108 protein-coding genes and 9 tRNA genes (2 of these 117 running past the window's edge) are annotated in these 112,078 nt (G+C 62.0%); 61 read left to right on the forward strand and 56 right to left on the reverse strand.

The window, feature by feature from the left end; translation table 11 throughout:
* The 11 genes from FA04_RS06470 to FA04_RS06520 all read left to right on the forward strand — a co-directional run.
* Positions 1-677: the 3' portion of a segregation and condensation protein A gene (locus FA04_RS06470; RefSeq protein WP_034796647.1), read on the forward strand. The gene continues 190 nt to the left of window position 1, outside the view; the window shows 677 of its 867 coding nt (coding positions 191-867); its start codon lies beyond the left edge, outside the window; the stop codon is at positions 675-677.
* Positions 670-1,398 (forward strand): SMC-Scp complex subunit ScpB, encoded by a 729-nt coding sequence (gene scpB, locus FA04_RS06475; protein ID WP_034796646.1) that lies wholly within the window; start codon positions 670-672, stop codon positions 1,396-1,398. Before FA04_RS06470 ends, scpB begins: the two co-directional genes overlap by 8 nt.
* 82 nt (positions 1,399-1,480) lie before the next feature.
* Entirely contained in the window at positions 1,481-2,593 is a 1,113-nt protein-coding gene (locus tag FA04_RS06480) for an ABC transporter ATP-binding protein (RefSeq protein ID WP_034796644.1), read from the forward strand.
* A 91-nt stretch (positions 2,594-2,684) separates the two neighbouring features.
* A complete protein-coding gene (locus tag FA04_RS06485; RefSeq protein WP_034796642.1) occupies positions 2,685-2,891 on the forward strand; it encodes a twin-arginine translocase TatA/TatE family subunit in 207 nt (68 codons plus the stop codon).
* A 74-nt stretch (positions 2,892-2,965) separates the two neighbouring features.
* A complete protein-coding gene (gene tatB / locus FA04_RS06490; protein ID WP_034796640.1) occupies positions 2,966-3,682 on the forward strand; it encodes a Sec-independent protein translocase protein TatB in 717 nt (238 codons plus the stop codon).
* Complete coding sequence (tatC, locus tag FA04_RS06495; RefSeq protein ID WP_034796629.1) at positions 3,679-4,521, forward strand: twin-arginine translocase subunit TatC; 843 nt, start codon at positions 3,679-3,681, stop codon at positions 4,519-4,521. The genes tatB and tatC overlap by 4 nt, the downstream gene beginning before the upstream one ends.
* Positions 4,522-4,567: 46 nt before the next feature.
* The gene (gene serS / locus FA04_RS06500; RefSeq protein ID WP_034796627.1) at positions 4,568-5,851 is read left to right on the forward strand and encodes a serine--tRNA ligase; all 1,284 of its coding nucleotides are present in this window, start codon (positions 4,568-4,570) and stop codon (positions 5,849-5,851) included.
* A 26-nt stretch (positions 5,852-5,877) separates the two neighbouring features.
* The gene (surE, locus tag FA04_RS06505) at positions 5,878-6,648 is read left to right on the forward strand and encodes a 5'/3'-nucleotidase SurE (protein WP_034796625.1); all 771 of its coding nucleotides are present in this window, start codon (positions 5,878-5,880) and stop codon (positions 6,646-6,648) included.
* Complete coding sequence (locus FA04_RS06510) at positions 6,645-7,298, forward strand: protein-L-isoaspartate(D-aspartate) O-methyltransferase (RefSeq protein ID WP_034796623.1); 654 nt, start codon at positions 6,645-6,647, stop codon at positions 7,296-7,298. Before surE ends, FA04_RS06510 begins: the two co-directional genes overlap by 4 nt.
* Positions 7,299-7,514: 216 nt before the next feature.
* Complete coding sequence (locus FA04_RS06515; RefSeq protein WP_034796617.1) at positions 7,515-8,159, forward strand: hypothetical protein; 645 nt, start codon at positions 7,515-7,517, stop codon at positions 8,157-8,159.
* A 187-nt stretch (positions 8,160-8,346) separates the two neighbouring features.
* The gene (locus tag FA04_RS06520; RefSeq protein WP_034796615.1) at positions 8,347-9,900 is read left to right on the forward strand and encodes a LysM peptidoglycan-binding domain-containing M23 family metallopeptidase; all 1,554 of its coding nucleotides are present in this window, start codon (positions 8,347-8,349) and stop codon (positions 9,898-9,900) included.
* A gap of 116 nt (positions 9,901-10,016) precedes the next feature.
* On the opposite strand, the gene FA04_RS06525 is transcribed toward FA04_RS06520, so the two are convergent.
* Complete coding sequence (locus FA04_RS06525) at positions 10,017-10,886, reverse strand: ATP-binding protein (RefSeq protein ID WP_034796613.1); 870 nt, start codon at positions 10,884-10,886, stop codon at positions 10,017-10,019.
* A 302-nt stretch (positions 10,887-11,188) separates the two neighbouring features.
* Between FA04_RS06525 and yajC the strand changes: the two genes are divergently transcribed.
* The 5 genes from yajC to FA04_RS06550 all read left to right on the forward strand — a co-directional run bounded on the left by yajC (position 11,189) and on the right by FA04_RS06550 (position 15,989).
* Positions 11,189-11,524, forward strand: a complete 336-nt coding sequence (gene yajC / locus FA04_RS06530) for a preprotein translocase subunit YajC (protein ID WP_034796611.1) — start codon at positions 11,189-11,191, stop codon at positions 11,522-11,524.
* 45 nt (positions 11,525-11,569) lie between these two features.
* The gene (gene secDF / locus FA04_RS06535) at positions 11,570-14,140 is read left to right on the forward strand and encodes a protein translocase subunit SecDF (RefSeq protein ID WP_034796609.1); all 2,571 of its coding nucleotides are present in this window, start codon (positions 11,570-11,572) and stop codon (positions 14,138-14,140) included.
* 1 nt (position 14,141) lies between these two features.
* Positions 14,142-14,528, forward strand: a complete 387-nt coding sequence (locus FA04_RS06540; protein ID WP_034796607.1) for an Mth938-like domain-containing protein — start codon at positions 14,142-14,144, stop codon at positions 14,526-14,528.
* A gap of 20 nt (positions 14,529-14,548) precedes the next feature.
* The gene (locus FA04_RS06545; RefSeq protein WP_034796605.1) at positions 14,549-15,391 is read left to right on the forward strand and encodes a phytoene/squalene synthase family protein; all 843 of its coding nucleotides are present in this window, start codon (positions 14,549-14,551) and stop codon (positions 15,389-15,391) included.
* A 130-nt stretch (positions 15,392-15,521) separates the two neighbouring features.
* Positions 15,522-15,989, forward strand: coding sequence for a hypothetical protein (locus tag FA04_RS06550; protein WP_034796603.1), 468 nt, complete (start codon positions 15,522-15,524; stop codon positions 15,987-15,989).
* Between the two features lie 86 nt (positions 15,990-16,075).
* On the opposite strand, the gene trmFO is transcribed toward FA04_RS06550, so the two are convergent.
* The 3 genes from trmFO to FA04_RS06565 form a co-directional block, all read right to left on the reverse strand.
* Positions 16,076-17,494 (reverse strand): methylenetetrahydrofolate--tRNA-(uracil(54)-C(5))-methyltransferase (FADH(2)-oxidizing) TrmFO, encoded by a 1,419-nt coding sequence (gene trmFO, locus FA04_RS06555; RefSeq protein ID WP_034796601.1) that lies wholly within the window; start codon positions 17,492-17,494, stop codon positions 16,076-16,078.
* Between the two features lie 100 nt (positions 17,495-17,594).
* Complete coding sequence (locus tag FA04_RS36670; RefSeq protein ID WP_064816989.1) at positions 17,595-17,738, reverse strand: DUF1127 domain-containing protein; 144 nt, start codon at positions 17,736-17,738, stop codon at positions 17,595-17,597.
* 433 nt (positions 17,739-18,171) lie between these two features.
* Complete coding sequence (locus FA04_RS06565) at positions 18,172-18,315, reverse strand: DUF1127 domain-containing protein (protein WP_064816990.1); 144 nt, start codon at positions 18,313-18,315, stop codon at positions 18,172-18,174.
* A 928-nt stretch (positions 18,316-19,243) separates the two neighbouring features.
* Here FA04_RS06565 and FA04_RS06575 point away from each other — a divergent pair.
* From FA04_RS06575 to tig, 4 genes are all read left to right on the forward strand, one after another.
* Positions 19,244-20,353: a DUF2157 domain-containing protein gene (locus FA04_RS06575; RefSeq protein ID WP_034796598.1), complete on the forward strand. Its 1,110-nt coding sequence runs from the start codon at positions 19,244-19,246 to the stop codon at positions 20,351-20,353.
* On the forward strand, positions 20,350-20,931 hold the full coding sequence (locus tag FA04_RS06580; RefSeq protein WP_034796596.1) for a GDYXXLXY domain-containing protein: 582 nt from the start codon (positions 20,350-20,352) through the stop codon (positions 20,929-20,931). Before FA04_RS06575 ends, FA04_RS06580 begins: the two co-directional genes overlap by 4 nt.
* A gap of 183 nt (positions 20,932-21,114) precedes the next feature.
* A tRNA-Leu gene (locus FA04_RS06585) sits at positions 21,115-21,199 on the forward strand.
* Between the two features lie 179 nt (positions 21,200-21,378).
* Positions 21,379-22,857, forward strand: a complete 1,479-nt coding sequence (gene tig, locus FA04_RS06590; RefSeq protein WP_034796594.1) for a trigger factor — start codon at positions 21,379-21,381, stop codon at positions 22,855-22,857.
* Positions 22,858-23,009: 152 nt separating this feature from the next.
* Here the strand turns inward: tig and FA04_RS06595 are convergent, their stop codons facing one another.
* Positions 23,010-23,810: an endonuclease/exonuclease/phosphatase family protein gene (locus FA04_RS06595; protein ID WP_034796592.1), complete on the reverse strand. Its 801-nt coding sequence runs from the start codon at positions 23,808-23,810 to the stop codon at positions 23,010-23,012.
* Positions 23,811-24,000: 190 nt separating this feature from the next.
* Positions 24,001-25,416, reverse strand: coding sequence for a Si-specific NAD(P)(+) transhydrogenase (gene sthA, locus FA04_RS06600; protein ID WP_034796590.1), 1,416 nt, complete (start codon positions 25,414-25,416; stop codon positions 24,001-24,003).
* Between the two features lie 257 nt (positions 25,417-25,673).
* On the opposite strand from sthA, the gene FA04_RS06605 reads away from it, so the two are divergent.
* Positions 25,674-26,663, forward strand: coding sequence for a magnesium and cobalt transport protein CorA (locus tag FA04_RS06605; RefSeq protein ID WP_226020709.1), 990 nt, complete (start codon positions 25,674-25,676; stop codon positions 26,661-26,663).
* A gap of 51 nt (positions 26,664-26,714) precedes the next feature.
* Positions 26,715-27,893: a zinc-binding metallopeptidase family protein gene (locus tag FA04_RS06610; RefSeq protein WP_034796587.1), complete on the forward strand. Its 1,179-nt coding sequence runs from the start codon at positions 26,715-26,717 to the stop codon at positions 27,891-27,893.
* 84 nt (positions 27,894-27,977) lie between these two features.
* Here the strand turns inward: FA04_RS06610 and radC are convergent, their stop codons facing one another.
* From radC to phaC, 4 genes are read right to left on the reverse strand one after another with little or no spacing between them, the layout of a single operon-like run.
* On the reverse strand, positions 27,978-28,766 hold the full coding sequence (gene radC, locus FA04_RS06615; protein WP_034796585.1) for a RadC family protein: 789 nt from the start codon (positions 28,764-28,766) through the stop codon (positions 27,978-27,980).
* A complete protein-coding gene (gene map, locus FA04_RS06620) occupies positions 28,763-29,602 on the reverse strand; it encodes a type I methionyl aminopeptidase (protein WP_034796583.1) in 840 nt (279 codons plus the stop codon). The genes radC and map overlap by 4 nt, the downstream gene beginning before the upstream one ends.
* Before the next feature lie 30 nt (positions 29,603-29,632).
* Positions 29,633-30,352, reverse strand: a complete 720-nt coding sequence (gene sfsA / locus FA04_RS06625; RefSeq protein ID WP_034796581.1) for a DNA/RNA nuclease SfsA — start codon at positions 30,350-30,352, stop codon at positions 29,633-29,635.
* Positions 30,353-30,371: 19 nt separating this feature from the next.
* A complete protein-coding gene (gene phaC, locus FA04_RS06630) occupies positions 30,372-32,210 on the reverse strand; it encodes a poly(3-hydroxyalkanoate) polymerase subunit PhaC (protein ID WP_034796579.1) in 1,839 nt (612 codons plus the stop codon).
* Between the two features lie 109 nt (positions 32,211-32,319).
* On the opposite strand from phaC, the gene FA04_RS06635 reads away from it, so the two are divergent.
* The 4 genes from FA04_RS06635 (at position 32,320) to recJ (ending at position 37,419) form a co-directional block, all read left to right on the forward strand.
* Positions 32,320-32,628, forward strand: coding sequence for a hypothetical protein (locus tag FA04_RS06635; protein ID WP_034796570.1), 309 nt, complete (start codon positions 32,320-32,322; stop codon positions 32,626-32,628).
* A 126-nt stretch (positions 32,629-32,754) separates the two neighbouring features.
* Complete coding sequence (locus tag FA04_RS06640; protein WP_034796568.1) at positions 32,755-33,972, forward strand: LL-diaminopimelate aminotransferase; 1,218 nt, start codon at positions 32,755-32,757, stop codon at positions 33,970-33,972.
* An 88-nt stretch (positions 33,973-34,060) separates the two neighbouring features.
* The gene (locus tag FA04_RS06645; protein ID WP_034796566.1) at positions 34,061-35,383 is read left to right on the forward strand and encodes a homoserine dehydrogenase; all 1,323 of its coding nucleotides are present in this window, start codon (positions 34,061-34,063) and stop codon (positions 35,381-35,383) included.
* 233 nt (positions 35,384-35,616) lie between these two features.
* Positions 35,617-37,419, forward strand: coding sequence for a single-stranded-DNA-specific exonuclease RecJ (gene recJ, locus FA04_RS06650; protein WP_034796556.1), 1,803 nt, complete (start codon positions 35,617-35,619; stop codon positions 37,417-37,419).
* Between the two features lie 43 nt (positions 37,420-37,462).
* Here recJ and FA04_RS35025 read toward each other — a convergent pair whose 3' ends face one another.
* The 9 genes from FA04_RS35025 to FA04_RS06690 form a co-directional block, all read right to left on the reverse strand.
* Positions 37,463-37,615 carry a hypothetical protein gene (locus FA04_RS35025; protein ID WP_156552953.1) on the reverse strand — a complete coding sequence of 51 codons (153 nt, stop codon included), beginning with the start codon at positions 37,613-37,615 and terminating at the stop codon, positions 37,463-37,465.
* A 186-nt stretch (positions 37,616-37,801) separates the two neighbouring features.
* Entirely contained in the window at positions 37,802-38,242 is a 441-nt protein-coding gene (locus FA04_RS06655; protein ID WP_064816991.1) for a hypothetical protein, read from the reverse strand.
* Between the two features lie 14 nt (positions 38,243-38,256).
* A complete protein-coding gene (locus tag FA04_RS06660; protein WP_127889031.1) occupies positions 38,257-38,592 on the reverse strand; it encodes a hypothetical protein in 336 nt (111 codons plus the stop codon).
* Between the two features lie 379 nt (positions 38,593-38,971).
* Positions 38,972-39,046, reverse strand: a tRNA-Glu gene (locus tag FA04_RS06665).
* Positions 39,047-39,184: 138 nt separating this feature from the next.
* Positions 39,185-39,259, reverse strand: a tRNA-Glu gene (locus tag FA04_RS06670).
* Positions 39,260-39,458: 199 nt separating this feature from the next.
* Positions 39,459-39,533: transfer RNA gene (locus tag FA04_RS06675), tRNA-Glu, on the reverse strand.
* A 200-nt stretch (positions 39,534-39,733) separates the two neighbouring features.
* Positions 39,734-39,808, reverse strand: a tRNA-Glu gene (locus tag FA04_RS06680).
* 136 nt (positions 39,809-39,944) lie between these two features.
* Complete coding sequence (locus FA04_RS06685) at positions 39,945-41,288, reverse strand: YcbK family protein (protein WP_034790899.1); 1,344 nt, start codon at positions 41,286-41,288, stop codon at positions 39,945-39,947.
* 398 nt (positions 41,289-41,686) lie between these two features.
* A complete protein-coding gene (locus tag FA04_RS06690) occupies positions 41,687-42,127 on the reverse strand; it encodes a VOC family protein (RefSeq protein ID WP_034790901.1) in 441 nt (146 codons plus the stop codon).
* A 196-nt stretch (positions 42,128-42,323) separates the two neighbouring features.
* Here FA04_RS06690 and FA04_RS06695 point away from each other — a divergent pair, with 196 nt between their 5' ends.
* The 3 genes from FA04_RS06695 (at position 42,324) to FA04_RS06705 (ending at position 44,204) form a co-directional block, all read left to right on the forward strand.
* Positions 42,324-42,902, forward strand: a complete 579-nt coding sequence (locus tag FA04_RS06695) for a cold-shock protein (protein ID WP_034790903.1) — start codon at positions 42,324-42,326, stop codon at positions 42,900-42,902.
* On the forward strand, positions 42,902-43,387 hold the full coding sequence (locus tag FA04_RS06700; protein ID WP_034790906.1) for a DUF192 domain-containing protein: 486 nt from the start codon (positions 42,902-42,904) through the stop codon (positions 43,385-43,387). The genes FA04_RS06695 and FA04_RS06700 overlap by 1 nt, the downstream gene beginning before the upstream one ends.
* A 163-nt stretch (positions 43,388-43,550) precedes the next feature.
* Positions 43,551-44,204 carry an outer membrane protein gene (locus FA04_RS06705; protein ID WP_034790908.1) on the forward strand — a complete coding sequence of 218 codons (654 nt, stop codon included), beginning with the start codon at positions 43,551-43,553 and terminating at the stop codon, positions 44,202-44,204.
* A 65-nt stretch (positions 44,205-44,269) separates the two neighbouring features.
* Here the strand turns inward: FA04_RS06705 and FA04_RS06710 are convergent, their stop codons facing one another.
* The 3 genes from FA04_RS06710 to FA04_RS06720 form a co-directional block, all read right to left on the reverse strand.
* Positions 44,270-44,899, reverse strand: a complete 630-nt coding sequence (locus FA04_RS06710; RefSeq protein ID WP_034790910.1) for a DUF1062 domain-containing protein — start codon at positions 44,897-44,899, stop codon at positions 44,270-44,272.
* Positions 44,900-45,399: 500 nt separating this feature from the next.
* The gene (locus FA04_RS06715; RefSeq protein WP_064816992.1) at positions 45,400-46,581 is read right to left on the reverse strand and encodes a GGDEF domain-containing protein; all 1,182 of its coding nucleotides are present in this window, start codon (positions 46,579-46,581) and stop codon (positions 45,400-45,402) included.
* 235 nt (positions 46,582-46,816) lie between these two features.
* Positions 46,817-46,893 (reverse strand) — tRNA-Pro (locus tag FA04_RS06720).
* A 225-nt stretch (positions 46,894-47,118) separates the two neighbouring features.
* Here FA04_RS06720 and FA04_RS06725 point away from each other — a divergent pair.
* A complete protein-coding gene (locus tag FA04_RS06725) occupies positions 47,119-47,424 on the forward strand; it encodes an ETC complex I subunit (RefSeq protein ID WP_034791376.1) in 306 nt (101 codons plus the stop codon).
* A gap of 37 nt (positions 47,425-47,461) precedes the next feature.
* Positions 47,462-47,538: transfer RNA gene (locus tag FA04_RS06730), tRNA-Arg, on the forward strand.
* A 233-nt stretch (positions 47,539-47,771) separates the two neighbouring features.
* On the opposite strand, the gene FA04_RS06735 is transcribed toward FA04_RS06730, so the two are convergent.
* The 4 genes from FA04_RS06735 to FA04_RS35580 all read right to left on the reverse strand — a co-directional run bounded on the left by FA04_RS06735 (position 47,772) and on the right by FA04_RS35580 (position 50,674).
* Positions 47,772-48,620: a glycosyltransferase family 2 protein gene (locus tag FA04_RS06735; RefSeq protein WP_034790936.1), complete on the reverse strand. Its 849-nt coding sequence runs from the start codon at positions 48,618-48,620 to the stop codon at positions 47,772-47,774.
* A gap of 75 nt (positions 48,621-48,695) precedes the next feature.
* The gene (locus tag FA04_RS06740) at positions 48,696-49,445 is read right to left on the reverse strand and encodes an FkbM family methyltransferase (RefSeq protein WP_034790938.1); all 750 of its coding nucleotides are present in this window, start codon (positions 49,443-49,445) and stop codon (positions 48,696-48,698) included.
* 64 nt (positions 49,446-49,509) lie between these two features.
* Positions 49,510-50,202 (reverse strand): class I SAM-dependent methyltransferase, encoded by a 693-nt coding sequence (locus tag FA04_RS06745; protein ID WP_192442010.1) that lies wholly within the window; start codon positions 50,200-50,202, stop codon positions 49,510-49,512.
* Positions 50,203-50,407: 205 nt separating this feature from the next.
* Entirely contained in the window at positions 50,408-50,674 is a 267-nt protein-coding gene (locus FA04_RS35580; RefSeq protein ID WP_162250998.1) for a hypothetical protein, read from the reverse strand.
* Here FA04_RS35580 and FA04_RS06750 point away from each other — a divergent pair.
* Entirely contained in the window at positions 50,604-51,584 is a 981-nt protein-coding gene (locus FA04_RS06750; RefSeq protein WP_034790940.1) for a GlxA family transcriptional regulator, read from the forward strand. The genes FA04_RS35580 and FA04_RS06750 overlap by 71 nt on opposite strands.
* A gap of 217 nt (positions 51,585-51,801) precedes the next feature.
* Here the strand turns inward: FA04_RS06750 and FA04_RS06755 are convergent, their stop codons facing one another.
* The 3 genes from FA04_RS06755 to FA04_RS06765 form a co-directional block, all read right to left on the reverse strand.
* Entirely contained in the window at positions 51,802-52,065 is a 264-nt protein-coding gene (locus FA04_RS06755; protein WP_034790942.1) for a hypothetical protein, read from the reverse strand.
* A 155-nt stretch (positions 52,066-52,220) separates the two neighbouring features.
* The gene (locus tag FA04_RS06760) at positions 52,221-52,475 is read right to left on the reverse strand and encodes a YMGG-like glycine zipper-containing protein (RefSeq protein WP_034790944.1); all 255 of its coding nucleotides are present in this window, start codon (positions 52,473-52,475) and stop codon (positions 52,221-52,223) included.
* Between the two features lie 223 nt (positions 52,476-52,698).
* Positions 52,699-52,774 (reverse strand) — tRNA-Lys (locus FA04_RS06765).
* 191 nt (positions 52,775-52,965) lie between these two features.
* On the opposite strand from FA04_RS06765, the gene FA04_RS06770 reads away from it, so the two are divergent.
* Positions 52,966-53,712: a cytochrome c biogenesis CcdA family protein gene (locus FA04_RS06770; RefSeq protein WP_034790946.1), complete on the forward strand. Its 747-nt coding sequence runs from the start codon at positions 52,966-52,968 to the stop codon at positions 53,710-53,712.
* Between the two features lie 116 nt (positions 53,713-53,828).
* Complete coding sequence (locus FA04_RS06775) at positions 53,829-54,791, forward strand: AEC family transporter (RefSeq protein WP_034790948.1); 963 nt, start codon at positions 53,829-53,831, stop codon at positions 54,789-54,791.
* On the opposite strand, the gene FA04_RS06780 is transcribed toward FA04_RS06775, so the two are convergent.
* The gene (locus FA04_RS06780; RefSeq protein WP_034790950.1) at positions 54,759-55,970 is read right to left on the reverse strand and encodes a UbiH/UbiF family hydroxylase; all 1,212 of its coding nucleotides are present in this window, start codon (positions 55,968-55,970) and stop codon (positions 54,759-54,761) included. The two genes, FA04_RS06775 and FA04_RS06780, sit on opposite strands and share 33 nt — an antisense overlap.
* A gap of 273 nt (positions 55,971-56,243) precedes the next feature.
* Here FA04_RS06780 and pcsA point away from each other — a divergent pair, with 273 nt between their 5' ends.
* The 8 genes from pcsA to FA04_RS06820 all read left to right on the forward strand — a co-directional run bounded on the left by pcsA (position 56,244) and on the right by FA04_RS06820 (position 65,154).
* Positions 56,244-56,969 (forward strand): phosphatidylcholine synthase, encoded by a 726-nt coding sequence (gene pcsA / locus FA04_RS06785; protein WP_034790952.1) that lies wholly within the window; start codon positions 56,244-56,246, stop codon positions 56,967-56,969.
* Positions 56,970-56,978: 9 nt separating this feature from the next.
* Positions 56,979-57,950: a quinone oxidoreductase family protein gene (locus FA04_RS06790; protein ID WP_034790985.1), complete on the forward strand. Its 972-nt coding sequence runs from the start codon at positions 56,979-56,981 to the stop codon at positions 57,948-57,950.
* A gap of 48 nt (positions 57,951-57,998) precedes the next feature.
* Positions 57,999-59,573, forward strand: coding sequence for an ABC transporter ATP-binding protein (locus FA04_RS06795; RefSeq protein WP_034790988.1), 1,575 nt, complete (start codon positions 57,999-58,001; stop codon positions 59,571-59,573).
* The gene (locus FA04_RS06800) at positions 59,563-60,657 is read left to right on the forward strand and encodes an ABC transporter permease (protein WP_034790990.1); all 1,095 of its coding nucleotides are present in this window, start codon (positions 59,563-59,565) and stop codon (positions 60,655-60,657) included. Before FA04_RS06795 ends, FA04_RS06800 begins: the two co-directional genes overlap by 11 nt.
* Positions 60,657-61,577 (forward strand): ABC transporter permease, encoded by a 921-nt coding sequence (locus tag FA04_RS06805; protein WP_034790993.1) that lies wholly within the window; start codon positions 60,657-60,659, stop codon positions 61,575-61,577. The genes FA04_RS06800 and FA04_RS06805 overlap by 1 nt, the downstream gene beginning before the upstream one ends.
* Before the next feature lie 49 nt (positions 61,578-61,626).
* Positions 61,627-62,697 (forward strand): BMP family ABC transporter substrate-binding protein, encoded by a 1,071-nt coding sequence (locus FA04_RS06810; RefSeq protein ID WP_034791380.1) that lies wholly within the window; start codon positions 61,627-61,629, stop codon positions 62,695-62,697.
* A 218-nt stretch (positions 62,698-62,915) separates the two neighbouring features.
* Complete coding sequence (locus tag FA04_RS06815) at positions 62,916-63,695, forward strand: FadR/GntR family transcriptional regulator (protein ID WP_051659212.1); 780 nt, start codon at positions 62,916-62,918, stop codon at positions 63,693-63,695.
* Between the two features lie 166 nt (positions 63,696-63,861).
* Positions 63,862-65,154, forward strand: coding sequence for a hemolysin family protein (locus FA04_RS06820; protein WP_034790998.1), 1,293 nt, complete (start codon positions 63,862-63,864; stop codon positions 65,152-65,154).
* A gap of 269 nt (positions 65,155-65,423) precedes the next feature.
* On the opposite strand, the gene FA04_RS06825 is transcribed toward FA04_RS06820, so the two are convergent.
* From FA04_RS06825 to FA04_RS06845, 5 genes are read right to left on the reverse strand one after another with little or no spacing between them, the layout of a single operon-like run.
* Entirely contained in the window at positions 65,424-66,635 is a 1,212-nt protein-coding gene (locus FA04_RS06825) for a molybdopterin molybdotransferase MoeA (RefSeq protein ID WP_034790999.1), read from the reverse strand.
* A 4-nt stretch (positions 66,636-66,639) separates the two neighbouring features.
* Positions 66,640-67,128, reverse strand: a complete 489-nt coding sequence (moaC, locus tag FA04_RS06830) for a cyclic pyranopterin monophosphate synthase MoaC (RefSeq protein WP_034791001.1) — start codon at positions 67,126-67,128, stop codon at positions 66,640-66,642.
* On the reverse strand, positions 67,128-67,943 hold the full coding sequence (gene trpC / locus FA04_RS06835) for an indole-3-glycerol phosphate synthase TrpC (protein ID WP_034791003.1): 816 nt from the start codon (positions 67,941-67,943) through the stop codon (positions 67,128-67,130). Before trpC ends, moaC begins: the two co-directional genes overlap by 1 nt.
* Before the next feature lie 14 nt (positions 67,944-67,957).
* Complete coding sequence (gene trpD, locus FA04_RS06840; RefSeq protein ID WP_034791006.1) at positions 67,958-68,971, reverse strand: anthranilate phosphoribosyltransferase; 1,014 nt, start codon at positions 68,969-68,971, stop codon at positions 67,958-67,960.
* Between the two features lie 17 nt (positions 68,972-68,988).
* Entirely contained in the window at positions 68,989-70,878 is a 1,890-nt protein-coding gene (locus FA04_RS06845; protein ID WP_034791007.1) for a peptidylprolyl isomerase, read from the reverse strand.
* A 350-nt stretch (positions 70,879-71,228) separates the two neighbouring features.
* Between FA04_RS06845 and FA04_RS06850 the strand changes: the two genes are divergently transcribed.
* The gene (locus FA04_RS06850; protein WP_034791009.1) at positions 71,229-72,875 is read left to right on the forward strand and encodes a Na/Pi cotransporter family protein; all 1,647 of its coding nucleotides are present in this window, start codon (positions 71,229-71,231) and stop codon (positions 72,873-72,875) included.
* An 11-nt stretch (positions 72,876-72,886) separates the two neighbouring features.
* Here FA04_RS06850 and FA04_RS06855 read toward each other — a convergent pair whose 3' ends face one another.
* Positions 72,887-74,647 carry a hypothetical protein gene (locus FA04_RS06855; protein WP_034791011.1) on the reverse strand — a complete coding sequence of 587 codons (1,761 nt, stop codon included), beginning with the start codon at positions 74,645-74,647 and terminating at the stop codon, positions 72,887-72,889.
* Positions 74,648-74,890: 243 nt separating this feature from the next.
* Between FA04_RS06855 and glmU the strand changes: the two genes are divergently transcribed.
* From glmU to FA04_RS06875, 4 genes are all read left to right on the forward strand, one after another.
* Positions 74,891-76,261, forward strand: coding sequence for a bifunctional UDP-N-acetylglucosamine diphosphorylase/glucosamine-1-phosphate N-acetyltransferase GlmU (gene glmU / locus FA04_RS06860; RefSeq protein WP_034791013.1), 1,371 nt, complete (start codon positions 74,891-74,893; stop codon positions 76,259-76,261).
* A gap of 231 nt (positions 76,262-76,492) precedes the next feature.
* Positions 76,493-78,319: a glutamine--fructose-6-phosphate transaminase (isomerizing) gene (gene glmS, locus FA04_RS06865; protein WP_034791015.1), complete on the forward strand. Its 1,827-nt coding sequence runs from the start codon at positions 76,493-76,495 to the stop codon at positions 78,317-78,319.
* Positions 78,319-78,816: a GNAT family N-acetyltransferase gene (locus tag FA04_RS06870; RefSeq protein ID WP_034791382.1), complete on the forward strand. Its 498-nt coding sequence runs from the start codon at positions 78,319-78,321 to the stop codon at positions 78,814-78,816. The genes glmS and FA04_RS06870 overlap by 1 nt, the downstream gene beginning before the upstream one ends.
* A gap of 18 nt (positions 78,817-78,834) precedes the next feature.
* Positions 78,835-79,536, forward strand: coding sequence for a DUF502 domain-containing protein (locus tag FA04_RS06875; protein WP_034791018.1), 702 nt, complete (start codon positions 78,835-78,837; stop codon positions 79,534-79,536).
* Between the two features lie 40 nt (positions 79,537-79,576).
* Here the strand turns inward: FA04_RS06875 and recG are convergent, their stop codons facing one another.
* A complete protein-coding gene (gene recG / locus FA04_RS06880; protein ID WP_034791021.1) occupies positions 79,577-81,682 on the reverse strand; it encodes an ATP-dependent DNA helicase RecG in 2,106 nt (701 codons plus the stop codon).
* Positions 81,683-81,837: 155 nt separating this feature from the next.
* Here recG and FA04_RS06885 point away from each other — a divergent pair, with 155 nt between their 5' ends.
* Together FA04_RS06885 and mfd are read left to right on the forward strand one after the other, a co-directional pair.
* Positions 81,838-82,143, forward strand: a complete 306-nt coding sequence (locus FA04_RS06885) for an FAD assembly factor SdhE (RefSeq protein WP_034791024.1) — start codon at positions 81,838-81,840, stop codon at positions 82,141-82,143.
* A 7-nt stretch (positions 82,144-82,150) separates the two neighbouring features.
* Complete coding sequence (gene mfd, locus FA04_RS06890) at positions 82,151-85,654, forward strand: transcription-repair coupling factor (protein WP_034791384.1); 3,504 nt, start codon at positions 82,151-82,153, stop codon at positions 85,652-85,654.
* A 77-nt stretch (positions 85,655-85,731) separates the two neighbouring features.
* On the opposite strand, the gene FA04_RS06895 is transcribed toward mfd, so the two are convergent.
* On the reverse strand, positions 85,732-86,394 hold the full coding sequence (locus FA04_RS06895; protein WP_034791385.1) for a DsbA family oxidoreductase: 663 nt from the start codon (positions 86,392-86,394) through the stop codon (positions 85,732-85,734).
* A gap of 88 nt (positions 86,395-86,482) precedes the next feature.
* Positions 86,483-88,297, reverse strand: a complete 1,815-nt coding sequence (locus FA04_RS06900) for an extracellular solute-binding protein (RefSeq protein WP_082572999.1) — start codon at positions 88,295-88,297, stop codon at positions 86,483-86,485.
* Positions 88,298-88,569: 272 nt separating this feature from the next.
* Here FA04_RS06900 and FA04_RS06905 point away from each other — a divergent pair, with 272 nt between their 5' ends.
* Positions 88,570-89,199, forward strand: a complete 630-nt coding sequence (locus FA04_RS06905; RefSeq protein WP_034791027.1) for an invasion associated locus B family protein — start codon at positions 88,570-88,572, stop codon at positions 89,197-89,199.
* 79 nt (positions 89,200-89,278) lie between these two features.
* Here the strand turns inward: FA04_RS06905 and hspQ are convergent, their stop codons facing one another.
* From hspQ to FA04_RS06920, 3 genes are all read right to left on the reverse strand, one after another.
* Entirely contained in the window at positions 89,279-89,608 is a 330-nt protein-coding gene (gene hspQ, locus FA04_RS06910; RefSeq protein WP_034791060.1) for a heat shock protein HspQ, read from the reverse strand.
* A gap of 283 nt (positions 89,609-89,891) precedes the next feature.
* Positions 89,892-91,301, reverse strand: coding sequence for a type I glutamate--ammonia ligase (gene glnA / locus FA04_RS06915; RefSeq protein WP_034791062.1), 1,410 nt, complete (start codon positions 91,299-91,301; stop codon positions 89,892-89,894).
* A gap of 65 nt (positions 91,302-91,366) precedes the next feature.
* Complete coding sequence (locus FA04_RS06920) at positions 91,367-91,705, reverse strand: P-II family nitrogen regulator (protein ID WP_003528058.1); 339 nt, start codon at positions 91,703-91,705, stop codon at positions 91,367-91,369.
* 99 nt (positions 91,706-91,804) lie between these two features.
* Here FA04_RS06920 and FA04_RS35030 point away from each other — a divergent pair, with 99 nt between their 5' ends.
* Both FA04_RS35030 and FA04_RS06925 read left to right on the forward strand, forming a co-directional pair.
* Positions 91,805-91,954 carry a hypothetical protein gene (locus FA04_RS35030; RefSeq protein ID WP_156552955.1) on the forward strand — a complete coding sequence of 50 codons (150 nt, stop codon included), beginning with the start codon at positions 91,805-91,807 and terminating at the stop codon, positions 91,952-91,954.
* 94 nt (positions 91,955-92,048) lie between these two features.
* Complete coding sequence (locus tag FA04_RS06925) at positions 92,049-93,524, forward strand: bifunctional ADP-dependent NAD(P)H-hydrate dehydratase/NAD(P)H-hydrate epimerase (RefSeq protein ID WP_034791065.1); 1,476 nt, start codon at positions 92,049-92,051, stop codon at positions 93,522-93,524.
* A gap of 68 nt (positions 93,525-93,592) precedes the next feature.
* Here the strand turns inward: FA04_RS06925 and gpt are convergent, their stop codons facing one another.
* The gene (gene gpt, locus FA04_RS06930) at positions 93,593-94,090 is read right to left on the reverse strand and encodes a xanthine phosphoribosyltransferase (RefSeq protein ID WP_034791068.1); all 498 of its coding nucleotides are present in this window, start codon (positions 94,088-94,090) and stop codon (positions 93,593-93,595) included.
* A 129-nt stretch (positions 94,091-94,219) separates the two neighbouring features.
* Entirely contained in the window at positions 94,220-94,975 is a 756-nt protein-coding gene (locus FA04_RS06935; RefSeq protein WP_034791070.1) for a competence/damage-inducible protein A, read from the reverse strand.
* A gap of 164 nt (positions 94,976-95,139) precedes the next feature.
* Here FA04_RS06935 and wrbA point away from each other — a divergent pair, with 164 nt between their 5' ends.
* The 3 genes from wrbA to FA04_RS06950 all read left to right on the forward strand — a co-directional run bounded on the left by wrbA (position 95,140) and on the right by FA04_RS06950 (position 96,510).
* Positions 95,140-95,739 carry an NAD(P)H:quinone oxidoreductase gene (gene wrbA / locus FA04_RS06940; protein ID WP_034791083.1) on the forward strand — a complete coding sequence of 200 codons (600 nt, stop codon included), beginning with the start codon at positions 95,140-95,142 and terminating at the stop codon, positions 95,737-95,739.
* A 229-nt stretch (positions 95,740-95,968) separates the two neighbouring features.
* Positions 95,969-96,211, forward strand: coding sequence for a DUF2188 domain-containing protein (locus FA04_RS06945; protein WP_034791085.1), 243 nt, complete (start codon positions 95,969-95,971; stop codon positions 96,209-96,211).
* A gap of 80 nt (positions 96,212-96,291) precedes the next feature.
* Positions 96,292-96,510 (forward strand): hypothetical protein, encoded by a 219-nt coding sequence (locus tag FA04_RS06950; protein WP_034791089.1) that lies wholly within the window; start codon positions 96,292-96,294, stop codon positions 96,508-96,510.
* A gap of 84 nt (positions 96,511-96,594) precedes the next feature.
* Here the strand turns inward: FA04_RS06950 and FA04_RS06955 are convergent.
* The 5 genes from FA04_RS06955 to FA04_RS06975 form a co-directional block, all read right to left on the reverse strand.
* Positions 96,595-96,679: transfer RNA gene (locus tag FA04_RS06955), tRNA-Leu, on the reverse strand.
* Between the two features lie 70 nt (positions 96,680-96,749).
* On the reverse strand, positions 96,750-96,962 hold the full coding sequence (locus FA04_RS06960; protein ID WP_127889037.1) for a hypothetical protein: 213 nt from the start codon (positions 96,960-96,962) through the stop codon (positions 96,750-96,752).
* Positions 96,963-97,109: 147 nt separating this feature from the next.
* On the reverse strand, positions 97,110-97,820 hold the full coding sequence (locus FA04_RS06965) for an HAD family hydrolase (RefSeq protein ID WP_034791095.1): 711 nt from the start codon (positions 97,818-97,820) through the stop codon (positions 97,110-97,112).
* Positions 97,821-97,824: 4 nt separating this feature from the next.
* On the reverse strand, positions 97,825-98,415 hold the full coding sequence (locus FA04_RS06970) for a hypothetical protein (protein WP_034791097.1): 591 nt from the start codon (positions 98,413-98,415) through the stop codon (positions 97,825-97,827).
* An 81-nt stretch (positions 98,416-98,496) separates the two neighbouring features.
* A complete protein-coding gene (locus FA04_RS06975) occupies positions 98,497-99,951 on the reverse strand; it encodes a TrkH family potassium uptake protein (RefSeq protein WP_034791099.1) in 1,455 nt (484 codons plus the stop codon).
* Positions 99,952-100,106: 155 nt separating this feature from the next.
* Here FA04_RS06975 and ilvA point away from each other — a divergent pair, with 155 nt between their 5' ends.
* Together ilvA and FA04_RS06985 are read left to right on the forward strand one after the other, a co-directional pair.
* Positions 100,107-101,354: a threonine ammonia-lyase gene (gene ilvA, locus FA04_RS06980; RefSeq protein ID WP_034791101.1), complete on the forward strand. Its 1,248-nt coding sequence runs from the start codon at positions 100,107-100,109 to the stop codon at positions 101,352-101,354.
* Positions 101,355-101,428: 74 nt separating this feature from the next.
* Entirely contained in the window at positions 101,429-101,749 is a 321-nt protein-coding gene (locus FA04_RS06985; protein ID WP_034791108.1) for an HlyU family transcriptional regulator, read from the forward strand.
* Positions 101,750-101,920: 171 nt separating this feature from the next.
* Here the strand turns inward: FA04_RS06985 and FA04_RS06990 are convergent, their stop codons facing one another.
* Complete coding sequence (locus FA04_RS06990) at positions 101,921-103,894, reverse strand: bifunctional 2',3'-cyclic-nucleotide 2'-phosphodiesterase/3'-nucleotidase (protein WP_034791390.1); 1,974 nt, start codon at positions 103,892-103,894, stop codon at positions 101,921-101,923.
* Between the two features lie 42 nt (positions 103,895-103,936).
* On the opposite strand from FA04_RS06990, the gene FA04_RS35035 reads away from it, so the two are divergent.
* Positions 103,937-104,113: a hypothetical protein gene (locus FA04_RS35035; protein ID WP_156552957.1), complete on the forward strand. Its 177-nt coding sequence runs from the start codon at positions 103,937-103,939 to the stop codon at positions 104,111-104,113.
* A 23-nt stretch (positions 104,114-104,136) separates the two neighbouring features.
* Positions 104,137-105,384: a GGDEF domain-containing protein gene (locus FA04_RS06995; RefSeq protein ID WP_034791114.1), complete on the forward strand. Its 1,248-nt coding sequence runs from the start codon at positions 104,137-104,139 to the stop codon at positions 105,382-105,384.
* Positions 105,385-105,398: 14 nt separating this feature from the next.
* On the opposite strand, the gene FA04_RS07000 is transcribed toward FA04_RS06995, so the two are convergent.
* Positions 105,399-105,860, reverse strand: a complete 462-nt coding sequence (locus tag FA04_RS07000; RefSeq protein WP_034791115.1) for an Lrp/AsnC family transcriptional regulator — start codon at positions 105,858-105,860, stop codon at positions 105,399-105,401.
* 155 nt (positions 105,861-106,015) lie between these two features.
* Here FA04_RS07000 and ald point away from each other — a divergent pair, with 155 nt between their 5' ends.
* Complete coding sequence (gene ald, locus FA04_RS07005; RefSeq protein WP_034791117.1) at positions 106,016-107,134, forward strand: alanine dehydrogenase; 1,119 nt, start codon at positions 106,016-106,018, stop codon at positions 107,132-107,134.
* A 53-nt stretch (positions 107,135-107,187) separates the two neighbouring features.
* Here the strand turns inward: ald and FA04_RS07010 are convergent, their stop codons facing one another.
* From FA04_RS07010 to FA04_RS07030, 5 genes are all read right to left on the reverse strand, one after another.
* Positions 107,188-107,655, reverse strand: coding sequence for a DUF1203 domain-containing protein (locus FA04_RS07010; RefSeq protein ID WP_034791118.1), 468 nt, complete (start codon positions 107,653-107,655; stop codon positions 107,188-107,190).
* Positions 107,656-107,747: 92 nt separating this feature from the next.
* Entirely contained in the window at positions 107,748-108,311 is a 564-nt protein-coding gene (locus FA04_RS35835; protein WP_034791121.1) for a GNAT family N-acetyltransferase, read from the reverse strand.
* A gap of 4 nt (positions 108,312-108,315) precedes the next feature.
* Positions 108,316-109,170, reverse strand: a complete 855-nt coding sequence (sseA, locus tag FA04_RS35840) for a 3-mercaptopyruvate sulfurtransferase (protein WP_034791123.1) — start codon at positions 109,168-109,170, stop codon at positions 108,316-108,318.
* A gap of 16 nt (positions 109,171-109,186) precedes the next feature.
* Positions 109,187-109,936 (reverse strand): alanyl-tRNA editing protein, encoded by a 750-nt coding sequence (locus tag FA04_RS07025; RefSeq protein ID WP_034791125.1) that lies wholly within the window; start codon positions 109,934-109,936, stop codon positions 109,187-109,189.
* A gap of 7 nt (positions 109,937-109,943) precedes the next feature.
* Positions 109,944-110,984, reverse strand: coding sequence for a cysteine synthase A (locus FA04_RS07030; RefSeq protein WP_034791127.1), 1,041 nt, complete (start codon positions 110,982-110,984; stop codon positions 109,944-109,946).
* A 304-nt stretch (positions 110,985-111,288) separates the two neighbouring features.
* On the opposite strand from FA04_RS07030, the gene FA04_RS07035 reads away from it, so the two are divergent.
* Positions 111,289-112,078 carry the 5' portion of an SDR family NAD(P)-dependent oxidoreductase gene (locus FA04_RS07035; RefSeq protein ID WP_051659213.1) on the forward strand. Its footprint extends 53 nt past the window's final position, so only the first 790 of its 843 coding nucleotides appear in the window; its start codon is at positions 111,289-111,291; its stop codon lies off the right edge, out of view.

Below are 112,078 nucleotides of genomic sequence, written 5' to 3' on the forward strand. Positions count from 1 at the left end.
CCGTCCTGGCGCTCGCCGAACAGTACATCGCCTTTATCGAACGCGCGCGCAGCATCCGCATCGAGCTTGCGGCCGATTACCTCGTCATGGCGGCGTGGCTCGCCTATCTGAAGTCGCGGCTGCTGATCCCGCAGCAGGCGAAGGATGACGGTCCTACCGGCGAGGAGATGGCCTCGGCGCTGGCCTTCCGGCTCAAGCGGCTGGAAGCGATGCGCGAGGCGGCGACGCGGCTCATCAACCGAAACCGGCTCGGCCGGGACGTTTTCGTCCGAGGCGCACCGGAGCATATCGTCACCGAGAGGAAATCCGGTTTCGACGCTTCGCTCTACGATCTGCTGAGCGCTTATGCGGGCCTGCGCCAACGACAGGCGATCACCCAGGTGACAATCGAGAAGCGCCACGTCTGGTCGCTGTCCGATGCGCGGCTGATCCTGGCCCGCATGATCGGTGGTCTCGACGACTGGACTGCGCTCGATCATTTTCTCGTGCGCTACATGACGACGCCGAAGGAGAGAGCGACGGCAATCGCCAGCTCCTTTGCCGCGTCGCTCGAAATGGTTCGTGAGGGCCGCCTGGAGATCCGCCAAGAGGAGGCCTTCGCGCCGATCTATCTCCGGCGCGGACCAAATCCGATCGATGCGGAGACTCTCGCCGAGATGGAGGCAGCCCGTGGCTGAAGCCCAGAAGTACCTGCCTGGCGTTCCCGACGAGGAGGACGAGATCGAAACGGCATCCCTCGACCCCCGGCTGGAGCAGGAAGCCGAGCGGATCGCCGAAGCCCTGGTGTTCGCTTCGGCGCAGCCGGTGTCCGAGGCCTATATCGATAGCCGGTTGCCGCGTGGCGCCGATGTCCGCACGATCATGCTGCGGCTTAAAGCCGTTTACGCGACGCGCGGCGTCAACCTCGTTCAGGTGGCCGACCATTGGGCCTTCCGCACGGCCGCCGATCTCTCTTTCGTCGTTCAGACCGACGAACAGGAGGTCCGCAAGCTTTCAAGGGCAGCCCTCGAGGTTCTGTCGATTATCGCCTACCATCAGCCGGTTACGCGCGCCGAGATCGAGGATATCCGCGGCGTGCAGACCTCGAAGGGTACGCTCGACGTGTTGATGGAGGCGGGCTGGGTCCGGTTCCGCGGGCGCCGGCGCACACCGGGGCGTCCGGTGACCTTCGGTACGACGCGCGACTTCCTCGATCACTTCGGGCTTGAGGAACTGCGCGACCTGCCGGGCATCGAGGAATTGAAGGGCGCCGGGCTGCTCTCCGGCCGCGTGCCTTCGAACCTCAACATCCCCGTTCCGACCGGCGACGACGAACTGGCCGAGAACGAGGATCCGATCACCCAGCTCGACCTGGAGGAACTGGGGCTCTTGACACCGAAGGGCGAAGAAGCCGATTAGAAAAACCTGATTATAGATATCGGCTTTCCATGGCGTCGGGGCCCGCTGACCCTGCGCCATTGGTGTCAAGGAATGCAAGAGCATGGTTTCAGATCCGCAGGACGCTCCCGTCATGACCACGCGACGGACAGCGGGCGTCTCCTTCGCGGCGAGCCTGACCTTCGAAGATATTCACCACAGCTATCACGCCAAGGAAACGATCAAGGGCGTCAGCCTCGCGGCAAAGGCCGGGGAGGTCCTTTGCCTGCTCGGGCCTTCGGGATCCGGCAAGACGACCCTGCTGCGTATCGCCGCGGGTATCGAGAGGCAGAGCGCTGGGCGTCTGATGCTCAATGGCCAGGAAATCTCCGGCCCCTCTGTCTTCCTGCCGCCGGAAAAGCGTGGCGTCGGGCTGATGTTTCAGGACTTTGCGCTTTTCCCGCACATGACGATCCGCGACAACGTCCGTTTCGGTCTGACGGCGATCCCCAAGAAGGAAGGTCTGATCCAGGCGGATGCGGCGCTCGAGCGTGTCGGCCTGTCGCACTATGCCGATCTGTATCCGCACGTGCTTTCCGGCGGCGAGCAGCAGCGCGTAGCGCTTGCCCGCGCGCTCGCGCCGCGCCCGGCGGTGCTGCTCATGGACGAACCATTTTCCGGCCTCGACTCGCGCCTGAAGGATTCGATCCGTGCCGATACGCTGGCGATCCTCAGGGAAACGCGGGCAACGGCTATCGTCGTCACGCATGACGCCGAAGAGGCGATGCGCATGGCGGATCGCATCGCGCTCCTGAAGGACGGGCGCCTCGTTCAGGTCGGAACGGCCGACGAACTCTACCGCGAGCCGAGGGACCTTTTTGCCGCCGGCTTCTTCTCGGAGATCAACGTCTTCGATGCGCAGGTTCGTGGCGGCCGCGTCGAAACGCCGGTCGGAAGCGTTGCAGCCGGCCCCCATCCGGAAGGCAAGCGCCTCTCGGTGGCCGTCAGGTTGTCTGGAGTGCGCGTCGGCGAAGAGGATGGCGACATTCCCGCCCGCATTCTCTCCCGTCGCTTCATCGGCGTGGTCGAGCTTCTGGAGCTCGCCGTGCCGCGTTGTGAGGAGGTGGTTCGGGCGCGCATCAGGGCGGACCGATTGCCGCATGGATTGCGTGATGTAATGCTTTCAGTTAACGAGCGGGATATATTACTGTTTGAAAAAAGCAGTTCGGCATCTTAGGTTCTGTCACAACGAGACGCGTGCTTGAGGCACGCCTGAAAATTGACATGTGATAGAGCCTAAATCGGGGAAGGCTCAGAGGAGTAAGAGCATGGGTTCGTTAAGCATTTGGCACTGGCTGATCGTTCTGGTCGTGGTGCTGCTCTTGTTCGGTCGCGGTAAGATCCCCGAACTGATGGGTGACGTTGCTAAGGGCATCAAGAGTTTCAAGAAGGGCATGTCCGACGATGAGGCGGCTGCTACCGACAAGACGCTCGACAGCAAGACCGTTGACCACAAGTCTGACGAAGTTCGCTAACAGTCTGGTGTCGGTGAAGCCTGTCCGGTGTCCATACCGGGCTGGCGGCATCAAGGGTTTGCAGGACATATCGCATGCTTGATATCGGCTGGACCGAGCTCGTCGTCATCGCAATCGTTCTGATCGTGGTTGTCGGGCCGAAAGACCTTCCGCCAATGTTGCGGGCTTTCGGCCGCATGACCTCGAAGATGCGCGGCATGGCATCGGAATTCCGTCAGCAGTTCGATGAAGCGCTGCGCGAAGCGGACCTTGACGAGGTTCGAAAGACCATCAGCGACGCGCAAAGTCTCAATCCGGCTAATGCGTTGCGCGATGCAATCAATCCGCTGCGCCAGATGGGCAACGATATCAAGGCGGACCTGCAGAAGGCGGCTACACCCGACCAGCCTGCGACACCGAACACCGTCGACACGGTTTCCGCCGTCGAACCGGCGGTTGCGCCGGCCGCGGTCGAAGCCAAGCCCGCAGATGCGGTTGCCGCTGCGGCAATCGGTTCGGCCAATCGCCAGATCGAGCGCGCAGAGGTCGCATCCGTACCGGCAGAAAAGCCGAAGCGTGCGACCAGGACGAAGGCCGATGCGACGCCGGCTGTAAAGAAGGCCGCGCCCAAGTCGACAACGGCAGCGCTCAAGACGGCAACAGCTGCATCCAAGTCGGCCACGGCAAAGTCTGCTGCCAAGGCGACCGCGAAGCCGGCCACTGAAAAGAAAAAAGTGACGCCGACGGTGGCGGAGCCTGCTGCCAAGACGTCAAAGCCGCGCACCAGCGCGCGCAAGAAAGGTGAAGCATGAGCGGCGATATCGAGGACCGGCCGCAGCCGCTGATCGAGCATCTGATCGAATTGCGCAGGCGCCTGATGTGGGCCATCGGCGCGTTCTTCGCTGCGTTCCTCGTCTGCTTCTACTTCGCCAAGGGCCTGTTCAACCTTCTGGTGCTGCCGTTCAAATGGGCCGTGAGCTGGGCGGGCCTCAACCATCGCAATGTCGAGCTCATCTACACGGCGCCGCAGGAGTTCTTCTTCACCCAGATTAAGGTGGCAATGTTCGGTGCGCTGGTCATCGCCTTTCCTGTAATCGCGGCACAGATCTACAAGTTCGTTGCACCGGGGCTCTATAAGAACGAGCGCGCGGCGTTTCTACCGTTCCTGGTCGCGTCACCGCTCCTGTTTCTGCTCGGCGGCGCGCTTGTCTATTTCTTCTTCACCCCGATGGTGATGTGGTTCTTCCTGGCCATGGAGCAGGGCGGTGGCGAAGGGCAGGTGGCCATTCAGCTCCTGCCGAAGGTCTCGGAGTATCTCAGCCTGATCATGTCGCTGGTCTTCGCCTTCGGCCTTGTCTTCCAGCTCCCGGTCATCACCACGCTTCTTGCCCGCGTCGGCTTCGTGAGCTCGCAGGGTCTTGCCGAGAAGCGCAAATACGCGATCGTAATCGCCTTCGTTGTCGCGGCCGTGCTCACGCCGCCGGACCCGATTTCCCAGATCGGCCTTGCGCTGCCAGCCATCCTTCTCTACGAAATTTCGATCTATACGGCGCGACTCGTCGAAAGGCAGCGGGCAGCGGACGCGCTCAAGAGCGAGGCTGCCGAGTCGCAGGAAGGATCTTCCGGAGAGGTCGGCCCCGCCAAGGGCTGAGCATTCGAGATTTCGCGCCGTGATCTGACCAACGCGTGGAACGAAAATGCTTGATATCAAATGGATCCGTGAGAATGCCGAGATGCTGGACGCCGCCCTGGCGAAGCGGGGCGCGGAGCCTTTGTCGGCATCTCTGATCGCGCTCGACGAACGCCGCCGTACGAACCTTCAGGCGCTGCAGGACATGCAGTCGCGCCGCAATGCGGCCTCGAAGGATATCGGCGCGGCCATGGCGCAGAAGAATGCCGAGCTCGCCGACAAGCTGAAGGCCGAGGTTGCCGACCTGAAGAACGCCATGCCGGCGCTCGAAGAGGACAGCCGCAGAATCGAGGCCGAGCTCAACGACGCCCTCTCGCGCATTCCGAACATCCCGCTGGACGATGTACCCGTCGGTGCCGACGAGACCGGCAACGTCGTCAAGAGCGTGGTTGGCAAGAAGCCCACCTGGAACCACCAGCCGCGCGAGCACTTTGAAATCGGCGAAGCGCTCGGGCTGATGGATTTCGAGGGTGCGGCCCGCATTTCCGGTTCGCGCTTCACGATCCTGAAGGGCCAATTGGCGCGGCTCGAGCGCGCGCTCGGCCAGTTCATGCTCGACCTGCACACCCAGGAACATGGTTACACCGAAGTGCAACCGCCGCTTCTGGTGCGCGACGATGCGATGTATGGCACCGGCCAGCTGCCGAAATTTGCCGAAGACCTCTTCCGCACCACGGATGGCCGTTGGCTGATTCCGACGGCGGAAGTGCCGCTGACCAACATCGTCCGGGAGCAGATCCTGGAAGGCGAAAAGCTGCCGCTGCGTTTCACCGCGCTGACGCCATCCTTCCGCTCGGAAGCAGGTTCGGCCGGTCGCGATACCCGCGGCATGCTGCGCCAGCACCAGTTCAACAAGGTGGAACTGGTCTCGATCACCGATGCCGAAACGTCCGTTGCCGAACACGAGCGCATGACCGCCTGCGCAGAGGAGGTGCTGAAGCGCCTCGGCCTGCACTACCGCGTCATGACCCTTTGCACCGGCGACATGGGCTTTGGCGCCCGCAAGACCTACGACCTCGAGGTCTGGCTGCCGGGTCAGGATACGTTCCGCGAGATTTCGTCCTGCTCGGTCTGCGGCGATTTCCAGGCGCGCCGCATGAACGCCCGCTACCGCACCAAAGAAGACAAGGGAACCCGCTTCGTTCACACGCTGAACGGTTCGGGCGTTGCCGTCGGCCGCGCGCTCATCGCCGTCATCGAGAACTATCTGAATGACGATGGTTCGATATCGGTGCCGGACGTGCTGGTCCCCTACATGGGCGGCCAGACGCGCATCGAAAAGGTAGCCTGAGCGAACGTCGAGGGGAGTGCGGCATCATGCGGATCCTGCTGACAAACGATGACGGCATTCACGCCGAGGGCCTGTCGGTACTTGAACGCGTCGCCCGGACGATTTCGGACGATGTGTGGGTCGTTGCGCCCGAAGCGGACCAGAGCGGCCTTGCCCATTCGCTGACCCTGTCGGAGCCATTGCGGCTGCGACAGATCGCGGAAAAGCGCTTCGCACTTCGCGGCACGCCGACCGATTGCGTCATCATGGCCGTCCGCAAGGTGCTCGATCGCAAGCCCGATCTCGTGCTGTCCGGCGTCAACATCGGCGCCAACATGGCCGACGACGTGACCTATTCCGGTACCGTCGCCGGCGCCATCGAAGGAACGTTGCAGGGCATCCGCTCGATCGCGCTGAGCCAGGCCTACAATCACGCCGTCGGAAAGACCGTTCCGTGGGATGTCGTCGAAACGCACGCGCCGGCCTTGGTCCGCAAGCTGATGAAGGTGGATCTGCCTGACGGCACGCTGCTCAACGTCAACTTCCCCAATTGCTCGGCGGACGCTATTGCCGGTACGGAGGTGACGTCGCAAGGCAAGCTCGACTTCGGCCTGTCGATCGACGAGCGAACCGATGGCCGCGGCTTTCCCTATTTCTGGCTGCGTTTCGGCGAACGCTTCGGCGATTTCCGCGCCGGAACCGACATTCACGCCCTGCGTGAAAACATGATCTCGGTCACGCCGCTCAAACTCGACCTTACCGACTACAGTGTCCAGGATCGCCTGGCGCGGGCGCTCAACGAGGGAGCCGTTGCTTGAGTGCGCGGGTGACCGAACAGGAAGGCTTTGCCAAGATGGTGCTGCGTCTGCGCGCCGAAGGCATCACCAACCATGATCTGTTGAAGGCGGTTGAGCAGACGCCGCGAAGCCATTTCGCGCCGCCGCAGTACCAGGCCGAAGCCCATTCGCAGCGGACGATCCCGCTCGATTGCGGTTCGTTCATGGAGGGATACGACTTTGCGGTCCGTCTGCTGCACAGTCTCAATCTGAAATCCGGCCAGCGTGTTCTCGAAGTCGGCACCGGCAGCGGCTTCACCGCCGCGGTCATGGGACGCGTTGCCGAGCGGGTGCTGACGATCGACCGCTATCAGACGCTCGTCGGCATGGCCCAGAAGAACCTCGAAAAAACAGGTGTTCGCAATGTCATCGTCCGGCATGCCGACGGCAGTGCCGGCGTGCCGGGTGAGGGCACCTTCGACCGGATCCTGATCACCGCCGCCTTCAACAGTCTGCCGCGCATGTTTTCGGATCACCTCGTTTCGGGCGGCACCCTGCTGGTTCCGATCATGATGAGCGAGACCCATTGCCGGGTCGTGCGCGTCAGCCGCACGGGCAGCCGCTTCGATCGCGAGGATCTGTTCGACGCGCCTTACCTTCCGATCGTGCAGCAGTTGGCGTCGTTTCTCTAAACGTTGAATTCTCGTCCGCGCGGGTTTGAATTCCCGTTCGCGCGGGTGAGCAGCGCCGGTCGCGCCTGCGTCGATTGTTAACGATCCCTTAACTTCCTCCAGCCTCGCGCAAGCTTCGGGCCATACGCCTGCCGTGCACGGACAGGGTTCCGCGTGCGAGTCGTCGCTTGCCTTGCGACGTCGGCGGACACCGGTCGCGAGGTACGGAGACGGCACATGCAGATCGCGAACAGGTTGACGGCGGCAGCATCCGGCGACGGGCTGAACAATCTTGCCGGGCGCAATGCCGGCCAGACGAATTCCGCGGGCAAGGATGAGCAGGCGGCGCAGGCGCTTGCCGCGACCTTCTTTGATCCGACGCCACGCATCTCGCTTTCGGCCGATGCCCTGCTTTATCTAGGCCAGACGAAGAAGGGATCCGACGGCCAGCCGGCGCTCACCCGCGAGGAATGGAACAACCGCCTGTCGCCGCAACTGGCCTCGCGCGAGTACCAGGCCTTCGGCAAGTTTCTCGATTCCGGCGATCACCAAGCCTATTACAAGAACTTCATCGACTACTACGACGGCCTTCGTCCGGAGGACCAGAACAGTTTGCGCTATTTCGGGACACGCGAGGCGGCGGTGGCCGGTCTGCGGTCGCTCGAATATGAAGAAGCAAGCGGTGCGGACGGAGACGCGGCGTTCCAGACTTTGGTGAGCGTCCTGCTCGACGAAGACAAGACGGCGCAGTCCGAAACCCTGGCGCAGCCGGCCGGTCGCCAGATTTTTGCCTGGGACCTGACGAGCATCAGCTACGAAGAGGACCAGACGGAGCGGCGATCCGTGTCCGAGATCGAGCGCCTCTATTCCGAACTGATCTAGCGCTAGGCTCCTCGTGCTCGGGCGGCAGCTGTGACGCTGCCTCTAGCATGCCCTTGACGGGCGACGGTCGACCTATGGTTAGCATTTGGTCAAATTAGTCCTTTGGTGGGGTCTGCCTTAACCACGCGGTAACTCTAATACGCTTTAATCAATCCACATCGAGTTGCGTTCGGAGTGGGTAAGCGTCATGCGTAAGTTTGTATCTCCCGGGGTTGGAAAGTCGACGATCCGCCTTTGCGTGGCGGTCCTGCTGGCAGGCGTCGCAACAGGCTGCAGTTCGGATGCAAGCCGGTTTGACGGCCTGTTCTCCCGGTCCGACAACATCACCACAAATTCCATCCCCCGAGACGCAACGCCGGTCCCGCGCGGCGATGTGTCCGTCGGTCAGATGGCGGCAGCGCCGGTTGATAACCGTGGTTCAGTCCTCGGTCAGCCCTATCCGGCGGCAGCTGGGCAGGGTGCCTACGATCCGGTAAACACGGCCTCCACGCCCGTATCCAACGCCCGCGTCGCCTCGACCCCGATCTCCGTTCAGCGCACCACTCTGGCTGACCCGAGCGCTGCTGGAAACCAGCGCGCTGAAGCCCAGCCGTTCCCGGCAGCACGCCAGCAGGCCGCACTCGCCACGCAGCAGACGCTTCCCGCAACGGTCAAGGAAACCGCAAGCAAGAGCGGCTGGACGACGCAGAACGCTCCGACGATCATGGTTCGCCCGGGTGACAATGTCGCCGTTCTCTCCAAGCGTTTTGGTGTCCCGGAAAAGGAAATCCTGAAGGCCAACGGTCTGCAGTCCGCGGCGCAGGTCGAGACCGGTCAGCGTCTCGTCATCCCGACCTTCGGCGTCGCAGGTAGCGCTGCCAAGGCGGCAGCCACGAACTCGATCGCCGATCTCGATGGCAACAGCCGCCAGCCGTCGCCGCTGCCGGTCAACCAGCGCGACGTTGCGATCCTGCCGGGTTCGGCCCAGTCCCGCGAAAAGGGTGAAGGCAAGTCTGACGTCGTTGCAGGCAAGCCGGCAACGAACGGCGAGGGCGCCGGCGGTGGATCCTACACCGTCAAGCCGGGCGACTCGCTCAACCGAATCGCCAAGACGACGGGCGTATCCGTTGCCGCCCTCAAGCAGGCAAACGGCCTGACGGCCGAATCGATCCGCGTCGGCCAGACGCTGCAGCTGCCGGGCGCAAATGGTGCCGCTCCGGATCAGCTCAAGACGGCCTCGGTTCCCAAGAAGGCCGAGCAGCCGCAGGTTGCCTCGCTCGACAAGAACAAGCCGGCTGAATACCAGGCGCCGGTTGCTAAGCAGAGCGTCAGCGAAGTCGCCAGCAAGACGACGGATATCGACGACGATTCTCCGAAGTCGACCGGCATCAGCAAGTACCGCTGGCCTGTGCGCGGCGCAGTCGTCGCCGGCTACGGCGCCAATGTCGACGGCAACCGCAACGACGGTATCAACATCTCGGTGCCCGAGGGCACGCCGATCAAGGCGGCTGAAAACGGTGTCGTTATTTATTCGGGCAGCAGCCTGAAGGAACTCGGCAACGCCGTCCTGGTGCGCCACGACGACGGCACGGTCACGGTTTATGGTAACGCTTCCGAACTCAAGGTTCAGCGCGGCCAGAAGGTTCAGCGCGGCCAGACGCTCGCTGCTTCGGGCATGACCGGCCGGGCAAGCCAGCCGCAGGTTCACTTCGAGGTGCGCAAGAACGCCACCGCGGTAAACCCGGCGACCTTCCTCGAATAGTCTCGATCGGTCGCAAAGCCGATCCGGATCCGGTGTTTGCACCGCTTGCCCTCTCGGGCAGGCGGTGCTTTCTATTTCAGGATGTCGGTAAGGCGTGCGGTTCGCGACGCGCCCGGTTACCCGTCGAGCCTGTGGCGCAGGCGGCCGGCGAGATCCTGGATGAACTGCCAGGCGACGCGGCCGGACCTTGCGCCACGGGTCGTTGCCCATTCCAGCGCTTCGGCGTGCAAGGTGTCGCGATCGAGCTTGAAGCCATAGTGCGCGGCATAGCCGTCGATCATCGCCAGATAGTCGTCCTGGCTGCACTTGTGGAAGCCGAGCCACAGGCCGAAACGGTCGGACAGCGAAACCTTCTCCTCGACCGCTTCCGACGGGTTGATCGCGGTCGACTGCTCGTTCTCCATCATATGCCGCGGCAGCAGGTGGCGCCGGTTCGAGGTGGCGTAAAGGAGCACGTTGGAAGGACGTCCCTCGACGCCGCCGTCGAGCACGGCCTTCAGCGACTTGTAGGACGTATCGTCGTGATCGAAGGACAGGTCATCGCAGAAGACGATAACCGGGACCGGTGCCGACTTCAGAATGTCCATCAGCGCCGGAAGTGTGGCAATATCTTCGCGATGCACCTCGACCAGCTTGACCGCAACACCGGTGTCGCGCGCAACCTGCGCATGAACCGATTTTACCAGCGAGGATTTGCCCATGCCGCGTGCGCCCCAGAGAAGCACGTTATTGGCCGTGTAGCCCTCGGCAAAACGCAGCGTGTTGTCGAGCAGGATGTCACGGACATGGTCGACCCCGGTGATCAGGGACAGTTCGATGCGGTTCGGCTTGGCGACCGGCTGCAGATGGTGTGTCGCCGGGGCCCAGACGAAGCACTCGGCAGCGGTCCAGTCGTTGGCTGCAGCGGCGGGTCCGGCCATGCGCTCGATCGCCGCGGAAAGCTTCTGCATTTCCCTGATGAGAACGTCGATCTTGGCTTCCGGCATATGTCTCTCTCCACTCGCTGAATCAGGTGTTTGGCCGTGCCGTCATGATTCGAGGCGGCGTGGCCCTGGTGTTTACCGTAACCGCGTCGCGGCCAGGTCCCACCAGAAACCCGGTAGCACGCAGGTTTACGCTGGAAAAGGTCACCGAGGCCCGCGCGAGGGGTTCTCCTCTTGTGTAAATTGTGTCAGAGGCACAGGAACGGGTACGGGTGCCCGCGGCTTTGCAGAGCGGCGGGGCGTCCCTATATTCCGGCCGATTTGGCGCGGAGGAACCGCCGATATTTGAACTCAAGGAGTGATCGATGTTCATTACCGAAGCTTTTGCGCAGACTGCCGGCGCCCCTTCCGCCGGCGGCGCGGACATTCTCATGTCCATCCTGCCGTTCCTGCTGATTTTCGTCGTTATGTATTTCCTGATCATCCGTCCGCAGCGCGCTCAGATGAAGCGCCGCGAGGAACTCCTGAAGAACATCCGTCGCGGTGACCAGGTCGTGACCGGTGGCGGCATCGTCGGCAAGGTCACCAAGGTCGTTGACGACAGCGAACTCGAAGTCGAAATCGCCGATGGCGTGAAGATCCGCGTCGTCCGCAGCGGCGTGTCGGAAGTTCGCGTCAAGGGCGAGCCTGTCAAGGAATAAGGCAGGAACAGCCACCACCAGCCGAGCAACTGGAGCGTTTGAGGCATGCGCAGATTACCGCCGTTGAAACGTATCCTCGTCTGGTTGGTGGCACTTGCCGGCATCGCCTTTGCGCTGCCGAACGTTCTAAGCCGGGAAGAGGCAGCCGAACTTCCGTCTTGGCTGCCCCATCGCCAGGTGGCGCTCGGGCTCGATCTCCAGGGTGGCTCCCATTTCATGCTGCGGGCGGCGCGCAGCGACATCGTCGCTGAACGGCTCGAGACGATCGCCAACGAGGTCGGCAAATCGCTGCGCGATGCCGACATCGCCTATATCGGCCTTTCCGGCGAAGGCCAGTCGATCGCCTTCCGCGTTCGCGACCGGTCGCAACTCTCTGCCGCTCGCGAGCGGCTGAGGCCGCTGACGGCGCCCGTCGATATCGGGGGGTTCGGCTCCGAGCCGATTTCCGAGGTCGTGTTCGACAGTGCAGAACCGGATGAACTGGTTCGCCTGCGCCTCACGGACGAAGGCATCGACTACCGGCTCTCGCTGGCCGTGGCGCAGTCCATCGACGTCGTGCGCCGCCGCGTCGCCGAAGTTGGCGCCATCGAGCCGCTGATCCAGCGCCGTGGCGATGACCGGCTGATCGTGCAGGTGCCTGGCCTCGGCGATCCGCAGCGGTTGAAGGATCTGCTCAGCCAAAGGGCCAACCTGGCCCTGCGGATGCTGGATACCTCCGTGCCCGTGCAACGCGCCGTGGAGGGCCAGCCTCCGTCCGGCACGGAAGTCCTATATTCCTTCGACGACCCGCCAGTGCCCTATCTCGTCGAAAAGGCACCGCTGCTTGCAGCGGCGAATTTTGTTGCAGCCCAGCCGGAACCTGATGCTTCCGGCGAAAGCGCGTCGGTCGCCATCAAGATCGATACCGCTTCGCAGCAGCGTGTTGCCGCCCTTGCGGCGCAGCAGCCGCCAAAGGATGCAGCGATCGTTCTCGATGGACAGGTCATCGCGACGCTCAAGCTGTCGGAGGCTGTCAACAGCGACACCTTGCGCATCTCCGCAGACCTGCCGACCGAAGGTGCGACCGACCTTGCCGCTCTCGTGCGCACAGGGCCGCTCGCGACGCCCCTGACCTTCGTCGAAGAGCGAACGGTCGGCCCCGGCGTCGGTGGCGACGCCATCGCAGACGGCCTGAAGGCGGGTCTGGTTGCGGCTGTCGCAGTCGCCGCATCGATGATCTTTTTCTACGGCGTCTTCGGCGTCTTTGCGGTCATTGCGCTCGCCCTGAACATTGTCCTGATTATCGCGGCGCTTTCCCTTTCGGGCGCGACGCTGACCCTTCCGGGCATTGCCGGCATCATTCTGACGATCGGCGTGGCCGTGGATTCGAACGTGCTGATCTACGAGCGCCTGCGTGAAGAGGTTCGCGGCGCCGAGCCGCTGCGGCGCACCATCAACAACGCCTTTTCGCGTGTCTTCAGCAGCATCTTCGATGCCAACCTGACGATGCTGATTGCGAGCGCCATCCTCTTTTATCTTGGCTCCGGATCGGTGCGCGGCTTTGCCGTTACGCTTGCGATCGGTAGCGTGACGACGCTCTTCACCGCTTACACGGTCACCCGCCTGATCGTGAAGCGCTGGCTGCGCCAATGGAAGTCGGAACGCTTGCCGAAGGGTATTCGGACCGGCCGCTTCAGCGACCTGGATATCCGCTTCATGCGGATCCGCAACCCGGTCTTCATCCTGATGGCGGCGCTGTCGCTCGCCTCCGTCCTGCTGCTTGCCGGCATCGGGCTCAATCTCGGCGTCGACTTCAAGGGCGGCTCGATCATCGAGCTGCATTCCAAAGGCGGACCGGTCGATGTCGCCGATCTTCGGGCGCGCCTCGACGAGCTGAATTTCGGCGAGGTCCAGGTGCAGCAGCTCGGCTCGGGCGAGGACGTTCTGGTGCGGGTACCGTCGCAGGAGGCGGGAGACAACGCCGAGCAGACGGCCGCCGGCGTCATCCGGTCGGAACTTTCGGACGAGTATGATTTCCGCCGCGTCGAGGTGGTCGGCCCCGTCGTATCCGGCGAACTCACACGCGCCGGCACTATCGGGCTTGCTGTTTCGTTCCTGGCTATCCTGCTCTATGTGTGGCTGCGCTTCGAGTGGCGCTTCGCCGTCGGCGCGATCATTGCCACGACGCACGACGTCCTGCTGACGATCGGTTTCCTCGTGCTGACCGGCATCGAGTTCAATCTCGGCAGCATTGCCGCGGTTCTGACGATCGTCGGCTACTCGCTGAACGACACGGTCGTCATCTACGATCGCATCCGCGAAAACCTTGCACGCTACAAGCGCATGCCGTTGTCGGTGCTGATCGATACGTCGATCAACCAGACACTGTCGCGCACCATCCTGACAGCGCTGACGACCGTTCTGGCACTGACAGCGCTTTATCTCTTCGGTGGCGGCCTTATCCGCGCCTTCAGTGTTACAATGCTGTTTGGCGTTATCGTCGGAACGATCTCGTCCATTTACATCGCCGGGCCGATCCTCATCCTCTTCAGAAAGCGCACCGACCACATTCCGGGGGACGAGAACGCCTCCGGCGCGGATACGGGTGCGGCGGGCGCGGCAAAGGGTGCTGTTTGAAATGCCAAAGGGAATTGAAATTCGCGAAGCCCATTTTCCGGGACGTGCGCCCATCGATGCCTACGGCAATGGTGGCTTTCGCTTCGCAGACATGTCGCATCGTGGCTCGATCCTGATGCTGCCCTCGGGCGTCTATGCATGGGACGTCGCGGAGGGCGATGCGCTGACGGTCGAGAAGTTCTACAAGGTCGTTGATGAGGCGAAGGACATTGAGGTGCTGCTGGTCGGCACCGGCAAGGACATTCGCCCGCTGCCGGCCGATGTGAAGACAGCTTTACGCGCCGCCAACATATCGTCGGATCCCATGAGCACCGGGGCCGCTGTCCGCACCTACAATGTGATGCTGGCCGAATCGCGCGCAGTCGCCGTCGCACTGATCGCGGTCTGATCGGGCTTGGGGAAGACGACGTGCACGACAATTCTGCCCAGATTCTGGCTGACCTGCGGGACACGGACCGCGACCGCTATCTCGCCTGCCTGCTTGCGCCTGCCGACAAGCAGCCCGCGCTTGCCGCACTCTATGCCTTCAGTGCGGAGATCGCCCGCATCCGCGATCTCGTGCACGAGCCGATCCCCGGTGAGATCCGCATGCAATGGTGGCGGGACCTCATCGGCAACGACGCGTCGACCGGAGAAGGGCATCCGCTCGCTGAAGCGCTCCTTGGCTGCATTCGCGCGCATCGGCTGCCGGTCTCCGTGTTCGAGAACATGATCGATGCCCGGATCTTCGATCTCTACGACGATCCGATGGAAGACCGTTCGGCGCTCGAGGGCTATGCCGGCGAGACCGCCTCGGCGCTGATCCAGCTCTCATCCCTGGTCCTTGATCCAGAGAATGCCGCGAAATCGGCCGAAGTCGCCGGTCACGGCGGTGTCGCGCAGACGGTCGCGGGCCTCCTCATGCTGTTGCCGCTGCATTTGCGCCGTGGCCAGGTCTACCTGCCGGCCGAACTGCTGCGCGCCACCGGTCTCGATCGCGAAACGCTGATCGCCGGCCAAGACAGCGCCGCGATCAGCCAGGCGATCCGGGCCTTCGCGGGCTTCGGGCGAGATCATCTCGCCAGGGCGCGTGCGCAGATGGAAGCGATCGCGCCGTCGAATTTCCCCGCCTTCATACCGCTTGCGCTTGTCGAGCCTATCCTCAACCGCGCGGAGGCTGCGGGCGCCGGGCTTCTGCAGAAGCCCATCCGCCCGGCCCAATGGCAACGGCAATGGTGGATGTGGCGTGCGGCACGGCGCCGCCGCTTCTGATACGTCAGAGGTTCGGTCTGCTCGGGGCTTTGGCGCGGACGCACACGCCGTGACGACAAATTGGCGCAAGCCTCGCAGCGTATAGAAGCGCTTTATCGGCGTCATGCCGAGCGAAGGGGAGCGCCCGCGGATGCTTTGGTTATTGCTCATCGCCGTCATCGTCTTGGTCGGCGCATTCTACATGTGGATGAACGCCCGCGCCGAGCGGGACTGGGACAATCCCGATGCCGGCTCTGCGATGGTGGAGTTCGGGCGTGCCTTTCCGGACGAGGCGATCCGGGCGCTGCACTCGACGGCGGACCGCACGGCGATCTTCCTGCGGCTGCATGACGGCAAGGCGGGCTTCATCCAGTCGCACGGCACCCACTATGTCTGCCACGTGATCCAGCCCGGAAAGGTTCGGGTCAATAGCTCCGAGACCGGCCGCGGCCTCATCGTGCATTTCCCCGATTTTGCTTATCTCGACAACGACTTCGAGTTTCAGAGCGCCGGCGAGGCGGCCGAGGTTTCGCTCTGGCTGCTCGGCAGCTTCAGTCCGAAATCGGAGTTCGAGCAGCCCGCCGCCGAGCCGCCGCATACGGCACAGGCGACCGAGTAGCTCTCACCGCGTTCTTCCATAAGAAAAGGCCCGCTTGCATCACTGCAGGCGGGCCTTTTGTCGTGGAACAAATGCGCGTCCGCCTGTCAGGCGGACTTGCCGAGCCAGGCGGCGCAATCAGCGAGCGCGCGCGACGCCGTCGCCTGCTTCTTGGCGACTGCCTTTTCCTTACCACGGAAGCGCTTGACGCCTTCCGGCTTGGTGATCGCGCCCGGATCGAGCGGCGGGAACAGGCCGAAATTGACGTTCATCGGCTGGAAAGAGCGCTTGCCCGGTTCATCGTCGGAAACGATGTGGCCGCCGGTGATGTGGTTGAGCAATGCGCCGAAGGCGGTGGTCGCCGGCGGGGTCGCCAAAGTCTCGCCCTTGCGTTCGGCAGCGGCGAAGCGGCCAGCGAGCAGGCCAATGCTGGCGCTTTCGACATAACCTTCGCAGCCGGTGATCTGTCCGGCAAAGCGCAGGCCCGGCCGCGACTTCAGCGTCAGCGTTCCGTCGAGCAGTGTCGGCGAGTTGATGTAGGTGTTGCGGTGCAGGCCGCCGAGACGGGCGAATTCGGCATTCTCGAGGCCGGGAATCATGCGGAAGACTTCGGCCTGAGCGCCATACTTCAGCTTCGTCTGGAAGCCGACCATGTTGTAGAGCGTGCCGAGCGCATTGTCCTGGCGCAGCTGTACGACGGCATAGGGCTTGACGGTGGGGTTATGGGCATTGGTGAGGCCCATCGGCTTCATAGGCCCGTGGCGCAGCGTCTCGCGGCCGCGTTCCGCCATCACCTCGATCGGCAGGCAGCCGTCGAAATAGGGCGTGCCTTCCCATTCCTTGAAGCCGGTCTTGTCGCCGGCGATCAACGCATCGACGAAGGCATTGTACTGCTCCTCGGTCATCGGGCAGTTGATATAGTCCTTACCGGTTCCGCCGGGGCCGACCTTGTCGTAGCGCGACTGAAACCAGCAGATGTCCATGTCGATCGTCTCGGTATAGACGATCGGCGCGATGGCGTCGAAGAAGGCGAGCGCATCGGCGCCCGTTTCCGCGCGGATCGCTTCGGCAAGACCGGGTGCGGTCAGCGGGCCGGTCGCGATGACGGCGAGATCCCAATCTTTCGGCGGCAGACCGGTGACTTCTTCGCGCACCACCGTGATCAGCGGATGAGCGGCGATCGCCGCGCTGACCGCGTCGGAGAAGCCGTCACGGTCGACCGCAAGCGCACCGCCCGCAGGCACCTGGTTGGCGTCGGCGGATTTCATGATCAGCGAGCCGGCAAGGCGCATTTCCGCATGCAGCACGCCAACCGCGTTGCTGGTCGCGTCATCCGAGCGGAAGGAATTGGAACAGACGAGTTCGGCAAGGCCGTCGGTCTTGTGCGCGTCAGTGCCGCGCACGCCGCGCATCTCATGCAGGATGACCGGTACGCCGGCTTCGGCGATCTGCCAGGCGGCTTCCGATCCGGCAAGGCCGCCGCCGATGACGTGGATGGGGGAGTGGGAAGAAGTGTCTTTGCTCATGGCCGGCTTCCTATCACGGCTCGGCCTTTCGTTCCAACGCCTATAAACGAAAACGGCGCCCTGAAGGCGCCGTCTTGGAAGTCCTGGTCGTTCGTTCCGATTAACGGAAGGAACGGGCCGCAATGTTGCGGATGTCGTAACGGGTGATGCCGATGTCATTGAGAGCGTGGTTCGACAGGTTGCCGAGCTCGCTGACGGTGCGGCGGTAGTTGATCCAGCTTTTTGCGATACGAATCGGGTTCATGGTCATTTCCTCAAAATCAGGTTGTCGCGACAGCCATCTGTCTGCGTCGTTGAGGTTCTTATACGCTTGTCTAATTAGAAGGTGGAGTGCAAAGAAAATGCAGCTGCTATGCATTTGTGCAGTGCATCGCCGCATAGATGGGCACCGCTTCAAAAGGCGGCATCGATTAATGATTGATTAAAATCTTAATTGCCCGTTGATAAGCGATTGTTTTCAAAGGGACTTACGAGCCGATGCTGAGCAAGGACGCAGCGTCTGTCGATGGACGCGGTTCGGCCGCATGGGCAGTCGCAGATGGCGAAGCATCCGGTGCCTCTCGCAAGTGCGAAGGCGTCACCTGGATCGTACTCGCTGCGACAAAAGAAAACGCCCCCCGGAATGAACCGGAGGGCGTCTTACTTGGAGGTCGGTTGCGCTTGACGCGCTGCCTGAATTACTTGATCGCCTGGCGAGCAACGTACGGGATGTCGCCACGGCCGATGCCGAGGTCAGACAGTTCGCGGTCGGTCATACGGCCGAGTTCGTTGCAGGTCTGACGATACTTGCGCCAATTGTTGAAAGAACGTGCGAGGTTCATGATCCTATCCTTTCTAGGGTCGTGTGCCAGCGCTCATCTCTCTTGCTGGCCGTCATCTGATGCTCTGAAATATAATCTTTTTGAGCAGAAGTTACAGAGACAATGCTGCATCGCACCCATGCAGGCCGTGCAAGCCTCTACGCGATGGCGTGTTCGCGGCTGGCGCCTAAAACGCGCGGCGCAATCGAGTTGTCGTGGCTGGCTGCCCGAAATGTGAGGGCCAAAAACAAACAACGCCCGCTGGGGGAGGAGATCCAGCGAGCGTCGCTTTGTTCCGATCGGCAACCGGGAGGAGGAGTGTCGCCGATCCAAATCGAGGGGCGCTGGGAGGAGGAGTGCGCCGCCCCGATCGATGAGTTGAAGATAGTACGCAGGCGGGTGGAAGGGTAGCGCTGTTCCAGAATGGCACCTATGCATCCAGTGCATGGCGCGGGGCGAGCGCAGCGAATTTATGCACGAATATTGTGCAGGTGCGCAGACGCAGGCTTCTTTGTGGAGAGGAGGCTGAAAAGAATAACGCCCGCTGGGGGAGGAGGTCCAGCGAGCGTCATTAGGGGTGATTGGCAACTGGGAGGAGGAGTGTTGCCAATCTGATCGGAAGAGCGCTGGGAGGAGGAGTGCGCTCGTCCGAATTCCGTCGGTTTTACCCGGGCCTTTCTCAGCAAACTGAGGCGGCTGGCCATTTCCGCTGGCGACCGTCTGGCTTCATGCCTTCGTTCGCCTTTGATGTTTTGAATATAGGACCTTTAAATCGATTTGTGCAGTGCAATATCTGCATGGAAGATATGCGCATTGCGCAAGCCGTTCGTTCGTCCTCATCGGTTTGGTGCGCAGTCGCGAGTGAGCGATTGTGTTTCCGCGCCGATACGTGATTAGTTGGGAGCTGAACCGGACCATTTCAAGCATCGGATTCTAGGCTGGGGGCAGGATGTACCGCGCGCGTCTCGAACGAGACTTCAAGCACTGGATGGATAAGGGGCTGCTGCAGGAGAATGCAGCACGCGCAATGCTGGCCGAATATGACGGTCGCGAGTCCACGTTCCGGGCAGGGCGCGTCCTGCTCATTCTCGCCGCACTCCTGTTGTCCGCCTCAATCCTGCTGCTTGTCGCCGCCAACTGGGAGGCGCTGCCACGCCTTGCGCGGGTGGCCGGCATCGTCGCTCTGGTCTGGGGCTTTCATTTCGCCGCTGCCTGGCTGACCCAGACCGGCCGCACGACGCTTGCCGCAGCGGCCCTCGTTCTGGGGGTGGCCGCCTTTGGGGGCGGCATCGCGCTGATCGGGCAGATGTATCACCTGTCGGGTGACGCGGCCGATGCCGCGTTGCTGTGGTTTGCCGGCGCCGTCCTCACTGCCCTGGCATTTCGCTCAGCAGCAATGACCGCAGTTGCGGGTGGGCTTGCCTGGTTCTATTTCGGAACGGTGCTGCAGGACAATGGGTTCGGCGCCACGCCGGACTGGCGCGTGTGGTCCGTTCCGGCGCTCGCGGTGATCGTCGTTCTGCTGGTGCGCTTCACGGCCGCCGACCGGGCCCGTCATCTCGCCTATCTGCTGGTCCTGTCGTGGCTGGCCTGGCTTTACCTCGACAACGCGTCGCTTGCCTTTGCAGGTGGCCTTGCGGCGTTCGGCCTCGTGGCCTTTCTGGCGGCGACGCTGCCAGGCTCTCCGCTTCGCGCCCTGGCGGTCGATGCCGGTTCGGCACCCGCTTTCTATTCCTTCGCGCTCGCCTTGCTCGGTTTTACCGCTCTTCAATTCGAAGCCGTCGGAGTGACAACGGAGGTCGCGACCGGGGCGGGCACGCTGCTGGTGGCCCTCCTTGGGATCGCGCTTGCCGGGGCGCAGAACGGCGCCGTGCGCTATCTCGGCTACGTCGCCTTTGCCGGTGAGCTTCTCTATCTCGCCTTCGAAACCCTCGGCTCCATGCTCGGCACCTCCGGTTTCTTCCTGATCTCCGGATTGGTGGTTGCCGGCATCGCCTGGCTCGTCATCCGCATCGAGGGGCACTTGGCGAATGCGCGCGGGACGGAGGCGCCACGATGACCACCGCAAAGACCCGTTGGTTGAACCCATTGCTGGCGGCCCTGCTGGTTGCGGGCGTACAGACGGCGGCACTTGGCTATATGATCGAGAGCAGGGCCTCGATCCTCAGAAGCGGCCGTGACGTGCTGTTGAAGACCGTGCCTGTCGATCCCCGCGATCTGCTTCGGGGCGACTACGTGATCTTGAGCTACGACATTTCAAGGCTCCAGCCGGAATTGTTCAAGGGCGATACACCGAAGCAGTCGGAAGAGGCTAAGGTCTACGTTCGGCTGGAAAGGCAGCTCGACGGCTTTTGGGCGGCGACCGAAGCGTCCTTCGCGCCGCTTAGCCCTGCCGGCGACAGCGTCGTCCTTCGCTCTCTGCCATTTACCTACTATCCCTCGTCTGCGCTCTCGTCCGTCAATGTAGAATACGGGATCGAGCGTTTCTATGTGCCGGAAGGCGAGGGGCGGACGCTGGAGGAGGCGCGCAACGCCGAGGCGCTCTCCGTCAATATCCGCGTGGACGCCAAGGGAAAGGCCCAGATCCGCGAGATCGCAGTCAATGGCAGCCCGGTCTACGAGGAGCCTCTCTATTGAGGCACGCCGTGCCAACCGGCTTGGTCGTGGAATTCCCGCATTTTCCCTTTGATCCCGCGAAAACGAGTGATATAGAGACGCCGCGCTCGGGAAAGCCCTGAACTTTCAGCATGCCCATTCTATCCGCGGTATTCCGCTGGTTGGTCTTGCGGGAATACGGTCAGGCGGTGCGATTGTCTGAACGCGGGTATGGTGAAATTGGTAGACACGCCAGATTTAGGTTCTGGTGCCGTAAGGCGTGGGAGTTCAAGTCTCTCTACCCGCACCAGATCAGCGATCGCGCCCAAAGTCCGGATTCTGCGAGGATGAGGGGGGCTGGAGTGCCATTTTGCTTGCAAAACGGTTGCAGAACTGCGTAAAGCCACTCCCGGCAAATGGATCGGCTCACGTGCTCGCCAGACCTTTCGAAGGGGAAGAGCACAGTCAACGTGAAATGAAGGTTTGAACATGCAGGTTATCGAAACGCTCGCTCAAGGGCTGAAGCGCGAACTCAAGGTCGTTATCCCGGCCAAGGACATGGAAGCTCGGATGAACGAGCGTCTGGCCGAAGTGAAGGACCGTGTGAAGATCAACGGCTTCCGTCCCGGCAAGGTGCCGGTTGCGCATCTGAAGAAGGTCTACGGCAAGTCGATCATGGCTGACCTGGTCAACGAGATCGTTCGCGACAAGCCGACCGAGATCCTGTCGGGCCGTGGCGAAAAGTCGGCCACCCAGCCGGAAATCGCGATGACCGAGGACGAGGCCGAAGCCGACAAGATCCTCAACGCTCAGGCCGACCTCGAGTTCACCGTTGCCTACGAAATCATCCCGGCGATCGAACTCAAGGACGTCAGCGGCATCAAGGTGACCCGCGAAGTCGTCGAGATCGCTGAAGACGAAGTCAACGAGCAGATCCTGAAGATCGCCGAAAGCGCCCGCAGCTACGAATCGAAGAAGGGCAAGGCCGCCAACGGCGACCGCGTCACCATCGATTACCTCGGCAAGGTCGACGGCGTCGCCTTCGACGGCGGCAAGGACGAGGACGCTGAGCTGGTTCTCGGTTCCAACCGTTTCATCCCGGGCTTCGAAGAGCAGCTCGTTGGCCTGAAGGCTGGCGACGAGAAGGTCATCACCGTGACTTTCCCGGCTGAATACCCGGCTGCAAACCTTGCTGGCAAGGAAGCCACCTTCGACATCACCGTCAAGGACGTGGCTGGCGCCCAGGACATCGAAATCAACGACGAACTGGCCACCAAGCTCGGCCTCGAATCGGCTGACAAGCTGAAGGAAATCGTCCGCGGCCAGATCGAAAGCCAGTACGGCAACCTGACCCGTCAGAAGGTCAAGCGTCAGATCCTCGACCAGCTCGACGAACTCTACCAGTTCGAAACGCCGGAGCGCCTCGTCGAGGCCGAATTCGAAAACATCTGGCGCCAGATCAACACCGACCTGCAGCAGGCCGGCAAGACCTTCGCTGACGAAGAAACCACCGAAGAAGAAGCCCGCGCTGAATACCGCAAGCTCGCTGAGCGTCGCGTTCGCCTCGGCCTCGTTCTCTCGGAAATCGGTGAAAAGGCCGGCGTTCAGGTCAGCGACGACGAACTGCAGCGTTCGCTGTTCGAACAGCTCCGCCAGTTCCCGGGCCAGGAGAAGCAGATCCTCGACTACTTCAAGAACACCCCCGGCGCTGCTGCTTCGCTGCGCGCTCCGCTGTTCGAAGAAAAGGTCGTCGACCACCTGCTCGGCGAAATCTCGGTAACCGACAAGACGGTTTCCAAGGAAGAGCTGACGGCTGACGACGAAGAGACTGAAGGCAAGGCTGCCAAGAAGGCTCCGGCCAAGAAGAAGGCCGCCGCCAAGGCTGAAGCCACGGAAGGCGAAGAAGCCGCTGCTCCGAAGAAGAAGGCTCCGGCCAAGAAGAAGGCCGCTGACGACAGCGCCGAGTAATCGGATCGAAGCCTTAGGAATCGAAAGGCCCTGCCGCTTGCGGCAGGGCCTTTTTCGTTGCGGGAGGCGAGCTCTTCGTCCAGCGCTGGCCGAGAGCATGCTGCTTGATTCAGCCAGAGCGGACTTCGTGGCTCAGTGAAACCCGCGGCGCGCTAAGCGTCGAGGAGGAGGGCGCGATGGTCGGAGACTTCGGGCTCTGCGACGACATCGAAGCGAGCGACGCTGACTGCACCGTTTGCCAGCATGTAATCGGCAAAGCGGCCGCTCTTTAGATAGTGCGACGTGCGCGTGTCCGTGTGGCCGCGGGAAACGACGAGGTCGACGAGCCCCAACTGGCCGAGCGTCTGAAACGTTTGGCTGTCGGGGAGCACATTGAAATCACCGCACACGACAAGCCGCTCGTCTCCGGGCCAGACCTGGTGGACGAGACCTACCAGCGCCTCCGCCTGCGCGCGGCATGCTGGACTGTCGTTCTTGCCGCCGACCTCCCGCAGGCCGTGCATCTGCGCGATGGTGATGGGAGTGCCGGCGTCGTGATCGAACAGGCGAATGCAATGGGCGTTGCGCGCACGCGGATGCGGCCCCCAGCTGTCGGGCGAAAAACTGCCATGCACAAAACCGAGGGCCTGGCCGATGACGGAATAGCCCCGCCGAACGAATGTTGCCAGACCGAATTCCGATGCCACGGGCGTGTCTCCAGAAAAGAGCGTCCCTCGCGCGGTCGGGCAGAAGAATCCATCATGTCCCGGTAGTACTGCGGCGATCTCGTCGAAGAGGTTGGCGCGTTGCGGCAGTTCCACATCCGCATCGCGATAGCTCAGCCATTCGGCCTCGGTCGTCGGTGATCGTGCGACCTCCTGCAGGCACAGGACATCGGCGTCGACATCGGCGAGATATTTCATCAAGGGCGAATGGAGCTTGCCGCCCCAGGCATTGAGCGAAAGGATGCGCATGGTGTTCGGCTCTCTTGATCGGGAGAGGTGAAGCTAGCCGATTCGCCGGCGTCCTGCGCACTTCGGATGCGGTCTGCGGGATGGCAAACCCGGAGAGATCGGTTCGGCAACGCGGAACCAAAATCGTTGCCCTCCAGGCACGTGGCCGCCGCCGTCAGCGTTGACGGCGGTCAGCTCTGTCGCTGGATGCTTACGCTTTCGGCGCTTCCTGCTTGATCTCGCCCATACGGTTCCAGGCGTCGAGGCCGGCGATCTTGTAGGCCTCGGCCAGCGTCGGGTAGTTGAAGGTGTTTTCGACGAAGTACTCGACCGTGCCCTTGAGGTTCAGCACGGCCTGGCCGATATGCACTAGTTCTGTCGCGCCTTCGCCGATGATATGCACGCCGAGCAGGCGGCGGGTCTTCAGCGAGAAGATCATCTTCAACAGGCCGGAATCGAGCCCCATGATGTGGCCGCGCGAGGTCTCGCGGAAGCGGGCGATGCCGCATTCGTAGGGGATGCCGCGTTCCTTGACCTCTTCTTCCGAGAGACCGCAGGTGGAGATCTCAGGCACGGCGTAGATGCCGTAGGGGAAGTATTTCTGCGGCTCCATCGCGATCGCGCCGATGGCGACCCGGGCGGCGATGCGCCCCTGTTCCATCGAGGTTGAGGCGAGGCTCGGGAAGCCGACGACGTCGCCGGCGGCATAGATGTTGGGCACGGAGGTCTGGAACGTCTCGGGATTGACCTTGAGGCGCCCTCGGTTGTCGGCTTCGAGCCCGGCTGCGGGCAGGTTCAGCGTATCGGTGGCGCCCATGCGGCCCGCGGCAAAGAGCACCATGTCGGTTGTGATCTTGCGGCCGTTGTCGAGCGTCAGCAGCACCTTACCATCGTCGAGCCGCTCCACCGTGTCGGCCTTCTGCCCGAGGTGCAGTTTCATGTTGCGGTCGCGCAACTGGTAGATGAAGTCTTCGACGATTTCCTTGTCGATGAAATCGAGCATCGTCGTCTTCGGATCGATCACCGTCACCTGGGTGTCGAGCGCGCTGAAGATCGTCGCGTATTCGATGCCGACGACGCCGGCGCCGATCACCACCATGGAGCGCGGCAGGGTCTCGATATCGAGCAGTTCATCGCTGTCGAGCACAGTCTTGCCGTCGAACGGCATGTAATCCGGGCGGAAGGGCTTGGTACCGACGGCAAGCATGATGCTGGTGCCGGACACGAGCATGGTCTCGCCGTCGTCCTTGACGACTTCGAGCGTGGTCGGATTGACGAAGCTGGCTTTCCCGCGCATCTGCTGCACGCGGTTGCGCGCGAACTGATGTTCGAGAACCTCGACTTCATGATTGAGGGTGATGATCAGCCGCTGCCGGAGGTCATCGGCGCTGATCTCCTGCTTGACGCGATAGGAGCGCCCGTAAAAGCCGCGCTCGCGCCAGCCCGAAAGATTGAGCGCCGTTTCGCGCAGCGTCTTGGAGGGAATCGTACCGGTGTGAACCGAAACGCCGCCAACGCGTTTTCCCTGTTCGATGACGAGGACCTTCTTGCCGAGCTTGGCTGCCTGGATGGCGCCGCGGCGGCCGGCAGGTCCGCTTCCGACAACGATGAGATCGAACTGGTTCATAGGCGTTTCCGTTAGAAGGTGGAATCGTTGTGCGTTGCGAAAACTCTCGCTCGCAAGCCTCTATACCGTCAATGGCACGGTTTGATGAAGTGGTTTTCATAGCCGAAACAGTCGGATGAGAATATATAAGGGAGCGCGTGTATGCTTGGCTTCGTTACGACATGCGGAGCCCGTCGGTGTCGTATTTGCCTGGGAGGCTGACGATGGGATTGGAGCTGACGAACAGGGCTTTGCCACAGTCTGGCGCTGAGGGCGTCATGCCGCATTCGCAGCCGCAGCCGGGCGTCGTAGCGGCCGCGGTCTACGAGAACGGCGTGCGCGTCCGCGATATCCGCATCGAAGACGCAGGCAAGTGGCGCGATCGCCCGGGCACAGTGATCTGGATCGGCCTGCATGAGCCCGATGCCGAACTCTTGCGGCAGATCCAGCAGGAATTCGATCTGCATGACCTGGCGATCGAGGACGCCTGCAAGGCGCACCAGCGGCCGAAACTGGAGATCTATGGCGACTCGATCTTCGTCGTCGCCCGCACCGCGCATATGGTTGGCGACGAGATCGCCTTCGGCGAGACGCATCTGTTCGTTGGGCGCGGTTACGTCATCTCGGTCCGGCACGGCGCGTCGACCTCCTACATGGCCGTGCGCCAACGCTGCGAAGCATCTCCTGCAGCCTTGGCCCACGGCGAAAACTACATCCTCTATTCGATCCTCGATTTCATCGTCGACAACTACATGCCGGTGATCGAGGCGATCCACGAAGAGGTCGAGGAACTGGAAGACCGGCTGCTGCGCGAGCGGCTGGTCAAGGGCGACATCGAACGCCTCTATCTGCTGCGGCGCAATCTCTTGCGCCTGCGAAACGCGGTCGTGCCGCTGGTCGACGTCTGCCGACGGCATGAGCACATCGATCTACCGGGCATGGATGCAGCACTGCAGCCGCTCTTCCGCGACGTTACGGACCACGTGCGCCGCGTTCAGGAGGATATCGACGCTTTGCGTGAGGTTCTTGCCTTCACCTTCGAGGCGAGCCTGATGGTCGGTCAATCCGAGCAGACGGAAATCTCGCGCAAGCTCGCGTCCTGGGCCGCGATCCTCGCGGTGCCAACGGCGATCGCCGGCATTTACGGCATGAACTTCGACGACATGCCGGAACTGAAGTTCCGCTACGGCTACTTCGTCGTCCTGGCAGTGATCATCGGTCTTTGCGGCACGCTCTACCGGTTCTTCCGCCGCGCGAAATGGCTTTAGGCCGGAGCACTGACCGGCAGACCTTACCAATTCCCGAACTCGGAGGATGTGGTGGCAACCCTTCTGCAAACGCTCGGCGACCTGATCGGTACGAACTGGAAACACCGCGACGTACCCAAGCGGTACTCGCGCACCTTTGTGTGTCGCTGTGGCAGTCACGTGTTTTTCGGCAACATGTTTTGTAACAGCTGCCAGGCGCCACTCGGATATCTGCCAGGTGAAGATGCGCTGCTGCCGCTCGACCCCGGCCCACAGCCAGGTATCTGGGCCGCAGGCGAGGAACGGCCGTTGCTGAAGTATTGCGGCAACCGTGACACGCCGGCGCAGTGCAACTGGATGCTGATGGCCAGCGAGCCGGGGGAACTTTGCATCGCCTGCCGGCTGAACCGGACAATTCCGAATCTCGATCGCGAGGACAATGCCAGCTACTGGGGTCTGCTTGAGGTGGCGAAGCGACGGCTCGTGTCGCAGTTGCTGGCACTCGGCTTGCCCGTGAAGTCCAAGGTCGACGAGGACGAGAAACACGGTCTGATGTTCGATTTCCTGCGTTCGCCACCGAACGGGCCGCGCGTGCTGACCGGGCATGCCGACGGTTTGATTACGGTCAACATCGAGGAGGCGGATTCGGTCCAGCGTGAGAAGATGCGGCTCGAATTCTACGAGCCCTATCGGACGCTGCTGGGCCATCTTCGACATGAGGTCGGTCACTACTACTGGAACCGGCTCGTTTTCAACGGACCCTGGCTGGAGCCGTTTCGCACGCTGTTCGGCGATGAGCGGGCCGATTACGCGGCGGCATTGAAGGCGAACTATGACAATGGCGCACCCCCAGACTGGGCCGATCGGTACATCAGTTCCTATGCTTCCACACATCCCTGGGAAGACTGGGCCGAAACTTGGGCGCATTACCTGCATATGATCGATAGCCTGGGCACGGCACTCGGCTTTGGGCTCGATGCAGAGGATCTTGAAGCGATTGTCGAGCCATTCGAGCGCGACGCCTTGTATGCGCCCGACGACACCGGCGCCGACGGGTTTCTGTCGCTGTTGAACTCCTGGATCGAAATGACGATGGTGCTTAACGAGTTGGCGCGCAGCATGGGCCAGCCGGACTTCTACCCCTTCGTAATGTCGAAACCGTCAGTGGCGAAACTGCAGTTCGTGCATATGGTCGTCGAGGCTTCACGCTCGGCGGGGACGGAGTCTGTCGAAGCCGGCTTTTTGGGGTAAACGCCTTCGCCACTGTTTGCGGCAGGGCGGCGTCACCACCGGGCTGCTACCTCCGCCGCGCGAAACGGCTGGGTGCCAGCGCGCTCAGAACAGCCGCAGCCCTTTCAGGCTCACGTGGCCGTCCTTGCCGATGATGATGTGGTCGTGCACGGCGATCCCCAGCGGTTTCGCCGTTTCGACGATCAGCTTCGTCATGTCGATATCGGCGCGCGACGGGGTCGGATCGCCGGATGGATGGTTGTGGACCAGGATGATCGCGGTGGCCGAGAGTTCCAGCGCGCGCTTGACCACTTCACGCGGGTAGACCGGCGTGTGGTCGATCGTACCTTTCTGCTGCACCTCGTCGGCAATCAGCGTGTTGCGCTTGTCGAGGAACAGGATGCGGAACTGTTCCTTCGTCTCGTAGGCCATCGCCGCGTGGCAATAGTCGATGACGGCGCTCCAGGACGAGAGAAGCTGCTTCTGGCGAAGTTCGCTCTTCAGCGTGCGGTGACCAATTGTGGAGATCAGCTTGAGGTCGAGGGCGACGGCCTCGCCGATACCGCTCACCTCCTGCAACAGCGCGATCGGGGCGCCGAAGACACCGGCGAGCGTGCCGAAGCGCGCGAGCAGAGCCTTGGCGATCGGCTTGGTATCCTTGCGTGGGATCAGCCGAAACAGCAACATTTCCAGGATTTCGTAGTCGGCGAGTGCGGCATCGCCGCTTTCGCGGTAGCGCGCCCTGAGGCGATCGCGATGACCGTGATAGTGCGCCTCGAGTGCCGGCGCCTTCTTGGCGGCCGGCGAGTTATCTAACTGCAATTGCGGAAAAAACGTCCTCTCGTCCGCCGATGGCACAAAATCGCCGTCAGGGGAGATCGAGCGTTTCGTCATGCGGCGCCGAGCGTGCTGACGCCGGGCTTGAACAGCCCGGCGGGCGAAAGCGTGAAGATCTCGCAGCCATCGGCGGTGACGCCGACCGTGTGCTCGTATTGCGCCGACAGCGACCGGTCGCGGGTCACGGCGGTCCAGCCGTCCGAGAGCACCTTCACATGCGGGCGGCCGAGATTGATCATCGGCTCGATGGTGAAGATCATGCCCTCGCGCAGTTCCGGCCCTTCATTGGCGCGGCCGTAGTGCAGGATGTTCGGCGCGTCGTGGAAGAGCTTGCCGACGCCGTGGCCGCAGAAATCGCGCACGACGGAGCAGCGCTCCGCTTCGGCATAGACCTGGATCGCTTCACCGATGGCGCCGGTGCGGGCGCCGGGGCGCACGGCGGCTATGCCGCGCATCAGGCTCTCGTGGGTGACGTCGAGCAGTCGCTCGGCCGCGCGCTTGATCTCGCCGACCGGATACATCCGGCTCGAATCGCCATGCCAGCCATCGACGACGTAGGTGACGTCGATGTTGACGATATCGCCCTCGCGCAGCGGCTTGTCGTTCGGGATGCCGTGGCAGACGACGTGGTTGATCGAGGTGCAGGACGATTTCGTGTAGCCGCGATAGTTGAGCGTCGCCGGCAGCGCGCCATTGTCCATGCCGAACTCGAAGACGAACCGGTCGATCTCGTCGGTGGTGACGCCCGGCTGTACCCGCGAGACGAGCTCGTCCAGACAACGCGCAGTCACCTGGCAGGCCTTTCGCATGCCCTCGAAACCTTCCGGTCCATAGAGCCGGATTACGCCGGTGTTCTTGTAGGGCGCAGACCCTGCCTCGATGTAAGTCACCATTCCAAAGCTTTCAGTTGTTCCAGTCGGATTTCATAGAGCAGCGAGGGCCGCTTCGTCCACTGTCATCAATCCAGTTGGGCGGATTTGCGTTGGCGAAACCTGACATTTGACCGCATAGGCCTCAACCCCACGTGACATCGCGCGGTCGAATGCGCGCGCATAGGCGGGATCGAACTCGCGGCAGATCCTCAACCGGTCACAATCGTCGCGCTGCACGAGATAGATCATCACCGCGCGGTGACCGGCCTCAACCATATCACCGAGTTCGTCGAGATGTTTCGCCCCCCGCGTGGTCGGACTGTCAGGAAATTCGGAAAGACCGGGCGAGCGGCTGAAATGCACGTTCTTGACCTCGACATAGGCACGGCCGCGCTCGGGATCGCTGAGGAGAATGTCGATGCGCGAGTTGCGTCCGTATTTCTGCTCGCGTGCACTATGCTCATAGGTATGCAGGTCGGAAACGAGCCCCAGCCGGATGGCTTCTTCCGCAAGCCGGTTGGGCAGGCCGGTATTGATGCCGACCATCGTTCCGTCGGCTTCGACGATTTCCAGCATCTGGCGGTACTTCCGCGTCGGGCTGTCGTGTTCTGACATCCAGATGCGTGAACCGGGTGTCGTCAGCCCGCGCATCGATCCCGTGTTGGGGCAGGATCCGGTCATGGCCGTGCCATCAGGCAACAGGGCGTCGAAGAGAAAGCGCTTGTAGCGCTGCACAAGGGTTGCGGTCGTCAGCGGAGGATCGAAGATCAAGGCAGGTCCTGCGAATGATTCAGGCGCGGGCGCGTACGTAGGAGCCCGGCGCTTCCTCGAGCGAGTTCAGCGGACCGCCCGGCTTGCGGGGCGCAACGCGTCGCTTGTCGAGTTTCTCGATCCATTGGTGCCAATGCGGCCACCAGGATCCCGGTGTTTCCTTGGCGGCCTTGAACCAATCGTCGAAGTCACCCGTGGGGGCGCCTCCGGTCCAGAACTGATACTTGCCCTTGTCCGGCGGATTGACGACGCCAGCAATGTGGCCCGAACCCGAGAGAACATAGGTGACCTTGCCGCCGAACGAAGCGCTGCCGAGAAATACAGAGCGCGGCGGGGCGATGTGGTCTTCCTTGGTCGCGAGATTGTAGATCGGGATCTTCACGTCGCCGAGCGATACCTGCTTGCCGGCAAGAACCATCTCGCCCTTCGAAAGCTTGTTATCGAGGTAGCAGTTGCGCAGATAGAAGGAATGGTTGGCGGCCGGCATCCGCGTCGAATCGGAGTTCCAGTAGAGCAGGTCGAAGGGCAGGGGTTCCTGGCCCTTGAGGTAGTTGTTGACGAAGTAGGGCCAGATCAGCTCCGAGGCGCGCAGCATGTTGAAGGCGGTCGCCATCTTCGAGCCGTCGAGATAGCCGGTCACGCTCATGTTCTGTTCGATCTGGCTTATCTGGTCCTCGTCGACGAAGACCTTGAGGTCGCCAGCGTGAGTGAAATCGACCTGCGTCGTGAACAGTGTCGCCGAGCGGATGCGATCGTCGCCCTCGGCCGCATGCAATGCGAGCGTCGCGGCAAGCAGGGTGCCGCCGACGCAATAGCCGATGGCGTTGACTTCCCGCTCACCGGTGGCCTGCTCGACGATATCGAGCGCAAAGCCGATGCCTTCGCGGGCATAGGCTTCCCAGTCCTTGGTCGCGTGCCGTTCGTCCGGGTTCACCCAGGAGATGACGAAGACCGTGTGTCCCTGATCGACCGCCCATTTGATGAAGGATTTCTGCGGGTTGAGATCGAGCACGTAGAATTTGTTGATCCAGGGCGGGCAGATCAGCAACGGCCGCTTCAGCACGGTTTCCGTCGTCGCCTCATATTGCAGCACCTGGCAGACGTCGCTCTGGGCGATGACCTTGCCCGGCGTCATCGCGATATTCTCGCCGATCGCAAACTTGCTGGTGTCCGTCTGCCGGAGCTTGAGGTCGCCGCGACCGGCGGCGATGTCCTCGGCAAACATCTGCATGCCCTTGACCAGATTGGCGCCGCTTGAGGCAACCGTCTCGCGGTAGAGCTGCGGATTGGTGGTGACGAAGTTGGTCGGAGACAGCGCGCTGGAAACCTGGCGAACGTAGAAAGCAGCCTTGTGTTTCGTGTGGTCGTCGAGCCCCTCGGCGTCCTCGACCATGCGCTCGGCCCAGTCCGACGTTACGAAATAGGCCTGGCGAATGAAGTCGAAGAACGGGTTCTTCACCCAGTCCTCGTCGGTAAATCTCTTGTCGTTGCGCTGGAGGGCGGCCGGCTCCGCCGTCTCTTCGCCGGACATCCGGTGCAGCGTGCGCGACCAGATCTCGAAGAAGCTGCCCATCAGGTGAGTCTGCGCTTCGAGCGTGCGGCGCGGATCGGAAAGCCAGTACTCCGAGACCTTGGACAGCGTCTTAACCATGTCGGTGACGGGTTCGGCGAAGGTATCGGACTTCTGGCCCGATTCCCGCGGCGCCAGCCAGGCGGAAGCCGCTTTGCCAAGCTGTTCCATGGCGCGGGCGAGGTTGACTGCGAGGCTTTCCGGATCCTTGACGATATAAGGTTCGACGGATTTGGGATCGAAGCCTGCGTAGCCGTCCTTGCCTTCCGCATTCCTCTCTGCTGTCACCCGGCGTCCTCCACAGCATCTTGTTTGTTTTGTATTTTTACATTCTGCCCGAAAATGATTACAAGGGCTAGCGCATCGTCGCGCCATCAAAATAGAGGTCGTCTCCAGTATGCTTGCCGTCGGAAAACAGCGTTCCATCACCTGGGTTGCCGGGATCGTTCTGCTAGGCACGCTTGCAGGCTGCAACAGCCAGGGGACCAACTTCGAGAACTATCCGTCGGTTTACGGCCAGAAGCCGGCCGCAACGTCGCAGATGACCAACGATGAAGCTGCAAGCATGCAGGCGCGCCTGAGCTCTCTCGGCGCTGCACGCAAGTCCGGCGCGATCTCCGAAGCCGAGTATCAGCGTCGCCTGAAAGAAATGCGCGCGCTGGCCGAACAGCACGGCGCCGACGCGCTGAAAGAGATCCAGAATTAGCGCTTGCCTTTCCGGTGATTTGGACGCAAAGCGTTCAATGGCCGCATGGACGGCCGTTCACCACAGCGCACGGTTTCGCAAAGGCTTGAGCCGCTGGCGGGAGCGTGCGCCAAACGAGGTTTGGAGATGGAAGAGTTTCACAAAGTCCGGCGTTTGCCGCCCTATGTTTTCGAACAGGTCAACCGTTTGAAAGCAAGCGCGCGAGCGGCCGGTGCTGACATCATCGACCTCGGCATGGGCAATCCGGATCTACCCACACCACAGTCGATTGTCGACAAGCTCTGCGAGGCCGTTCAGGACCCGCGCACGCATCGTTATTCGTCGTCGAAGGGCATTCCCGGGCTGCGTCGTGCCCAGGCCGCCTATTACGCCCGCCGCTTCGGCGTCAAGCTCAACCCGGATACCCAGGTCGTCGCTACCCTTGGCTCCAAGGAAGGCTTCGCCAACATGGCGCAGGCGATCACCGCACCTGGCGACGTCATTCTGTGCCCGAACCCCACCTATCCGATCCACGCCTTCGGCTTCCTGATGGCCGGCGGCGTCATCCGCTCGATCTCGGTCGAGCCGGACGAAACCTTCTTCGGACCGCTGGAACGCGCCGTTCGCCATTCAATCCCCAAGCCACTGGCGCTGATCCTCAACTATCCGTCGAACCCGACGGCGCAGGTTGCGACGCTCGACTTCTATAAGGACGTGATCGCGTTTGCGAAAAAGCACGACATCATCGTGCTTTCGGACCTTGCCTATTCGGAGATCTACTTCAACGACGCGCCGCCGCCGTCGGTGCTGGAAGTTCCGGGCGCGATCGACTGCACGGTCGAGTTCACCTCGATGTCGAAGACCTTCTCAATGCCGGGCTGGCGCATGGGCTTTGCCGTCGGCAACGAGCGGCTGATCGCAGCCCTGACACGCGTGAAATCCTACCTCGACTATGGCGCCTTCACGCCGATCCAGGTGGCCGCCACCCAGGCGCTGAACGGCGACGGCAGCGACATCGCCGAAGTGCGCAATATCTACAAGCGCCGCCGCGACGTCATGGTCGACAGCTTCGGCAAGGCCGGCTTCGAAGTGCCGCCGCCGGCAGCGACGATGTTTGCCTGGGCAAAGATCCCGGAGAAGTTCCGTCATCTGGGCTCGCTCGAATTCTCCAAGCTCCTCGTCGAGAAGGCGGATGTCGCGGTCGCTCCGGGCATCGGCTTCGGCGAACAGGGCGACGACTATGTGCGCCTCGCTCTCGTCGAGAACGAGCACCGCATCCGCCAGGCGGCGCGCAACATCAAGAAATTCCTGTCGACCGCCGACGAGACGATGCACAACGTCATCTCGCTCAACGCTCATAGGTAAGAAGTCGGGAGGCGTGCTTGACGCGCGCCTCCTTCCACACTGGCCCCGCTGTTCTCGCGGCGCGCCCTCTACATGTTAGGAAATGGCTATGGCAGATGCCCTCAAAATCGGCATTGCGGGCTTGGGTACCGTCGGTGCCTCGCTCGTGCGAATCCTCCAGGATCGTCACGAGATGCTTGCGACAACGTGCGGACGGGCAATCGAGACCACGGCCGTAACGGCGCGCGACCGCAACAGGGACCGCGGCGTCGATCTTTCGAAGACCGCCTGGTTCGACGATGCCATTTCGCTTGCGCGTGACGCCGATATCGACGTTTTCGTCGAACTGATGGGCGGTGCCGGCGATCCCGCCTATTCGGCCGTCAAGGCGGCGCTGCAGCGCGGCATTCATGTGGTGACCGCCAACAAGGCGCTGCTGGCTGCCCATGGCATCGAACTTGCAAAGATCGCCGAGGAGAAGGGCGCGCTGCTCAACTACGAAGCGGCTGTTGCCGGCGGTATCCCCGTCATCAAGGCGCTGCGCGAATCCATGACCGGCAATACGATCTCGCGCGTCTATGGGATCATGAACGGCACCTGCAACTACATCCTGACGAAGATGGAGAAGGAACAGCTTTCCTTCGAAGCCTGCCTCAAGGAGGCGCAGCGCCTCGGCTATGCCGAAGCCGATCCGGCCTTCGACATTGAGGGCAACGACACGGCGCACAAGCTGTCGATCCTGACGAGCCTTGCATTCGGTACGGCGATCGCTGCCGACGACATCTACCTCGAAGGCATCACCAATATCTCGATCGACGACATTCATGCAGCCGCCGATCTCGGTTACCGCATCAAGCTCCTCGGTGTCGCCCAGCGCACCGAAAGCGGCATTGAGCAGCGCGTCCACCCGACGATGGTGCCTTACGATTCCGTCATCGCCCAGGTCGATGGCGTGACCAATGCCGTTGCGATCGAATCCGACATTCTCGGCGAGCTCCTGATGGTCGGCCCGGGTGCCGGCGGCAACGCGACGGCGTCGGCCGTGCTCGGCGATATCGCTGACATTGCCAAGAGCCGCCCGGGCGCCCAGCACGTTCCGGCCTTCGGCCGTCCGACCAATGCGCTGCTGCCCTATAAGCGCGCGCAGATCCAGAGCCACGAGGGCGGCTACTTCATCCGCCTGAAGGTCGTTGACCGCACCGGCGTCTTCGCCAGCATCGCGACCCGCATGGCCGACAACGGCATCTCGCTGGAATCGATCATGCAGCATTCGAAGCATCTGATGGACACGGGCGAGCCGCAGACGATCATCTTGGTCACGCACGCGACATCGGAGCACTCCGTTCGCGATGCGATCAAGGCGATCAAGGGCGAGGGCTACCTCGTCGGCGAGCCGCAGGTCATTCGCATCGAACGCCCGAAGGCAAACTGACGGCGAAGGACCTCGGGCCGTTCGGCATGACGGTGCGCAGTGCCGTTTGTCGCCAACAAATTAGAAGCCTCGCCGCGCAAGCAAGCCGGCGAGGCTTCTTTTTTGGGAATTGGGCGCCTGCGGCGGCCCAACCCCCTACGAAACGTGGATCTCTGTGTATGCCGTTCCAAAAACGGTCACGATTTCCAGGGTTATGCGCTAAGAGGAATGAAGCGCCAAGCGGATGGACGAGCATGGAAGAATTGGTGGATCCGGTACAGCGGGCCTTTCTGAATGTCGAGCAGTCGGTCAGCGGCCAGCGATGGGTGTCGCGCCTCGACCAGGCGGGCCAGAACCGCGCGCTCGCCATTAGCCAGGTTCACGGCTACTCCGATCTGCTCGGTCGCGTCCTTGCCGGCCGCGGCGTCGTACTCGACGATGCCGCAAGCTTCCTTGATCCGACGCTTCGCTCGCTTATGCCGGACCCGGACACGCTTACCGATTGCCGCAAGGCTGCAGAGCGTCTGGCGGCCGCCATCAAGCGCCGTGAAAAGACGGTGATCTTCGGTGACTATGACGTCGACGGTGCCGCGTCTTCGGCTTTGATGGCGCGTTTCCTGCGCCATTTCGGCGTCGACGCGGAAATCTACATTCCCGATCGGATCTTCGAGGGGTATGGCCCGAACCCGACGGCAATCGAGCAGCTGATCGACAAGGGCGCCGATCTCATCGTCACCGTCGACTGCGGCTCGACCAGCCATGAGGCGCTCGCCGTTGCCGATAAACGCGGCGTCGATGTCGTCGTCATCGACCACCATCAGGTCGGCTCGGCGCTGCCGCCCTGCCATGCGCTCGTCAATCCCAATCGGGAGGACGATCTTTCGGGGCAGGGGCGTCTTTGTGCTGCCGGTGTCGTTTATCTGGTTCTCGTCAATACCTTGCGCGTTTTGCGCAACGCCGGCGACAGCCGCGTTTCTTCGTTCGACCTGCTGTCCCAGCTCGATCTGGTGGCTCTGGCGACGGTCTGTGACGTGGTGCCGCTCAAAGGGCTCAACCGCGCCTATGTCGTCAAGGGACTGATCGCGGCGCGTCACATGGGCAATGTCGGGCTTTCGGCACTGCTGCGGAAAGCTGCGATCGGCGGCCCGGTCACGCCCTATCACCTGGGCTTTCTCGTCGGCCCGAGAATCAATGCCGGCGGACGCATTGGCGATGCTGCGCTCGGCAGCCGCCTGCTGGCGATGGAGGATGCGGCCGAGGCAGAGAAGATCGCCGCGCAGCTCGATGAGCTCAATCGCGAGCGGCAGGCGATGGAAGCCATCATGCTGGCCGAGGCGGAGGCTGAGGTTCTGGCCGAATACGGCACGGGCGAGGGCGCTTCGGTGATCGTTACCGCGCGCGAAAACTGGCACCCGGGCATCGTCGGACTGCTCGCCGCCCGCATCAAGGAAAAATTCCGCCGACCGACTTTTGCCATCGCTTTCGATCCGAACGGCCGCGGCACCGGCTCCGGCCGCTCGATCAACGGCTTCGACATGGGCAAGATGGTTCGGGCCGCCGTCGATGGTGGCCTGCTGGTAAAGGGTGGCGGCCATGCCATGGCTGCCGGTCTCACCGTCGAGCGCGCGAAACTCGGCAAGCTCAGGCAGTTTTTCGAGGGACGCGCGGAAGCGGCGGTGCGCGAACTCGTCGCCATCCAGACGCTCAAGGTCGACGGCGCGCTTGCAGCCTCTGGCGCGACCCTGGAACTCATCGATCTCCTGGAGCAGGCCGGCCCCTACGGCTCGGCCCACCCGCAACCGGTCTTCGCCTTCCCGCAGCATCGCCTGCGCGATAGCAGGCAGGTCGGCGCCAACCACATCAAGGTGACGCTGGAGGGGCAGGACGGCAGCCGCCTTGACGGTATTGCTTTCCGGGCGACCGAGACACCGCTCGGCGACTTCCTGCTGTCGAGCCGCGGAACATCCATCCACGTCGCGGGATCGGTGTCCGCCGATCTGTGGCAGGGCCAGCGACGGGTACAGCTGCGCGTCACGGACGCGGCAAAGGCGCTGTAGCACCCGTCGCGAAGTGTGCTGACAGATATTTCGCTGGGCCGTGTTATGGCTGACCGTACCGCACACGCTTCAAAACATCTCGAGGATTCACAGCGAGGATGGTGTTGAACAACGTCGTTTCGACGACGGTGTCGCCATCGGCTTGCAGGCGAAAATGCACGCTCTTGTTGCCGCCACAGTTCGTTGCGTCGATCATCGCGATAACTCTTTCGACCTCGTCGGGCGTCTTTTCGTCCAGCCTGACAAGGGCAGGATAAAGGGGGGCGCAACTTGCACCGCCGTCGCGAACAAGTTCTCCTTGTCGATCAAATAGATAGCTGAGGGGTGCGAACTCTCCCTTGTGCGAGCCGCGATGGGCGCTGCCCCACATGGCACTTAGGTACTAAACCACAGCGCTCAAAGATCCGAGATCATTGAACGGTCGCAAGGCTTCAACATTGTAAACCACGGAGTAGAGGCGACTGCCGCTGAGTGGTGAATTCAGTGTGAGCGAGTAGGTACGACGGAAACCCTGCTGCTGGTCCAGTCGGGTAATGTGTATGCGCTGCAGATAGCGTGCTTTGGCATAAGCTGGGAGCTTCGGGTCTTTGCGATTGTTCAGGCTTCGCGTCGTTTCGGAGCGTTCCCAGTCTTTGAAATCCCGCGCGAGCAACGTTTCTAACTCTTCAATTGGCATCCCCAGCTTGAACACCGGACTCGGTACCAAGTCTGCAGGCGTCAGCGTCTGCTCGCCAGAAATCACGTTGGAACGAGCGGCCGCAGGCGATCCGGGATAGGACGAAATTGTGATTGCGGCGAGCCCCGCAGCAATGACGCGAAACAAAACTAGATTCCCGTTCAACTGATTCGAGGAACGCCCGACTTGCGATCGGAGCGTGTTTCCCCAGCGATCAAACGATCAAGAATCAGGTCGAAATCGTCGGCGCGTTGAAGTTGCTCCTGAAGAGCAGGAAGATATTTCGCACGGCTTCGGATGGCGTCGCCAGCAGATCGAAGGCTGAGCAGAATCTGTTTAGAGATTGCGTATTCGCTCTGCAGTCCTTCTGCCTTTTGCCAGATATGGTCTTCCAGAGCGTCAAATGCCGACGCATCGAAGGTATCGGACTTGAGAAGCCGGCCGACTGCTTGATCCGTCAGTCTCTCCAATACGACGTCAAACTGATTTTCCGACACCCGAGTGCGCCTCATTCTGTTGAGCTGTAAACTCAAAGCAGAACTGCAATATTTCGTCGAGTCCGGGTTTTGACATCTGTAGCCGCATCAGAAATCAGGCGGTGAAGGCTGCCGCGCGTGGTCGAGAACGCGAGTCGCCACCGATGCAACAGAACGGCCCCTGCGACCGCGCCGTTGCAGGAGTCCCTGCTTTGGAAAGCTACGCACATACCCCTGGTGTGCGGAAACCGGCCACGATCCTGTTGCCGCTCACGTCGCTGTCTCTTCCAAAGGATATCTGCGAAACACCAGTATGCGCTTGGGAATTACGTGAGACGTGCATCAGTGTGGGCACCCGCATTCGCCAGCAATAGCAATCGGGAATTTGCCGAACCGGCCTTGGCACGCCCAACGGGAATCGAACCCGTGTTGCCGCCGTGAGAGGGCGGCGTCCTGACCGCTAGACGATGGGCGCATCTCTATTCGATTGAGCGCAAGCGGTTGCTGCGCAACGCGCTATCCTAGTCCTGTTCGACGAAAACGACGAGAAGAATCGAAGGCGATCCGTCAGCCGATGGAACAAGGCTTTCGATGTAGGGGAGGTTCAACACAGTGGCACGCCCTAGGGGAGTCGAACCCCTCTTCCCAGAATGAAAATCTGGTGTCCTAACCGATAGACGAAGGGCGCACTCGCTGTGTGGGCGCCTTATAGCCAGCGACTCTGAATAGAGCAAGCGCCAATCTCAGGAATGTTGTGATTTTCCTGTTCAAAATACCAAGAAAGATTCATGGCGGCACGAGGCGGAAATTTAGGTGTCGAAACGCGCGGTAAATCGCTGTTCCAACAACAGAAAATCGATTTTCATTTGGGGAGAAGATCAACACAGTGGCACGCCCTAGGGGAGTCGAACCCCTCTTCCCAGAATGAAAATCTGGTGTCCTAACCGATAGACGAAGGGCGCACTCGCTGTGTGGGCGCCTTATAGCCAGCGACTCTGGATACCGCAAGCGCCAATCTCAGTTTTTTTGTGCTTTCCCTGTTAAAATCGGTGAGAAAAATTCGGCGGTCAAAGAGCTGGAATCGGAGATGCGTACGGTGCAGCGGAGTTGCTGCTTCAGATGCTTAAAACGTCGATTTTTCGGGAGAAGGAGATCAACACAGTGGCACGCCCTAGGGGAGTCGAACCCCTCTTCCCAGAATGAAAATCTGGTGTCCTAACCGATAGACGAAGGGCGCACTCGCTGTGTGGGCGCCTTATAGCCAGAGGATTTCAGAACCGCAAGCGGCAATCTTCATATTTCTGTAAAAATTCCACAGGCCGGAAGCAAAGGAGGCTTCTCGTCGAATCCTCCATGGAAACAAATGCTTGCCTTCAGCCCTTGGCGCGCCGGCAGCGCCAGTTCCAGTCCCGCTGTGCGCCGATATCGATATGGACCGACTCCGTGTGGCAATAGGTGCCGACGCCGCCGCGGCCGGGGACGCTACGCAGGAATTCGGCGAGATCCCACTTGCTGACGCCCTGAACCTGAATGTCAGCCGCCTCGCAGCGTGTATGCAGCGATTGCTTGGCGCGGTTGACCTTGATCGGCCTGAGGCCCGAGGTCACCATGACCTGCTTGCCGTAATGCGTTTCCACCTTCTTCAGCATCTGCATGAGCTCGGGCTTGAAACAGCCGGCATCGACTTTCTCGGTCTGCAGAATGAGCCCGCTCGGCGCCAGTCGAGCGAGCCCCGAGAGCGAGGCGACCTGAACCGGTGCGCCGTCGTCGTCATCGCCGAGGTGCTCTTCGTGCTCGTAGTTGTAGAGCGAGTTCAGTTTGACGCCCGGAAGCGTGTAGGCGAGGGAGGCCGTTTGCGGCTGGCTCGCATTGCTGGTGGTAATCGTCTTCTTTTCCGCCGGCGGAGCCGAGCGAAGTGCCGCCTGCTGCGGCTTCTCCTTGCGCTTGCCGGCAAAAAGGGCCGCGAGCGTCCAGGTTTTGGACGTGTCCTTGTTATCGTCTGCTGGCGTGGCTTCTGGTGCTGCCTGCTGCGCGGCGGCGACCTCGGTCGCTGCTGGTGTGGCGTCGGCATTGGCCACCGCCTGTGGCGTCGAAGAGGTCTGGCCGCTGGCGGCAGCCTCGGCGCTCAGCGGCACCGGAACGGCAACAGGAAGGGTGGCGTCCTGCGCGGGAGAGGGAGCATAGGCGGCGACAGCGGCGTCCGTCACGACGTCGTTGGCCGTGTTGGCGGCCCCCTGTTGCGGCGCTATTACCGGCAGCGGCTGTCGCTGGGTGCCGCTGAAAAGACTGTTGTTGGTTGCGTTCATGCCGGGCTGGCCGGCGGGGAGCGGAACAGTTCCCGTCGTCTGCGGCTGGACGGTCGTCGTTGCCTGTGCGGCAGGTGCCTGGCCATAGATGCTTGAGGAGGCGGCGCGCAGGCCGGTGCCCTGCATCGTCAGCGATTGCGGCTGTCCGCCATCGTGGGGAACTGTGGCATTGCCGGCTGCCTGTTGCGCCTGCGGATTGCTGCCGAGCGCGACCACCTGTCCATCCTGGACTGTGGCCTCCGATTCGGCGGTTTGCACAGGGGCTGCCTGCCCCTCGGCCTTCAGCGCGGTCGCGGCATCGTTTTCCCCGACCGCCGACATGCAGCCGCTCAAGGCCAGCAGCGATACGGATAACGCTGCCGCCCGCGCTATGGTGACGAGCACCGCGCCCTTCGTGTCCGGATGTTGCAACGTCCTATCCCCGCTCTCCGTGCATGACCGACGAAGCCTCGCCTTGTCATGCATTAAGTCTCAGTTCCGAAACATCGCTCAGAACAAACAAACTCATGCTTCTCGCGGCGATCGGAATGAGCGCCACGGGAAAAGATCAGGCCAAGTACAAAAGGGGGTCGCCGCCACGAGACATCGCGGATAGGACCCGGCATCAACGTTTCGCGCGAAAAAGTACTCAACGATACGCGATTTGTAAACCGGCGCTAACCTTGAGCCCGCATGTTTCCAACATGCAAAGGCCCGGATAGACCGGGCCCTGGATCATTCATAGCTGCTGCTGATCGACGGCTCGGCCATGCCCGCCGGATTTCACCGACAGCACGGGGCCATCTTCGTTGGCGAGAATTGTGCGGAGCTTACCAGACGCCCGTATTGGCCATCGACGCCCAAGGTTCCTGCGGCGGCCGGTTTTCGCCTTTCTGCAGGATCTCGATCGAAATGCCGTCGGGAGAGCGCACGAACGCCATGTGGCCGTCGCGCGGCGGCCGGTTGATGGTCACGCCGTTCTCCATCAGGTGCTGGCAGAAACCGTAGATGTCGTCGACTTCGTAGGCGAGGTGCCCGAAGTTGCGCCCGCCCGTATAATCTTCCGTATCCCAGTTGTAGGTGAGCTCGAGGCAGGGAGAGAGTTCGCCGCGGGCGCGATCGATGTCGCCGGGAGCGGCCAGAAACACCAGCGTGAACCGGCCCTTTTCATTTTCGTAGCGGCGGATCTCCGTCAGGCCGAAAATCTTGCCGTAGAAGTTCAAGGCCTCGTCCAGATTCTTGACGCGAACCATCGTGTGCAGATAGCGCATTGCAATGTCCCTGTTTTGCAGAAGATGGCGTATACTGGTCCGTCAGCAAGCCAGAGGCAAGGCTGCGTCCCCATATTAGTTCTCGGCCAAAATATGCCGAGGGTCTTGCGTATCCGCGGCGGGACGATGTTATTCTGGTCAATAAGAATCAGTTAACCGTATCGGTAGTCGCGCGTAAACGAGGGGCTGGGAGAGAATGGCGGATAGGACATCTTCAAAAGACGTCATGCATGGTGACGACTTTGGCAGCGACGCTCTCGACCTCATCGAAATCACCGGCGTGATCAAGTGGTTCGACGTCGCCAAGGGCTTCGGCTTCATCGTTCCCGACAACGGCATGCAGGATGTGCTGGTGCACGTGACCTGCCTGCGCCGCGACGGCTACCAGACGGTTCTTGAGGGTGCGCGGGTCGTTGCTCTCATCCAGAAGCGGGACCGCGGTTACCAGGCGTTCCGTATCCTATCGATGGACCAATCCACGGCGGTGCATCCGTCGCAGCTGCCGCCGGTCCGAACCCACGTGCAGGTAACGCCGACCAGCGGCCTTGAGCGCGTTCTCGTCAAGTGGTTTAACCGCACCAAGGGCTTCGGCTTCCTGACCCGCGGCGAGGGAACCGAAGATATCTTCGTCCATATGGAAACGCTCAGGCGTTTCGGCCTGACGGAACTGCGGCCAGGCCAGGTGGTGCTCGTCCGGTTCGGCGATGGCGAAAAGGGCCTGATGGCCGCTGAGATACATCCGGATGGACCGTCGCCGACGAGCCGGGCGCACTGATGGTCGCGGCTCGAAACCTTGTCGGAAAAAGCGCCTTCCTGGCGCTTTTTTTGTTGCTTGCCCTGACGGTATCGTCTTTCGCCGACGTTCAGTTCACAACGGACAAGATGCGCCTGGTCACCGCGGACAAGGCTGTGCACGAACTGACGGTCGAACTGGCCCTCGATCCGGCCCAGCGTGAGCAGGGCCTGATGTTTCGTACCTCCATGGCGCCGGATCACGGCATGCTGTTCGATTTTGGCGAGACACGCCGCGTGATGATGTGGATGAAGAACACCCATTTGTCGCTCGATATGCTGTTCATCGACAACAAGGGCGTTGTGCGCACGATCCATGAAGGCGCCGTGCCTTTTTCGGAAGCGATCATTGATTCGAAAGAACCGGTGGCTTTCGTGCTTGAGCTCAATGCCGGCGCGGTCAAGCGGCTGAATATCCGGCCCGGAGACCGGCTGGAAGGTGCCCGCATGCCGTCTTCGAAGCCGTAGACGCCGGGGCCACTTCGCGGTCCGCCTTGTCCTTGCCCGATCATTTCCTAAATTATGTGTCTGAACCCCACGGGTTTCATGGTTGAGATCATGGAGCCTTTCGGGCAGACTGCGCGTTAACGAGTTGCTAATATTCTTCTGGCGACAACAGGAGGCAGCCGTGATGATCCGGAGTGTGCTTGTTGCAATGGTAGCGGCCTGCGCCGTTGCGCAAACAGCGATGGCAGCGGACTTGGCAGCCGATCTGAGCCAGCCGCCGGCACCGGTCGCGCAACCATCGCCGGGATTCGTCTGGACCGGCGGTTATGTCGGCCTCCAGGGCGGCGGCGGGTGGCTCAATGGCGATTTCAGTGCGCCTGGCGGCAGCGCTTCAGAAGACTTCAATGGCGGATTGCTCGGCGCCTTTGCCGGTTTCAACTTTCAGCAGGGCGACTGGGTTTACGGCATCGAGGGTGACGTCAACTACAATTGGAACGACAAGACGTTCGACGTCGGCGGAACCTCGACCGAAGTTGGTACCGACGTTTCCGGCGCAATACGCGGCCGGGTCGGCTACCTGCTGAATGACAAGGCGCTGCTCTATGGCGCCGGCGGCTGGGCGGTGACCCGCGGCTTCGTCGATGTGCCCGGCGCATCGAAGGAAAAGGAAACCTTCAACGGTTGGACGATCGGTGCCGGTGTCGACTATTCGTTCACCGACAGCGTCTTCGGCCGCGCCGAGTACCGCTACAACGACTACGGCGACAAGGACTTCGGCGGCGTCAATGTCGATCTCGACCAGCACCAGTTCACCGTTGGTGTCGGCGTAAAGTTCTGACCAGCAACCATTGGCATCGCGGAGCGCGCCGGCATGCTGCCGGACGCTCCGCGGTATCCTTTCAACTACGGGCCGCCGCGGGCACGCCGGGCAATCTCGGCCCGGTCATCTTCCGCCGTAAGATCGAGGACGATGCGGCTGCCGTCTCTGATCGGGCGTTGCAGGGCCTTCCGCGACTCGGGCAGAAGCGTGAGTCGCCCTTTGGTTTCGAGCTTGCTCAGTCTGGCGCGTGAAAGCGCGAGTTCCGCCGATAGCAGGCGGTCGACGCGCAGGCTGCTTGCCTGGCGCACGACAAGGACAATCTCAAGCCGTGCGCAACCCGCACTCCCACCCAATACGTGCCGTTCCACGTTAGAATCGGCCAAATCCTCGATCCGGTCCGTGCATTGGCGAAGACCTTCGATGTCGAACGCCGCCTGTCGGACCCAGACGGGATCGTTGCTTTGAAGCGCTGCGAGCACATCCGGGGCGACGCTGGCGACATTCCGCCGCTCGAAGATCGGACGGTTCCAGGTGTCTTCGCAGACGGCGCAGCGATAGATCAGCCAGGCGTCGAGCCGCCGCCCGTTGGCGTTCAACCGTGTCTTGCCGCTGCATACGAAGGGGCGGTGGCCGCCGCAGCGGTTGCAGGCAAGCCAGGGGCGGGGGGCGGATTGGGGTTCGATGGTCCACTGGACCGTCAATGTATGAGACATCTCGTCTGGTTCTTCCAATTGGAAGTCCATCGAGACGACGGTTTGAGTACCCGTTCCGGGGACGCGGTCTGGCAGCTGTTGGACGTGATGGTTCCGCCTGACGAAGTTACGTCGGGCTTGAGATCGGCAATGCCATTCCGGTCTCGAACCGCCACCTCAACGAACGCATGAGAATTCTATCCGACAGCTGGAGTGCTATCGGGCGTACGGGGTGAAACTAGCGAGACCGGATTTTACAAAGGCAAAGCGAAACTCCAGGAGAGCCAGCGCAATAGTGGCTGCCTGAACGTCCTACACGCTTGCGCGGATGGCGAAAAGTGCAACGCTGCCACAGGCTCGCGTCAAGGTGGCGTGCGATGGCGCGCTAGGCGAAATTTGGCCACAAGCGAATTCGGCGCATTGCGGTAAAATACGCCTTACACCTCCAATCTGAAGCGGATCGGAAATGCTTGGATCCGCTTCTCTTTTTTGAAGGTGGTCTGCGGCGAAGCATCGCCTGATTAGCCGGCGCGGTGAAGGCTCACCGCAAGCGGCTTCGAATCCGCAAGCTCCGCATCGGACGCGACACGGTTACGCCCGCCTCGTTTGGCCGCGTAGAGCGCCGCATCTGCCCTATTGAACAATTCCTCCCAGGAACGCTCCGTGCCGCTGGCGGTGGCAACCCCGATGCTGATGCTGACTGCTACGCTTTGCCCGTTGCTCACGACCCGCAGTTCTTCCACGGCGCGGCGTAGCCTTTCGGCGATTGCAAACGCCTGTGTCTCGCTTGTCCGCGGGAGATAGAGCCCGAATTCCTCGCCTCCGAGACGCGCGAAGCTGTCGCCCCTGCGCAGGTTCTTCCTGACCAGATCGGCGAAGGCGACGAGCACCTGATCACCCGTATGATGACCGTAGCGGTCGTTGATACGCTTGAAATGGTCCAGGTCCATGACGAGGAGGCAATCGCCCTGCCAGCTCGCCTGAGGCAGTTGCGCCAGAAACCAGCGCCGGTTGCCGACGCCGGTCAGCGCATCGGTATCGGCAGACCGGCGCAGCTCCGCTTCCGCCCGCTCCTTGACGAGCACGAGGGCGAAGAGTGCGATGGCGAAATGGCAGATGATCGAGAGAAAGAAGGGGTAGGTCGTGGTGATCGGCACGATGCCGGGCTTGAGGAGGCCAATGACCACCGCAAGGCAAAGGCCGGCCCCGACGGCCATGGCGGCCGCCAGCATGGCGCGTGCCGGCAGCGACTCGTTCGAGCGATCGGCGATGACGGCGACAGCCGAAGCCGCGAGGAAAAGAAAGGCGGCGGCGTTGAAGACGCTGGCCCTGACGACGTTGACGACATGGAAATCCGTGGCGAGACCGATGAGCGCGCCGGCAAGCGGCACAAGTAGCGCCAGCCAGTCCGCCAGACGGCGCCGGCCGCCGCTGAGGCGGCGCACGCCGATCCAGAACAGGGCATATCCGCCGATCCCGAGCGTGAAGCTGGAAAGCCTCCACAGAGTGGGCGGCAACAGCTTTTGCTCGCCATAGCCCGCGAGCGTCGAGGCGAGCGCCAGGAAGAGGAAGCCGCTCGCCAGGATACCAAGCCCTTCGTCCCGCGGCGATTGCCAGCGCGCATAGAGGAAGCAGAAGGCGCCGATCAGGAAAGACGACTTGTGAAGCAACAGAACGGTGGCAAGGTCGAGTTGGGCAGTCATTGGATCGCTCGGGCGGGCTTGGGGGCGCGCAGGGCACGAAAGCGCGCCGGTTCGCTCTAGCCACAATGGATTTAGCGATTCCTAAATTCGTATGACAAATAGGCATTCTTGTCCCAACTCGGGACGATTCGATCGTTTGCCAACGCAATCGAGTGATCTACGGCGATGTTAGCCTGCAGATCTGCGATCACGAACAGATTGAAAAAAAGGAGAATGACGCTTCCGCCTCAATGAATGGTCGGAGTGGAGAGATTCGAACTCCCGACCCTCTGGTCCCAAACCAGATGCGCTACCAGACTGCGCTACACTCCGTGCCAACGGCGCCGGAGATACACGCTTCGCAGCAGGGCTGCAACAGCAAAATTTCCCAATGCCTCATCTTAGACTGGGACAAACCCACAAGTTCGCTCATCTCCTACTGAAAGCCAAATTTATCCGGCCAAAAGTCATTCCGTTTTAAATCATTCTGCGTTATGGGAAGACGGAATGCTGGCGCCCGTGAATGTTGCCAGCGAAAGTATGGAGCCGTTCGAAACCATGTCCGCAAAGATCTATCGTCCAGCAAAGACCGCCATGCAGTCTGGCAAGGCCAAGACGAATCTGTGGGTGCTGGAGTTCGATCAGGAAAAGCCGCGCACCATCGACCCGATCATGGGCTACACCAGCTCGGGCGACATGAAGCAGCAGCTGCGGCTGACCTTCGAAAACGCCGAGCAGGCGATCGCATACGCCGAGCGAAACGGCATCGAATACCGCGTCATCGCGCCGAAGGAAGCGACCCGCAAGAGCGTGTCCTATCCGGACAACTTCCGTTTCAACCGGATGCAGCCCTGGACCCACTAAGGTCCTTCAGCCGCATTCGACGGGCACAGCCCGGGACGGCCCCTTAGCTCAGTTGGATAGAGCACCTGCCTTCTAAGCAGGTTGTCGCAGGTTCGAATCCTGCAGGGGTCGCCAATAATTTCAAGAACTTAGCAGCTGTTTTGGGGGCTTGAAAGAAGCTCGATTACAGCTTCCCTTTGCCGACAGCAGAATTCGTCGGCCAGGTGATCTCTCCATCCGCGAAACGGCGCCGTCGCTGGCCCATTGTCTCCCGGTAGATCTGTTCGTCCGCCATGAGCGGCAGATCTCTAGTACGCCACCACTCGGCGGATAAGTCCGGCGATTCGCGCCGCACCACTCGAGGAAAGCTACGCTCGTTTCCGGAAGCAGGAAAGAAGCGCGGTAACAGGCTTGAACAAGAGCCTGTGGCCCTTGGTGAACATGCGGCCCGGACGATGGATCGTCAGTGCGTAGAGATACGAGCGCTTTCCTTGCAGGTAGGACCGGAATTTCTGCACCACTTGACGTCGTGCATCGTTCTGTCGAGCCCGCTTTGCGTCTGTGAGACTGAGATGTTGCGTGACCAGGCTTTCTTCGCAACCAACGATCAGTCCGCCTTCCAAGGCAAAGCGAATAGCCCATTCGCGATCGACGGCCCTGCGGAAATCCTCGTCGAAGGCGAACTTGCGCAAGGTCGACACGCGGGTGAGCATGGTGCAGGTGCCGACCCTTCCGTCGCCGGGGAGGGGATCGTCGCAGAGGAGATGGAGCGCGACCGCGTCGCCACCCACTGGCTGCGCGGTGCCCATGGCGCTGAGGCTCCTCGTCTTGCCGTCGGAGATCACGCGCCTCCTGCAATAGACCGAGATAGGAGCCGCATGCCGTTCTTCCGCCGCAAGCAGCTTTGCGATCTGGACCTTCAAACGCTCTGGTGCATTTTCGTCGTCCGAATCGAGGAACGCTAGGATTTCGCCGGTTGCTTCGCGTGCGAGCGTATTGCGCGCGCCAGCGTTGCCCTTGTTGTTACTATGGCTAACCAGTCTTACCCGCGAATCCTGCTGGCTGACGGTCTGCACGATGGCAGCGGAGCGATCGGTGGAGAGGTCGTCACAGACCAGGATCTCCAGGTCATCCCAGTCCAGTTGCCTGGCGGATAAGAGCGTCCGCTCGATCGTCTCTTCGGCGTTGTAGCAACATATCGCAAGTGTTACGCGCATCGATGCCTGTTCCTATTGCGATCTGTGCTGGTTCAGCGGCAGTCCCGTCATCGCCGGCATGTTTCCGGATGAAGGCTAACTCTGATTGTTTGTTTTGCCCGACGAACCGACCATGCGGACAGGAACGGCATTCGGTTCCAGATATGAACTGTCTGAGCGCACGAAGAGCACGTCGACAAGGCGATTGTGCGATCGGTGGGGGATGACATCGGCGACTTCGAAGCCTTGCTCTGCCATGTATGCGACAAGTTCCGAAAACCGATAGCTACCTTCAAACCGGCGACGAAGGCTTGCCTCTGTGAAGACGAACTGCGTCTCCCGAAGCGTTTTCTCGGCTCCCTTCAGAACATCAAGGTCAAAGCCTTCGGTGTCCACCTTCAATCCGAATGGGCCTTTGTAGCCCTTGTTTTCCAGAAGTTCGTCGAGGGGTGAAATCTGTATCTCGACCGTCTTTTCCGGCTGCCGCTTCCAGTCCCTGCGTTTCATCAGGCTTGAGGAGGGGCCTTCCAGGGAAAGGGTTGCTACGCCCTTGGCAGAGCCTGCGCCCGATTGAATGTAGTCAAAATTCAGGCCCTTTACGCTGTCTGCGGCCTTCTCCATCGTATCTGGCTGCGGATCGACCAGGACGAACTTTTTGTCCTTGAACAGTTCGTAGAACACCGGGCTGCCTTGATAAACGCCGACGTCGATGAATGTATTGATATCGAACCCGTAGCGCTTCAGGTATGCAGCAGAGTAACGCTCCTCGGAAACATGGAAACCTTGTCGCGTTAGCATCGAGGCGGCTGAGCGAAGCACCCGATTGAACAGCTTTCCCTTGGTCATAGTCCCCTCGGCAATTGCAATTTTCTCCAGACGAAACGCCTGGCCAAGTTGATGTCGTACTGGCTTAGATTTTGAGGCAGTTGTCCGGCATGTAGAACACGGACGTCCGCCATGGCCGGCCGTTCACCGGTCCGAAGCCGTCGAAGTCGAGGCGGCGATAGCCGTTGTTGATCAGCAGGTCGTATCCCTCCTGGTACCTCTCGCGTTCGCTGTTGTCCCAGATGATTGCGGACGGCCTCTGCTTCAGGTTCATCGTCGCCTTGGCACAATTCACGCGATCGCGGCCGTCTATGACAACAACGTCGAACGCGGTGTCCTGGTGGCGCGTCACCTCGGTGGAGTAGTCGCCCCCCTCTACCAATTCGCGATAGTTGTAAGTTACATTGGCCGGCGATTGCTTGGAGATCAGCTCGAACCAGTCGCGGTCATGTTCGACGCTGACCACCGACTTCGCCTTGCGGCTCCACCAAAGCGTGGAGTTGCCGCTGCCATACTCGAAAACGCGTAAGTCAGTCAGTTGCCGGGTGCCGAGAAAATGCAACATCGGGTAGGTGTACCAGGGGCATGGTTCTCCGTCGGCGGTCATCGGCTTGTGCTGTTTTGCACTCTCCAACCAGCCCATCTGCCTCGCGCTTTCGACGAACTTCGGGAAGAAGTCGCGCGGGATATCCGGAGTTTCCCAAAGAAGCAGGTCGAGTTTCTGCTCGATCTTTGGAATGCGGCCGATGAGCTTTGTCGCTTTTACGAAGTTCTTCATCGCGCCCAGCATCATAGTCTCCCTCAGTTGCGGACATGCTTAATGGCTTATATGTTTTGTTAGCGCAAGCGGTTGAAACGCGGATCCGGCGAGCGTCGAAGTTCGGCAGGCGCACAGCCTGAGCTGCAGGTGTAACGCCGTTTCCTCCCGAGCAACGCGTCCCTTCGTCGGCTTGCCGAAGCGCTAGACGCCGGGGCAGTGGCGCTTACGATTCCGCAAAATCACATAAAAAAACGGGCCGGCGGATGGTTTCCGACCGGCCCGTTCCGGCAAAAGGCGGAAAGGGGAACGTCTCTGCGCGGGGCTGCAGCGCCGCGCGTAGGGAGATCGATACGGTCTGATAATGCCCGAAAGGCAGCATTGGAATTGACATTTCCCGCTTGAAATTTGACATTTCCCGCATGCCTTCCGATGGACGTCTACAATCTGTGATCGAAGTTTCCGTCGTTATCCTGCCGGAGTCGTCGATCATGTCGCTTGCCTCCGTGCTGGACCCGATGCGCGCCGCAAACCGTATCTCGGGGCGCGAGGTGTTTCGTTGGCGGCTGCTCTCGGCCGATGGCAAGCCGGTGGTCCTGACCTGCGGCGTGCCGATTGCGGTCGAGGGCACGCTTCGCCCGCCGCTTGCCGGCGACGCGCTGCTGGTGATCGGCGGCTTCAACCTTGATCGTCACGCCGGCAAGAAATTCATCGGTGCATTGCAGGAGTGCTCGCGCCATTTCGATATCGTCGCCGGCATCGAATCGGGCTGCTGGTTGCTCGGCCGCAGCGGTCTGCTCAATGGCCGCAAGGCGACAGCGCATTGGGAGGAGCTTGAGGATTTCAGCCAGGCCTTTCCGGAGTTGACGGTGCTTGGCGACCGGTTCGTCATCGACGGCAAGTTCTGGACCTCGGGCGGCGCTTCGCCGACCTTCGACATGATGCTGCACTGGATCACCCAGCGGCTAGGGTCTGCACTGGCGCTCGATGTCGCCAGCATCTTCGTCTACGACCAGACGCATAGTGCAGCCGACGTGCAGCCCTATGTTTCGCTCGGGAGGATCGAGACGCGCGACCCGAAGCTCGCCGAGGCCATCCGCCTGATGGAACGCACGCTGGAGCGTCCCTTGACGATCGCCGCGTTGACGAAGCGGCTGTCGATCTCGCAGCGCAAGCTGGAGTTGCTGTTTGTGCGCGGACTATCGACGAGTCCCGGCGCCTATTACCTACGCCTGCGTCTTCAGTTCGCCCATCGGCTGGTGCGCGACTCCGCTAGCCCGATCCGCGAGATTGCCCTTCGATGCGGTTTCGACAGCCTGTCTGCATTTTCGCGCGCCTATAGCCGCGAGTATGGAATGAGCCCGCTGAAGATGCGACTGGCCCGCAGAGGAGCGGAAGCATAGGCAGCGCCGTCAGGCACGCGACTATTGGGAAGGCCGGGGTGAGGGGCCCGCGAATTGCTCACGGCATAGCCGATCCGGATTGTTCGCGTGTTTTGAGGCAACCGCGCAGACGGCACCCGCTGATGCGTCCCCATCATGCATGGAGTGCGACGTCGTTCCGCACGCCCGGCGTCGCCGGGCCGCATCCGGCCGGGCGCAGTCGCGGGGTCATTATGCCCTAATGAACCGTTTGTGGCGGCTCGTCGGTAAAGGCTTGGATGCCGTCGCGCTGGACCGTTGCGATAAACTCCTCGAAAGCTTCCCTGTCGGTCGGGAAGGGCTCCTCCCATGTCGTAGAGAAGCCCTCCTCGTCAATGACCTCGAGGGTCCAGTCGCGATTCGTGCCCGCCTCCCGGTAGATCCGCAATTCCACGACGACGCCATCGTCACTGAATTGGCCGGATAATTCCGAAAACTCGTAGTTCTGTTCTTCGTCAGTCATGTCTGAAGTGTAACACGCTTGCTTGAGGACGTCCTGCCATGTTCGGCCTCGACGATATTGCTCGCAGCTTCAGCCGGGCACACAGGCGCATTCGCCGGCCTCCACGAAGGTTTGGACCGGGGATGCGCCTGTCACCTTGGCCAATGGTCTTGCTGTTACCGGCAGCGGGCTTCGTAGCGGCGGCCATAGCGGTCGCGATAGATGCAATAGCCCTGGCGCTCCTGGGAGCGTCCGATCAGGTTGCCGATAACGCCACCGGCGACCGCGCCGATTGCCGCGCCGCCCCAGCTGTCGCTGACCGCGCCACCAATGATCGCACCGGTGCCGGCGCCGATCGCCGTGCCTTTCTCGGTCTGCGTGCAGGAAGCAAGCGTACCAATCATCAAAACCGCAATGACAAGCTTTCTCATGCCTTCACCCCTTTGCTCGATACCAAACTGGGCAGTTCACCGCCTTGCATCCTCAGCGTGAGCCTCAGCATCTACTCAACGCGTCGAATTGTCGATAGCACGGAATGCAACAGGCGAAGATACGGCGGGGTTCGCTCCAAAAAGTGTAGAGAATGGGCTCGCATGGCGATGCATTTTGATGTCCAAGGACACCAGCAAGCGATTGATTTCAATGGGGTTTGCGTGGTGAGCGCGCAGGGATTCGAACCCTGGACCTACTGATTAAAAGTCAGTTGCTCTACCGGCTGAGCTACGCGCTCCCTGGCCGCGGCGGTGAAGCCCGGCGGAAGTGGCCGGACATATGCACGCGTGTTTCCCCCCGGTCAACCGAAAAATTGCGGGTTTTGTGAAGAAACGGTGCATGGCGCAATGATCGCCAAAAGGTGATTGGTATCATCATGATCCTGCGGCTAAGGAATGGCCCAAATGCCGCGTGCCGGAGTTGTTGCCGTTGTCGATCGCCGATATTTCCATCTGGACCGCCGTCCTTGCCGGCGCCCTTTCGTTCCTTTCTCCCTGCGTTCTGCCGCTCGTACCGCCCTATCTCTGCTATATGGCGGGCGTCTCGGTCGATCAGTTCCGCAGCGGTGATGCGGCGACCATCGGCAGCACGAGACGCGCTGTCTTGCCGGCAGCCCTGTTGTTCACGCTCGGTTTTGCCACCGTCTTCGTGGCGCTCGGGGCGGGGGCCTCGTCGATCGGCATGCTGCTTCGGCAGCATATGGACCTGCTGTCGCGCGTCGGCGGCGTGATCATCATCATCATGGGCCTGCATTTCCTTGGCGTGTTCAAGATCGGGCTGCTCGCGCGGGAAGCGCGATTCCAGGGCGGCGGCAAGCCGGCGACGCTCTCGGGCGCCTACATCATGGGTCTTGCCTTTGCCTTCGGCTGGACGCCCTGCATCGGCCCGGTACTCGGCACGATCCTCGGCGTTGCTGCCGCACGTGACACCGTGTCCGACGGCGCAATGTTGCTGGCGATCTATTCGCTGGGCCTTGCCGTGCCGTTCTGGATCGCGGCTGCGTTTTCCGGCTCCTTCATGCGCTTCCTCTTCCGCTTCCGTCGCCATCTCGGTCTGGTCGAGAAGCTGATGGGCGGCCTTCTGGTGCTGGCGGGCCTGGCTTTTCTCTTCGGCTTCATCAGTTCCGTCGCCATCTGGTTCCAGACGACCTTCCCGATCCTGATGAAAATCGGCTAGGGCATACCCTCGTATTTTAGAATCACTTTTCGGCTTAACCGGCCTAATCGTCAGGCCGGTTCGTGCGCTAGGCGTGCGGGCGTCGGCGCGGGAAGGTGAAGGATGCGAGGGACAAGATGACGGAAATCGCGGGCCTGGTGCTGCCGTTCTTCGGCCTGATCTTCCTCGGTTATCTGACGGCGCGCTTCGTCCACCATCCGGGCGAGGCGATGGGGTGGCTGAACACCTTCATCATCTACCTCGCGCTGCCGGCGCTGTTCTTCAAGCTCGTCTCGCGCACGCCGATTGAACAGCTGGCGCGTGCCGACTTCATCCTGACCACCGTCGGTGCGACCTACATCGTCTTTTCGCTGATCTTCCTCGTCGGGGTCTATGTCAGGCGCAACTCCATTGCCGAGGCGACGATCCAGGGTTTTGGCGCTGCTTATGGCAATATCGGCTACATGGGGCCTGGCCTTGCGCTCCTGGCGTTGGGCGATGCCGCTGCCGTACCGGTGGCGCTGATCTTCAGCTTCGAAAACGCCGCGCATTTCGCGGTCGCACCGGCGATGATGGCGATATCAGGCGGCCGGCAGGAAAAGCCGCTGGCGCTTGCAGCCAGCGTCGCGCGCAAGATCATTCTGCACCCGTTCATCCTGGCCACACTTGCCGGTGTGGTCGCCGCCTTTTTCGCCGTGCAGCCGCCAGTTCCGGTTCAGCGGCTGATCGATTATCTCGCCCAGTGTGCGGCGCCCTGCGCGCTCTTTGCCATGGGGGTGACGCTGGCGCTGCGCCCAATCAAGCGCATTCCCGTCGAGATCGGCTACATCGTCCCGGCGAAACTGCTCTTGCATCCGCTCGTCATGTTCACGGCAATGAGCCTGACGGGGAACTATGATCCGGTCTGGGTGCAGACGGCGGTACTGCTCGCAGCGCTTCCGACGGCGACGAACGTTTTCGTTATCGGCCATCAATATGGTGTGTGGCAGGAGCGAGCCTCGGCCACGATCCTCATCACTACGACACTGTCAGTCGCAACGGTGACCGGCCTGCTTTACCTGATCCGTTCAGGCGCTCTTCCGCCCGATCTTTTCCCTTAAGCCTTCCTTGAAGGCATTGAGCGCGCTGCCGGGGTGCACGCCTTCGCGCATCAGCAGGCTGCGGAGCGGCCCAACGGCGGAAAGTACGTGCAGCCCCAGTGCGCGCAGCGCCTGCACTGGCAGGAAGCCGGAGAGCAGCGAGCGGTTGAGCAGATCCACACTTGCCGTGCGGCTGATGATGTCCGGCCGGCGGCGGCTGTCGAAGCGGTCACCGATATCGCCGGCAAGCGGCTCGCCGCTGGATACGCCGATGATATCGACGAGCGTCATCACATCGCGGAGGCTAAGGTTGAGCCCCTGAGCGCCGATCGGCGGGAAGGCGTGCGCTGCTTCGCCGAGGAGCACGACGCGGCCCTTGCCGAAGCGCTGGGCGGTCATGCCCGAGAGCGGGAAGGATTGCGGCGTGCCCTCGACGGTTACCTTGCCGAGGATTGATTGCATCCGGTCTTCGACGGCGCGGGAGAGTGCCGCAAGATCCAGCGTCAGCGTTTGTGCGGCATCCTCGGGTTTGCGGACCCAGACCAGGCTGGAGCGGTTGCCCGGCAGGGGCACTTGCGTGAAGGGACCGCTTTCGGTGTGGAATTCGGTCGAGATGTTCTGGTGCGGCAGCTCGTGCGCAAAGTTCAAGACGACCGCCGTCTGCGGATAGGACCAGGTGCTGACGGAGATCTTCGCCGCTTCGCGCACCGGCGACCGACGACCATCGGCGCCGACGAGGAGATAGGCGCTGCATTGGCTGCCGTTTGCAAGCTCGATCGTTGCGACAGCGTCCGAAAGTTCAAAGCCGATCGCCGACGTGGTGATGCGTGTCAGCGTCGGGCTCTCTTCGGCGCGGTGGCAGAGAATATCGATGAAGGGCGCGTTGGGGATATTGTAGCCGAAGGCGTCGAGCCCGACTTCCGAGGCACGGAAGTTGACCGGTGGCGCCCGCAGCAACCGGTTGGTGCCGTCGAGGATACGCATGGTCGAAAGCGGAGCCGTCAGCGGCTCGACCTTTTCCCAAAGGTTGAGCGTCTTCAGATACTCGATCGATTGGTCCATCAGCGCGGTGGTGCGTCCGTCGGCAACCGCCGGCTCCGGTCCGATCAAGGCCACGCGGTAGCCCGCATCGGCAAGCGCGATGGCCGCAAGCGATCCGGCAAGGCCCGCACCGATAATGGCGATGTCGAAGTGGTCCATGATGCAAAAGCCCTTTCGCGCAAGCTGTGAGGCGTCTTGGCCCAGCCTCGATCATACCTCTAGTCGCCGGCGCATGCGAAATAAATGGGTAGAATCAGCGCAGAAGCAATTTGCAGGTGTCCACAGGACAATGGGGCGAGGGGAGGCTGTAATACTTGAATTTTAGTGGCGATGCGTTGCAAAGGGTGCATATTACGGGCAACGCGCCGCACAGCGGTCGAGGCGGGTCAAGGCCCGCACGGGGAAAACAGCAGGGGTGGGCGGCATCCGCAGATGAAGTTCTTTAACTATAGACGAGTTCCCTACGCCGAGATTCGCGCCTTTTCCGTGCATATCTTGACCGCCTCGGGGTCGTTTCTCGCCTTCCTGGGTGTCGTGGCTGCGGCCGAGCATCGCTTCGTCGACATGTTCTGGTGGCTGGGGCTGGCGCTGCTCGTCGACGGCATCGACGGGCCGATCGCGCGCAAGGTGCGCGTCAAGGAAGTGCTGCCCAACTGGTCGGGCGATACGCTCGACAACGTCATCGACTATGTGACCTATGTGCTGTTGCCTGCCTTTGCGCTCTACCAGAGCGGCATGATCGGCGAGCCCTGGTCCTTCGTGGCGGCCGGCGCGATCGTGGTTTCGAGCGCGATCTACTATGCCGATATGGGCATGAAGACGGACGAATACTTTTTCTCCGGTTTCCCCGTCGTCTGGAACATGGTCGTCTTCACATTGTTCGTCATTCAGGCGAGCGAGCTGACCGCGTCGATCGTCGTTTTCGTGTCGGTGGTCTTGACCTTCCTGCCGATCAACTTCCTTCATCCGGTTCGCGTCCAGCGCTTGCGACCGCTGAACCTCGGCATCTTCCTCTTGTGGTCGGCGCTCGGCATCTATGCGCTGCTCCTGCATTTTGCGACGCCGGCATGGGTCGTGACCGGCTTCGTCGTCACAGGCATCTATCTCTACGTGATTGGCTTCGTGCTGCAGATTTTCCCAAGTCTCGGCCGGAAATAGGAGCAGGCAATGGCACAGGCGATTGTGGTACGCGAACTCGGAGGACCGGAGGTCCTGAAGCTCGAAGGCGTGACACTCTCGCCGCCGGGGCCGGGTGAGGTACAGATCCGGCAGGTGGCCGTCGGCCTCAATTTCATCGACGTCTACTTCCGCACCGGCCTCTACAAGTCGGCTTTGCCCTTCGTGCCGGGCAAGGAAGGTGCCGGCATCGTCACTGCGGTTGGCGACGGAGTCAGCCTGTTTTCCGTCGGTGATCGCGTCGCCTATGCCTCGGCCGATGGTGCCTATGCGAGCGAGCGCAACGTCGATGCTGCGCAGTTGGTGAAGGTGCCCGACGGCATCAGCCTCGAGACTGCGGCTGCGATGATGCTGAAAGGCATGACGGCACAATACTTGCTCAACCAGACCTATCAGGTCGGTCCGGGCACGACGATTCTCTTCCATGCCGCAGCCGGCGGCGTCGGGCTGATTGCCGGCCAATGGGCGAAGGCGCTTGGCGCGACCGTTATTGGCACAGCGGGCTCGCAGGACAAGATGGATCTGGCGCTGGCGCATGGCTACGACCACGTGATCAACTACCGCAGCGACAATTTCGTCGCGCGGGTCAAGGAATTGACCGACGGCCGGGGCGTTGATGTCGTCTACGATTCCGTCGGGCGCGACACCTATCCGGCGTCGTTGGATTGCATCAAGCCGCGCGGCCTCTGGGTCAGCTTCGGCAATTCGTCCGGTCCAGTGGAGGCTTTTAGCATCGGCATCCTGGCGCAGAAGGGGTCGCTGTTTGCGACGCGTCCGACACTCTTTGGTTACGTTGCCACGCGGCCTGCGCTGGAAGCGTGTGCAAATTCCCTGTTTGATATTGTGCAAAGCAACAAAGTGCGTATCAATATAAATCAGACTTATCCGCTTGCCGATGCGGGGCGAGCGCATACGGATCTCGAGACAAGAAAAACAAGTGGAACAACACTGCTGATTCCGTGATCGAAGCCTTAAGGCGGACGCGGATCAACAGAGGGGAAAGAGGGCAGCGTGCCTGTTGAGGGAGTAGCGGCGAACGGTCATCTATTGGCTGTGAGCAACCTGACGAAATTGTTTGGCAGCTTCGCGGCCTGCAATGGGATCAATCTGCAGATTGAACCGGGCGAAATTCACGCCCTTCTCGGCGAAAACGGCGCCGGAAAATCGACCTTGGTGAAGATGCTGTTCGGCGTATTGGCGCCGACGGCCGGCGAGATCCTCTGGCAGGGCCAGAGCGTGCGCATCGCCAATCCCGCGGCTGCACGCAGGCTCGGCATCGGCATGGTTTTCCAGCATTTTTCGCTGTTCGAGGCGCTGACGGTCGCCGAGAACATCGCGCTTTCCATGGATGCGAACATCTCGCTGGCGAGGGTAGCGGAAGAGGCGTCGCGCCTGTCGCATGCGTACGGCCTTCCGCTCGACCCCAAGGCGCATGTGGCGGATCTCTCGGTCGGCGAGCGCCAGCGCATCGAGATCGTGCGCGCGCTCTTGCAGAACCCGCGCCTCATCATCCTCGACGAGCCGACCTCGGTGTTGATGCCGCAGGAAGCCGACCGCCTGTTCGAAACGCTCTACAAGTTGAAGGCGGAGGGGCGCTCGGTTCTCTATATCAGCCACCGACTGGAAGAGGTGCAGCGCATCTGCGACCGCGCCACGGTGTTGCGTCACGGCAAGGTAACGGGCGCCTGCGACCCGAAGGCGGAAACCCCGTCGTCGCTGGCGCGCATGATGGTTGGCGGTGACGTCGCGGCGGTGACGGCCGAAGGCACCAGCGCCAAGGACCAGGTGCATCTGGAAGCGCGGCACTTGACCGTGCCGGCGCGCACGCCCTTTGCCGTTTCGCTGAAGAACATCTGTCTCAAGGTGCATGCCGGCGAGGTGCTGGCGATTGCCGGTGTTGCCGGCAACGGCCAGGGCGAACTGTTCGATGCGCTCTCGGGCGAGTACCCGGTTGCCGACGATAATGCGGTGCAGATCCGCCAGAAGCCGGTCGGCAACCGCAACATCAATGCGCGCCGCCTGATGGGCGCGGGCTTCGTTCCCGAGGAGCGCCACGGCCATGCCGCGGTATCGGCGTTGCCGCTTTCGGACAATCTCGTGCTTGCCCGCAGCCGCTCGGACGCCAAGGCGTTTCTCGGCGGCGGCTTCCTCAAGATCATCCGTCGCGATGCGGTGACGAGCGCCACGAAGCGCATCTCCGAGGCGATGGACGTGCGCAAGAGTGGTGAGGATCCGCCGGCCGGCTCGCTTTCCGGCGGCAACCTGCAGAAGTTCATCGTCGGGCGTGAGCTCGACCGTCAGCCGAGCGTGCTCGTCGTCAATCAGCCCACTTGGGGCGTCGATGCGGGTGCTGCGAGCCGCATCCGCCAGGCGCTCGTCGACCTCGCCAAGGCCGGCTCTGCCGTTCTCGTCATCAGCCAGGACCTCGACGAAATCTTCGAAGTGGCGACGGAGATCGCCGTCATCAGCGACGGAAAGCTATCCGATCCCTATCCGGCAAAAGAGCTTTCACGCGAAAAGATCGGCCTGCTGATGGGCGGCATGTACGGCAAGACGGAAGGCACGGAGGCCGCACATGCGCATTGAACTGGAAAAGCGCGCCAAGGTCTCGACGCTGTTTTCGATCCTGTCGCCGTTCATCGCCTTCCTGCTGACGATCGTCTTCGGCGGCATCATGTTTGCGCTTCTCGGCAAGAATCCGGTCATGGCGCTCTACAGCTTTTTCGTCGAGCCCTTGAGCGAGGTCTGGTCGCTGCACGAGCTGGCAATCAAGGCAGCGCCCCTGATCCTGATTGCCGTCGGGCTTTCGGTCTGTTTCCGCTCCAACAACTGGAACATCGGCGCCGAGGGCCAGTTTATCATGGGCGCGATCGCCGGCTCGATCCTGCCGGTGGTCTGTTATGACTGGCAGTCGCCGCTGGTGCTGCCGCTAATGATGCTGATGGGCATGCTCGGTGGTGCGCTGTTTGCCGCCATCCCCGCCTTCCTAAAGGCGCATATGAACACCAACGAGATCCTGACGAGCCTGATGCTGGTCTATGTCGCCCAGCTCTTCCTCGATTGGCTGGTGCGTGGACCCTGGCGCAATCCAGGCGGCATGAACTTTCCGGAGACGCGCACCTTCGCCGTCGATGCGATCCTGCCGGAAATGCTTGCCTCGGGACGCACCCACTGGGGCTTCGCCTTCGCCATCATAGCGGCGATCCTCGTCTGGTTCATGATGCGTTACACGCTGAAGGGCTTCGAGATTTCCGTGCTTGGCCAATCGGAGCGGGCAGGGCGCTTCGCCGGTTTCTCCTCGCGCAAGATGATCTGGTTTTCGATGCTGCTTTCGGGCGCTTTTGCCGGTCTGGCCGGCATCTCCGAAGTCAGTGGCGCGATCCAGCAGCTGCGCCCGGTCATCTCGCCCGGCTACGGCTTCACCGCCATCATCGTTGCGTTCCTCGGCCGCCTCAATCCGCTTGGCATCGTCGCCGCCGGCCTGGTGCTGGCGCTCACCTATCTCGGCGGTGAGGCGGCGCAGCTGTCGATCGGCGTTTCCGAGAAGGTGACGCGCGTCTTCCAGGGTCTCCTGCTCTTCTTCGTGCTCTCCTGTGACACGCTCATCCACTATCGCATCAAGCTGGTCTTCGACCGGTTGACCGCGACCAATAGCGAGGGGAGCCGCTGATGGGTATCGTCGAAGCGATCCTTCTGAGCGTCATCACTGCCGCAACGCCCCTGGTGTTGGCCGCGATCGGCGAACTGGTGACCGAACGGTCCGGCGTGCTGAACCTCGGCGTCGAGGGCATGATGATCATGGGGTCGGTCTCCGCCTTCGCGATTACCCAGATTACCGGTTCGCCCTATCTGGGCATGCTTGCCGGCATCGCCTGCGGCGCACTGTTCTCGCAGCTCTTTGCCTTCCTCACGCTGAGCCTGGTAGCAAACCAGGTGGCGACGGGCCTGGCTTTGACCCTGCTCGGCATCGGCGTCTCCGGCATGATGGGCGAGAGTTTCCTCGGCATGCAGGGCGTCAAGCTGCAGCCGATCGCGATACCGCTTCTCGCGGATATCCCCTATATCGGGCCGCTGCTCTTTCGGCAGGATATCATTTTCTATCTTTCGATCGCGATCGTCGCGGGCGTGCATTGGTTCCTGTTCAAGAGCCGTGCTGGCCTCAAGCTTCGCGCCGTCGGCGATAGCCACGCCTCCGCGCACGCGCTTGGCGTCAACGTCATTCGCACCCGCTATCTCGCCGTGATGTTCGGCGGCGCCTGTGCCGGGCTTGCCGGCGCGCAGCTGTCGCTCGTCTACACGCCGCAATGGGTGGAAAACATGTCGGCCGGTCGCGGCTGGATCGCACTGGCGCTGGTGGTCTTTTCGTCCTGGCGCCCCTGGCGGCTGGTGGCCGGTGGCTATCTCTTCGGTGCCGTATCGATCAGCCAGTTGCATGCGCAGGCCTTCGGCCTCGGCATTCCCTCGCAGCTCCTTTCGTCGCTCCCCTATGTCGCGACGATCGTCGTCCTCATTCTCATTTCGCATAACCGGCGCATGACCCTGATCAATACGCCGGCATCGCTCGGCAAACCGTTTGTGCCGGACCGATGATTGCAAGCATTTCATACTGACGTTTCTCAAACCGACAGAGGTCAAGAAAATGAAAAAACTACTGCTCGTTCTCGCAAGCTCCGCGGCAGCGATCGGCTTTGCCACCGGTGCAAGCGCCCAGGAGAAGGCCAAGGTCTGCTTCGTCTACGTCGGTGCCAAGACCGACGGCGGCTGGACCCAGGCGCACGACATCGGCCGCCAGGAGCTGGAAAAGGCGCTCGGCGACAAGATCGAGACGCAGTATCTCGAAAGCGTGCCGGAGGGCCCGGATGCCGAGCGCGCGATCGAGCGTCTCGCACGCTCGGGCTGCGGCCTGATCTTCACGACGTCCTTCGGCTTCATGGACGCGACGATCAAGATCGCGCAGAAGTTCCCGGACGTGAAGTTCGAGCATGCGACCGGCTACAAGACCGCGCCGAACGTCGCGACCTACAACAGCCGCTTCTATGAAGGCCGCTACATCCAGGGCGTGATCGCCGCCAAGATGTCGCAAAAGGGCGTCGCCGGCTACATCGCCTCCTTCCCGATCCCGGAAGTGGTGATGGGCATCAACTCCTTCATCATCGGCGCGCGCTCGGTCAACCCGGACTTCAAGATCAAGGTCGTTTGGGCAAACACCTGGTTCGACCCCGGCAAGGAAGCCGATGCTGCCAAGGCATTGGTCGACCAGGGCGTCGATATCCTGACGCAGCACACCGACACGACGGCACCGATGCAGGTTGCCGCCGAGCGTGGCATCAAGGCCTTCGGCCAGGCCTCCGACATGATCAAGGCCGGCCCGGAAACGCAGCTGACGGCGATCGTCGATACCTGGGGCGCCTACTACATCAAGCGCACGCAGGCCTTCCTCGATGGCAAGTGGGAAACGACGTCGAGCTGGGACGGCCTGAAGGACGGCATCTTGACGATGGCGCCCTACACCAACATGCCTGACGACGTGAAGAAGCTCGCTGAGGACGCCGAAGCCAAGATCAAGTCGGGCGAACTGAAGCCCTTCACCGGCCCGCTGAAAAAGCAGGACGGCAGCGAGTGGCTTGCTGCAGGGGCGACGTCTGACGACGGCACGCTGCTTGGCATGAACTTCTACGTCGAAGGTGTCGACGACCAGCTGCCGAAGTAAGCAGGAGCCTACGAAACAGAATGCAAACCCCGCCATTTCGGCGGGGTTTGTCGTTTGGAAAACGCGTAAGGGTTGTTTCATCGTTCGGCGGTGCGCGGTTTACGGTTTTGCGGCCACCCTGGGGCTTTTCGGAATCGACTGTTCAAACTACATTCATTTGCGCAGGTTTAGGGGGCCCCCCGTGCTCCGCACGAAGGCCTTGTGGCGCGTCGCGCCGTATGAAATCAGGCAGGGGAGTGCCTGGAGGAGATGGATTGAACAGGAGTTTGCTGGAAACCGTCGTGTCCGGCTCGCGCAAGCGCACGAGCCACGCACATGTTGTCGATCAACTAGGCAAGGCAATCATATCCGGCGAATTTCCGGTCGGCTCCATTCTTCCGGGTGATCCGGAACTTGCGGCACGCTTCAAGGTATCCCGAACTGTTCTGCGCGAAGCCATGAAGACGCTGGCCGCCAAGGGGCTGGTCGTGCCGCGTGCCCGCATCGGCACCCGCGTGACGCCGCGCAACGACTGGAACCTGTTCGACAACGACATCCTGACTTGGCACTTCGAATGCGGTGTCGACGAGGACTTCCTCTATCACCTCAGCGAAGTGCGCCTGGCCTTCGAGCCGCATGCGGCAGCACTTGCGGCGCGAAACGCGTCGGAGGCCGAAATCAGCCGCATGATGCGGCTCGCGGTTGCGATGGGCGAGGAGGGGCATAGCGCCGAGAGCCTCGCAAGCGCCGACCTGAAGTTCCACCTGGCTGTCGCCGAGGCCTCCGGCAACCCATTCATGCGCACGGTCGGCGGGCTGATCGAAGCGGCGCTGGTCGGTGTCTTCAAGCTGAGCTCTCCGGTCGCCGAAAAGGGCGGCATAGACGAGGTTGCCCGCAACCACATCCGTATCGTTGAGGAGATCGGCAGGCGCGACGAGGTCGGCGCACGTCTTGCCATGGAAAACGTGATCAAGATCGGGCGCGAGCGCGTTCGCAGCGCGCTGCAAAGTCGCAGTTGAGGCTGCCACCGGTCGAGATTGTTCAACAAAACAGCGCTCGGCCCTTCCAATGTTCAGAAGATTGCAGCGATTTCATTGCTTGTGCTTGCTCGGATCGCGCGCTGGCCTTATTTGGTGAGGGCTCGCTCCTTGTGGAGCGGCTTTCGTCAACGGTGATCTGGAGACCATGTCCGAGTTTTTTGTCATTTTCGTCCTGCTTTTGATCAATGCATTTTTTGCTCTCTCGGAAATGGCAATCGTCTCGGCAAGCAAGCCAATGCTTCGCCAGATGGCAAAACAGGGAAATGCCCGCGCCGAAGTGGCGCTGAGGCTCGCTGAAGATCCCGGCAAGTTTCTTTCCACCGTACAGGTCGGCATCACGCTCGTCGGCACCTTAGCCGGCGCATACGGTGGCGCGACAATCGCTGCGAAATTTGCACCGCTGCTCGATGAGGTCGCTTGGATCAATCCTTACGGCAACACGGTTGCCCTCGTACTCGTCGTTACCCTCATCACCTTCCTGTCCGTGGTTATCGGCGAGCTCATTCCGAAGCAGCTGGCGCTGAAAAATTCCGAGGCGCTGGCGATGTTCGTCGCGCGCCCGATGCACTTCTTGTCGCGGATCACCGCGCCGGTCGTCTATCTCTTCGAGACCGCGGCGTCGCTTGCCATGCGTCTCCTCGGCATCCGTCCTGACGATCCTGATCATGTGACGGAAGAGGAAGTCCACGCGATCATGGCCGAAGGCGTCGAAAGCGGCGCCATCGAAAAGTCCGAGCACGAGATGCTTCGGCGAATCATCCGCCTCGGCGACCGCAACGTGAAGTCGATCATGACCCACAGGACCGAGGTGAGCTTCATCGACGTCAATGACAGCCTGGAAACGGTCGGTCGTAAGATCGATCAGTTCGGCCATTCCCGCTATCCGGTGGTCGATGGCCCGAGCGGCGACGTTCTCGGCGCGGTTCTCGCCAAGGAAATCCTGAACGCGCCGACCTCCGGTCCGTTCGACGTGCGTAGATACATCAAGGAAATCCACACCTTGCCGGAGACGGCGTCGTGCCTAAAGGCACTGGAAGCCTTCAAGTCGTCAAGCATCAACATGGCGATGATCGTCGACGAATATGGAAGCACTGAGGGCATTATCACCATCGCCGACATTCTCGAGGCGATCGTCGGCGTGCTGCCGTCGAACTACGACGACATCGAGCATGCGTTGATCCGCCAGCGCGAAGACGGAAGCTACCTTGTCGACGGCCGCACGCCGATCGACGAAATCCACCTGACGATCGGCATCGAGGGAATCGACGCCGACGGCAACTTCGAGACCATCGCCGGCTTCCTGGTGCAGCAGTTGCGCAAGACGCCGGAGGAGGGCGATGTCGCGATTGCCCATGGCTACCGCTTCGAAGTGGTCGACATGGACGCACGCCGCATCGACAAGATCCTCGTCAGCCGCTCGGACGAGACGGGCAACTGATCCATGCGCGGCCAGGTGCGCACCCCGGCCTGATGCGGCAAGAGCGGTGACTGCGCATGCGGCCGCTTACATCGTCACAAAGTGCTTCGTCACAAAACTTGAGGGTCCGTGTCACGGCGCCGAATTGGTGGCGCTCTATGACGAGGCCACGTGATCATCGCTGAGGTCGCCCGACTACGGATTATCGAGAGGCCCCGCCATGAACGGGAAAAAGGTCGGGTTCTGCCCGGCCTGCTTTTGCGCTCGAAGGTGGCTCGCGCTTGGTTCGTTCAGCGAAGCCTGAGAATGTGGCAGGTTGTGCCCGCGGGGGCTTCGGCCGCGTGCGGCGGCCGCACGATCAGGCAATCCGACTGCGCGAAAACCTTCATCATCGACGAATCCTGCCGCGAGAAGGGATGGGCGACCAACGTGCCGTCGCTGTCCCGCGTAAGGCGCGCGCGCACATAGTCCTGCCTGACGTCGTTGCCCGGAAGCTGGCCTGCAAGCCGCGCGGTCGTTATGCGGTCGCGCGATGGTAAGCGGGCGAGCTTACGGGTCAGCGGCTCGAGGAAGAGCAGGGCGCAGACGAGGCTGGAGACCGGATTGCCCGGCAGGCCCAGCACCGTGGCCGTTCCGAGCTGGCCCACCATGAGCGGCTTTCCCGGCCGCATGGCGATGCGCCAGAAGTCGAGCGTCATGCCGCAGGCAATGAGCGTCGATTGCACCAGGTCATGGTCACCGACCGAAGCGCCGCCGAGCGTGACGATCACGTCGACATCGGCGCCCTGCGCCCGTCTGACCTCGGCACTGATGGCGTCCCGATCGTCGCGGACGATGCCGAGATCGATGACCTCGGCGCCGTTGTCGCGCGCGATCGCCGCGACGCCGAAGCTGTTGGAGGCGATGATCTGATCGTCGCCCGGCTTGTTGCCCGGAGCCACCAGCTCGTCGCCCGTGGCGAGGATTGCGATCCGCGGGCGCTTGAAGACCGGCAGGCTCGCATGGTTCATCCCCGCAGCGAGCGTCAAGCGTCCGGCGTCGAGCACGTCGCCCGCCGAAAGTGCCGCTTCGCCGGCGATAAAATCCTGGCCGGCTGTTCGAATATGCCGCCCCTTGCCGGGCACGAATTTGGTGCGGATCCGGTTGCCCGGCAACCGCTCGGTATCCTCCTGGATGATCACCGTATCGGCGCCCAATGGCACCGGCGCACCGGTGAAGATGCGCACGGCTTCGCCCGCTTTCATCTCGCCCTTGAAGCCATGGCCCGCAGCCGACTGGCCGATCACGGTCAGTTCGGCGCCGATGGTCTCAATGTCCCGGTGGCGCACAGCGTAGCCATCCATCGCCGAATTGTCGAAGGCCGGATGGGTGACGCGAGCCGGAATATCCTGAGACAGCACGCGGCCGGGCCCGTCATGGAGACCGACGAGCTCTGTCAATTGCGGTGGCGTGGCGCCATATAGGATCCGCTCGAGCGCGTCTTCGACGGACAGCAACGCCATGGCCTCAGTTCCCTTCGCGTCGATAGTCGCCGGATCGCCCGCCGGACTTGCTGACCAGCTGGATGCCACCGATTTCCATCTCGCGATCGGCCGCCTTCGCCATGTCGTAGATCGTAAGGCAGGCGACGCTCACGGCCGTCAGCGCCTCCATCTCGACGCCGGTGCGTCCCGTCAGCTTGGCAAGCGCCTCGACCCGGAGGCCGGGAAGCGCCGGGTCCGGCGTGATATCGACGGTTACCTTGGTCAGCATCAACGGGTGGCAGAGTGGAATGAGGTTGGCCGTCTGCTTGGCGGCCATGATGCCGGCAAGCCGCGCCGTACCGATGACATCGCCCTTCTTGGCGTCGCCTTCGAGAATGAGTGTCAGCGTTTCGGCCTTCATGCGCACATGGCCTTCGGCGACAGCGATGCGTATCGTCTCGGCCTTGTCGCCGACATCCACCATGTTCGCTTCGCCGCTGCCACCGATATGCGTGAGCGTCGGCTTGCTCATCACTCGGCCGCCAGCGTGGTCGTAGCGCCGGTCAGGAGCGTGCGCGTTGCCGATTCGACGTCGCTCTTGCGCATCAGGCTCTCGCCGACGAGGAAGGTGGTGATGCCGCTCTTTTCCAGCCGCTGGCAATCCGCATGCGTGAAGATGCCGCTTTCGCCGACGAGCAGACGGTCGGCAGGCACCATTCCCGCAAGCTGCTCGGAAACCGAGAGATCAACCTCGAAGGTCCTGAGGTTGCGGTTGTTGATGCCGACGAGCGGCGAGGTGAGCTTCAGTGCCCGTTCCATCTCTTCGGCGTCGTGCACCTCGATCAGCACGTCCATGCCAAGCTCGAGGGATGCGTCTTCGAGTCGGCGGGCGTCGTCGTCGCTGAGCGAAGCCATGATGAGAAGGATGCAGTCGGCGCCCCAGGCGCGCGCCTCGAACACCTGGTAGGTGTCGAACATGAAGTCCTTGCGCAGCGCCGGCAGGGCGCAGGCCGCACGCGCCGCTTCGAGAAAGGCAGGCGCACCCTGAAAGCTCGGGGCGTCCGTCAGCACCGACAGACAGGCCGCTCCACCGGCTTCATAGGCCTTGGCGAGCGCCGGCGGATCGAAATCCGGGCGGATCAGTCCCTTCGACGGGCTTGCCTTCTTGATTTCGGCGATCAGTCCGAACGTGCCGGCGGCCTTGCGTGCGGCGAGCGCCGCATGAAAGCCGCGCGGGGTGGCCAGATCAGCGATACGCGCCTTGAGTTCGTCGAGCGAAACGTTCGACTTGGCAGCGGCGATCTCGTCGCGCTTGTAGGCTTCGATCTTGCGCAGGATATCCGTCATGTGCTGATCCTTCCTCAGGCCGCGTTCGATACGCTGATCAGGCGCTGCAGCGCGGTCTTGGCGCTGCCGCTTGAAAGCGACTGGCGCCCAAGCGCCATGCCTTCGGTGAGGTCCTTTGCCCGTCCGGCTATCATCAGCGATGCGGCCGCATTGGCAAGGGAAATGTCCCGGTAGGGGTTCTCGGCACCATCGAGCACTGCCTGGAGCGCGACCGCATTGTACGCGCCGTCGCCGCCCTTGAGCGCATCGATCGTCACCGTCTGAAGGCCGAAATCGGCGGGCGTCAGGGTGAAGGTGGAAATCTTGCCGTCCTTGAGTGCTGCGACCTCGGTCGTGCCGGTCGTCGTGATCTCGTCGAGGCCATCGCCGTGAACGACCCAGACATTGTCCGAGCCGAGATCACGCAGCACTTCGGCCAGCGGCTGCACCCATTGCGGCGCGTAGACGCCGACGAGCTGGCGCTTGACGCCTGCGGGGTTGGAAAGCGGACCGAGCAGGTTGAAGATCGTGCGCGTTCCGAGCTCCACCCGCGTCGGGCCGACATGGCGCATGGCGGAATGGTGCTGCTGGGCGAACATGAAGCCGACACCGGCCTCGCGGATGCATTTCGATATGGCGTCCGGACCGATGTCGAGCTTGACGCCGAGGCAGGAGAGCGCGTCGGCCGTGCCTGACTTCGAGCTCAGCGCGCGGTTGCCGTGCTTGGCAACAGGCACGCCGGCGCCGGCGACGATCAGCGAGGCAAGAGTCGAGATGTTGTAGGTGCCGGCGCCGTCGCCACCGGTTCCAACGATATCGACCGCATCCGCTGGCGCATCGACCGGCAGCATGCGGGCACGCATCGCGCCCACCGCGCCGACGATTTCATCGACGGTTTCGCCGCGCACCCGCAATGCCATCAGGAAGCCGCCGATCTGCGACGGCGTTGCGGCACCCGACATGATGATTTCGAAGGCGGCACGTGCGTCTTCGCGGTTCAGCGCCTCGCGGGCGGCGACCTTGGCGACGAATGGCTTCAGATCACTCATCGATGGTTTCCTTGGGCCTATCGTTGCGCAATGGCGGTTTCAGCGAGCGTCTGGTTGATCGAAACGCCGTAGGCGGCCTGCAGCGTGGCGACCATCTGGTCCAGGATGTCCTCGCCGCTGACACGGGCGAGGGCCTCGATCTGGCGGCTGTCGTCCTGCAGCACGTCTGCCGGGCCGGCGGTGTCAACCGAGGTGACCTGCAGGAGGATCTGCCCTTCGCCGCCGATTCCGGGAGCGTTGGTGACGTGGCCGTTCGCGCCGGAGAAGGCGGCAGCGACGGCTGCCGGGCTAAGGGCAGCATCTGCGGTCGCGCGCGTCAGGCCGGCCTTGGTTTCGACGACGAGGCCAAGTTCTGTCGCGACGTCGGCAAGCTTTGCGCCCTGCTCGACGCGCTGCTTCAGTTCGCCGGCCTTCGTGGCAAGTGCTGCGCGCTGCTGCTCAGCCATCCAGTCGGCGCCGATTTCGTCGCGGGCTTCGTCCAGCGTGCGATCGCGCGCCGGGATGACTTCATCGAGGTCGAACCAGACATAGCCTTCACGGCCGACGTTCACCGGCAGGGTTTCAGCACCGACGTCGGCCTTGAAGACTTCCTGGAGAAGGGCTGCCTGTTCCGGCAGGCCGGCGACGTCATCGCCGTTCTTGTCCTTGCCGGTCGCGTCCACCGCATCGACGGTTACGAGCTTCAGCTTGAGCTGGTCGGCGACTTCCTTGATCGGCGCGCCGGAAGCGCGCTCGTCTTCGATCTTGTCGTGCAGGCGCATGACTTCTTCGCCCGCTGTGGAAAGGGCGATGTCCTTGCGCAGTTCTTCCTTCACTTCGTCGAGGCTGCGGACGGTTTCCGGGCGGATGTTCGTCACGCGCAGGATGACCGGCCCGAAGGCACCGTCGACAACCGGCGTCACGCCGTCGGCCTGAAGTGCGAATGCTGCTTCGCCGATCTTGGCGTCGGGAACGCGATCCCTCGTGAACTCGCCGAGAAGTACGTCGGCAGAAGACTTGCCTTCGGCCTTTACGAGATCGTCGAAGCTGGTGCCGGCAGCAAGCTTTGCCGACGCAGCGTCAGCCGCTTCACGCGACGTGAAGGAGAGCTGTTCGATTGTCCGCGCAGCAGCGCTGCGGAAGCTTTCCTTGCGGCGTTCGTATTCGGCGCGGATTTCGTCGTCGGTGACAACGGTCGGGTCTGCAACGTCAGTCGGCTCGAGCTTCACATAGGTGACCTTGCGATATTCCGGCGCACGGTAGTTTGCCTTGCGGCTGTCGTACCAGGGAGAAAGCACGTCGTCGCCCGGCACCTTGACCGGATCGATATTGGCGTTCGAGAGCAGCAGGTAATCGATCGTGCGCTTCTCGTGCCGGTAGGCGCCGATCGCGTCGGTGAGAACCTTCGGAGTGACATAGCCATCAGACAGCGCGTCGACGATCTGCGAGCGGATCGCCGTCTGGCTCTGGCTGTTGATGTAATCCTGTTCGCGCAGGCCCGCATTGCGCAGCACGCTCGAGAACGTCAGTCGGTCGAACTGGCCGTTGACGCTGTGGAATGCCGGATCGTCGGCGATCAGTTTTGCGAGCCGATCCTGCGACAGGCCGAGATTCATGTCGTTGGCGAGCTGGTCGAGAGCCGCGCCGGCGACGATCTGCGAGTAGACCCGCTGCTCGATGCCGAAGGCGCGCGCCTGCTGCGGCGTCAGCCGCGTGCCGAGCTGGCGGGAAGCCTGTGCCAGCATCGTCTCGTAGGCGAGCCGGAATTCCGGTGGCTTGACCTTGACGTCACCGACGACCACCACCGCATCCGACTGGTTCGTCATCGTCAACGATGAGCCGCCCCACACCATGAACGACAGAACGAGAACGATTAGCAGGCCTTTGACGACCCAGGTCTGGGCGGCGCTTCTCAGAAATTCGAGCATGGGGGCAGAAACCTCGTTGCAATGCGGTGGCCATCGGCCAAACGAATTCGTTCCTTAAAACAAACGAAACAGGAAATGAAGGGTTGTTTGCCGCAAATTGCGCCCATGCAACGGGATCGACCGCCCGGAGCAACCGTCTGGTTTTCAATGGCTGCCGCGACAGCTGCGCGAGCTGCCTGGATGAGGCGGGCGGCGTCCGTCGATCGGACCGGCGCGGGTGATCAACTCGATGTCGGATTCGTTAGCCGGCAACCGAAAATTATCTGTCACATTGGCTCGAACATGCCGCGGTTCTGTGGTTCTGTTGCAGGGGCGGAGCGATTCTTTGGAGCTTCCGCGGGAAAGATTCCATGCAGTCGACAATCGTGATGGTAAACCTGTTTGGAGCAGTGGCACTGCTTCTCTTCGGCCTGTCCCTCGTCAAGGACGGGGTGACCCGTGCCTTCGGGGCTCGGCTGCGCGCCGGCCTTGCCCAGGGAACCGACGGCTCTCTCCGCTCCTTCGTGACCGGACTTGTCGCGACGCTTGCGCTGCAAAGTTCCACGGCCACCGCATTGATGACCGCATCCTTCGTGGAAAAGGGGCTCATCCGCTCGCGCATGGCGCAGATCGTGCTGCTTGGCGCCAATCTCGGCACGGCGATGACGGCCTGGATCGTGGCGACCGGAATAGAATGGCTGTCGCCGCTCGTCATTCTCATCGGCGTGGTCTTGCACCGCGCAAGCCGGTCGAACGCGCGCCAGGGTCTGGGTGCTGCTTTCGTTGGCATCGGCCTCATGCTCCTGTCGTTACATCTTTTGGGCGCGGCGACGGAGCCGATGCGTGACAGTCCGGCCCTTGGGGCCTTCCTCTCGATGCTCGACAGCGCCTGGCCCGTAGCGCTTCTCATTGCCGCGGGACTTGCCTTTGCGTCGTCGTCCAGTCTGGCTGTGGTGATGCTGGTGCTGTCACTCTCGACGACGGGCATCCTCAGCGTCGGGTTGACGGTGGCACTCGTGCTTGGCGCCAATCTCGGTGGCGCCGTTCCGCCTGTCATGGCAACGCTCGGTTCCGCCCCGTCGGCGCGCCGCGTCACCATAGGCAACCTTGTCGTTCGCGCCATTGGCTGCCTGATCGCGCTTCCGCTGACAGGCATGAGCGTGGAGTTTCTGCAGAGCCTGCCGCTGCCGCGCCAGAACCTGCCGGTCGACATTCATCTGGCCTTCAACCTCGCGGTCGCCATTCTTGCCTGGCCCTTTGCCGGTTTGCTGTCGCAGCTGATGGCCCGGTTCATTCCGGATGGAGAGGCCGAGGAGACCGGCCCGCGTTATCTCGATGAGACGACGCTGAATACGCCGGTCATGGCGCTTTCGGGAGCCACCCGCGAGGTCTTGCGCGTCGGCGATCTGGTCGAGGCGATGCTGATGCGTGCCGCGAACGCCTTCAACAACAATGACCTCTCGGATATTCGCGATATCGGCAAGTTCGAAAAACAGGTCGATCAGCTGCAGCAGGAGGTCAAGATCTTCCTGTCGCGCTTGGGCCGCGATGGCCTGAGCGCCGAAGACGGCCGCCGCTCGATCGTCATCATCGACTACGCCATCAATCTCGAGCATATGGGCGACATCATCGAGAAGGGGCTGTGCGAGCAGATCACCAAGAAGGTCAGTAACGGCCTGAAGTTCTCGGAGGAGGGCTATCAGGAGCTCAAGAGCCTCTTCAACCTGACGATCGACAATCTGCGAGTCGCCCAGACCATCTTCGTCACCCGCAATGCCGATCTCGCCAAGCAGCTCATCGAGGTGAAGGTCAACGTGCGTCACATGGAGAAACGCTCGGCGGAGCGCCATATCGAGCGGCTGCGCGACGGGCTGGTCCAGAGCCTGCAGACGAGCTCCCTGCATCTCGACATGCTCCGGGATCTGAAGCGCGTCAACGCGCATATCGCTTCCGTCGCCTATCCCATCCTTGAGGAAAATGGGCTGTTGAGCGAGAGCCGCTTGCGGCCGGGCGCCTAGCGTCGCGTCGATCAGCCGCCGGTGTTGGCAGCGGGCTTCAGGCTGTTTCGGACAAAGGCGTCGTAGCAGCTTGTCAGCGTGATCCGGCTGTGAGCCGTTTCAAGGCTCGGCAGATAAAGCGACAGCAGCGTCTGGTTGACATTGGTCACCGGGCAGGTCGGCACCAGCGCGACGTCGACCGCATCGAGGGCGGCGCGAACATTTTCATCCGGCGGCGGAATGGCGCGGAAGGGATCTGCGCCGATCGCGACATGCAGCGGGGCGCTGCGGTCCATCAGCCACGGAAAGGGATTGGTGAAGTCGACGTTGAAGATCGTCCGGAAGCGTACGCCGCTCGAAGCCTCGTAGGCCGTCAACGCGTCGATCGCTTCGTCGACATTCATCAGCCATCCCGTCTGAAAATCGAAGTCGCTGTAGAGCAGGAACGACGGCAACTCGCCAGTTTTGGCGAAGGCGTCGAATGCGGGACGCTCGGTCGCGTAGAGGATGCGCAGACGCTCGGCGCGCAGTGCCAGGATGGGCCGTACATTGACGGCGCCCATGGTTTTGAGGTTGCGGCTTTCCAACGGCACGTTGTTGACAGCCCCGATCCATGCGCGGGTGCTTTTTTGCACGACGGCTGTGGCCGGCGGCAGGGCTGCCGCGAGGGCGAGAACAGCGACGGCAACTGCGACAGGCCGTGTTTTGGCGGCTGCGACCTCATCGATCGCGAGCTTGAAGAGCAGCGGCAGCAGGAAGATGAACGCCTGACTGCCGGTGTTCTGGCTCTCAAAGACGATACCGGCAAGAACGAAGGCTGCAAGCCAGAAAAACGGCTGGTCGAAACTTCGGCAGAGAGCCGCCATTGACGGGCCTTTTCCAAGCTGGCGCAGCGACTGGGCGAAGGGCGCAAGCTGCGTGCCGAGGAGCACCAGGCACAGCAATCCCGCCGGGATCAGCAGACCGGCATTGAGGGAGGCGGCCTGCAGCAGCCGCGGCAGCAAGCTGCCGTCATTGACGGAAAGCAGCGCCAGGATATCGGCAAGATAGGCAGAGACGCCGCCGCGGGCGAGTTCGACGCTCGCAAGGATGGCGATGACCACGAGCCCCGCCATGATAGCCGACCGGAACGGCAGGCGCCCCGCAGCAAAGGCCATGAGGCACATGAGCGTGCCGGCAACCGCGCCGGTGATCTTGACGAAGAACAGTGCCGCCATGGCGCCGGCGACCGTCGCGACGAGCAGCCGACGATCGCGTACGTGGACAAGTGCGGCTGCGAGTACATAGAGAAGCTGGCAGACCTGGCGGTTGTAGATGCCGAAACCGTCGGACCCGGGATAGGGGTAGAAGTCGCCGGTGTTGAACGGCAGCACCGAAAACACCAGGAACGGCAGCAGGATCGCATAGGCGACTGCCGTCGAACGCTTCTGGACATCGGTGACCACCAGCGCGATCAGCGGCCCACTGACGAGAAGCAGGCACCAGCTCGCCAGGAGCAGCGGCTGGCCGTTCGGAAAGATGCCCTGCAGGGCGGCGAAGAGATAGTAGCCGAGGGCGCCGACGGGGGTGAAGAAATCGACCGACGGGATCTGGCCGTCGCGGATACGATTGGCGGCATCGAGATAGAGATAGTGGTCCCAGAACATCGGACCGATCGGCTGCGGGATCGTGAAGCTGAGCAGAACCGCGAGCACACCGAGCACAAGGGCAAGCAACAGAAGCGGAGATCGCGCGAGAGGAATGACCGCGCCGGTAGACTTTGCCGGTGTGTCGATGTCAGTGCGGCTGTGCATTGCGGCTTGATCCCCCGAAGGAGCGATGCACCCGCACGGTTTTGCTGACACAGGCTCCGCGCCTTCTTATGCCATCATCCGGTTTTAAGCCGGTTAATGCGACGTGATTGTGAGAATTATGCTTCTCGCAATATGTTGCTGCTAGCACCGCGCCGAATCGAAAGGCGATTTTGTACTTGAGCCGATTCCGATCTAAGGAATTGTGCAGTGGGCGTGAGCCTGGAAGAGACCAAGGAGAGATATATGGAACGGACGTGCCTGGCCATCGTTTTGGCTGCGGGTGAAAGCACGCGGATGAAATCGTCCATGTCGAAGGTGCTGCATCCGGTGGCGGGCCGGCCGATGATCGCCCACGTCGTCGAGGCGCTCTCAAACGCTTCCATCTCGGATATCGCTCTCGTCGTCGGCCGCGACGCCGACGCGGTCTCGGCTGCCGCCGACATCGGCGGCGTGTCGGTTTCGTCCTATCTGCAGAAGGAACGGCTCGGCACCGGCCATGCGGTGCTTGCTGCCCGCGACGCCATCGCAAAGGGGTTCGACGACATTCTCGTCGTTTTCGGCGACACGCCGCTGATCCAGCCTGAACCACTTCGGGCCGCTCGCGAGGGACTTGCGGCCGGCAACGATGTGGTGGTGATCGGCTTCGAGGCGGCAGACCCGTCGGGCTACGGCCGCCTGATCGTAAAGGACGGCGCGCTGCTCGCCATTCGCGAGCACAAGGACGCAACGGAAGAAGAGCGCCGCATCACCTATTGCAACGGCGGCCTGATGGCGATCGACGGTCGCAAGGCACTCGATCTTCTCGGCCGCATCGGTAACGCCAACGTCAAGGGCGAGTATTACCTGACCGACCTCGTGGAGATCGTCCGCGAGATCGGTGGGCAGGCGATTGCCGTCGAGGCCCCCGAAGAAGAACTGACTGGCTGCAACACGCGCGCCGAGCTCGCCTTCATCGAGCGGCTTTGGCAGCAGCGCCGCCGCCACGAGCTGATGCTGTCGGGCGTATCGATGATCGCGCCGGAAACCGTGTTTCTCGCCTGGGATACCGCGCTGGAGCAGGATGTCCTGGTCGAGCCGAATGTCGTCTTCGGCCCGGGCGTGCGCGTCGAGAGCGGCGCGATCATTCATGCCTTCTCGCATGTCGAGGGTGCGACGGTGCGCGCCGGCGCGACGGTCGGTCCGTACGCACGCCTGCGCCCGGGTGCCGATCTCGGCGAAAACTCCAAGGTCGGCAATTTCTGCGAGGTCAAGAAGGCTGAGATCGGCGCCGGCGCCAAGGTCAATCACCTGACGTATATCGGCGATGCGTTCGTCGGCGCAGGCACCAACATCGGCGCCGGCACGATCACCTGCAATTACGATGGTGTGAACAAGCACGAGACGCGGATCGGCGAAAATGCCTTTATCGGCTCGAACTCGTCTCTGGTTGCGCCGGTGACGATCGGCAACGGCGCCCTGGTCGCCTCCGGCAGCGTCATCACCGAGGATGTGCCGGCCGACGCCGTCGCCTTTGGCCGCGCACGCCAGGAGATCAAGCCTGGCCGGGCACGGCTGCTGCGCGAGCGGTACGAGGCGGTGAAGGCAGCCAAGAAGGCGGCGAAGGCTGCCGGTTAGGCCCGTGGTGCCCGCGTGTCCGCGGGTTCGCCTCGGATTTGCTGCATGTCGCTTGATTCCGCTAGGATTCGCGGGAACATGCGGCGGCGTTAAACATTGAAATCGAAAGTGAAATCGGGGCGGATTGCCTCGACCTGCAAATGCTTTACCAAGACAGCGCGCCGGGCGGCATTTCCGCCCTCGTTGAACAGGGGCGCCGATCGCGGCGCGGGGACGAATTCGGAGACGACTATGTGCGGTATTGTAGGCATCGTTGGCAACCAGCCGGTATCGGAACGACTGGTCGATGCGCTGAAGCGCTTGGAATACCGCGGTTATGATTCCGCCGGTGTCGCCACCGTCATTGGCGGCAAGCTGGAGCGGCGGCGCGCCGAGGGCAAGCTCGTCAATCTGGAGATCAGGCTGCGCGAAGAGCCGCTCGCCGGCACGATCGGCATTGCCCACACGCGCTGGGCAACCCATGGCGCGCCGACCGAACGCAACGCCCACCCGCATTTCACCGACGGGGTCGCCGTCGTCCACAACGGCATCATTGAGAACTTCGCCGAGCTGAAGGACGAACTGATCGCCAGTGGCGCAAAGTTCGAGACCGACACCGACACCGAGGTTGTGGCCCATCTGCTCTCCAAGTTCCGTCGCGAAGGCCTCGGCCGGCGCGAAGCCATGCACGCGATGCTGAAGCGCGTCACCGGTGCCTATGCGCTGGCGGTGCTCTTCCAGGACGATCCTTCGACGATCATGGCGGCGCGTAACGGCCCGCCGCTTGCGATCGGTCACGGCCGCGGCGAAATGTTCCTCGGCTCCGACGCGATCGCGCTTGCGCCCTTCACCAACGAGATCACCTATCTGATCGATGGCGACTGGGCGGTGATCGGGGCGAACGGCGTGCATATCTTCGACCTCGACGGTAACGTCGTCGACCGGCCGAAGCAGCTGTCTACGGCCGCCGCCTACATGATCGACAAGGGCAACCACCGGCACTTCATGGAGAAGGAGATCTATGAGCAGCCGGAGGTGATCGCGCACGCGCTCAGCCACTACATCGATTTTGCCGGCAACCGCATCAAGGCGCTCTCAGGCACGATCGATTTCGCCAAGATTCCGAGCCTTGCGATTTCCGCCTGCGGCACCGCCTATCTCGCAGGCCTCGTCGGCAAGTACTGGTTTGAGCGTTACGCGCGCCTGCCGGTGGAAATCGACGTCGCGTCCGAGTTCCGCTACCGCGAGATCCCGCTGCCTTCCGAGGCGGCCGCGTTGTTCATCTCTCAATCCGGCGAAACCGCTGATACGCTGGCGTCGCTGCGCTATTGCAAGGAACTTGGCCTGAAGATCGGTGCCGTGGTCAACACGCGTGAATCGACCATCGCGCGTGAATCCGATGCGGTCTTTCCGATCCTTGCCGGCCCGGAAATCGGTGTCGCCTCGACCAAGGCCTTCACCTGCCAGCTCGCAGTGCTGGCGTCGCTCGCGATCGGTGCCGGTCGCGCCCGCGGCACGGTGAGTGCTGAGGAAGAGCAGGTCTTGGTTCGCTATCTCGCGGAAATGCCGCGCATCATGGGGCAGGTGCTGAACGCCGTTCAGCCGAAGATCGAGCTTCTTTCGCGCGAGCTGTCGAAGTGCCGCGACGTTCTCTACCTCGGCCGCGGCACCAGCTTCCCGCTGGCGATGGAGGGGGCGCTCAAGCTCAAGGAGATCTCCTATATCCATGCGGAAGGTTATGCCGCCGGCGAACTGAAGCATGGACCGATCGCGCTGATTGACGAGAACATGCCGGTTATCGTCATCGCGCCGCACGACCGCTTCTACGAGAAGACCGTTTCCAACATGCAGGAAGTCGCGGCCCGCGGCGGCCGGATCATTCTCATCACCGACGAGAAGGGCGCCGCCGCCTCGAAGCTCGAGACCATGGCGACGATCGTGTTGCCTGATGTCGATGAGGTCATCGCGCCGATGATCTTCTCGCTGCCGATCCAGCTCCTTGCCTATCACACGGCGGTGTTCATGGGCACCGACGTCGACCAGCCCCGCAACCTCGCCAAATCGGTGACCGTCGAATGATCTATGTCCGGCACGAGCGCCCCGGCGACGAAGCGGTGATACATGCCGTGACCGCGGCCGCCTTCGAAGGGCATCCGCACAGCGACCAGAGCGAACCCTTCATCATCGAGCGACTGCGTGAGTCCGGTGCGCTGAGTGTGTCGCTGGTCGCCGAGATGAACGAGGAAGTCGTCGGGCACATCGCCTTTTCGCCCGTCACTCTGACGCCGGAAGAGCCCGGCTGGTTCGGGCTTGGGCCGGTCTCGGTCAAGCCGGACGTTCAGGCCCAGGGCATCGGCCGGCAGCTGATCCTCGAGGGGCTCGAATGGCTGCGGGCGGAAGGGGCCGCCGGCTGCGTTGTCGTCGGTGATCCGGCCTTGTATCAAAAGTTCGGTTTCCGTAACGAATCGGCTCTTGTATTCCCCGGTTGTGCGCCGCAATATTTCATGGCGCTGGCTCTCTCCGGCGCGATGGCGGCCGGTACGGTCGCCTATCATCCGGCCTTCGGCGTCGAGTGAGGTTGAGACGGAAGAAGCATGACGGAACATTCGAAACGCGGCTATATCGGCACCCGGCTGCGCAACTACTTCCTGACGGGTTTGATCATCTGCGCACCGGTCGCGATCACCGTCTGGCTCGTGCGCACCTTCATCGACTGGGCCGACGGTTGGGTGAAGCCCTACCTGCCGAACTTCTATAATCCGGACACCTATTCGCCCGTGGCCATTCCCGGCTTCGGTCTGCTCGTCGCCATTTTCGTGATCACCTTCGTCGGTTTCATGACCGCAAACCTCGTCGGTCGGTCGATCGTGAATTTCGCCGAGTCGCTCCTCAATCGGACGCCTCTCGTCCGCACGATCTACAAGTCCACCAAGCAGATATTCCAGACGGTGCTGCAGGAACAGTCCTCCTCCTTCAAGAAGGCCGGGCTGATCGAGTATCCGAGCCCGGGCATCTGGTCGCTGGTGTTCATCGCAACGGATGTGAAAGGCGAGATCGCCTCGAAATTCAAGGAACGCGGCATGGACATGGTCGCGGTCTTCCTGCCGCCGACCCCGATCCCGACGGCGGGGTTCCTGCTGTTCATCCCGCGCGACAAGATCATCCCGCTTGACATGAGCGCGGAGGACGCGGCGAAGCTCCTGATCTCGGGGGGCCTCGTGACGCCCGACCAGAAGCCGCTCGCCAATGCACCTTTGAAAATCGGTCAGCAGAAGACTGAGATTCCCGTATCTTGATGCCGGGCCGCCGTGATCGTCGGTTTGGCAGGGTGGTCGGTCAGCCGGCGCGCAGGAAGCGGATCGCCTCATCGCGGCGGTAGAGATAGAGCAGCGTACGGAGCGCTTCGCCGCGCTCCGAAGTGAGGTCCGGATCGCGCTCGATCACGTAGGCGGCGTCCTTCCGCGCGATTTCGAGCAGATCGCCGTGGGCCTCCAGGCTGGCGATGCGAAAACCGGGCGTGCCTGACTGGCGCGTGCCGAGCAACTCGCCTTCGCCGCGCAGCTTCAGGTCTTCCTCGGCGATCAGGAAGCCGTCCTCGCTGTCGCGCAGGATCGAGAGCCGCGCGCGGCCGGTTTCGCCGAGCGGTCCCTTGTAGAGCAGGATGCACGTCGATGCCTCGTCGCCACGGCCGACGCGGCCGCGCAACTGGTGAAGCTGGGCAAGGCCGAAGCGTTCCGCATGCTCGATCACCATGATTGTTGCGTCGGGCACGTCGACGCCGACTTCCACGACTGTTGTCGCAACCAGCAGGCGGACCTCGCCGTTCTTGAAGGCGAGCATGACGGCGTCCTTCTCCGCCCCGTTCATACGGCCGTGTACCAGGCCGACATTGTTGCCGAAGCGCTTGGCGAGGCCTTCGTATCGTTCTTCGGCCGACATGACGTCGACGGCTTCGGACTCTTCCACGAGCGGGCAGATCCAATAGGCCTTCTTGCCTTCGCGAAGGGCAGCGTCGAGCCGATCGACGATGTCGCCAACGCGCTCCGTCGGGATCGTCACCGTCTGGATCGGCTTGCGTCCGGCGGGCTTTTCCGTGAGCTTCGAAACGTCCATGTCGCCGAAGGCGGCAAGCACCAGCGTGCGCGGGATCGGCGTTGCCGTCATGACCAGCATATGCGGCGAGATGCCCTTGGCGGTCAGGCGCAGGCGCTGGTGAACGCCGAAGCGATGCTGTTCGTCCACCACCGCCAGTGTCAGCTCCTTGTAGCTCACCGTGTCCTGGAAAAGCGCATGCGTGCCGATCACCATGCGCGTTTCTCCGGACGCGATGCGCTCGAGAATGGCGTCGCGCTCCTTGCCCTTGGTGCGGCCGGTCAAAACGTCGATGGCGATGCCCGCGGATGCGGCCATCCTTGCAAGCGTCGCATGGTGCTGGCGGGCGAGAATTTCGGTCGGCGCCATCAGCACCGCCTGACCGCCGGATTCGACGGCGGCGAGCATCGCCATCAGCGCCACCATCGTCTTGCCGGAGCCGACATCGCCTTGCAGCAGCCGGAGCATACGCTCGGTGCCGGCCATGTCCTTCAGGATGTCGGCGATCGCCGTCGACTGACTGGCTGTCAAGGAAAAGGGAAGGGCGTCGATGACCGGACGGGAAAGCACACCGGTCGCGTGAACCGGTACTCCCGCGACCTTGCGCAGGCGCTGGCGAACGAGAGCCAGGGACAATTGCCCGGCGAGAAACTCGTCATAGGCGAGGCGGCGGCGGGCAGGTGCCTGCGGATCAAGGTCGGTCGCGTCGCGGGGATCATGCAGCGCGCGGAAACTTTCGGCTGCGGTGCTGAAACCTTGTCGCGTCAGCAGCGCGTCGTCCATCCATTCGGGCATGTCCGGAACGCGGGCGACGGCGGCCTCGATCGACTTGCGCAATATCCTTGGTGAAAGTCCCGCTGTCAGCCCGTAGACCGGCTCGACCAGCGGCAGGTTTTCCGCCTCGCTTGCCCGGACCGCATAGTCAGGGTGAACCATGGAGGGGCGGCCGTTGAACCAGTCGACCTTGCCGCTGACGATGACTGTCTCATCGACCGGCAGCGATTTTTCCAACCAGTTGCCCTTGACGCGGAAGTAGGTGAGCGCCAGCTCCCCGGTCTCGTCATGCAGGAAGACGCGATAGGGCAGGTTGGGCTTTCCGCGCGGGGGCGGCTGGTGGCGATCGACCCGACCGGTGATGGTGACGATAACCCCTTGAGGCGCGTGGGCGATGCCAGGCTGTTGGCGCCGGTCGATCAACGAATGCGGCGCGTGAAAAACGAGATCGACCACGCGGCAGTCTTCGATCGTCTCGCGACCGAGCAAACGGGCATAGAGTTCGCCGATCTTCGGGCCGATGCCTGGAAGCGTGTCGAGCGGGGAGAAGAGCGGATCTAGCAGGGCGGGGCGCATGGCGATGAAATTGCGATGATAATTCGGGCTTTGGCAAGGCTGACAATCGGCTATTCAGAGTTTATAGAGCCGTTGACGACAAACCGTACCCCAAAGGCCTCGCGCGTTCGTCCGAGCGTGCAGGCGTCATCGCGGGCGGCAGGAAGGAATTTCCCATGACCGGCATCTCTCGCACCAGCGCCGATCTCGATCCGCGTCGACGGCGGATCCTGTTTCGCGCCTGGCATCGCGGCATTCGCGAGATGGATTTGATCCTCGGGCAATTTGCAGAGGCTGAGCTCTCGACGCTTTCTGAAGCACAACTCGATGAACTCGAGACGATCATGGGCGAGGAAGACAACGATCTCGTCAAGTGGATCATCGGCGAACAGCCGGTGCCGGCTTGCTATCAGACGCAGATGTTTCAGCGCATCGCTGCCTATCGTCCGGATTTCGACAAGCTTCCCGAAGGGATGAAATAGACCGATGATGCTGGCTGGCCTTGATCCGAAGAAGATTGTCGAAGCACAGCGAGAGATCACGATCGGGCCGGTGCCCTCCGGGGCCGAGGCGCTGATCCTTGCTGAGCTCGCCCGCGCCGGCCAGCCGGTCGCCTACATTCTATCGGACGGCCAGCGGATCGCCGATCTTGAGCAGGTCCTCTCATTCGTCGCGCCCGACATTCCGGTGCTGACGCTTCCCGGCTGGGACTGCCTTCCCTATGACCGCGTCTCGCCGAGCGCCGACACGTCGGCACGGCGGCTGGCGGCGCTGAGCGCCTTGATTGCGCACAAGAAGAAGCCGCATGCGGCGATCGTGCTGGTGACGGTCAACGCCGCCCTCCAGAAGATCTCGCCGCAGGACGTGATCCAGAGCCTGGCGTTTTCGGCCCGTCCGGGCAATCAGGTGCGTATGGACGACATCGCGATGCGGCTGGAGCGCAACGGCTTCGAGCGTGTCGCGACCGTGCGTGAGGTTGGCGAATACGCAGTGCGCGGCGGCATCCTCGATGTCTTCGTGCCGGGGAGCGGCGAGCCGCTGCGCCTTGATTTCTTCGGCGATACGCTCGAAACAATCCGCTCGTTCGATCCTGCAAGTCAGCGCACGACCGGTCAGGTCCGCTCCCTCGATCTCAATCCGATGAGCGAGGTGTCGCTGACGCCCGAAACGATTAGCCACTTCCGCAAGCACTACCTGTCGCTGTTCGGCGCGACGACCCGCGACGACGCGCTTTACCAGGCTGTCTCCGAAGGCCGGCGCTATGCCGGCATGGAGCATTGGCTGCCGCTGTTCTATGACGGGCTGGAGACAGTCTTCGACTATCTCGACGGCTTCCGTATCGTCACCGATCATCTGGCGCGCGAAGCTGCGGCTGAGCGCTCGAAGCTCATTCTCGACTATTACGACGCCCGTTTGGCCTCGGCGTCTCCGGGCAAGGCGCAGGCCACCCAGGGTACGCCCTACAAGCCGGTTCCGCCGGAGCTGCTCTATCTGAGCTCGCAGGGCTTCAACGCTGGCCTGAGTTCACGCGACGCCATTCGCCTGTCGCCCTTCAACGAGCACGAGGGCGAGGCCCGCCAGGTCATCTCGGTCGATGCGCGCCAGGGCATGCGTTGGGCGAAGTCGGCGGGTGAGGGCGAAGCCCAAGACGAACGCGTCAACGTCTTCGATCAGGCGGTCAAGTACATCGCCGAGCGGCGCTCGAAGGGCGCCAAGGTGGTGATTTCAGGCTGGAGCGAAGGATCGCTCGATCGCCTGCTCCAGGTTCTCGCCGAACACGGTCTCGGCAACGTCAAGCCCATCAAGGCACTCGCCGAGATCAAGTCGCTGAAGCCGGGCGAGGCGGCCTCGGCCGTGCTCAGCATCGAAGCCGGTTTCGAGACGGGCGATCTCGTCATCATCGGCGAACAGGATATTCTGGGCGACCGCATGGTCCGCCGCTCGAAGCGGCGCAAGCGCGGTGCCGACTTCATCGCCGAGGTGGCTGGTCTCGACGAGGGCAGCTATGTCGTGCACGCCGAACACGGCATCGGCCGTTTCGTCGGCCTGCGCACCATCGAGGCGGTCGGCGCCCCGCATGATTGCCTCGAGCTCGTCTATGCCGACGATGCCAAGCTTTTCCTGCCGGTCGAAAACATCGAGCTTCTGTCGCGCTACGGTTCAGAAGGCACCGATGCGATCCTCGACAAGCTCGGCGGCGTCGCCTGGCAGGCGCGCAAGGCCAAGCTCAAGAAGCGGCTGCTCGATATGGCGGGCGGCCTCATTCGCATCGCCGCCGAACGCCATACGCGCCGGGCGCCGGTGCTCGCCGCACAGGACGGCGTCTATGATGAGTTTGCCGCCCGCTTCCCCTATGACGAGACCGAAGACCAGCTGAACTCGATCGAGGCGGTGCGGGAAGATCTCGGCAGCGGCCGTCCGATGGACCGCCTCGTCTGCGGCGACGTCGGCTTCGGCAAGACGGAAGTGGCGCTTCGTGCCGCCTTCATCGCTGCCATGAACGGCGTACAGGTCGCGGTCGTCGTGCCGACGACGCTGCTTGCCCGCCAGCACTTCAAGACCTTTTCCGAACGGTTCCGTGGGCTGCCGATCCGCATCCAGCAGGCGTCGCGCCTCGTCGGTTCCAAGGAACTGGCGCTGACGAAGAAGGAAGTGGCCGATGGCAAGACCGATGTCGTCGTCGGTACGCATGCGCTGCTCGGCACGTCGGTCAACTTTGCCAATCTCGGCCTCTTGATCATCGACGAAGAGCAGCACTTCGGCGTCAAGCACAAGGAGCGGCTGAAGGAGCTGAAGTCCGACGTGCACGTGTTGACGCTTTCGGCGACGCCGATCCCGCGCACGCTGCAGCTTGCCCTGACCGGGGTGCGTGAACTGTCGCTGATCACGACGCCGCCGGTCGACCGCATGGCGGTGCGCACCTTCATCTCGCCCTTCGATGCGCTGGTGATCCGGGAAACGCTGATGCGCGAGCACTACCGCGGCGGCCAGAGCTTCTATGTCTGCCCGCGTCTGAGCGACTTGTCGGAGATCCATGATTTCCTGAAATCGGACGTTCCGGAGCTGAAGGTAGCCGTCGCCCACGGCCAGATGCCGGCAACCGAGCTCGAAGACATCATGAACGCCTTCTATGACGGCCGTTACGATGTACTGCTGTCGACGACGATCGTCGAATCCGGTCTCGACGTACCGACGGCCAACACGCTGATCGTGCACCGCGCCGACATGTTCGGTCTCGCCCAGCTCTACCAGCTTCGCGGCCGCGTCGGCCGCTCGAAGGTGCGCGCCTTTGCGCTGTTCACGCTGCCGGTCAACAAGACGCTGACGGGCATGGCCGAACGCCGGCTGAAGGTGCTGCAGTCGCTCGACACGCTCGGCGCCGGTTTCCAGCTCGCAAGTCACGACCTCGATATCCGCGGCGCTGGCAACCTGCTCGGCGAAGAGCAGTCGGGCCATATCAAGGAGGTTGGCTTCGAGCTTTACCAGCAGATGCTCGAGGAAGCGGTCGCCGAACTCAAGGGTGAGGAAGAAATCCACGACACCGGCTGGTCGCCGCAGATTTCGGTCGGAACGCCCGTCATGATCCCGGAACACTACGTTCCGGATCTGCATCTGAGGCTCGGCCTTTATCGTCGTCTCGGCGAACTGACGGACTTGAAGGAGATCGACGGCTTCGGCGCCGAGATGATCGACCGCTTCGGTCCGCTGCCGATCGAGGTCCAGCATCTCTTGAAGATCGTCTACATCAAGTCGCTCTGCCGCACGGCGAATGTCGAGAAGCTCGATGCCGGGCCGAAGGGCGTCGTCGTGCAGTTCCGCAACAAGGAATTCCCGAACCCTGCGGCACTGGTGGGTTACATCGCCAAGCAAGGCACGCTTTCGAAGATCCGGCCCGACCAGAGCATCTTCTTCCAGCGCGAACTGGCGACGCCGGAAAAGCGCCTGTCCGGTGCAGCAATGGTGATGACGCAGCTCGCCGGCCTGGCGAAGTAAGAAAAAACCGTACTGCCGCGTGGTGCGGCAGTACGGTCAAGGTCTGTCGAGCAAGTCTGTTTCAGGTCGTGCCGAGATCAGTTCGGCTTGCCGCTCGCCTTCATCTCGGCGATTTCGCGCAGCGCATTCGTCAATACATCGACCGATTGCGCGCCCATCACGGCATATTGTCCTTCGAGGATGAAGCAGGGAACGCCGGTTACGCCCATCTCGCGGGCCATGCCAACCTCTTCCTTGACCGCATCCTTGTCGGCATCGGAGCCAAGCAGAGCCGCAACGACGGGGCGATCGAGGCCTGCTTGCTCGGCGATATCGAGCAGGACCGCGTGATCACCGACATTGCGGCCTTCTTCGAAATTGGCCTTGAACAGCAAGCCGACGACGGCGGACTGCGCCTGCTCGCCGTTGGTCGCGGCCCAGCGGACAAGCCGATGAGCGTCAAGCGTGTTCGGGCTGATCTTCACCGCTTCGAAGTCGAAGGCGATGCCGTCGGCATTGCCGAGTTCGCGCAGCGTGTCGTGGGCGCGATCGACGGCCGCCTGGCCGCCGAGCTTCTCGGCAAGATGCCGCTTGTGATCGATCCCCTCGGGCGGCAGGTCGGGATTGAGCTGGTAGGGGCGCCAGTTGACCGTGACCAGCACGTCCGGAAGATTGGCAATCGCCTGGTCGAGCCGCGCCTTGCCGAGATAACACCAGGGACAAACAACGTCCGAGACAATATCGATGCTGACGGTTTGCATGGTGTGGGCGCCTTTCCTTGTTCGGTTGAAGGCGAGATAAGCCGGTTTCATCCGGCTTTCAATGCGTTACCAAAAGGGAACCAACCCTCTATTGTGCGTTTTGATCCCACCAGGTCGGAAGCTGGTAGCCGTAAAGCGGCATGGTATCGGGCCGGCCGATATGCTTGCGTCGCGCCACCCACTGTGCGTCGAGGTGATAGAGCGGCACCAGATAGGAATTGTTGACGAGCAACCGGTCATGCGCACGCACCGCCGCCGTGAAGTCTTCGCTCGTGCGGGCCTGCAGGATGTTATTGACCATCCGGTCGACGTCCTTGTCGGCGACGCCGGCGAAGTTGTCGCTACCCTGCCGGTCGCGCGCCTGTGAGGTCCAGCGCCCGGCCTGCTCAATGCCGGGTGACAGCGTCGAGGGGAAGGATTTGATGATCACGTCGTAGTCGAAGGACTGGCTGCGCTGCTGGTACTGCGAATCGTCGACGGTGCGCACGGACGCCTGGATGCCGAGAGGTGCGAGAAATCGCTGGTAGGCGAGGGCGATTTTTTCCTGGCCGGCATTCTGGCTCATGATCTCGAACGCGAGCGGTTTGCCCTGCGGGTCGACCATCTTGCCGTCCTTGATCTGATAGCCGGCCTCGCGCATCAGCGAGACAGCAACACGCAGCACGTTGCGATCGCGCCCGGACGCGTCGGTCACCGGCAGGCGATAGGTGCCGTCGAGGATCGCCGGGTTGATTCGATCGCGGGCGTCGCCGATCAGGCCGAGTTCGCGGTCGTCGGCCGGTGCGCCGAGAAAACTCAGCGCCGAGTTCTGCCAGTAGCTCTGCGTGCGCGTATAGGCGCTGTCGAAGAGGTTCTTGTTGACCCACTCGAAGTCGAAGACCAGCGCCAGGCCCTGGCGGAGCTTCAAGTTGTCGAACATTGGCCTGCGGGTATTGAAGACGATGCCGAGCATGCCGGACGGCGTCTTCGGCGTGAAGGTTTCCTTGACGACCTCGCCGGAACGAACCGCCGGGAAATCGTAGCCGCGCGCCCACTTGGTGGCGCTGCCTTCCGGATAGATGTCGATCTCGCCCTTCTTGAAGGCTTCGAACAGCGAGTTCTCCTGGAGGAAATACTCCACGGAGATCTCGTCGTAATTGTCCTGGCCGACCTTCGAGGGCAGGTCCTTGGCCCAATAGTCCGGGTTTCGCTTGTAGACGATGCGCTCGCCCGGTTTCACCTCTGCGACGCGGTAGGGGCCGGAGCCGAGCGGCGGCTTCAGCGTGGTCTGGTCGAAGGTCGCAAGGTCGATGGCATGTTTCGGCAGCACCGGCGACAGGCCGAGCAGGAGCGGCAGCTCGCGGTCGGCATCCTCGGTGAAGGTAAAGCGCACGCTGCGCTCCCCGACCTTTTCGAGCTTCGCCACCTTGGCCATGCGGTTGCTGAAGGGGACACGCCCCTTGTCACGCAGCAGCTCGAAGCTGAAGATCACGTCCTCGGCGGTAACAGGTTGCCCGTCGGCCCAGCGGGCCTTCGGGTTGAGATTGAACTGGATGAAGGTCCGGTCGTCATCCCACTCCACTGTTTCGGCGAGCAGGCCATACATGGTGAAGGCCTCGTCGCGCGAACGCTGCATCAGCGATTCGTAGACGAGGTTGCCGTATTCCGGATCCCACATGCCGCGCGCGGTGGTGCGCATGCTCTTCAGGATGAAGGGATTGAGGCTGTCGAAGCTGCCGACGACGCCATAGGAGATCTTTCCACCCTTTTTTACGTCCGGATTGACGTAGGGAAAGTTCTTGAAATCGGCAGGCAGCGCCGGCTCTCCGTGCATGGCAATCGCATGCACGGGAGCGGCTGCCGCAGCAGTGCCGAATGAAGTGGCGGTCAGGATCAGCGCCAGACCGGAAAGAATTGCACGCAAGGTCACCTCCCGTGAGGGGTATCAACAGGCCGATTCCCCGAACGTTACCAATGCCGACGGATGAATCCAACCGATCCGCGGTCCAAATTCCGCCTAGTATGAAGTCAAAAAATGACAGGAAACACTGGATAATCGAAGCGAGCCAATGTAACAGGTGTTTCCGGAAACGGGGTCATGCATTTGCCTTATTTGGCCAACAGGACAACGGCGGCTGACGATACTCACCTGCGGAACAACTGTTCCGTTACCGGATTTCAGGAGACGGAATCACAATGATCTTCAAGTCGAATATTGCAAAACGTTCGGGCATGGCAGCGCTGGCGCTCACTGTAGCTGCTGCGGGCGTTCCGAGCGTTGCGTCTGCACAGCAGGCTGGCGGCAAGCCGCCGCAGGGCTGGTTCAAGGTTTGCACCAAGCAGGAAGACAACGATGTCTGCATCGTTCAGAACCTGCTGACCGCCAACAACGGCCAGCTCGTGACCGCTGTCGGCCTCATCACCGTCTCCGGCAAGGTCAACCGCAAGATCATGCAGGTTTCCGTACCGTCCGCGCGCCTCATTCCGACCGGCGTTCAGATGCAGATCGACGGCGGCAAGCCGGTCAAGCTCGACTACGCCATCTGCATGCCCGACAAGTGCGTTGCAGAAGCGCCGCTTTCCGACCAGCTGATCGCCAGCCTGAAGAAGGGCAATGAGGTCGTCTTCACCTCGGTCAACTTCCAGCGCGCTCCGAACCCGATCAAGATGGCCCTGACGGGCTTCACCGGTGTGTTCGACGGCGAGCCGATCGAGCAGTCGCAGCTCGAAGAGCGTCAGCGCCTGCTGCAGGAAGAGATGCAGAAGAAGGCCGAGGACGCGCGCAAGAAGCTTGAAGAAGCCCAGAAGGCTGCCAAGCAGAACTAAGCGGTCCTCCGCAAACTCATAAAGAAACGCCCGGACCTCGCGGTCCGGGCGTTTTCATTTGTTCGAGAGCGCAGTTGCCTTAGTGCCGGAACGTCGCCTTGGGCCTGTAGTGGCCGACGCCATCCTTGTCGAACAGGGCATCGACTTGCGCGTGGCGCATCGGCCGGTCGCTGTCGTCGAATTCCAGGTTCTGCTCGGAGACGTAGGCGACATACTCGCTGTCGTCGTTCTCGGCGAACAGGTGATAGAAGGGCTGATCCTTGCTCGGGCGGATCTCCTGCGGAATGGCGTTCCACCACTCCTCGGTGTTGGCGTATTCCGGGTCGACGTCGAAAATGACGCCGCGGAACGGGAAAACCCGATGGCGAACCACCTGTCCGATCTCGAATTTGGCGTTTCTCTGTTTCATGACGCAACACATCCTTTCAGGAGATTATCTGGGTTGGCGAACCCAAAACATCAATAGGGAATTCCCTACACCCTCCATTGATCGATCTCGCCGCGCGTGTCCCGCGGACGCGCAAAAGTTGTTGGCAACATAATATCACACAATTCGACGGTTTCGTGCCGCTCCTTGTTCAGGGCGCTCGCAATCGTGCGCGCCAAAGAAAAGGCCGGCGGCTCCGTTTGAGGAGCCGCCGGCCCTTGAGCACGGCTTGAACCGGTTGCCGATGCCGCCGGTTCCAATGGTTTTAGACCGAGTAGTACATGTCGTACTCGACCGGATGCGGGGTCATTTCGAAGCGCATGACTTCCTGCATCTTAAGTTCGATGAAGGAATCGATCTGGTCGTCGTCGAAGACGCCGCCGGCCGTCAGGTACTTGCGGTCCTTGTCGAGGCTTTCCAGCGCTTCGCGCAGCGAGCCGCAAACGGTCGGGATCTTCTTCAGTTCCTTCGGCGGCAGGTCATAAAGGTCCTTGTCCATGGCCTTGCCGGGGTGCAGCTTGTTCTTGATGCCGTCGAGGCCGGCCATCAGCATGGCTGCGAAGGCGAGGTAGGGGTTGGCGGTCGGGTCCGGGAAGCGGACTTCGACGCGCTTGGCCTTCGGGTTGGTGCCGAACGGAATGCGGCACGAAGCCGAACGGTTGCGTGCCGAATAGGCGAGCAGAACCGGTGCTTCATAGCCCGGGACGAGACGCTTGTAGGAGTTCGTCGACGGGTTGGTGAAGGCGTTCAGCGACTTGGCATGCTTGATGATGCCGCCGATGAAGTAGAGGCAGGATTCCGACAGGCCGGCATATTCATCGCCGGCGAAGGTCGGCTTGCCGTCCTTCCAGATCGACAGGTGTACGTGCATGCCCGAGCCGTTGTCGCCGAAGATCGGCTTCGGCATGAAGGTTGCCGTCTTGCCATAGGCATTGGCGACCTGGTGCACGACGTACTTGTAGATCTGCATCTTGTCGGCGTTGCGCACCAGCGCGTCGAACTTGACGCCGAGCTCGTGCTGGGCGGCGGCCACTTCGTGGTGATGCTTTTCGACGGTGACGCCCATTTCGGACAGGACCGTCAGCATTTCAGAGCGCATGTCCTGGCAGCTGTCGATCGGCGGAACCGGGAAGTAGCCGCCCTTGACGCGCGGGCGGTGGCCGAGGTTGCCGGTCTCATAATCGGTGTCGTCGTTCGACGGCAGTTCCGAGGAGTCGAGCTTGAAGCCGGTGTTGTACGGGTCGGCCTTGTACTTGACGTCGTCGAAGACGAAGAATTCTGCTTCCGGGCCAACGAAGACGGTGTCGCCGATGCCGGATGCCTTGAGGTAGGCTTCAGCCTTCTTGGCCGTGCCGCGCGGGTCGCGGTTGTAGGATTCGCCCGAAACCGGATCGAGAATGTCGCAGATGATGACCATCGTCGACTGCGCGAAGAACGGGTCCATATGCGCTGTTTCCGGATCGGGCATCAGCACCATGTCGGACTCGTTGATGGCCTTCCAGCCGCCAATCGAGGAACCGTCGAACATGACGCCATCGGCGAACATGTCTTCGTCGACGCAGACCACATCCATCGTTACGTGCTGCAGCTTGCCCTTCGGATCGGTAAAGCGCAGGTCGACGAACTTGACGTCGTTGTCCTTGATTTGCTTCAGAATATCGCTTGCAGTCGTCATTTGCCGTTATTCCCTGTGTGAGATGACGAGGATTTGAAAAGAACCGGGCCGAACGGCCCGTGATGTCAGATGGCGTCGAGGCCGGTTTCGCCCGTGCGAATTCGGATGACTTCTTCCACATTGGAAACGAAAATCTTTCCGTCACCAATGCGGCCGGTTTGCGCGGCGTTGCGGATCGCCTCGATGACGGCCTCCGCGTTTTCATCCGCCAGCACGACTTCGACCTTTACCTTCGGCAGGAAGTCCACCACGTATTCGGCGCCGCGATACAGCTCCGTGTGACCCTTCTGCCGCCCGAAGCCCTTGGCTTCCGTGACGGTGATACCCTGCAGACCGACTTCCTGAAGGGCTTCCTTCACTTCGTCGAGCTTGAAGGGCTTAATGATCGCTTCGATCTTTTTCATGAGAAAATGTCTCTCCGCTTCTCCCTTGAAAGCAGGATCATGCCCGCTCGCCCTGAATATGCACGTTGCATGCCAGTTTTTCTGCGAAAATCTGTCAGAATGACAAAAAATCTGCTGTCGGCGCGCCGATTGCGGGATTTCCATACCTTCGGCGGGCGCGATCTGCCTATTTTTTATGATTTCCGATCGAAAGATGCCCGCTTCTTGCGGCGTCTCCGCGTCATTGCTGACGCAAAGCTTGTTATTTGAGCAACAATTATGTGCAAGTGCATGATTTTAAGGCAATCGTGGTGGCGGCGCTGAGGCCTTGCTTCACGCGCGTGGGCATGGATAAGTCTGGCGTATGCGCTCCGACCTTCAGCACCTGTTGATCACGCCCGCCGAAATGACGGCAATCGACCGGGCGGCAGCCCAATCCGGCATCGATAGTTTTACGCTGATGCGCAACGCCGGACTGGCGGTGACGGCGGCGGCCCTGCGACATTTTCCGGATGCCCGCCGCTTCGTCGTGCTCTGCGGTCCAGGCAACAATGGCGGTGACGGGTACATCGCAGCCCGCGGCCTTGCCGAAAGCGGGGCGGATGTCGCGGTGTTCGTCCTCGGCGATCCCGCCAGGCTTCAAGGAGATGCAGCGCGGGCCTGGTCCGACTGGAGTGGTCCTGCTGCGCCAATCTCTGCATTCGAACCACAGGCTGGCGATGTCGTCATCGATGCGCTCTTTGGGGCGGGCTTGTCACGCGACCTCCCTGACGACGTCGTTCACCTTATAGAACGGGTCAATGCCAGCGGCGTTCCGGTCGTTGCCATCGATCTGCCGAGCGGCATCGACGGCCGGACGGGCGAGATCCGGGGCGCCGCCTTTGCCACTCGCCACACTGTCACGTTCATGGCGCCCAAGCCCGGTCATTGGCTTCTGCCCGGGCGATCCCTCTGCGGCACACTCAAGGTGTTCGATATCGGCATTCCCGCGCGCATTGTGAGTGCCGGCGCAGGTTCGCTGCGCCTCAACGCGCCGTTCCTCTGGGCGGGCTGGGGAGGTGACCTGGCGGCCTCGACGCACAAGTTCAAGCGCGGGCATCTGGTCGTTTTCTCAGGCGACCGCCAGGCAACGGGCGCGGCGCGACTTTCGGCGGCAGCGGGCCTTGCGGCTGGCGCTGGCCTCGTTACCGTCGCCACCGGCAAGGCCGCGCTCGGCATCAATGCGTCTCATCTGACGGCGGTGATGGTGAAGGAGATCGACGGAAGCCGGGAGCTTACCAAATGGCTGCAGGACCAGCGCCTGGGCAGCTTCGTGCTTGGGCCGGGTTTTGGCATCGGCAAGAAGGCGAGGGACTTTGCGCTTGCGCTCTGCGATCGCTCTCTGGTGCTCGACGCCGATGGCATCACCTCGTTCCAGACGAACCCCGGCGAACTGTTCGCGGCGCTGGCGAAAGGTGGCGGGCAAATGGTGATGACGCCGCATGATGGCGAGTTCGCTCGCCTCTTTCCGGAGATCGCCGGTGACGACGGGCTTTCGAAGATCGAGAAGGCGCAGGCCGCGGCGCGGGCGAGCCATGCCGTGATCGTCTACAAGGGCGCCGACACCGTCGTTGCCGCGCCGGACGGGCGGGCCGTCGTCAACAACAATGCGCCGCCGTGGCTGGCAACCGCCGGATCGGGGGACGTACTTGCCGGCATCGTCGGCGCACATCTGGCGAAAGGAATGCCGGCCTTCGAAGCGGCGATCGCAGCGGTCTGGCGCCATGGCGCAGCCGGGGCCAAGGCAGGGCCAGGCTTGACCGCTGAAACGCTGATCGGCGCGATACCGCCGATCAGTTGATCGTGAGCGCACAGGCGACAAACCACCTCTTGAGAGGCGACGTTCGCGGTGTCCGCCCAGATGCGCTATCAGCCGCGCGTGCCCTTGGCGATCGGCTCCTGGTAGGTGAAGCCCAAGTCCCAGGGGAAATAGATCCAGGTGTCCTGGCTGACTTCGGTCACGAAGGTATCGACGAGCGGCCGGCCCTTCGGCTTGGCGTAGACGGCAGCGAAATGCGCCTTCGGCAGCATTGCCCGTACTTCGGCCGCGGTCTTGCCGGTGTCCGTCAGGTCGTCGACGATCAGCACGCCTTCACCGCCGTCCTTGGTGATTTCAGGCGTGATGCCCTTCAGCACTTTCATCTGCCCCTGCGTGTCGTAGTCATGGTAGGAGGCGACGCAGACGGTTTCGATCATCCGGATATTGAGTTCGCGCGAAATGATCGCAGCCGGAACCAGGCCGCCACGGGTGATGCAAACCATGGCACGCCATTCCTGGCCGTTGTCGGCCAGCCGCCAGGCAAGCGCCCGGGCATCGCGGTGGAACTGGTCCCAGGAAACGGGAAAGGCTTTATCGGGCAGCGACATGGGTGGGCTCCGGCTTGTCTGAACGAGGGTAAGGCGAAGCGTCCGGCAGATCGGGCAGGCGGGAACGCGTCATCCTGATTTGCCGACATGCAATAACGGCATTGAGGCCTTGAGTGCAAGGGCTTCGCGCTATCCCTTTGCCCGCGCGTCGGCGATTGCCTGGATCATCGCCTGGACATCAGCCTCCGCTGCAGCAAGCGCTTCCGGATCGCGGGCCCGCACGACGATATCCGTCGAGAAGGTCTTGCCGTCAAATTTCGGGTAGGAGCCGATGCTCGTCTCCGGATGGTTCTTCTGCACTTCGGTCAGCGGGCTGCCGATATCGCCCTCGCCGAAGGGCGAGCGTACGGTGCGGGAGAGGAGGGGCGAGCCGACGTTCAGGCCGGGCAGCAGCGCGTCGAGCATGGCCTGGAAGACCTGCGGCACGCCGGCCATGACATGCACGTTGCCGATGGCGAAGCCAGGCGCTGTCGATACCGGGTTGGGGATATGGCGTGCACCGAGTGGCATGCGCGCCATGCGCTTGCGCGCGTCGGTAAACTCCATGTTGCGGCGTTCGTACATGGCGCCGAGCAGCGCCATCGCCTCGGACTCGTAGATGCATTCGACGCCGAAGGCGCGAGACACGGCGTCGGCCGTGATGTCGTCATGCGTCGGGCCGATGCCGCCGGATGTGAAGACGTAATCGTAGCGGCTGCGCACCGCATTGATCGCCTCGACGATCGCCGCCTCGTCGTCGGCGACGATGCGCACTTCTTTCAGGTCGATGCCGACCATGGTCATCATGTCGGCGAGGTGACCGATGTTCTTGTCCTTGGTTCGCCCCGACAAAAGTTCGTCGCCGATGGCGACCATGGCGGCAGTGACGACTTTTATGCTGCTCATCGGGTGATCCTGTTTGTTTAGTCAGTCATTTAACAGTGAATTATTATTGTTCACATTGCGAGAACAGTCTGTTTCCCGGACGGCTCCTGGCATGCGGCTGCATTTTGATAAATCTTCCGCGCAGCAGTGATCAAGTGGGATCGCTTGTATCCAAAGGAGCAATTATGGCCAAGGTTCTCGTTCTCTACTATTCGGCATACGGACACGTCGAAACCATGGCTTACGCCGTGGCCGAAGGCGCCAAGTCTGCCGGCGCCGAAGTCGACGTCAAGCGCGTTCCGGAACTGGTGCCGGACGAGATCGCCAAGGCCTCTCATTTCAAACTCGACCAGGCCGCGCCGATCGCCCATGTCGAGGAGCTTGCCCAATACGACGCGATCATCTTCGGCGCCGGGACGCGCTTCGGCACCGTTGCTTCGCAGATGCGCAACTTCATCGATCAGACGGGCAGCCTGTGGGCGTCTGGCAAGCTGGTCGGCAAGGTCGGCTCGGTCTTCACGTCCTCGGCCACCCAGCATGGCGGTCAGGAATCCACGATCCTCGGCTTCATTCCGACGCTGATGCATCACGGCATGGTCGTCGCTGGTCTTCCCTATGCCTTCCAGGGCCAGATGGGCCTCGACGAAATCAAGGGCGGCTCGCCCTATGGCGCCTCGACGATCACCGATGCCGACGGCTCGCGCCAGCCGTCCGAGGTCGAACTCCAGGCGGCCCGCTTCCAGGGCGCACACGTCGCCAAGATCGCTGCGAAGCTTTCGGCCTGATCATTTCGACGCAATCGTTTCAAGAGCTTAGGCGGCGCCGCAAGGGGCCGCCTTTTTGTTTTGCGGCTAGCCTTTCCGGGTGATTCGCGAATGTGGCAATTCGTACCACACTTGTGCTAATATCCGCGGCGTTCGGCATTGAGTATGCCTTTGACGAGGAGGAATGCAGGGCCGTGCGGCAACGGCCCGCCGAAGACGGAAACGTCTTTCGGATTATCGGGAGGGAAGTATGGCGCGAATTACGTACACCATCGTTCCTCATGACGGCGGATGGGCCTATAAGGCCGCCGACGCCTTTTCGGAACCCTTTCCCAACCGCGAAACGGCGCTTGCCGCCGCCAAGGCCGCCGCCGCCGAACAGCAAGTCGGCGGCGACGACGAGGAGATCAGCTTCCAGGACGAAGAGGGCCACTGGCACTTCGAACACACGGATGGCGGCGATCGGCCTGAAGCGACCGTCGAAGACGGCTGAAACGGTCAAGGCGACCGGCTCATTGCGAACACATAGCGTTTAGTATTGCGTGCACACCATCTCTCCACGGAGGATATTCGATGCACTACAGCGTTCAGATCTTCACCTGGACCCCGCGGCAGGGTGTCCACCAGGTCGGATCGGCAATCGAGGTGGACGCCCCCAATTCCAAGGCGGCAGCGGTCTCGCTTCTCGGCCTCAGGCTGGAAAACCAGGGATGCGCAACGAAACTCGCCGTCCGCGTCTGGCACGACGACGCCTACCAGGCGGAATGCGATTGTTATTACTACAACAACTGAGCGGCCAGTCTCGCCGGCGCAACGTCTCGCTCTCCTGAGAGCGTCGGATGCGCCTATCCTGTTGATCCTTGAAAACCGATTGCCTGGTGCGGGCGGCGGGGATCGAACCCGCACAGCCAAGGCCGAGGGATTTTAAGTCCCTTGCGTCTACCAGTTTCGCCACGCCCGCATACAGCCTAGATCAAACACTCAGGTCAAACAGTCAAGGGTGATCGGGGGTTTCGGGGTGGACAACGCGCTTAGGCGCGCTGTTCTCTCGTCTTCATGAAAGTGAAGACGGCCGCGGCAATCAGCGCCCCAAGGCCGTAGACGATAAGCGCGTCGACAAACGGCCAGCCCGAATTGAACGAGTAGATGGCGGGTGCGGGAAACAACAGAACCGCCAAACCCGCGAGGCGCGAGGAAAAGACGCTCAAAGCCGAAACCTTCCTCAGCAGCCATCCAATGAGCATGCCCACCACCACCATCGATATCGCTGAAAACAAGCGCCAACATTGGTTCCCCTCATCTAAGCCACCATGGGGACGATAAGCTGACTCGTGTATCATCGATACGGATCATCTTATAGTTGCAATCGACTTGGCGCTTGCGGACGACAGTCAAGCCTTCAGTGTCAAGCGCTCAAGGACCGTGCCCAACCCGCCGAGATCCGCAATCTCGCGAAAACGCGGATGGTCCTCCGGCTTATCGTGGTGTTCGAACGACCAGGTAAGCGCGTGCGGGACATAGACACCCCAGCTTCCGGCACCGAGTGCAGGCACAATATCCGACTTCAGCGAATTGCCGACCATCATGCTTTTCAGCGCTCCATCGCCGTGACGTTTGAAGATGCGCTCGTAGGTGGCGACGGTCTTGTCGCTGACGATCTCGACGGCGTTGAAATAGTCGCCAAGGCCGGAGGCGGCGAGCTTGCGCTCCTGGTCGAAGAGATCGCCCTTGGTGATCATGACAAGTCGAAAATGGCCGTGAAGCGCCTCGAGGGTTTCCTTGACATGCGGCAGCGGCTCGACCGGGTGCACGAGCATGTCGCGCCCAACGGCGAGGATTTCTGCGATGACCGAGGAGGGGACTTTGCCACCGGTAACGTCAACGGCGGTTTCGACCATGGAGAGCACGAAGCCCTTGATGCCGAAGCCGTAGAGCCCAAGGTTGCGCTTCTCTGCGGCAAGCAGCCGGTCGGAGAGATGTTCGGTGTCGGTGTGCGGCCTCAGAAGCTCGGCGAAGCGCGCTTCCGTCAGCCGGAAGAACTGCTCGTTCTGCCAGAGTGTATCGTCGGCATCGAAGCCGACGGTCGTTACAGTATGGGGCATAATATTACGGTCCGGCAATCTTGAAGGGTTGGTCGACGCTGGCACTTTTGCCGCTGTTGACGTCATTGAAGTGGAAGCGCAGCACATAGTCGCCGGCAGGCGCGCCGGAAACGTCGATGGTCAGCGTCGAATAGATTTCCTGGTTTCTGAGGTGGCCGGTGAAGGTGAAATCGCCGAACGCCTTCTGGCCGGCGAGCACGTCGCCCTTCGGATTGAGAATATCGAAATCAACGGTGAAGTGGCTTTCGAGTTGGCCTTTCGTTGCCGAATCCTTCCAGGTGAGGCCGATCGGCTCGATATAGGAGATCAGCGACTCTCCCTCCTTGAAGACTGCGCCCTCGCGCGGATCGTACATGGCGTAGCCAGTCGGCGCCTTGGTCACGAAAACCGCCTTGCCGATCGCCAGCGGCAACGTTTGCGAAAAGTCGCTCATCGCCTGGCGGAGCAGGTCATGGGCTTTCGCCGCGTCGCCGGAAGCCGCGAGCTTTTCGGCCTGCACCGCCGCGTCGGCAAGCGGGCCGGCATGGGCCGCGAGACCAGCCGAAAGCGTCACGGCGGCGGTCAGCATCGCCAGACGACGTATATGTTTCACCATGACGTTCCCCCATCGCCGGTTTCGACCGACTTTCGGCATCTGCTGCACCGAGTCAAGACGATAGGGCCGCCAGGCGAATGGTCAATGCTTCCAGAAGACCGGCGTCAGGATTACCAGCACGGTCAGCACTTCGAGACGACCGAGCAGCATCATCAGCGACAGCAGATAGAGTTCGGGATCGCCGAGCGTCGAGAAGTTGCCGGCCGGCCCGATGATCGGACCAAGGCCCGGGCCGACATTGGAAAGGCAGGTAATGACGGCCGAGGTGGCGGTGACCAGATCGTAGCCGAGCGCTCCCATGGCGAGACTGCCGAGCACCCAGAGCAGCATATAGGTGATGAAGAACAGGAAGATGGAGCGTTGCGTGTCCGCGTCGACGGTGTTGCCGCCATAGCGCACCGCATAGATCGCATTGGGATAGACGATCTTGTTCAGACCCGACCGGATCGCATTGAAGAGCACGATGAAGCGATAGGCCTTGATGCCACCGGCGGTCGAGCCGGAGCAACCGCCCATGAAGGTGGCGATGAAGGCTGCGATGACGACGAAGGGCCCCCAGAGGCTGTAGTCCTGGCTGGCATAGCCGCTGGTCGAGAGGATAGAGGTGATGTTGAAGAAGGAGTGTGCCAGCGCCAGATGGAATTCCACGCCATTGGCGAGCCGATGATAGACGGCAACGGCAATCGAGAAGGCCGAGAGATAGCCGAGGAACACGATGATCTGCGGGTCGCGCAGCGCATCCAGCCTGCCACGGGCGACGAGCACGATCAGGATCGAGAAGGGTAGGCTGCAAAGCGCCATGAAGAAGGTGGCGGTCCAGAGCAGCGGAATGCTGCCGAAATAGGCGAAGGATGCATCATGGGTGGAAAAGCCACCCGTCGCCACCGTCGACATCGCGTGGTTGATCGCATCGAAGCGGTTCATGCCCGTCAGGAAATAGCCGATCGTGCAGAGAAGCGTGATGACGACATAGATCGCGAGGAAAGCGCGGCTGAAGCTCGCGAGCCGGGCAAAGGGTTTGTCGCCGGTGTCGGAGGATTCCATCTTGAAGAACGACATGCCGCCGACCCTGAGATAGGGGATGATGAACAGGCCGAGCACGACGATGCCGATGCCGCCGAGCCAGCACAAAAGTGACCGCCAGAGGAGGAGCCCGGGCGGCGCATCGTCCAGACCGACGATCACTGTCGCACCGGTCGTCGTGATGGCCGAGACGGATTCGAACAGTGCCTGGGCAAAATCGAGCTTCATCGATGACAGCCAGAGCGGGATCGCGCCGACAACCGAGAACACGGCCCACAGCATATTGACGAGAACAAAGCCGAACTTCTTGGAGAAGGGCGGCGGGCCCATGCGCGTCGCCATGAAGGTCGCAAGCGAAAGGCCGCCGACCATGAACGCCGAAGCGGCAAAGATCTGCCAATCCGAATGGCCGTAATAGAGATCGACCATCGCCGGCACCAACATGGCGCAGGCAAGATATATGCCGAGGATCGCCGAAATGTGCACGGCATGCCGGATCAGGGTTGCGTTCAAGCGTTTATTTCCCGGAAGAACAATGTGGCCGTGCCGGTGGAACGGTCAGTGCGTCATTTTCAACGTCGGCCCGATTCGAGTCAAAGCCATGGCTTCGGGCGTTGCGATGTGCAATAGCGACGGCCAGCGACCAACTCAACGGAAGACCGCACGTGATGAAGCAGGATGTCGAAACCGCAACCGAAGCCTTGCGGGAGATCTTCCCGCCGACGCCGCTGCAGCTCAACGAACATTTGAGCGCACGCTACGGTGCGAATATTTACCTGAAGCGCGAGGATCTTTCGCCGGTTCGCTCCTATAAGATCAGGGGCGCCTTCAACTTCTTCCGCAAGGCGATCGGTGCCGGCGCCTCGGGTAAGACCTTCGTCTGCGCCTCGGCCGGCAACCATGCCCAGGGCTTCGCCTTCGTCTGCCGCCATTTCGGCGTTCCGGGTGTCGTGTTCATGCCGGTGACGACGCCGCAGCAGAAGATCGACAAGACCAGGATGTTCGGCGGCGAGTTCATCACCATCAAGCTGGTCGGCGATATCTTCGACCAGTGCTACAAGGCTGCCCGCGACCACGTGGAGGCGATCGGTGGCGTCATGGTGCCGCCTTTCGACCACGCCGACATCATCGAGGGACAGGCAAGCGTCGCGGCGGAAATTGCCTGGCAACTGCCGGAAGAGGTGGTTCCGGATCTCGTCGTGCTGCCGGTTGGCGGTGGCGGTCTTGCCGCCGGCGTCACCGGCTACCTCAAGGATAAGGTTGCAGCCGATCACTTCATCTTCTGCGAGCCGTCGGGTGCGCCGAGCCTGCGCGAAAGCCTGGAAACCGGCAGCGTCGTGACCCTCGATCAGGTCGACAACTTCGTCGACGGTGCCGCGGTTGGGCGCATCGGCGACCTCAATTTCGCGGCACTTCGGCGTTTCTCGCCTGACCAGGTCATGTTGCTGTCGGAGAACGCGATCTGCCAGACGATCATCGACATGCTGAATGTCGAAGGCGTCGTGCTTGAGCCGGCTGGCGCTCTTTCGATCTCGGCGCTGGAAGCGCTGGGACCGGAGACGCTTGCGGGCAAGACGGTGGTCGCGGTCGTTTCCGGCGGCAACTTTGATTTCGAGCGCCTGCCTGACGTCAAGGAGCGGGCGATGCGCCACGCCGGCCTCAAGAAGTACTTCATCCTGCGCATGGCGCAGCGGCCGGGCGCGCTCCGCGACTTCCTCAACCTGCTCGGCGACGAGGACGACATCTCGCGCTTCGAATATCTGAAGAAGTCAGCGCGCAACTTCGGTTCCATCCTGATCGGCATCGAGACAAAACATGCCGAGAATTTCCCGGTGCTGAAGGCTCGCTTCGACGCCGCGGGGCTGCGCTACCAGGACATTACCGAGAACGAGATCCTTTCCAACCTCATCATCTGACGGGAGTGGGCGTCGCGGTCAATTATCGGCACTTAGGCTTTGACAGTGTTGGCCGCGGCGTCTAAGTCTTGGGCATGGCATCGTTTTTCTCGAAATTGTTCGGCCGTTCCGGCAACTCCGAAGACCAGGCGCAGGCAGCACCGGGGAAATCCGAGGCCTATGCGGATTGCACCATCCGTGCGACGCCGATGCGCGAGGGCTCGCAGTTCCGTCTGGCGGGCAACATCGAGAAGGTCTCGGCCGAAGGCGGCGCCAAGGTTCGCAGCTTCATCCGTGCCGATCTCTTCGCGTCCGAGCAGGACGCGATCGACGCGGCGCTGCGCAAGGGGCGCCAGATCATCGACCAGACCGGCCCGTCGCTGTTTTCCGACGACGCCTCGTCGCGCCAGGTCTGAGCCGGCTTGTCTCTTCAAGATAATCTAATGTAAACATAAGCTTGCCTGTCGAAACTCATGTTTTTCGGTAGGAGTGCCGTTGGCTTGTGTCGGCGGTTCAGCCAGCTGGTCGACTGCGCGCCAAGTGCGTGGGCCGCCGCAAGCGGCAGCCCACACTGATCGGTTGGGGGCTCAGAGCTTGATGCGGAAGCGCGCAAAACCCTCGGCGGCGTCGCCAGCGTCCTCGATCGTCACGCCCTTCACCTGTGCCAGGAACTGCCGTGCCTTCGGTCCACTGTCGAATGTCACGCTCGTCCCGGCGAGCGGAGCGAAGGTCCAGTTGGCGTCGGCCGACGGATTGATCGTGCCCTGGTCGATGATGTAGCGCACCACCACATCGCGGTTGGTGTCGGGAGCCACGAACACCACCTTGTCGGCGGTGATGTCGGGGAAGTTGCCGCCGCCGCCGGCCCGGTAGTTGTTGGTGGCGACGACGAATTTCTGCGCCGGATCAATCGCTTGTCCATTGAACTGCAGGTTCTTGATGCGGTTCGATGCGGCGTTGATCGTGTTGCCGTCCTTGTCGAACTTCGGCGGTACGGAAAGGTCGATCTGATAGGTGACCCCGTCGATGACGTCGAAATTGTAGGACGGGAAGCCGCCGTTGATCAGCGGCGCGTCGGAAGCCCCCGGCTTGACCTCGTTGAAGATGCCGGCCGACATTTCCAGCCAGTTGCGCACCTGTTCGCCTGTTATGACCACGGCCTGCACCGTGTTCGGATAAAGGTAGAGATCGGCGACGTTCTTGATCGCGATGTCGCCGGCCGGAACGTCGGTGTAGTAATCGGCGCCGCCGCGGCCGCCGGCCTTGAAGGGGGCCGCGGCTGAAAGCACCGGCAGGTCGCGGTGCTCGGTGTCCTTCAGCATGTCCTTGATGTACCAGGTCTGCGCCTGGCTGACGATCTGGACCGACGGGTCGTCGGCAACCAGGGCGAAGTAGGAATAGAGCGGCGCGCTGGTCTTGCCGACGGGCGTGCGCACATAGGCAAGCGTCGCCTCGTGGTCCTTTTGTGCGGCGGCCAGAACGTCTTGTCGATCGGCGACTTCAGCCACGACTTTCTTTTCAACGCGGCGATAGATTGGCCGCGCTTCGCTTGTCGAGCTGACGACGCGCCAAGCTCCACCCTCACGCTCGATCAAGAGGTCGATCAGGCCGAGATGCGAACCCCAGAAGCCGCCCATGACGCCGGGCTTGCCGGAGATCAGGCCCTTCTTGTTGTCGACGCCGCCAACGCCGTCGAACTTCGGCCCAGGAAAATCGAGATGGCTGTGACCGGTGACGATCGCATCGATACCTTCGATCGCGGCGAGCGGAACGGATGCGTTCTCGAGGTTCTCCGCATAGGCTTCCTGGCCAATGCCGGAGTGGGAGAGCGCCACGACGATGTCGGCGCCTTCCTCGCGCATCTGCGGCACCCAGGCTTCCGCCGCCTTGACGATGTCGCGGGCATCGGCCTTGCCCTCCAGGTGCTTGGCGTCCCAGGTCATGATCTGCGGCGGTACGAAGCCGATGAGACCGATGCGGATCTGATGCTCCTGGCCGGAACCGTCCTTCACCTTGCGGTCGAGGATGACATAGGGCTTCAGGAACAGCTCGTCCTCCCGCGCATTGGCGGCAAGCGCTCCCTTCGTCAGGTTGGCGCAGACGAGCGGGAAGTTCGCCCCGTTCAGCACCTTGAACATGAAGTCCAGGCCATAGTTGAATTCGTGGTTGCCGAGCGTGCCACAGTCATAGCCGAGCACGTTCATGGCCGCGACCACCGGGTGGAGATCGCCGTCCTTCATGCCACGCTGGTAGGCGATGTAGTCGCCCATCGGGTTACCCTGCAGGAAGTCGCCGTTATCCACGAGGATGGAGTTGGTCGCTTCGGCGCGGATGGCGTCGATGATGGAGGCGGTGCGCGCAAGGCCGACCGTGTCGTTCGGCTTGTCGCCGTAATAGTCGTAGGGGAAGACGTGGACGTGCAGGTCCGTCGTTTCCATGATCCTGAGATGCGCCTGGTTGGCGGCAGCGCGAACCGAGAATGGATGCAACATGACGAGTGCCGAGGACGCTGCGGCCCCCGCAAGAAGCGAGCGGCGCGTGAGGTTAAGCGGGGAAGTCATCGATGTCATGCGGTCCTCCATTGATCAAGAATGCGGGTCTTCATGGAAAAGGAATACAATTGGGGGTTTTGTTCGCTGGCGGGCGAACGACGGTGGGTTGGCGCTGAATATGCCGGAAAGCTGGCGTTTCCGAAAGCGGCAGATTTTCGCACTGAAAGGTCGAGCAACAGCGGACACCCGGTAAAGTTTTCTTCAAGTTTCCTGGTTAACGGTGCTTGAGGAAACGGAACCTTCTCAAGCACATGCCAAACGCCAACCTTATTCTCTTCGTCGGCGAGGCACTGGTCTACGTCACGGCGATGATCGGGCTTTTGCACCTTCGTGCCCGGTTGGGTCTCGGGGTCTTTGTCGCGGCCCTCGGCGTCATGCACTTCATCGAGACCTATCTTGCCGCGGTCTTTTATGTGCAACTGCCGTTCGGCGTGATTTCGCCCGGATCGGCCGTGCTGTTCTCCGGTAAGCTGATGATGATCCTCCTCCTCTATGTGAAGGAGGACGCAGCAACGGTGCGCCAGCCGATCTATGGTCTGCTCGCCGGCAATTTCCTGACGGTGGCGCTCAGCCTTCTGTTGCGGCAGCACGATACGGTGTCGATCGTCGCGGAGCGCTCCGCCGACCTCGCCTTCATCGACGAGATGGGGTGGCTGATGGTCTGGGGAACGACGATCCTCTACTTCGATGCGCTGATGATCATCCTGCTCTACGAGCGCCTCGGGCGGTGGTTGCGTCACTTCGTGACCGTCCGTTTCCTCATCTGCGGTTTCGTGGTGCTCACCTTCGATCAGGCCGCCTTCTATGCGGCGCTGCGTTGGTGGAACGGCGCGCCGGCCGAGGTCTTCTGGGGCGGCTGGATGGCGAAAATGCTGGCAGCACCCTTCTATGCCATTGCCGTCGGCCTTTATCTCAACCTCTCGCGCCACCCGTCGCTTGCCATGTCGGACCGGCCGCTTGGCGACATCTTCAACACGCTGACCTTCCGTGAGCGCTACGAGGACCTCTTGTCGCGCTCCGGGCAGGACACGCTGACGGGCTCGCTCGACCGCAGCCGGTTCGAGGCCGAGGCACCGGCAATGCTGCGCGCCGCGAGCGCCGAAAACGCAGCCGTGACGCTGATGATCATCGACGTCGACCACTTCAAGGGTGTGAACGATCGATTTGGCCACCTGGAAGGGGACCGTGTGTTGCAGCGTCTGGTGGAAACGGTGAAGTCGAAATTGCGCCCGGTCGACCGGCTGTTTCGCTATGGCGGCGAGGAATTCGTGATCCTGTGTCCGGCAATGATGCATGCCGATGCGCTGCGCCGCGCCGAGGAGATCCGGATTGCGATCTCAGATCAGATTGCGACGCCGGACGGTCGCTCGGTTACGGCGAGTATCGGGCTTTCTTCGACGCCTGCCGATGGGGTCTCTGTCGAGGATTTACTGGCGCAGGCCGATCTGAGGCTCTACGCCGCCAAGGGACGCGGCCGCAATTGCGTCGTCGGCCGATAGGTTTTCGGCCGCTTTCAGATGCCGACATTCGGCCGATCGATGATTTCGCGCAGCGAGAAGCTGGAATTGATCTTCACCACATGGGGCAAGGCCGAAAGCCAGTCACGGTGAATGCGTTCGTAGTCTTGCAGATCCTTGGCCGCGACCCGCAGGATGTAGTCATATTCTCCCGACATCAGGTAGCAGACAAGCACGTTCGGACAGAGCTTTACCGCTGCCTCGAATTCGGCGAGCGTCTTTGCGAACTGCCCCGAGAGCGAAATATGCACGATGACCATGATCTGGTAGTCGAGCGCCTTATGGGCGATCCGCGCATGATAGCCGGCGATCGTTCCCGATTTTTCCAGGATGTCGACGCGCCGAGAACAGGCGGACGGAGAGAGTCCGACCTTCGCTGCGAGGTCGGCATTCGAGATCCGGCCGTTCTGCTGAAGAATGCGCAGAATCGCATGATCGATGGCATCAAGTTCGCTCATTCGTGATTTCCCTCAATCCTGCGCCTATTGTCGCAACATTCTTCGAAATCAATGCGCGCTGGCTTTCGTCTTTGCAAGGACATTCGATTGTCGGCGTGTTTTGCTGATTGCCTCGTCAAAAGCGGCGCAAAGCCCAACAGGAGAGGAACGCAAGGATGCGTGTCGGTTGCCCGAAGGAAATCAAAAACCATGAATATCGTGTCGGCCTGACGCCCGGCTCGGTGCGTGAATATGTTGCCCATGGCCACGAGGTAATCGTGGAGACCAAGGCCGGGGCAGGGATCGGCGCGGACGACGATGCGTACCGTGCCGCTGGCGCGAAAATCGTCGCGACGGCGAAGGACGTGTTCGAAAAGTCGGACATGATCGTCAAGGTCAAGGAGCCGCAGCCCTCCGAATGGGCGCAACTGCGCGAAGGCCAAATTCTCTATACCTATCTGCATCTTGCGCCCGATCCGGAACAGACCAAGGGCCTGTTGAATTCCGGCGTCACGGCGATTGCCTATGAAACCGTCACCGACGATCGCGGCGGCCTTCCGCTGCTTGCGCCGATGTCGGAAGTTGCCGGGCGCTTGGCGATCCAGGCCGGTGCGACCTCGCTGCAAAAGGCCAATGGCGGCCGCGGCATCCTGCTCGGCGGCGTGCCGGGCGTGCTGCCGGCCAAGGTGACCGTCATCGGCGGCGGTGTCGTCGGCCTGCATGCCGCCCGCATGGCGGCGGGTCTTGGCGCTGACGTCAGCATCATCGATCGCTCGATCCCGCGTCTGCGCCAGCTCGACGATCTCTTTGCCGGCCGCGTGCACACGCGCTATTCGACCATTGACGCGCTGGAAGAGGAAGTGTTTTCAGCCGATCTTGTCATCGGCGCCGTGCTCATCCCGGGGGCAGCAGCACCAAAGCTTGTGACCCGCGAAATGCTGACCGGCATGAAGAAGGGGGCTGTCATCGTCGATGTCGCCATCGACCAGGGCGGCTGCTTCGAAACCTCGCATGCCACGACCCATTCCGATCCGACCTATGAAGTCGACGGCATCGTGCATTACTGCGTTGCGAACATGCCGGGTGCCGTGCCGGTGACCTCGGCGCATGCGCTCAACAACGCGACACTGCATTATGGTCTGCAACTCGCCGACAAGGGCCTGAAAGCGATTGCCGAAGACCGGCATCTGCGCGCCGGCCTCAACGTGCACCGCGGTCGCGTCACAAACGCACCCGTCGCTGAAGCACTCGGCTATGATGCCTATGCGCCGGAAGCGGTGCTGAACGTCGCCTGACGGAATTGATCCAGCGGCCCGGCAGCGATGCCGGGCCGGTTGCCACGAAGGCGTCAGGCGGTGACGATCCGGCACTGGTAGCAGCTGTACTTGGTCGAGCGCACATGGACGGCTGAAATGTCGGATCGTGCCAGCAGTTCATTCGCTCGAGTTTCAAGCTGTTCCCTGGTGATGACGTCACCGGTCCCATAGACGATCCGTTCGTCGGGGCCGTAGCCGCGCAGGAGATAGCTGTCACGCGAGCTCAGGATCGGCGGCAGGGTTTCGCCATCATGCGCCGGGCACGCCTCGGCGTGCATGAACACCGGGCCGGTTTCCGCATAAGGCTGCAATGAGGAAAACGGTCGAAGCGCGAAAACCAAATAGGGCGCGCCGGCTTCGACATAATCCAGGCAATGACGGCACGGTACGCCGTCGCCATCGGAGATCTGTCGCTCCGGCGCATTGCCATACGCGTCCAGCCCGCCCTCTCTCATCCGGCGGGCTTCCGCGTCAGACATCGGAATATAGCGCAGCGACATCGTGTATCTCCTTGATCGGCTTGAATTGTTCGATCAGGAGAGTGCACCGGCCGCAGCCATCGGGACACCCGGAACTTGCCGGATGGTGTTCGTCAGAGGTTTTTCACCAGGCTCAGAAGCTCGGCATCGGTCAAAGGCTCGACCGTGGCCTCGCGGGTCGCGACTGGCGAGAAGCCGAATTGCTGATAGAGCTGCAGCGCGCGGGGATGGTCGAGGTTGTTGGTGGTCACCTTCAGCTTGCTCGGATTCAGCGCCCAGGCGGCAAACAGCGTCTGCAGCAGGAACCATTTGCCGAGCCCGAGGCCGAGTGCGTGTTCCATCAGCCCGAAATGCACAAGTTCGACCACATCGTCGTCGCCCTGATGCAGTTCGAAGAATCCGGCCGGCGCGCCGTTGACGTAAAGAACCGTCACGCTCCTCCGCTTGTCGCCAAGCAGTGCTGCCAGATCCTCGTCGCTCATCCGCAGCCGTTCGGTCCAGTGCCAGCGACGTCCGACGCGCAGATAGAGAAACCGATAGTAGCCGAGCGGAATGTCGGAGACGCGCAGGATCGCCGTCTGGATATTGACCGGCATCGGCAGGCTCTGCTTCGGCGGAGCGGTCATTTCGAGTTCGGTGACGTGCGCCGTCAGTGAGGCGAGCTTCGGAGGGCGCATGGCGTCACTCGCGACCTGTGACGACGGCGGTGTCGGTGCGGCCACCCCATTCCGACCAGGATCCGTCATAGAGCGTGTTGTCGGTGTGGCCGAGCGACTGTAGCGCCAGGGTGATGATGGCGGCAGTTACGCCCGATCCGCAGGTCGTGACCACGGGCTTCGAAAGATCGACGCCGGCCGCTGCGAAGGTCTGGCGGAGGCTCTCAAGATCCTTGAGCTTCCCGTTTTCCGAAAAGACGCCTGAAGGAAGGCTGTGGGCGCCGGGCATGTGACCGGAACGAAGGCCGGCACGCGGCTCGGCTTCCTCGCCATAAAAACGCGGGGCGCCACGGGCATCGGCGATCTGGATCGCGCCGTCGGCGACGATCTGCTTCATTCCGGCCAAGGAGGTAACGGCGCTGGGCGTAAAGCTCGGCTTGAACGTGGCCGGCTTGGGCGAGGGCACATCCGTGCTGACGGGTCGGCCTTCCCGGTTCCAGCCGTCCATGCCGCCATCGAGCACATAGACATTCTTGGCACCCATGATGCGCAGTTCCCACCAGACGCGCGGCGCCGTCATGATGCCCGGGCCGTCATAGACGACGATCGTATCCGTCTCGCTGACGCCAAGCGTACCGACGGCTTCGGCAAAGGCTTCCGGCGAAGGCAGCGTATGCGGCAGGCCGCTCGTATGGTCGGCAATGGCATCCTGGTCGAAGAAGACAGCACCGGGAATGTGGCCGGCGTCGTATTCCACCTTCGGGTTGCGTTTCTGTGCCGGCAGGTACCACGACGCGTCGAGGATCCGGATCGAGGGATCGCCGAGGCGCTCCTGCAGCCAATCGGCGGAAACGACAAAGGCGCTCTTGTTGTTGGTCACGATCGCAACTCCTTACTCAAACTGATGCGCGGTCTTCGGCGGTGCCGAAGCGGATACGGAACCGGCGGTTCTCCTTACCCTTTTTCTCGATCTTGGCGATGTGGATGGCGCCGACTTCCTGCGTCTCCGACACATGCGTACCGCCGCAGGGCTGGCTGTCGACCGCCGAGTTCTCGCCGATGCAGACAAGGCTGACGCGCCCCAGGCCGATCGGCGGGCGAACATTCTTCGACTTGACGATGCCGGGGTTGGCGGCCAACTCGTCGTCGGTAATCCACTGAACGTAAACGGGGTGGTTTTCGTCGACGAGCTTCATCAGCGCTGTTGTGACCTCGTCCCGGTCGATCGTCTCGTTCATGTCGAAATCGACACGGCTCTCGTCCTCGCCGACCGACGCTCCGGTGATCGGGAAGGGGCAGACGACCGAAAGCAGATGGCAGGCCGTGTGCATGCGCATCAGCCGGTAGCGGCGCGGCCAGTCGATGTGCAGAACCAGCTTCTCGCCGATCTCGGGCGCCGGCTGGCCCTCGGCCGGCACATGGATGATGATATCCTTGGTCTCCCCATGGCGGGCGACCGCGATGTCGATGCGGCTGCCATCGGCGCGCTCCAGAAAACCCGTGTCGCCAGGCTGGCCGCCGGAGGTGGCATAGAAGCAGGTCTGATCAAGCTCGATCCCGCCATCTTCGAGGATTCCGGTGACGCTGGCCTCACATGTCGAGAGGTAGAAGTCGTCACGGAAGAGGGCAGTCACGGTCCTGGTCATCGCATTCCTATCCAACTGATTCGTATGGCACTGCAATGTTGGAAGCCGTCTTCAACCACGTCGGCACCGGCAGCCCCTTGGAGGCGAGGAAGTCCGGGTTGAAGAGCTTCGACTGATAGCGGTTACCATAGTCGCACAGGATCGTCACGATCGTATGTCCCGGCCCGAGGTCCTTGGCGAGCCGCACGGCCCCGGCGATGTTGATGCCCGTCGAGCCACCCACGCAAATGCCTTCCCGCTCGATCAGGTCGAAGACGTAAGGCACGGCTTCCGAATCGGGAATCTGGTACGAGAAGTCGGGAGTGAAGCCTTCCAGATTGGCGGTGATTCGGCCCTGGCCGATGCCCTCGGTGATCGAGCTTCCTTCGGATTTCAGTTCGCCATTGGCGTAGAAATTGTAGAGGGCCGCCCCTTGCGGGTCCGCCAGGCCGATCTTGACCGAGGGGTTTTTCGCTCTGAGGCCCTGGGCGACGCCGGCCAGCGTGCCGCCGGAGCCGACAGCGCAGATGAAGCCGTCGACCTTGCCGTCCGTGTCGCGCCAGATCTCGGGCGCCGTGGACTCCACATGGGCGTCACGGTTGGCGACGTTGTCGAACTGGTTGGCCCAGATCGCCCCGTTTGGCTCGGTCTTGGCCAGTTGCTCGGCGAGGCGGCCGGAGATCTTCACGTAGTTGTTGGGGTTCTTGTAGGGAACGGCCGGCACTTCGACCAGCTCGGCGCCGAGCAGCCGCAGGGCGTCCTTCTTTTCCTGGCTCTGGGTTTCCGGAATGACGATGACGGTGCGGTAGCCGAGCGCCTGGCCGACCAGCGCCAGGCCGATGCCGGTATTGCCGGCCGTGCCTTCGACGATGACACCGCCCGGCCGCAACTGGCCGGTGCGCTCCGCATGGCGAATGATCCAGAGCGCCGCGCGGTCCTTCACCGATTGTCCGGGGTTCAGAAACTCGGCCTTGCCGAGGATCGTGCAGCCTGTCGCGTCGGATACGGATTTCAGCCGGATCAGAGGCGTGTTTCCGATTGCTTCGAGCACGGACGGGAAAATGGCCATTTTCAGAACCTCGTGTTTGAGGACAGGCACCGCGGTAAGGCGGCACGTACCAGGTAAAAGCGAACGGCGGCCAGCGAATATCGACAACGTTCCGGGACCGCCGAAATGTTGGCGTGTTTTCGGCTCAGCCTGCACTTCAGGCAAGAAATAGCGTTTCGCCGTCGCTCTGTCCCGAACAAAAATCGTCTCCAGGGACTGCGAGAGCCGGCGGCAAGGAGCGCTGCCGCGAAGAAGGGCCGGGCAAGTCATTTTTCGCCCACAGAAGGAGATGCGTACGTGTTTCCCGGCGCGTGCCGAGGAGTGAGTGATGAGTATTCAATCTACGAAATCGGAACAGAAACTGGCTTGGGTGACGGGCGCAAGCTCGGGAACCGGGCGGGCACTGGCGCTCGCGCTGGTGCGGGAAGGCTATTCCGTCGTCGTGACGGCGAGAAACCACGACAGGCTCGTGGACCTGCAGCATGAAGCAGCAAGCGAAGGGCGGATCACCGTGCTCGACGGCGATGTCACTGACCCTGCCGACATGGAGCGGGTGATGGCGGCGATCGAATATGATCACGGGCACCTTTCGCTCGTGGTGCTGAACGCCGGGGTCGCGCTGCCGGTGCGCGGAGACGAGCTTCACCGCGAGGCCTTCGAGAAGAGCTTTGCCGTCAACCTCAACGGCGTCGTCAACTGTCTCTTGCCGGCGGTGGACCACATGAAGACGCAGGGGTACGGACACATCGCCATCGTCTCGTCGGTGGCCGGCTACGGCGGACTGCCGACCAGTGCCGCCTATGGCGCCACCAAGGCCGCGCTGATCAATATGGCGGAAAGCCTGAAGTTCGATCTCGACCGGCTCGGCGTCCGGCTGCAGATCATCAGCCCCGGCTTCGTCGATACGCCCGGGACCGCGCGCATTCGCTTTCTGCGACCGGCGCCGGTGAACAGTGAAGAGGCGGCAAGGCGCATCGTTGCCGGCCTGAAGTCGCGAAGGTTCGAAATTGCCTTCCCACGCCGGTTTGCCTACGCGGTGAAGCTCATGGACCTGCTGCCCTACAGCCTCTATTTCCGCCTGCTGAACTGGCTGACCCGCGGCAAGGCGGAGGCCA

It is taken from the genome of Ensifer adhaerens (assembly GCF_000697965.2).
Classification (GTDB): domain Bacteria; phylum Pseudomonadota; class Alphaproteobacteria; order Rhizobiales; family Rhizobiaceae; genus Ensifer; species Ensifer adhaerens.

What these genes read in the sequence shown, in the direction of transcription:
- FA04_RS06480 (WP_034796644.1), top strand. Translation starts at nt 1,481, where the DNA reads ATGGTTTCAGATCCGCAGGACGCTCCCGTCATGACCACGCGACGGACA.
- FA04_RS06485 (WP_034796642.1), top strand. Translation starts at nt 2,685, where the DNA reads ATGGGTTCGTTAAGCATTTGGCACTGGCTGATCGTTCTGGTCGTGGTG.
- tatB (WP_034796640.1), top strand. Translation starts at nt 2,966, where the DNA reads ATGCTTGATATCGGCTGGACCGAGCTCGTCGTCATCGCAATCGTTCTG.
- tatC (WP_034796629.1), top strand. Translation starts at nt 3,679, where the DNA reads ATGAGCGGCGATATCGAGGACCGGCCGCAGCCGCTGATCGAGCATCTG.
- serS (WP_034796627.1), top strand. Translation starts at nt 4,568, where the DNA reads ATGCTTGATATCAAATGGATCCGTGAGAATGCCGAGATGCTGGACGCC.
- surE (WP_034796625.1), top strand. Translation starts at nt 5,878, where the DNA reads ATGCGGATCCTGCTGACAAACGATGACGGCATTCACGCCGAGGGCCTG.
- FA04_RS06515 (WP_034796617.1), top strand. Translation starts at nt 7,515, where the DNA reads ATGCAGATCGCGAACAGGTTGACGGCGGCAGCATCCGGCGACGGGCTG.
- FA04_RS06520 (WP_034796615.1), top strand. Translation starts at nt 8,347, where the DNA reads ATGCGTAAGTTTGTATCTCCCGGGGTTGGAAAGTCGACGATCCGCCTT.
- FA04_RS06525 (WP_034796613.1), bottom strand. Translation starts at nt 10,886, where the DNA reads ATGCCGGAAGCCAAGATCGACGTTCTCATCAGGGAAATGCAGAAGCTT.
- yajC (WP_034796611.1), top strand. Translation starts at nt 11,189, where the DNA reads ATGTTCATTACCGAAGCTTTTGCGCAGACTGCCGGCGCCCCTTCCGCC.
- secDF (WP_034796609.1), top strand. Translation starts at nt 11,570, where the DNA reads ATGCGCAGATTACCGCCGTTGAAACGTATCCTCGTCTGGTTGGTGGCA.
- FA04_RS06540 (WP_034796607.1), top strand. Translation starts at nt 14,142, where the DNA reads ATGCCAAAGGGAATTGAAATTCGCGAAGCCCATTTTCCGGGACGTGCG.
- FA04_RS06550 (WP_034796603.1), top strand. Translation starts at nt 15,522, where the DNA reads ATGCTTTGGTTATTGCTCATCGCCGTCATCGTCTTGGTCGGCGCATTC.
- trmFO (WP_034796601.1), bottom strand. Translation starts at nt 17,494, where the DNA reads ATGAGCAAAGACACTTCTTCCCACTCCCCCATCCACGTCATCGGCGGC.
- FA04_RS36670 (WP_064816989.1), bottom strand. Translation starts at nt 17,738, where the DNA reads ATGAACCCGATTCGTATCGCAAAAAGCTGGATCAACTACCGCCGCACC.
- FA04_RS06565 (WP_064816990.1), bottom strand. Translation starts at nt 18,315, where the DNA reads ATGAACCTCGCACGTTCTTTCAACAATTGGCGCAAGTATCGTCAGACC.
- FA04_RS06575 (WP_034796598.1), top strand. Translation starts at nt 19,244, where the DNA reads ATGTACCGCGCGCGTCTCGAACGAGACTTCAAGCACTGGATGGATAAG.
- FA04_RS06580 (WP_034796596.1), top strand. Translation starts at nt 20,350, where the DNA reads ATGACCACCGCAAAGACCCGTTGGTTGAACCCATTGCTGGCGGCCCTG.
- tig (WP_034796594.1), top strand. Translation starts at nt 21,379, where the DNA reads ATGCAGGTTATCGAAACGCTCGCTCAAGGGCTGAAGCGCGAACTCAAG.
- FA04_RS06595 (WP_034796592.1), bottom strand. Translation starts at nt 23,810, where the DNA reads ATGCGCATCCTTTCGCTCAATGCCTGGGGCGGCAAGCTCCATTCGCCC.
- sthA (WP_034796590.1), bottom strand. Translation starts at nt 25,416, where the DNA reads ATGAACCAGTTCGATCTCATCGTTGTCGGAAGCGGACCTGCCGGCCGC.
- FA04_RS06605 (WP_226020709.1), top strand. Translation starts at nt 25,674, where the DNA reads ATGCCGCATTCGCAGCCGCAGCCGGGCGTCGTAGCGGCCGCGGTCTAC.
- radC (WP_034796585.1), bottom strand. Translation starts at nt 28,766, where the DNA reads ATGACGAAACGCTCGATCTCCCCTGACGGCGATTTTGTGCCATCGGCG.
- map (WP_034796583.1), bottom strand. Translation starts at nt 29,602, where the DNA reads ATGGTGACTTACATCGAGGCAGGGTCTGCGCCCTACAAGAACACCGGC.
- FA04_RS06635 (WP_034796570.1), top strand. Translation starts at nt 32,320, where the DNA reads ATGCTTGCCGTCGGAAAACAGCGTTCCATCACCTGGGTTGCCGGGATC.
- FA04_RS06640 (WP_034796568.1), top strand. Translation starts at nt 32,755, where the DNA reads ATGGAAGAGTTTCACAAAGTCCGGCGTTTGCCGCCCTATGTTTTCGAA.
- FA04_RS06645 (WP_034796566.1), top strand. Translation starts at nt 34,061, where the DNA reads ATGGCAGATGCCCTCAAAATCGGCATTGCGGGCTTGGGTACCGTCGGT.
- recJ (WP_034796556.1), top strand. Translation starts at nt 35,617, where the DNA reads ATGGAAGAATTGGTGGATCCGGTACAGCGGGCCTTTCTGAATGTCGAG.
- FA04_RS35025 (WP_156552953.1), bottom strand. Translation starts at nt 37,615, where the DNA reads ATGATCGACGCAACGAACTGTGGCGGCAACAAGAGCGTGCATTTTCGC.
- FA04_RS06690 (WP_034790901.1), bottom strand. Translation starts at nt 42,127, where the DNA reads ATGCGCTATCTGCACACGATGGTTCGCGTCAAGAATCTGGACGAGGCC.
- FA04_RS06695 (WP_034790903.1), top strand. Translation starts at nt 42,324, where the DNA reads ATGGCGGATAGGACATCTTCAAAAGACGTCATGCATGGTGACGACTTT.
- FA04_RS06700 (WP_034790906.1), top strand. Translation starts at nt 42,902, where the DNA reads ATGGTCGCGGCTCGAAACCTTGTCGGAAAAAGCGCCTTCCTGGCGCTT.
- FA04_RS06705 (WP_034790908.1), top strand. Translation starts at nt 43,551, where the DNA reads ATGATCCGGAGTGTGCTTGTTGCAATGGTAGCGGCCTGCGCCGTTGCG.
- FA04_RS06710 (WP_034790910.1), bottom strand. Translation starts at nt 44,899, where the DNA reads ATGTCTCATACATTGACGGTCCAGTGGACCATCGAACCCCAATCCGCC.
- FA04_RS06715 (WP_064816992.1), bottom strand. Translation starts at nt 46,581, where the DNA reads ATGACTGCCCAACTCGACCTTGCCACCGTTCTGTTGCTTCACAAGTCG.
- FA04_RS06725 (WP_034791376.1), top strand. Translation starts at nt 47,119, where the DNA reads ATGTCCGCAAAGATCTATCGTCCAGCAAAGACCGCCATGCAGTCTGGC.
- FA04_RS06735 (WP_034790936.1), bottom strand. Translation starts at nt 48,620, where the DNA reads ATGCGCGTAACACTTGCGATATGTTGCTACAACGCCGAAGAGACGATC.
- FA04_RS06740 (WP_034790938.1), bottom strand. Translation starts at nt 49,445, where the DNA reads ATGACCAAGGGAAAGCTGTTCAATCGGGTGCTTCGCTCAGCCGCCTCG.
- FA04_RS06745 (WP_192442010.1), bottom strand. Translation starts at nt 50,202, where the DNA reads ATGAAGAACTTCGTAAAAGCGACAAAGCTCATCGGCCGCATTCCAAAG.
- FA04_RS06750 (WP_034790940.1), top strand. Translation starts at nt 50,604, where the DNA reads ATGCCTTCCGATGGACGTCTACAATCTGTGATCGAAGTTTCCGTCGTT.
- FA04_RS35580 (WP_162250998.1), bottom strand. Translation starts at nt 50,674, where the DNA reads ATGATCGACGACTCCGGCAGGATAACGACGGAAACTTCGATCACAGAT.
- FA04_RS06755 (WP_034790942.1), bottom strand. Translation starts at nt 52,065, where the DNA reads ATGACTGACGAAGAACAGAACTACGAGTTTTCGGAATTATCCGGCCAA.
- FA04_RS06760 (WP_034790944.1), bottom strand. Translation starts at nt 52,475, where the DNA reads ATGAGAAAGCTTGTCATTGCGGTTTTGATGATTGGTACGCTTGCTTCC.
- FA04_RS06775 (WP_034790948.1), top strand. Translation starts at nt 53,829, where the DNA reads ATGACGGAAATCGCGGGCCTGGTGCTGCCGTTCTTCGGCCTGATCTTC.
- FA04_RS06780 (WP_034790950.1), bottom strand. Translation starts at nt 55,970, where the DNA reads ATGGACCACTTCGACATCGCCATTATCGGTGCGGGCCTTGCCGGATCG.
- pcsA (WP_034790952.1), top strand. Translation starts at nt 56,244, where the DNA reads ATGAAGTTCTTTAACTATAGACGAGTTCCCTACGCCGAGATTCGCGCC.
- FA04_RS06790 (WP_034790985.1), top strand. Translation starts at nt 56,979, where the DNA reads ATGGCACAGGCGATTGTGGTACGCGAACTCGGAGGACCGGAGGTCCTG.
- FA04_RS06800 (WP_034790990.1), top strand. Translation starts at nt 59,563, where the DNA reads ATGCGCATTGAACTGGAAAAGCGCGCCAAGGTCTCGACGCTGTTTTCG.
- FA04_RS06805 (WP_034790993.1), top strand. Translation starts at nt 60,657, where the DNA reads ATGGGTATCGTCGAAGCGATCCTTCTGAGCGTCATCACTGCCGCAACG.
- FA04_RS06810 (WP_034791380.1), top strand. Translation starts at nt 61,627, where the DNA reads ATGAAAAAACTACTGCTCGTTCTCGCAAGCTCCGCGGCAGCGATCGGC.
- FA04_RS06815 (WP_051659212.1), top strand. Translation starts at nt 62,916, where the DNA reads ATGAAATCAGGCAGGGGAGTGCCTGGAGGAGATGGATTGAACAGGAGT.
- FA04_RS06820 (WP_034790998.1), top strand. Translation starts at nt 63,862, where the DNA reads ATGTCCGAGTTTTTTGTCATTTTCGTCCTGCTTTTGATCAATGCATTT.
- FA04_RS06825 (WP_034790999.1), bottom strand. Translation starts at nt 66,635, where the DNA reads ATGGCGTTGCTGTCCGTCGAAGACGCGCTCGAGCGGATCCTATATGGC.
- moaC (WP_034791001.1), bottom strand. Translation starts at nt 67,128, where the DNA reads ATGAGCAAGCCGACGCTCACGCATATCGGTGGCAGCGGCGAAGCGAAC.
- trpC (WP_034791003.1), bottom strand. Translation starts at nt 67,943, where the DNA reads ATGACGGATATCCTGCGCAAGATCGAAGCCTACAAGCGCGACGAGATC.
- trpD (WP_034791006.1), bottom strand. Translation starts at nt 68,971, where the DNA reads ATGAGTGATCTGAAGCCATTCGTCGCCAAGGTCGCCGCCCGCGAGGCG.
- FA04_RS06845 (WP_034791007.1), bottom strand. Translation starts at nt 70,878, where the DNA reads ATGCTCGAATTTCTGAGAAGCGCCGCCCAGACCTGGGTCGTCAAAGGC.
- FA04_RS06850 (WP_034791009.1), top strand. Translation starts at nt 71,229, where the DNA reads ATGCAGTCGACAATCGTGATGGTAAACCTGTTTGGAGCAGTGGCACTG.
- FA04_RS06855 (WP_034791011.1), bottom strand. Translation starts at nt 74,647, where the DNA reads ATGCACAGCCGCACTGACATCGACACACCGGCAAAGTCTACCGGCGCG.
- glmU (WP_034791013.1), top strand. Translation starts at nt 74,891, where the DNA reads ATGGAACGGACGTGCCTGGCCATCGTTTTGGCTGCGGGTGAAAGCACG.
- glmS (WP_034791015.1), top strand. Translation starts at nt 76,493, where the DNA reads ATGTGCGGTATTGTAGGCATCGTTGGCAACCAGCCGGTATCGGAACGA.
- FA04_RS06875 (WP_034791018.1), top strand. Translation starts at nt 78,835, where the DNA reads ATGACGGAACATTCGAAACGCGGCTATATCGGCACCCGGCTGCGCAAC.
- recG (WP_034791021.1), bottom strand. Translation starts at nt 81,682, where the DNA reads ATGCGCCCCGCCCTGCTAGATCCGCTCTTCTCCCCGCTCGACACGCTT.
- FA04_RS06885 (WP_034791024.1), top strand. Translation starts at nt 81,838, where the DNA reads ATGACCGGCATCTCTCGCACCAGCGCCGATCTCGATCCGCGTCGACGG.
- mfd (WP_034791384.1), top strand. Translation starts at nt 82,151, where the DNA reads ATGCTGGCTGGCCTTGATCCGAAGAAGATTGTCGAAGCACAGCGAGAG.
- FA04_RS06895 (WP_034791385.1), bottom strand. Translation starts at nt 86,394, where the DNA reads ATGCAAACCGTCAGCATCGATATTGTCTCGGACGTTGTTTGTCCCTGG.
- FA04_RS06905 (WP_034791027.1), top strand. Translation starts at nt 88,570, where the DNA reads ATGATCTTCAAGTCGAATATTGCAAAACGTTCGGGCATGGCAGCGCTG.
- hspQ (WP_034791060.1), bottom strand. Translation starts at nt 89,608, where the DNA reads ATGAAACAGAGAAACGCCAAATTCGAGATCGGACAGGTGGTTCGCCAT.
- glnA (WP_034791062.1), bottom strand. Translation starts at nt 91,301, where the DNA reads ATGACGACTGCAAGCGATATTCTGAAGCAAATCAAGGACAACGACGTC.
- FA04_RS06920 (WP_003528058.1), bottom strand. Translation starts at nt 91,705, where the DNA reads ATGAAAAAGATCGAAGCGATCATTAAGCCCTTCAAGCTCGACGAAGTG.
- FA04_RS35030 (WP_156552955.1), top strand. Translation starts at nt 91,805, where the DNA reads ATGACAAAAAATCTGCTGTCGGCGCGCCGATTGCGGGATTTCCATACC.
- FA04_RS06925 (WP_034791065.1), top strand. Translation starts at nt 92,049, where the DNA reads ATGCGCTCCGACCTTCAGCACCTGTTGATCACGCCCGCCGAAATGACG.
- gpt (WP_034791068.1), bottom strand. Translation starts at nt 94,090, where the DNA reads ATGTCGCTGCCCGATAAAGCCTTTCCCGTTTCCTGGGACCAGTTCCAC.
- FA04_RS06935 (WP_034791070.1), bottom strand. Translation starts at nt 94,975, where the DNA reads ATGAGCAGCATAAAAGTCGTCACTGCCGCCATGGTCGCCATCGGCGAC.
- wrbA (WP_034791083.1), top strand. Translation starts at nt 95,140, where the DNA reads ATGGCCAAGGTTCTCGTTCTCTACTATTCGGCATACGGACACGTCGAA.
- FA04_RS06945 (WP_034791085.1), top strand. Translation starts at nt 95,969, where the DNA reads ATGGCGCGAATTACGTACACCATCGTTCCTCATGACGGCGGATGGGCC.
- FA04_RS06950 (WP_034791089.1), top strand. Translation starts at nt 96,292, where the DNA reads ATGCACTACAGCGTTCAGATCTTCACCTGGACCCCGCGGCAGGGTGTC.
- FA04_RS06960 (WP_127889037.1), bottom strand. Translation starts at nt 96,962, where the DNA reads ATGCTCATTGGATGGCTGCTGAGGAAGGTTTCGGCTTTGAGCGTCTTT.
- FA04_RS06965 (WP_034791095.1), bottom strand. Translation starts at nt 97,820, where the DNA reads ATGCCCCATACTGTAACGACCGTCGGCTTCGATGCCGACGATACACTC.
- FA04_RS06970 (WP_034791097.1), bottom strand. Translation starts at nt 98,415, where the DNA reads ATGGTGAAACATATACGTCGTCTGGCGATGCTGACCGCCGCCGTGACG.
- ilvA (WP_034791101.1), top strand. Translation starts at nt 100,107, where the DNA reads ATGAAGCAGGATGTCGAAACCGCAACCGAAGCCTTGCGGGAGATCTTC.
- FA04_RS06985 (WP_034791108.1), top strand. Translation starts at nt 101,429, where the DNA reads ATGGCATCGTTTTTCTCGAAATTGTTCGGCCGTTCCGGCAACTCCGAA.
- FA04_RS06990 (WP_034791390.1), bottom strand. Translation starts at nt 103,894, where the DNA reads ATGACTTCCCCGCTTAACCTCACGCGCCGCTCGCTTCTTGCGGGGGCC.
- FA04_RS35035 (WP_156552957.1), top strand. Translation starts at nt 103,937, where the DNA reads ATGGAAAAGGAATACAATTGGGGGTTTTGTTCGCTGGCGGGCGAACGA.
- FA04_RS06995 (WP_034791114.1), top strand. Translation starts at nt 104,137, where the DNA reads ATGCCAAACGCCAACCTTATTCTCTTCGTCGGCGAGGCACTGGTCTAC.
- FA04_RS07000 (WP_034791115.1), bottom strand. Translation starts at nt 105,860, where the DNA reads ATGAGCGAACTTGATGCCATCGATCATGCGATTCTGCGCATTCTTCAG.
- ald (WP_034791117.1), top strand. Translation starts at nt 106,016, where the DNA reads ATGCGTGTCGGTTGCCCGAAGGAAATCAAAAACCATGAATATCGTGTC.
- FA04_RS07010 (WP_034791118.1), bottom strand. Translation starts at nt 107,655, where the DNA reads ATGTCGCTGCGCTATATTCCGATGTCTGACGCGGAAGCCCGCCGGATG.
- FA04_RS35835 (WP_034791121.1), bottom strand. Translation starts at nt 108,311, where the DNA reads ATGCGCCCTCCGAAGCTCGCCTCACTGACGGCGCACGTCACCGAACTC.
- FA04_RS07025 (WP_034791125.1), bottom strand. Translation starts at nt 109,936, where the DNA reads ATGACCAGGACCGTGACTGCCCTCTTCCGTGACGACTTCTACCTCTCG.
- FA04_RS07030 (WP_034791127.1), bottom strand. Translation starts at nt 110,984, where the DNA reads ATGGCCATTTTCCCGTCCGTGCTCGAAGCAATCGGAAACACGCCTCTG.